The organism is Thioalbus denitrificans, assembly GCF_003337735.1.
Lineage (GTDB): Bacteria > Pseudomonadota > Gammaproteobacteria > DSM-26407 > DSM-26407 > Thioalbus > Thioalbus denitrificans.
On sequence record NZ_QPJY01000001.1, the window covers coordinates 411,965 to 521,664 of the forward strand.

Below are 109,700 nucleotides of genomic sequence, written 5' to 3' on the forward strand. Positions count from 1 at the left end.
CGGACTGTTCAGTGGGCCGCGGAGGCCAGGAACAGGATGTAGCCGGCGTAGAGAACGCCCAGCACGGGGATCATGGGGATGATGGGCAGGGCGGCGAGCTTCTTCATGGCAGATCTCCTGGTTTCCAGTAGTGGGGTTCGGGTGGGTTGCTTGTTATGATCCAGCCTCTCTGCGGACGCTGGTGGCCGCCCCGACCGGTTCTGTCCTGCCCAGGCGATCCAGATAATCCCGAATATTCTACTAAGCTACTGCTCCAGGTCAATACCCGACCAAAAAGCCCTATTATTATTGCGTGAATGCGTGAATGCGTGAATGCGTGAATGCGTGAATGCGTGAATGCGTGGGGCCGGATTATCCGGTCAGATGGGGCTTGTCGCTGATTGGCGTGCGTACGTGAGCGGTTGGCGGCGCCGTTTACCATCGCCCGTCACCATGGGCGCTGCAGGTCTCAGGCGAAGCGTTCGAACAGGCGGGAGGCGCGTTCGAGGGTACCCATGAGGGGCTGCAGCCGCTCGGGGGGCTCGTAGGCGTCGAGGAAGTTCTTCACGTAGAGTCCCAGCTCGGTGTCGCCGCCCAGGCGCAGCCGCCGGTTGAAGAACAGGGTGTCCGGGTCCTCGCGCCGACTGGCCAGCAGCAGGAAGTCGTAGGTGTCGCCCTCGATGGTGAGATCGTGGGGGCGGCGCTCGTCGGCGGGACGCAGCCGGCCCCGTTCGAGGGTGAAGCAGAGCCGCAGGCGCAGGTCGTTGACCCGGATCCGCACCACCCGACCCTCCAGGAACTCCAGCTCGCCATCGCGCAGGGCGGTGGCGAAGATCCGGTTCAGGGCCAGGCACACCGTGGTGCTGTGGGTGGCGGTGGGCACCAGCCCCACCGGGAAGGTGAGCAGGCGCGACAGGCGCGGGGGCGGTTTGCGGGTCTGCATGTCCATAGGCAGGGGTTTATGACACGGCGACATCGGGAAGGCATTGATCCCGATCAATGGATGCCGAGAGGAAAGGGATCGCGGGTGAGGGCGACGGCCACGATGTAGCCGAAGGTGGCCAGGGCGGCCACCCAGAATCCGATCCGGATCCGTCGGCTGCGGCCGCGCCGCAGGGCGATGCTGCCGAGGATGATGTAGACCAGCAGCCCGGTCACCTTGGCGGTGAGCCAGTCGTGCACCCCGGGGTACTGGTGGCTCAGCAGCGCCAGGGCGACGGCGCTGGCCAGCAGCAGGGTATCCACCACGTGCGGGGCGACGCGCACCCAGCGCCGGTCCAGCAGCGCCGAGCCGCGCATCATCCAGGCACCGCGTACCACGAACCCGGTCAGGGAGAGGATGACGCAGGTGACATGGACACCCTTCAGGGCCAGGTAGAGGCTCATGCCGCGGGAATCTCCCCGGCGGCGGGAGCCAGCAGCTGCCGATTGACGCGCCGGTAGCGCCGGGCGGCCCGCCCCAGCCCGAATCCGAGCAGCCCCCAGGAGGCGGCCAGGGCCAGCCCGGCCGGCCGGCTCGCCAGCGCCGGCCACAGCGGCGCCAGGGCCAGGAGTCCCAGCCCCGCAACATAGATGCGCAGCTGCCAGCGGGTGGTGCGCTCGGGCAGCAGCTCGCGCAGGTTGGGCACGGACACCTCCACCCGGCCCAGGGCGAGCTGGCGGTTCTGCAGATGGAACCAGGCCAGGAAGGGAACGATCTTGATCATCATGCCGTTGAGGATGGGCACGGCGAAGCCGAGCAGGTAGCTCCCGCCCAGCCACAGGGGGTAGGCGGGATGGGCGGCGAACCCGGGCCATACCCGCCCCGCCAGCCACAGCGTCACCGCAATGGCGAGGCCCGCCAGTCCCAGCCGCCACCAGGCGAGGCCGGCATCGGGCAGGGGCCGGCGCCGACGCTTCTGCAGCCGCACCGTGAAGGCCGCGAACAGCAGCAGGGCGGCGCCGGCGGTCGCGGCGGCGGAGACCGGCAGGGCCGATGGGATCCGCTCCGCCGCGGCCAGCCGGTAGAGCACGCTCCACAGCAGGAGCAGGGCGAACAGGGCGGTGGTGAGGTGGCGGCGCAGCCGGAGCGGATACTCCGGCGTGAGCTGGAACATGGGCAGGGCCTGGTAGGCCACGCCCAGCACCAGCAGTCCCACCCAGCCCAGCAGCCCCCAGGCCAGGTGGACGTCGGTGAGCGAGCGCAGGAACAGCAATCCCGGGATTCCGCCCCAGAACAGCGCCAGCCCGACGCCCAGGGTCGCGGTGACGGCCAGGGCGATGACCGCCAGGCGCATGGCCACCACGGTCGGGTTGGCGCTCCCGGCCCGGGCCAGGCCCCACCCCAGTGCAGTGACGAATACCAGGAACGCGCTGCCCAGCAGGGCGGCGGCGGCCAGCGACCAGGGCCCGCCGTCGGCCAGGAAGCCGATGGCCAGCGCCAGCGTGCCGCCGCCCAGCAGCAGGTGGGTGACGCGCCCGACGGCCACCGCGCCGAGGACCCGGGTGCCGGCCAGTACCGGGAGCATCTGCAGCAGCGCCCCGCACATGGCCTGGGTCACGAGGCCGAGGGTGATCAGGTGGGTGAAGGCGAGCACGCCGGGGGTCCAGCGTCCGGCCAGCAGCGCCGGTCCCTGCAGGGCCAGCAGCAGCCCCGCCAGGACCCCGAACAGGGGGGCGGAGAGCAGGAACCGGAACGGAACCGAGATGGGTGGCGCCTGGTCCAGCGAGAGATTGCCCGGAAACAGCATGCTCGGCCTCTGAATCCCGGCGGATCAGGTGCGTCGGGCGGGCATGGCGTCCTCCGCCAGGCGGTCGCCGTCGCGCCAGATGTAGACCTCGACGCCGTTCGTGTCGTCGATGTCCGTATGCCAGCGGAAACCGGCCTGTTCCAGCAGCGGATAGGCGAGCAGGGGTTCCCGATGGAGCCTGACATGCAGGAAGTCGCCGGGCCGCACCCCGGGCAGTTCGCCGAGGATGCGCTCGAGGGGTTCCGGGGGCATCAGTTCGGAGAGATCCATGAACCTTTCCATCGCCGCGCCCATCGCTCAGACAGCGTCCATCTGCGACAGCACCTGCTCCATGCTGTCCTGCAGGGCGCGGTCGGCCATCGGGTAGAGCATCTGTTCCTCCTTGGCATTGTGCTGCTGCATCACGATGAGCAGGGTCTCGGACAGGCCCAGGTAGCGGTCCCGGTCCCGGGCGGTGATGGCCGTGGCCATGTCCTCCTTGAGCTGGCGCATCTGGCCGTGTTCCATGCGCATCACCCGGGTGGGACCCATGGTCTGCCCGGTGCGGGCCTCGTATTCGGGGAACATCACCTCTTCCTCCATGCGGAAATGGTGCTCCAGGGCGTCATGGAAGGCATTGAAGGCGCTTTCGCCGGTCAGCCAGTCGCCCTGGGCGACAGCGGTTTCGGCCTCGGCGAACAGGGAGTCGCAGCGCTGGTGATCGTCACCCAGGACCTGGCTGATGGTGTGCATTGGCAACCTCGTGCGGATTGGAAGGATTCGCTGCCAACGGTAACGGCAGAGGCGCCCGGCGTGTTTGACCTTCATCAAGCCCATTAATGTGCCCCGGGCGGGTGCCGGGAGGCTCCGGCCCGAGCGTATATTCCCACAAATTTGTTGCGGTAGTTCACGGAATTTGTTAAGTCTTTGTGGGCGTCCGGAGCCCTGCTAGCGGCGGCGGCGCAGCGCAGGATGCGCGGTGCAGTGGTCCGCGAACCTGTGACAATTGGCGTGAAGCGGAAATAAAAAGCGAATAACGAGTTGAAAAAACAACAATTCGCTCCGCTCACACTGCAATCCAGATGGAGGAGGGGTTATGAAGCTACGCTACGTGGTAATACCCGCCCTCGTGCTCGCGGTGGGGGTTGCCTGCAGCCCCAGGCACACGGGGGAGGGCGCGGCCGGCATGGCCGCGCCGAGCGCCGGGACAGCGGCAAACACCGGGGTCGGCAAGGACGGCCCGAACAAGCCCAAGAACGACTACAACATCAGCATCAACTACGAGCTGGGCATGCACTGCACCGGCTTCGACTTCAGCTACTGCTGCGTCCTGCCGCCGTACAATTCCATCCAGGCCCAGGTCATCAAGACCGCCCGCGGCGACAAGAAGTGGCCGGAGGTGGTGGAGGCCGACCCCGAGGACCACACGGTGCTCAAGGATGGCCGCAAGCGGTTCAAGCTGGCCTACGGCCACATCGACAACACCTACTCCGAGGGCTCCAAGCTCGCCTACTGGAACGTGCCCTATGACGTGAACGGCGACGGCAAGTACGGCGACAACGAGAATGTCGCCAACGCCTACTTCACCCACCTCTACGTCTACAAGGATCTCAAGGGCACCAACCCCAAGGGCACCAGCAAGGACAGCGAGAAGCTGTTCGTGGGCATGCAGATCCCGGTGCCCCAGGACAACGGCCCCGCCGGCGCCGCCGCGCCGAGCCCGATGAAGGGCGGCTTCCTGCACTACACCGGCGAGGAGGGCACCATCGTCTACACCAAGTCCCCGGTGCTCGACAATGTGCCCATCGTGCTCACCAACCCGGGCATCTGGGATGCCCTGGGCCTGCCGCTCACGCCGTTCAACGACAGCGCCGCGGCCAAGAACCCGCTGACCCTGGTGGAGAGCGACATCCAGCCGTTCCAGGAGGCCTGGGTGAGCCTGCTGGATGCGGATTCCGGCGAGCCGGTGATCGACAGCCACACCGGCAAGCCGGTGACCTTCGTCGGCACCAACCCCATCGACATCCCCAACTGCGCCAACTGCCACGCCAGCAAGACGGCCAACGGCAGCAAGTACAACCTCTACAAGGGGGAGTACGCCTTCTGGAAGGGGCTCGGGGCCAGTGACTGGATCGCCAGCCTGAAGGCCACCTCCGTCTCCATCCTGGAGATGCACGACGACAAGAACGGCACCAGCTTCCTGAAGAACTACCGCCAGGGCACCCGCGACATCACCAACCGCCTGGGCCGCGACCCGGTGCTGTGCCAGAAGTGTCATGCCGACAACGTCATCGGCGTGCTCGCCTCGAAGAAGATGAAGAACAAGAGCGGCAAGGAGATCCAGGTGCCGCCGCTCACCCAGGCGATCCACACGGTGCACCAGACCAAGGCGCCGCTGCCCGATGCCGAGGGGCGCACCGCCAGCTGCCAGGGCTGCCACCCGGCCCACCGCCAGGACGGCAAGATGGACGATTACCCCATCACCAAGGACGGCAAGAACGCCTATGCCGAGGGTGACAACCGCGATGCCTCCGGCGGCTGCTACGTGGGCCGCGACGTGCACGCCAACCGCAACAAGGACAAGGACGGCGCCGGCACCAAGGAGTACCTCAACCCGGTGGGGCAGTGGCTGCAGGCCAACGTCTCCGGCATCGGCAACGGCAAGGGCGGCAAGGGCCTGTGGTGCACCAACTGCCACAACCAGCTCTCCCGCGAACTCTACCAGCGCGACAACCTGGAGAACGCCTTCAAGCAGACCGGCCAGACGCTGCGCGACAAGCCGCTCAGCGAAATCGCCGCGGCCATCGGCGTGAGCCAGCGTGAGCTGGAGGAGAAGTACCTCGATCCGAAAGTGGTGCTCAACGGCAAGGGCGAGGATACCCCCGGCAAGTCCGGCATCCTCCTCACCTGGGCCGAGAAGCGCACCGTGCCGGACATCGCCGTCATCGCCCTGCAGGGCAACGGTCCGCTGGTCTCCAAGGATGCCGACGGCGACATCAACGTCTCCATCCTGTCGGCCAACCCGGCGGTGGATCCCGCCTCCCTCAAGCTGCCCAAGGGCGCCACCGGCGCCGCCGCGGTGCCCTATGACGCCGCCACCCATGGCCGCGACTACTGGCTCTCGCCCGGTGCTCCCCACTGCGCCGACTGCCATGCCGCGCCCTTCGTGGAGGGCCAGGGCGGGGTGGCCTATCCCATCAACCAGCCCGGCAAGTACAGCCTGATGCGCTACTCCAAGGGCCATGCGGGACTGGCCTGCCAGACCTGCCACGAGTCCATCCACGGGCTCTACCCGGTGACCTCCGATACGGACGTCACCAGCTACCGGCAGGCGGCCCAGTACAATCCCGATGGGTCCCACGGACCGCTGAAGTGCGCCTCCTGCCATGTGACCAACAAGGCCGGGGTCCCGCTCATCGCCGATGACGAGGAGCACGTCTGGGAGGGCAAGCCCATCCTGAAGGACTTCGAGGCGGCGGTTGCGTGGATGCACGCCAGTGCGCCCGATCTGGGTGGCAAGATCCCGGATCTCGACTAGTCGGTCATTCCGGCCGGGGCGGGGCCTGCGGGCTCCGCCCCACCTTTTCCGCGCCGGGCAGCCGCCCTGCGCATCTTCACGGCCTGTTTGCCTGCCCGCATCCGCCACCGTTCACGACCTCAGGCTCGGATGCGGCGGAAACGGGCAGGGCTGGAGCGAATCATCGATGATGAATGCAAAGCAACGAATCGGCCGCCGGCTGGCGGCACTGCTGTTCGCGGCGGCGTTCGCCGCACCGGCGGCCGCCCAGGTGCTGGTCACCGTGGGCGACTACCCGATCACCGGCAAGGCGCTGGAGGAGGCGCTGTCCAGTTCGCCTTTCGCCACCCAGTTCCCCGCCATGGACGAGGCCGACCAGGCCTACCTGCGCGGCGACCTGCTCAAGCGCCTGGTGGCCTCGCGTCTGCTCTATCTCGAGGCCAAGTCGCAGGGCCTCGATGTGAGCGAGGCGTTCCGGCGGGAGCTCGCCGAGTACCGCATCGCGCTGCTGTACCGGGCCGCCATGGATCGCCTGCGCGCGGCGGTGGCCCTTCCCGAGCAGACCGCCGAGGAGCTGCGCGCCACCTATCAGGGTGACGCCGATGCCCTGGCCGCCGCCAGATCCCAGCTCCGGGGCGAGCAGTACCGGCTCCGGCGGGCGGAGTATCTGGCCGGGCTGCGCACTGCCGCCAAGGTGGTGGTGCACGACGACCGCGCCGCCTGGGGAGCGGCGCCGGAAACGGTGCTGGCCGAGGGGGAGGGCATTGCGGTCCGGGCCGGCGATCTCGATCTCGGCGCGGAGAGCGATACCCCGCCAGGCAACGAGCGGATGCGGGAGCTGCTCGATGAGCGCATCGACCTGCTGCTGGCCGCCCGCGATGCCGAGGCCGCCGGCGTGGACGTGGGCGAACGGCTCGAGGCGTTCCGCGCGGAGCGCCTGCCGGCACTGCAGATGGAGCGGATGGTGCGCACCTGGATTCCCGACGAGGGGGTGGTGCGGGACTACTACGCCTCGCACCAGGCGCTGGGCACCATCCCCGAGCGGCGCCGGGTGGGGCAGATCGTATTGGCCTCGCGGGCGGAGGCCGAGGCGCTGCGCAGCCGCATCCTCGCCGGCGAGAGCCTGTTCGAGCTGGCCCGGGAACACTCCATCGACACCTACGGCAGGGAGCATGCCGGGGACATGGGCTGGCTCAAGGCGGGCACCGGGATGCCGGAGCTGGAGCAGGCGCTGGCCGAACTGCCCGACAACCAGGTCAGCGCGGTGGTGGAGTCGCCGAAGGGCTTCCACCTGCTCATGGTCACCGACCGCCGCCCGGGCCGCCAGCTGGAGTACGGCGAGGCGCGCGACCGGGTGAGCCAGGCGCTGGTGGCCGAGCGGATGGCCGCCTACTTCGAGGAGCTGCAGTCGCGCTATGCGGTGGAATGGACGCTGCCGCTGCAGCAGGATGCGCCGCAGTGAGGCGCGGGCTGATCCGGCGGGTGGTCCTGGTGGCCGCCCTGTTCAGCTGCAACGGGTGGGCGGCGGCCGCCGGGCCGGCGGCCCCGCCCCTGAGCCTGCCCGACCTGGACGGTGCCAACCACCGGCTCCAGGAGTGGCGCGGCTCGGTGCTGGTGGTGAATTTCTGGGCCAGCTGGTGCCCGCCGTGCATCCATGAGATCCCGGACCTCGTCCGCTTCCAGGCGCGTTACGCCGAACGGGGGCTGGTGGTGGTCGGGGTGGGGGTGGATGCCGTGCGCCCGCTGGGCAACGTGCGGCGCAGCCTCGGCATCAACTACCCCGTGCTGGTGCTGGACGAGGCCGACTCGCCCGCCCTGCTGGCCGAATGGGGCAATCACGACGGCTTCATCCCCTACACGGTGGTGGTGGACCGGGACGGGCGGGTGCGCTACACCCACCGCGGCGTGCTGGACGGGGAAACCTTCAACGAGCAGGTGGCGCCGCTGCTGGCAGGCAGCGGTGAAGGACAGGGCTGAGACAGGGACAGGAGCTCAAGACTCGAACCACGAAGGACACGAGGCGCACGAAGTGACAGGCCAATTGGCCCTATCCATCCCTTCGTGTCCTTCGTGGTTTGGCTTGCAGTGGTGTTTTTGTTGACTCCGCCCCGGATACCGTTCCGCTGCCTCCGGGCGCCAGGGCCCCATCAGCGCCACATGAAGGCATGCTCCCTCACACGGCCTGGTAGTAGATGTTCTGCGGATGGCGGGCCTGGGCGAAGAACAGCCAGCGCTCGGCCAGCAGGCCCAGGTACTGGACCAGCAGGGCCAGCACCAGGGTGGTGCCGGAGGCCACGGTGAGCCCGAGGGCCAGGAGCACCACCGGCACGGCGAAGACCAGCACCAGCATGACCCACTTCACCGAGCGCAGGAAGGCGGCGGTCCGGCCGTGGAAGAACTCCCGGGTGTTGAAGGAGCCGCCCATGGCGCCCTGGGCGGTCTGCCGGATCTGGGCGTGGCGCACGCCGATGGCCGTCTGCGGGGTGGACTTGTGCTTGATGCGGGCATTGCGGATGAGGGTGGTGCCGCGGGTCGCCAGGGCCAGCAGGGTGAGGATGATGGCCCAGCCGCCGAAGAAGGTGGTGAGCGCCGGCGCGGTCCAGGCGGCGAACGCGGCGGCGGCGGTGAAGCCCGAGGCGCCGCCGAGCAGCACGAAGTTCACCACCGTCAGCGGCGTGGCCCACTCCTGCAGGAAGCGGATGCAGGCGTAGATCATGCCGGTGGCGAGGAACAGGGCGAAGCAGGCCAGGGTGGCCAGCGCGCCGACGATCAGCGTCAGGTGGATGGCGATGCCCTCGCCCACGGTGCCCAGTACCGGGTCCCAGCCCAGGTAGTGCAGCCCCCCGTAGAGGAAGGTGAGGCCCATGAAGGCGGGCAGCACGATCACCTCCCGCGAGAGCCAGGAGGTGCGCCACTGGCTGGCGGAGCGCCAGGCCCGTTCCGGCCGGCCCAGGTGGAACACCGAGGCGACCAGTCCCAGGGCCAGGAACACCAGGGCCAGCCCGCTGCCCAGGCCGTAGAACAGGCGGTCGTCCTGGGGCGGAAGCACCTCCAGCACGGAGTAGATCTGGCCGCTGTAGAGCGCCAGGAACAGGCCCTGGCCGACGCCGATGAGGGTGGTCAGGAAGATGACGGAAAAGGCAGGATGCATTCGTAAACTCCAGGTTCCAGTTTCGAGTGACGAGTAGCGAGGTCTCGGATCCGGCGCTTCCCCTCGCAACTCGTCACTCGTTACTCGCAACTACCAGCTGGTGACGTCGTCCAGCGACGGCTCGTCGAGCGCCGGGCGCGGCCGCGGGGCCTCCTTCTTGAGCGGGTTGTCGACCCGCACCAGCTCGTCGTCGTGGATGCGCAGGCGGGTCTTGCGCCGGGGCAGGTAGTGGTTGGCCGGCTTGGTGCCCCACTCGGGCATCAGCTGGTAGCCGCCCTCCTCGCGGATCAGCACCGAGACCTCGGACTCCGGATCGTGCACGTCGCCGAACAGCCGCGCGTTGGTGGGGCAGGCGAGCACGCACGAGGGCTTGCGCTCGCGCTCCGGCAGCGACTCGTCGTAGATGCGGTCCACGCACAGGGTGCACTTCTTCATCACCTTCTGCTGCTCGTCGATTTCGCGGGCGCCGTAGGGGCAGGCCCAGGAGCAGTACTTGCAGCCGATGCACTTGTCGTAGTCCACCAGCACGATGCCGTCCTCGGGCCGCTTGTAGCTCGCGCCGGTGGGGCACACCGGCACGCAGGGCGGCTCCTCGCAGTGCAGGCAGGATTTCGGGAAATGCACCGTCTCGGTGTGCGGGTAGGCGCCCACCTCGAAGGTCTGCACCCGGTTGAAGAAGGTGCCGGTGGGATCGGCGTCGTAGGGGTTGCGGTCGGTCATGGGCCCGGCCAGCCCGGAGGTGTTCCACTCCTTGCAGCTGGTCACGCAGGCACTGCAGCCGACGCACACGTTCAGGTCGATAATCAGGGCGAGCTGGGTCATATCCGTCTCGTCACGCTTTTTTCAGCAGGTTCTTGAACAGGCCGGTGCCGGCGCGGTAGGCCAGCCACTTGCGCAGCCGCCTTGGGGTTCCCGGCAGGGGCTTCATGGCCTCGAACTGGGGGAAGGTCTCCCGGGGCTCGGCGGCCTCGGCCTTGTAGACGCGCACGCGCACGTCGTACCAGCCCGCCTGCCCGGTGACCGGGTCGGAGTTGGACAGGTGCTCGCCCTCGGCGCTGGCGGGCAGCTCCTCGGAGATGAGGTGGTTGAGCAGGAAGCCCTTGCGCGATTCGTTGGCCTTCGGGGCGAGGTTCCAGGCGCCGGCGGCCTTGCCGATGGCGTTCCAGGTCCACACCGTGCCCGGCTCCACCGCCTCGCTGAAGCGGCACATGCAGCGCACCTTGCCCCACTGGGACTCCACCCAGATCCAGTCCCCGTCCTCGAAGCCGTTGGCCCGGCCCACGCTGGGGTGCAGGTAGAGGTGGTTGTGGGCGTGGATCTGGCGCAGCCAGGCGTTCTGGGAGTCCCAGGAGTGGTACATGGCCATGGGGCGCTGGGTCACCGCGCTCAACGGGTAGGTGTGGCGGTCGGTGAGCTGGGTCTCCAGCGGCGCGAAATAGAACGGCAGCGGATCGAAATGGGTGTCGATACGCTTGCGCAGCCGCTCGGGGGGCTGCTTGCCCTGCAGCTTGCCGCGCGCGGCGAGGCGGAACTTCTGCAGCACCTCGGAGTAGATGTGCACGTTGATGGGCTCGGCGTAGCGGGTCAGGCGGTGCTGCTGGGCCCAGTCGAGGTAGCCGCGGTTCCAGTTGCGCATGTACTGATAGGAGCGCGGCAGCTCGTAGTGGAACACGCAGTTGTTCTTGGCGTACATCTCCCACTGGCCGGGGTTGGGCTCGCCCTTCATGAACTTCTCGCCGCCCGTGCCGCGCCAGCCGGCGAGGAAGCCGATGCCGGAGCCCGGCTCGGTCTCGTAGTTGACGATGAAGTCGGGGTAGTCGCGGTACTTGCGCCGGCCCTGCTCATCCACGAAGGCGGGCAGCTGCAGGCGCGAGCCGAGCTCGATGAGCACCTCCTGGAACGGCTTGCACTCGCCGGTGGGCGGCACCACGGGGATGCGCACCGAGTCCACCGGTCCGTCGAACTCCGAGATGGGCCGGTCGAGCATGGACATCACGTCGTGGCGCTCGAGGTAGGTGGTGTCGGGCAGCACCAGGTCGGCGAAGGCGGTCATCTCCGACTGGAAGGCGTCGCACACCACCAGGAACGGGATCTTGTACTCGCCGTTCCCGTCCTTGTCGTTGAGCATCTTGCGCACCTCCACCGTGTTCATGGTGGAGTTCCAGGCCATGTTGGCCATGAAGATCATCAGCGTGTCGATGGGGTAGGGATCGCCGCGCCAGGCGTTGGTGATGGCGTTGTGCATCAGCCCGTGCACCGACAGCGGGTATTCCCAGGAGAAGGCCTTGTCGATGCGCACCGGGTTGCCCTGCGCGTCCACGAACAGGTCGTCGGGCTCCGCCGGCCAGCCCAGCGCCATCCCCGCCAGCGGCGTGTTCGGCTGCACCGCCTCGGGTCCGCGCGGGGTCTTGGCGCAGGGCGGTATGGGGCGCGGGAACGGGGCCTTGTGGCGGAAGCCGCCGGGACGATCGATGGTGCCCAGGATGCTCATCAGGATGGCGAGCGCCCGGATGGTCTGGAAGCCGTTGGAGTGGGCCGCCAGTCCGCGCATGGCGTGGAAGGAGACCGGGTTGCCGGTGATGGACTCGTGGTCCTTCCCCCAGGCGTCGGTCCAGGCGATGGGCAGTTCGATCTTCTGATCGCGGGCCATCACGCCCATCTCGTGGGCCAGCTTGCGGATGGTCTCCGCCGGAATCCCGGTGATCCTGGCCGCCCACTCCGGGGTGTAGTCCTTCACCCGTTCCACCAGCAGCTGGAAGGCGGGCTTCACCGGGGTGCCGTCGGCGAGCTGGAAGCTGCCGAGCAGGTAGGGATCGGCGTCCGCGCTGCGGTTGACTACCGCCCGGTCGCTGTTGCGATCCCACCAGAGCTTGTTCTGGGGGTCGAAGCAGCCCTCCTCCTCGGGCACCTCGGCGCGCACGAACATCCCCTCCTCGGTGCTCGCCTGGTCCAGGTTCACCAGCTCCGGGGCGTTGGTGTAGTTCACCAGGAACTCACGATCATAGAGGCCCTGGTTGATGATCTCGTTGATCAGCGCCAGCAACAGCGCGCCGTCGGTGCCCGGCTTGATGGGGATCCAGTCATCGGCGATGGCGGCGTAGCCGGTGCGCACGGGGTTGATGGCGATGAAGCGCCCGCCGTTGCGCTTGAACTTCGACAGCGCCATCTTCATCGGGTTGGAGTGGTGATCCTCGGCGGTGCCGATCATGATGAACAGCTTGGAGCGTTCCAGGTCCGGGCCGCCGAACTCCCAGAAGGAGCCGCCGATGGTGTAGATCATGCCGGCGGCCATGTTCACCGAGCAGAAGCCGCCGTGGGCGGCGTAGTTGGGGGTGCCGAACTGCTTGGCGAACAGGCCGGTGAGAGCCTGCATCTGGTCGCGGCCGGTGAACAGGGCGAACTTCTTCGGGTCGCTGGCGCGGATCTTTCCCAGCCGCTCGGCCAGGATCTCGAAGGCCTGCTCCCAGGCGATGGGCTCGAACTTCGCATCGCCCCGCTCGGCGCCCTGCTTGCGCAGCAGCGGCCGGGTCAGGCGCGCCGGAGAGTACTGCTTCATGATGCCGGAGGAGCCCTTGGCGCAGATGACCCCCTGGTTGAGGGGGTGATCCGGGTTGCCCTCGATGTAGCGCACCTCCCCGTCCTTGAGGGTGACGCGGATGCCGCAGCGGCAGGCGCACATGTAGCAGGTGGTGTTCTTCACCTCGGTGTTGGGCTGGCGGGCGGGGTCGCTCATGGCTTGGTTCCTGACTGCGGGGGTGCTGTATTACAGGGGTTGCGAACTATACGCATCCGCATCCGAGTGGGCTAATCAACATTTTCAATATGCCCCATAATATCGAAATATGCTGAATAACCAATATTTCCATTGGCATAGATCAAGGGAATTCCGCCCCGCCCGGTCCGGATCGGCTGCGGGCCCGGCCGGCGGCGCTCATTCCGCGGCCGGCGCCCGGGCGGGGCCGCTGCCGACCAGGCTGCCCGCCTCCTCGAAGACGAAGTCGCGGAATGCCAGCGCCACCGGCGACAGGCGCTTGCCCCGGCGGTGGACCAGGTACCAGTGGCGGGGAATGGGGAAGGCTTCGGCCCTGAGCACCACCAGGCGGCCGGTCTCCAGCTCCAGCTCCAGGGTGTGGATGGAGACGATGCCCAGCCCCATTCCCACCTCCACGGCGCGCTTGATGGCCTCGTTGCTGGAGAGCTCCATGCCGGTGCGCAGCTTGACCCCGCGGCTGGCGAAGTGGCGCTCCATGGCGATGCGGGTGCCGGAACCCTCCTCGCGCACCACGAAGGCCTCCTGCTGCAGCCGCTCCCAGCTCACCTCGTCCGCGCCGGCCAGCGGGTGGTCGGGGGCGGCAATCACCACCAGCGGGTTGTCCATGAACGGCTCCGCCTCCAGGTCCAGCGACTCGGGTGGGCGGCCCATGATGACGAGGTCCTTCTCGTTGGCCTCCAGCGCCCGCAGCAGGCCTTCGCGGTTGGTCACCTCGAGGCTGAAGCTGATGCCCGGGTAACGGCGGCAGAAGGCGGCGAGCAGGCGGGTGGCGAAGTAGTTGGCGGTGCTCGCCACCGCGATGCGCAGCCGCCCGCGCCGAATCCCCTTGAGACTCTCCAGCACCTCCTCGGTCTCCTCCAGCTGCAGGGCGATGGCGCGGCTGGTCTGGTGCAACTCCTGGCCGGCCTCGGTGAGGAAGGTGCGCTTGCCCATCTGCTCGAACAGCGGCAGGCCGACGCTCTCCTCCAGCTGCTTGATCTGCATGGAGACCGCCGGCTGGGTCAGGTGCAGCTCCTCGGCGGCGCGGGTGTAGCTGAGGTGGCGGGCGACCGCTTCGAAGACGCGGAGTTGGCGCAGGGTGACGTGCATAACTCTTACCTTATGGTTTCAATCCAAATTTCCAAATGTGAATTATGCGCTATTTCGGGAATAATGGCTCCCGGTCCGATGCCCCCGGGCGCGCTTTTTCCCGCGAGCTCCGGTGTGGCTGCTGCTAAAATTATGGTTTACCTACGGAGACCCATCGATCATGGCGGACACCCTCTATGAGGCTGGCCTGAAGAGCCTGCCGCTCGTTCACCAGGGCAAGGTCAGGGACAGCTACGCGGTGGATGACGAGCATCTGCTCATCGTCACCAGCGACCGGCTTTCGGCCTTCGACGTGGTGCTTCCCACCCCCATCCCGGGCAAGGGCCGGGTGCTGACGGCCCTGTCCAACTTCTGGTTCGAGCGCCTCGGCCACGTGGTGCCCAACCACCTCGCCGACCTGCCCCTGGAGCAGGCGCTGCCGGATCCGGAGGAGCGGGCCCGGGTGGAAGGGCGCGCCATCGTGGTCCAGCGCCTCAAGCCGCTGCCGGTGGAGGCCATCGTGCGCGGCTACCTCATCGGCTCCGGCTGGAAGGAGTACCGCCAGACCGGCGGGGTATGCGGCATCCCCCTGCCGTCGGGCCTGCGCATGGCGGACCGCCTGCCCGAGCCCATCTTCACCCCCTCCACCAAGGCCGCGGTGGGCGAGCACGACGAGAATATCGATTTCCAGCAGACCGTGGCGCTGCTGGGCGAGAAGCTGGCGGCCCAGGTCCGCGACGTGAGCCTGAGCCTCTATGCCGAGGCGGCCGCCTACGCCCTGGAGCGCGGCATCATCATCGCCGACACCAAGTTCGAGTTCGGGCTGGACGAGGCGGGCCGCCTGATCCTCATCGACGAGGCCCTCACCCCTGACTCCTCCCGCTTCTGGCCGGCCGATACCTATGCGCCCGGCAGCAGCCCGGCCAGCTTCGACAAGCAGTATGTGCGTGATTACCTCGAGACCCTGGACTGGGACAAGCGGGCGCCCGGACCCGAATTGCCCGAGGAGGTGGCCCGGAAGACGGCCGAGAAGTACGAGGAGGCCCTGCGGCGGCTCACCCAGTGAGGAAGAATGATAAGTAAATACTTATCCATATAATCATAATTATTTAGTTAACTTTATGGGTTTTGCGTTGCTATAGTCCTCTCACACGGTGGCGAGCCACCGCGGATTCATGACTCCTCCGCCTGCGGGCGGAGGAGTTAAAACAACGATCTGGAGGAACGGTCATGGCGAAAACCTACAGCGCGGGCGTCAAGGAATACCGCGAAACGTACTGGATGCCCGAGTACACCCCCAAGGACACCGACATTCTGGCGTGCTTCAAGATTACCCCCCAGGCCGGGGTGCCCCGTGAAGAGGCGGCCGCGGCCGTGGCGGCGGAATCCTCCACCGGCACCTGGACCACCGTGTGGACCGACCTCCTCACCGATCTCGACTACTACAAGGGCCGCGCCTACGCCATCGAGGATGTGCCGGGCAACGACGAGGCCTTCTATGCCTTCATCGCCTACCCCATCGATCTCTTCGAAGAGGGTTCGGTGGTGAACGTGTTCACCTCCCTGGTGGGCAACGTGTTCGGCTTCAAGGCCGTGCGCGCCCTGCGCCTGGAGGACGTGCGCTTCCCCATCGCCTACGTGATGACCTGCAACGGTCCGCCCCACGGCATCCAGGTGGAGCGCGACATCATGAACAAGTACGGCCGTCCGCTGCTGGGCTGCACCATCAAGCCCAAGCTGGGCCTGTCGGCCAAGAACTACGGCCGCGCCGTCTACGAGTGCCTGCGCGGCGGTCTCGATTTCACCAAGGACGACGAGAACGTCAACTCCCAGCCGTTCATGCGCTGGCGCCAGCGGTTCGACTTCGTCATGGACGCCATCCACAAGGCGGAGCAGGAGACCGGCGAGCGCAAGGGCCACTACCTGAACGTGACCGCGCCCACCCCGGAGGAGATGTACAAGCGTGCGGAGTACGCCAAGGAGATCGGCGCGCCCATCATCATGCACGACTACATCACCGGCGGCTTCTGCGCCAACACGGGCCTGGCCCAGTGGTGCCGGGACAACGGCCTGCTGCTCCACATCCACCGCGCCATGCACGCGGTGCTGGACCGCAACCCCAACCACGGCATCCACTTCCGCGTGCTGACCAAGATCCTGCGCCTGTCCGGCGGTGATCACCTGCATACCGGCACCGTGGTGGGCAAGCTCGAGGGCGACCGCGAGTCCACCCTGGGCTGGATCGACCTGCTGCGCGACTCCTACATCAAGGAAGACCGCAGCCGCGGCATCTTCTTCGACCAGGACTGGGGCTCCATGCCCGGCGCCTTCGCCGTGGCCTCCGGCGGCATCCACGTCTGGCACATGCCGGCGCTGGTGACCATCTTCGGTGACGACGCCGTGCTGCAGTTCGGTGGCGGCACCCTGGGCCACCCGTGGGGCAACGCGGCCGGCGCCGCGGCCAACCGCGTGGCGCTCGAGGCCTGCGTCGAGGCCCGCAACCAGGGCCGCGAGCTGGAGAAGGAGGGCAAGGAGATTCTGACCGCCGCCGCCGCCAGCAGCCCCGAGCTGAAGGCCGCGATGGAGACCTGGAAGGAGATCAAGTTCGAGTTCGACACCGTCGACAAGCTCGACGTGTCCCACAAGTAAGCATGTGAGTGGAGGGTGAGGTGTGAAGGGTGAGGAGTCCCCTCACTCCGAGCACCTCACCGGCGCAGCCGCGAATTCGAACGATTACGAGGATTAAAGCAATGAGCGAAATGCAGGACTACAAGTCGAGCCTGGGTGACACCAGCAGCCGCAAGTTCGAGACCTTCTCCTACCTGCCCGAGATGGATGCCGAGCGCATCCGCAAGCAGGTGGAGTACATCATCTCCAAGGGCTGGAACCCGGCCATCGAGCACACCGAGCCCCAGAACGCCTTCAGCCACTACTGGTACATGTGGAAGCTGCCCATGTTCGGCGAAACCGACGTGGACCGGATCCTGGCCGAGGCGGAGGCCTGCCACAAGGCCCACCCCAACAACCACGTGCGCCTGGTGGGCTTCGACAACTACGCCCAGTCCAAGGGCGCCGAGATGGTGGTCTTCCGCGGCAAGGCCGTCTGATCGCCACCGCGGCACGCTGAACCGGAGCCCCTGTTCCGTCGTGACGGGGCAGGGGCTTTTTTGTGAACGTGAAGGGTGAGGAGTGAGGCGTGAGGAGTTCTCACGCCCGCCGCGAATGCGCCTCACGCCCGACGCCTGACTCCTCACCGGAGTGAATGAGCATGAGCGACCAAATCGACCGCGAGCAGTACCTGATTCAGGAAGAGCCCTACTACCGCCCGGTGGCGAACGAGGTGGCCATGTACGAGGCGGCCTACGACGCGCGCATGCCGGTGATGCTCAAGGGCCCCACCGGCTGCGGCAAGTCCCGCTTCGTGGAGTACATGGCCTGGAAGCTGGGCAAGCCGCTCATCACCGTGGCCTGCAACGAGGACATGACCGCCTCGGACCTCGTGGGGCGGTTCCTGCTCGACATCAACGGCACCAAGTGGCAGGACGGCCCGCTGACGGTGGCCGCCCGCATGGGCGCCATCTGCTACCTGGACGAGGTGGTGGAGGCGCGCCAGGACACCACCGTGGTGATCCACCCGCTCACCGACCACCGGCGCAACCTGCCGCTGGAGAAGAAGGGCGAGCTGGTGCAGGCCCATCCGGATTTCCAGATCGTCATCTCCTACAACCCCGGCTACCAGAGCCTGATGAAGGATCTCAAGCAGTCCACCAAGCAGCGCTTCGGCGCGCTGGACTTCGACTATCCGAGCGCGGAGATCGAGACCGAGATCGTCGCCCACGAGGGTCACGTGGACAAGGCGGTGGCCGAGAAGCTGGTGCAGGTGGCCCAGCGCTCCCGCAACCTCAAGGGCCACGGCCTGGACGAGGGCATGTCCACCCGCCTGCTGGTCTACGCCGCCCAGCTCATCGGCAAGGGCATCGATCCCGAATCCGCCTGCCGCATGGCCCTGGTGCGCCCGCTCACCGACGATCCCGACATGCGCGACACGCTGGACGCGGCAGTGGGGACGTATTTTTAGTCGCCGGTGGCCGGTGGCCGGTGGCCGGTGGCCGGTGGCCGGTGGCCGGTCGCCGGTGGCGGGTCACAGGATAACGCAGGCAGCACAGGGAGGTGCTGGTCATGCAGGATTACAGAAGGTTGCTGGTCTGGCAGCGGTCGCACTGTCTCGCCCTGTTGGTCTACGAGACAACGCGGGAATTTCCGCAAGACGAACGCTTCGGGTTGTGCAGTCAACTGCGTCGGGCGGCAGCTTCGATTCCAGCCAATATTGCCGAGGGGAGCGGGCGGGGCAGCAGAGATGACTTCGCTCGCTTCCTGAGAATATGCGGTGGTTCGGTTCACGAGCTGGAATACCAGGCCATGTTGGCCCGGGATCTGAACTACCTGGCTGGCGAACGGTTCGAGCAGCTGGGGGCTCGTTGCGCGGAGATTCGGCGCATGCTCACGGGGCTGCTCAAAAAGCTGGTTGCTGGAAACTGAAGGCTGGTAACTGAATATGACCATCGACTTCGCCGAGTACGTCAATTGCCTCGAGCTCGAGGCGGGCCACGAGCACCGCGAGGCCCTGGAGTCCTCCTATCACGAGGCGGCCCGGGTGATGTCTCCGCGCGGACTGCAGAACTATCTCGAGGGCATGCGCGCGCTGTGCGTGCTGGGCCGCGGACGCGACCTGGTGCTCACCTATGTGGGGGAGATGCCCGGCGTGGCCAAGGAGGTGGGCGAGGACGTCATCCCGGACGTGGTGGAGGCGCTGATGAAGCTCGCCTCGCACACCTCCGGCACGGTGCTGACCCTGATGATGGCCAGCCTGCCGCTGGCGGCCCAGCGCCTGGGCGACGCGGAGGTGCTGCGCGGGTATCTCGGCCTGATCCACCAGCTGGCCGGCAAGGCGCCGCGGGGCCTGCGGCCGATGCTGGAGAACCTGGACGAGCTGCTCGCCAAGCTCACCCTCGGGGGGCTGCGGCGCTGGGCCCTGTGGGGCGCCCAGGCCCACGCCCGGGATCTCGACGGGCAGATGGCCTACTACGGACTGAAGAGCGAGTCCTCCCGGGCGGTGCTGCGCAAGGAGCGGCGCGGCACCCTGTTCGTGGACAACCAGCGCAAGCTCAACTTCTACCTGCGGGCACTGTGGGGGCGGGCCTTCTTCATGCGCCCCACCTCCGGCGACTACGAGACCCGCCAGGGGCTGAGGCCCTTCATCGAGGAGTTCCAGATCCACGTCCCCGACGCCTACGACACCTTCCACGGCATCGACGGCATCGAGATCTACCGCGCCGCGGTGGCCCACTGCGCGGCGCACCTGGTCTACACCCGCCGGCCCATCTCGGCCGAGCAGCTCTCCCCGGCGCAGATGAAGTTCATCGAGCTGTTCGAGGACGCGCGGGTGGAGTACCTGGCGGGCCGGGAGTTCCCCGGCCTGCGCAAGCTGTGGCTCTCCTTCCTGACCGCCAAGCCGCGGCCGGAGGAGGAGGCGCCGGAGATCCATCCGGTGATGGAGCTCATGCTGCGCATGGCCCGCGCGCTGCTGGACGAGCACTACGAGGACGAGGAGTCGGCCATCAACGCCATGGCGGCCGATTTCCGCGCCCGGCTGGCCGTCGACCCCTACGACAGCGCCATCAGCTGGAATGCCGGCGTGGAGTTCTACAATCACCTGTCCGCCTACGGCGCCATCCCCGGCCTGCGGGTGCTGGAGAGCTGGCCCATTCCCTACCGCGACGACAACCGCTACATCTGGGCCTTCGCCGAGGCCGACTTCGGGCGCGGAGTGGACTACCAGCCCGCCTCCCAGCAGGTGCGCAAGTACGTCAGCGTGCTGGAGATGGTCAACGAGCTGGACTGTGAGCTGGCCGGCGACGATGCCCAGGAGATCTGGGTGCTGGACACGCCCTTCTACCTCGACCAGGAGGGCTGCACCATCAACGAGCTGGAGGGCAAGGAGCCCATCTCCGAGCCCTACCACTACCAGGAGTGGGACTACCACGTGCAGCTCTACCGGCCCGACTGGGCCACGGTCATCGAGCGCCGCCAGCCCAAGGACGACCCGGAGGTGATGGACGCCATCCTCACCAAGCACAAGCCCATCGCCTCGCGCATCCGCCACCTCATCGACGCCCTGCAGCCCCAGGGCATCGTGCGCAAGCGCGGTTTCGAGGAGGGCGAGGAGATCGACATCAATGCGGCGGTGCGCGCCTTCATCGACATCCGCCGGGGCGTCATGCCCGATCCGCGCATCAACATCCGCATCACCCGCCACGTGCGCGACCTGGCGGTGGTGATCCTGCTGGATCTCTCCGAATCCACCAACGAGCCGGTGGAGAAGGACAATCCGGACAGTCCCACGGTGGTGGAGCTGACCCGCGAGGCCACCGGGCTGCTGGCCTGGGCCATCGACTCCATCGGCGATCCCTTCGCCGTGCACGGCTTCGCCTCCGACGGGCGCCACGACGTGCAGTACTACCGCTTCAAGGACTTCCACCAGCCCTACGACGACGAGGCCAAGTCGCGGCTGGCGGGGATGCAGGGCGGGCTCTCCACCCGGATGGGCGCGGCGCTGCGCCATGCCGGCTGGCACCTGGGCCAGCAGTCGGCGCAGAAGCGGCTGGTGCTGCTGGTCACCGACGGCGAGCCGGCCGACATCGACGAGCGCGATCCCCAGTACCTGCGCCACGACACCAAGAAGGCGGTGGAGGATCTGGCCATGCAGGGGATCTACACCTACTGCCTCACCCTCGATCCCCTGGCCGACCGCTACGTGGCCCGCATCTTCGGCGAGAACCGCTACGCCATCGTCGACCACGTGGAGCGGCTGCCGGAGCGGCTGCCGGCGGTGTTCGCCACGATCACGGGGTGATGTGAGCGGCCAGTTATCAGTTGCCGGTTACCAGCAAAGACATCGTGGGGTTTTGTAACGATGCTTCTCCCAGGCCAGCCTCACACTGGCAACTGGCAACTGGCAACTGGCAACTGGCAACTGGCAACTGGCAACTGGCAACCGGGAACCGGAAACCGTCCCTTCATGGCCGAGTACTTCACCCGCGAGACCTTCTTCCGCCCGCAGCCGGTGGAGCAGCGGGAAAGCGCCTTGCCGGCGCCTCTCTACAATGCCCTGCAGCGCCTGCTCCGGCGCAGCGAATCGGGCTGCGTCTTCATTCCCGTCCGCTCCATGCAGTACCAGGCGGTGCTGGAGCGCGAGGAGATCATCTTCGTGGACAGCCAGGGGGGGTATGCCCACCAGGACGGCGAGGGGGGGCGACTCATCCGCATCGCCTGGCAACTCCGGCCGGCGGCGGAGCGTGAGTCCCTCAGCGCGCCGGTGCCCTGCACGGTCGTGTACTACTTCCCCGATCTCAGGGAGACCCAGTGGCGGCTGATGAGCGAGCTGCCCGCCGCGGTGGAGGCCTGCCTGCGGCGCCGGCGGGACGACAGCGCGCCGGTGACGGGGCGGCGCGTGGTGCCATTGCGGTGATTTCAGTAGCCAGTCGCCGGTGACTGATCAATCCTCGTCGTCCAGCTCCGGATTCCAGCCCTGCTCGCGGGCGCCCTGCACGGCGGCGGCGTAGATGCGGGCATGGCGTTCACGCAGGTCGTCGGGGAGGTTGGAGGCCAGCTGGCCGTAGGGTTCCCAGGCCTTGCTGACCTGGTCGTAGAGCTGCTCGATGCGGCCGTAGCTCCAGCCCGCGCAGGTCTCGGTCTCGGGGATCAGGCCGAACACCCAGGCGTCGCGGATGATCTTGCCCACGGTCGTCAGACCGTTGTTCTTGTCCTTGTGGATGCCAACGTAGTTCTGGGTCTTCATGGTCTTCTCGGTATGCGGTGCGGGTCAGCCTGCTAGTGTACTGCGTCACTCTTGGAGGTGCTTTCGGGGGGCTCCCTGCGGGCGAGCCGCTGAATGTGCCTCCAAGGGTGACGCAGAACACTAACATATCCGAGTCGGCGCCGGGCGGCACCTCCGGGCCGCCCGGAGACCGGGTTCAGATGAGGTTGCCGATGCTCTCGGCGGCCCGCTTCACGTCCAGGAAGATCAGGCCGAGCCGGGCGTCGGGCTTGGCCATCACCGTCACCACCGCCTCGGCGCCGGCGTGGGTCATCAGCACGTAGCCCTTCTCGCCCTTGATGAGCACCTGCTCGAGGCCGCCGCGGGCCAGCTCCTGGGCGGTGCGTCCGCCCAGCGAGAGCATGGCTGCGCTCATGGCGCCCACGCGGTCCTCGTCGAGGCCGGCCGGCATCTGGGCGGCCATCATCAGGCCGTCGGTGGAGATCACCGCCGAGGCCTCGATGTCGGCGGAACTGCCGTTGAGGTCGCTCAGGATGGAATTCAGCATGTCTGCACGCATGGTCGTTCTCCCGGGGTATCGTTGTTGTCCCCGCTCAGGCCCGGTAGGCGCCGGCGAGGTTGTTGAACAGGGTCCGGCTCATGCCGGTGATGGCGAGGAAGCGGTCCAGCTCCTCGGCGAGGCTGGAGGACTGGTAGGACTCCTGCATGATCATCAGGCAGAAGCCGAGCACGGCGCTCACCGCGGCGTTGGTCCGGATGCAGCGCTCGTGATCCTCGCCGCACACCCGGGCCACCGTGGTCAGCAGGCTGTTGCCCACCAGCGTCATGGAGGCGGCCATGAACTCCACCGGCATCTGCACCTTCACGTGCACGTCGCCCACGTGATACATGCGGGCGGCGTACCCGGCATCGAACGGGCCGGTGAAGACGCTTTCCAGCCAGCCCAGGTGGGTGGCCTTGAGGGCGTCGATGCGTCCCTCGATGAAGGCCGCCGCCTTGGGTACCCGGGCCAGGTCGGCATAAAAGGCCTCGGTGACCTCCGGCAGCAGGGGGCGGATGGCGGGTCCGATCTGGACCAGCAGGGCCTCCCGTTCCGGGGTGAGGCCGGTGAACGCGCGGGCATAGCGGGTCAGTTCCTCGAAATCGATGTCAGCCATTGGGGGTGCAGCTCCTGTCGGATGGGTGGGGGGTGATTCAGGCCGCGGTGGCGCCGTAGCGGCGCCACAGGGCCCAGACCAGCCGGGTCAGCGCGGGCTGGTTGAGCCGCGGCTGGCCGGCAAGGGCCAGCACGAAGCGGTGCCCGCCGGCGTGGATGGGCCAGAAGCCGAACTGGCTGTTGCCGGCGGCGTCCAGTACGCCCCAGGCGCCGCCGGGAAGGCCGAGATTGCCTCCCAGGAGACCGTGATGGCGCGCATGGAGCGAGGCCAGGTCTGCGCTCAGGGCGGATATCTCCTCCGCCGCCTCGTGGGGGAATCCGACACTGGCGAGGTAGAAGCCCTGGGCATCCGCCAGCAGGGCGCGTCCGGCGGCCGAGAGCGGCGCCAGCAGTTCGGGCAGCAACTGCTCCAGGGGGCCGCCCGGCGCGCGGCGCGGCGTGGCCAGCCCTTCCAGCCAGCCGAGGGTCTGCAGGTGGTGGAGCAGATCGAGGGCGGTGCCGTTGTCGTGCACCCCGCACCAGCGCCGCAGGCCCTCCAGCTCCAGCGGCGGGGTCTCGTCCCGGCGCAGCAGGGCGGTGAGCAGAGTGCGGGGGCGGCTGGCGTCCGGCGCGGCGGCGGCGTGGTAGGCGCCCGCGGGAGAGACGGCCAGGTAGTGGCCGGCGATCAGGCGGTAGCTCATCGGCTACGCTCCCAGGCCTGGATCGAGGCTGTAGAGCAGGGCCTTGACCAGCAGGCGCACGTCGTCCCGCTCGCGGGCGTCCACCTCGAACACCGCCGGGTTCAGGTCGCGCCCCGCCAGTTCGTGGTGATAGGCGTCCAGGCCCGGTCCGCCCAGGTCGGTGCGGGTGACGCCGATGACCACGCCCTGCTCAGCGATGAAGCCGCGGAATGCATCGAGGAAGAAGTGCAGATCGCGGAAGGGATCGGCGCGGCTGTTGTCGATGAGCAGCACCAGGCCGAGCCCGCCCGCGGTGAGGATCTCCCACATGAAGTCGAACCGCTCCTGGCCGGGGGTGCCATAGAGATGGATGCGCTCCCCGCCCTCCAGCTGCAGCACGCCGTAGTCCATGGCCACCGTGGTGCCGGCTTTGCGGCTGCGGGTCATGTCCGAGGCTGCCTCGTCGGTCGATACCGGCGGCGTATCGCTGATGGCCGTGATGGCCGTGGTCTTCCCGGCGCCGACGGGGCCGGTGAAGATGATCTTGTAGTCGCTCATCGGGTCGTGTGGAGATCAGTGTCGGTGAAGGGGGGCGTGCGTCCCGCTGCTGCTCACGCGCCGCGCAGCCGGCCGAGAATGCGGCCCAGAAGGCCGCGGGCCAACGACCGGCCGGATGGCCGGGCGGGCTGCGACGCCGGGACGTTCCCGGGCTCGAACTCCATCAACCCCACCGCCAGGGCGGCGCTGTAGAAGGCGAACACGGCTGGCCGGGGCAGCTGCAGGGCGGCGGCGGCCTCCAGCGGAGTGCAGCGGCGGCGCACCCACAGCGCCGCCAGCTGCAGGGCATGGGGTGTCAGCACCAGGCGGGTGAGATTGGGCCAGTGTCGCAGGCGCACGGGGGTCTCCCAGGCCGTGTCGCCCGGAAGCCGGCCGCGGGAGCTCCACAGGGCCACTTTCCACAGGAAAGTCTCCTGCCGTTCCGGCGTCCCTGCCGAGGCGCCGCGCAAGGCCTCGGCCTCCTCCGCCGCAAGCTCGCTGAGCAGCACCTGTCCGTAGCCGTCGACCGGAATCACGGTCATGGAGCGCAGGCGCGCCTCGTCCAGGTCGGCGATCACCTCCCCGGTGTCGGGGAAGATCAGGATGTCGCGCCAGGGGCCGCGCAGGCGCTGCGCCTTGCCGCTGGCCGCCGCCCGTGCGCAGGCCTGCTGCAGGTGGCCCTGCAGGTGGCGTCGCGGGTCGTAGGTGGAGTGGCCGCGTTGCCGGGCATCGCCGGGATCGGCATCGGGAACGCTGCGGATGAAGTGACGGAACGAGGCCGCCTCCAGGGTGCGGGCGGCCTTGGCCGTGCGCGCGCCCCGGGCGGCCTGGCGGAAGCTGCGGGACTTGCCGCGGCTGCCGTCCGGGGGCGCGGTGGTGGCCGCGGACGGTGCCGTCAGGGCGGAGGCGCTGGTGTCGCGCAGCCGGGGCTCGAGCCGATCCAGCAGCTCCAGGAAGGCCTGGCTGCCGATGGGCTTGGACAGGAACCAGGGCGGTGCCGGCTCGGGCCTGCGCAGCGCCACGGCCACCAGCGGGCGGTCCGGGTTCCGCGGGTCGGTGAGACGCCAGCGCCCGGCCCCCTCGGGGCTGTCGATGTCCACCAGCACCAGCTCCGCCTGCTCTTCCGGCACGAGCTGGCAGCGCCCGCCGCAGGGACCCTGGAAGAAAAGCTGCAGGGTCTGCGCCAGGCGCGGGGCGAAGCCGTATGCGGCCACCTTGAGCGGGGTGCGCGCCGGTGCCGGCTTCATGTCTCTGCACCGGCCAGTTCATCGGCCAGCAGGAGCCACTCGCGCGGGAGCGGCCGGCCGCTCCCCAGCAGGCGATCGCAGGTATCGTTGAAGCGTTCGGCGTCCCTGGTGCGGCGGTAGATCTCCAGCAGCAGCGGGAGGACGTCGGTGCGCCGGGGCTCCCCGGCCAGGGCGGACTCCAGGACCCGGGTCGCCGCCTCCAGCTGCCCGTCGCGGAGCAGGTTGTCGGCCTGTTCGAGGGCATCGCCACCCCGTTCGTCACCGGCGCCGATGCGTTCCACCAGCCGGCAGTCGCCCACCAGGCCATGGGAAAGAACCGACCCGGTGCAGTGAGCCTGGGGGCTGCGCGCCTCGATCGGCCGCTCCAGCGCTTCCGCCAGCCGCCCGCGGGCAGCCCGGGGAATGCGGGGTCCGATCAGGTCCAGCAGGCGCTTGCGCAGCGCCGTCCCGCGTTCGCCCAGAGCGATGAACAGGTCCGTCAGCGCGGCGCAGGCGCCCTCGTGGTCATCCAGGTCCAGGTGCAGGTGGATGCGCTGCACGTGGGCACGCAGGTCGGCGTGTGCCCGCGCCACCCGGTGGGCCAGGTAGGTGGCGCTGTGGGGATTGCGCAGGTGGCGCGGCAGCCGCAGGGCCCGTTCCCGGGCAACCCGGAAGGCGGGTTCGTCGCCGGGTGGGGGCGGGGGCGGCTGGCGCCGGAAAGCTGGCGGCATTGTTCTGTGCATCAATGGTTGGACACGGGGTTTCAGAGGGATGCCGGTGTGCTCCGGGCGGGTGCGAAGGTTAGCGAGGAAAACGATTGTCAATCTGTGGACCGCGTCACAGATAGGCCGATTAAAAATGCGATTTGTCAATTTAATATCTGAACATAACAGTCAAGAAATAGGCGCAGAGCCGGACGACGCCGACATCCGTCCGCGTCGATTGTCGTGACCGCATGCGGGTGGCATCCGCAGCATTCATGCTCCGTGCCTGGCGGGACGGGGAACGACGGGGCCGGCTGTTTCCGGATTCGCCGGAGGGATGGAGAGGGCATGATGCACCGAGACCGTACCGGTCCGCCGGGACAGGTGCCCCGGACCGCGTTGATCGAGGCCTCCTGCTACAATCGGGTGCGCCTGGCCCTGCGCCTGCATGGCCCCGAACTGAATCTGCGCCTGCCGGGCGGGCGGGGGTTCCGGATGCGGATCGCGGGGCAGGAGTGGCGCTGCCTCGATGAGCGCCTCGGTGGCGAGGTTCTGCTGCTGTGGCGCGGGTTCCGGCGTACCGGCGGGCTGGACCATCCGGTGCACTGTCTGCTGCAGCGCTGTCACAGCTATGCCCGCGTGATCGAGTACACGGTTCTCGCCGATCTGGAGCGGGCGCTCACATCGATGCTTCCCGTGCCGGCCGCCGTACCCGCCCGCGTGTTGCTCCACCCCGTGCTAACCCGATGAAAATAATGAAGTATAAGTAAACGTCTATGTTTACAATAAAAATATATTAATTCCCTTATCTTTCTTGGGCCCATATCCTATACCCCAGTTTCCATGCGGAAATACCCGGCGCCGACGGTTGGTGCGCCCGGGATGCAACCAGCTTTCACGAGGGGAGTAGAGAATATGGATCAGTCCAGTCGTTACGCGGACCTGTCGCTCAGGGAAGAGGATCTGATTGCCGGCGGACGGCATGTCCTTTGCGCCTACATCATGAAGCCGAAGGCCGGCTACGAATATCTTTCGACCGCGGCCCACTTCGCCGCCGAGAGCTCCACGGGCACCAACGTGGAGGTGTGCACCACCGACGACTTCACCAAGGGTGTGGACGCGCTGGTCTACGAGATCGACCCGGCCCGCGAGCTGATGAAGATCGCCTACCCGGTGGAGCTGTTCGACCGCAACATCAAGGACGGCCGCGCCATGCTGGCCTCCTTCCTGACCCTGACCATCGGCAACAACCAGGGCATGGGCGACGTGGAATACGCCAAGATGCACGACTTCTACGTGCCGCCGGCCTACCTGCGCCTGTTCGACGGTCCCTCCATGAACATCCAGGACATGTGGCGCGTGCTCGGCCGCGACATGACCAACGGCGGCATGGTGGTGGGCACCATCATCAAGCCGAAGCTGGGCCTGCGTCCGCAGCCCTTCGCCGACGCCTGCCACCAGTTCTGGCTGGGCGGCGACTTCATCAAGAACGACGAGCCCCAGGGCAACCAGGTGTTCGCGCCCCTGAAGGAGACCATGCGCCTGGTGGCCGACGCCATGCGCCGCGCCCAGGACGAGACCGGCGAGGCGAAGCTGTTCTCCGCCAACATCACCGCCGACGACCCCTTCGAGATCATCGCCCGCGGCGAGTACATTCTCGAGACCTTCGCCGAGAACGCCGATCACGTGGCGTTCCTGGTGGACGGCTACGTGGCCGGCCCCACCGCCATCACCACCGCCCGCCGCTACTTCCCGAACCAGTTCCTGCACTATCACCGTGCGGGCCATGGCGCGGTGACCAGCCCCTCGGCCAAGCGCGGCTACACCGCCTTCGTGCACTGCAAGATGTCCCGCCTGCAGGGCGCCTCCGGCATTCACACCGGCACCATGGGCTTCGGCAAGATGGAGGGTGACGCCGCCGACAAGGCCATCGCCTACATGCTGGAGCGCGATGCCGCCGACGGCCCCTACTTCCACCAGGAGTGGCTGGGCATGAAGGCCACCACGCCCATCATCTCAGGCGGCATGAACGCCCTGCGCCTGCCGGGCTTCTTCGACAACCTGGGCCACTCCAACGTGATCCAGACCTCCGGCGGCGGCGCCTTCGGCCACAAGGACGGCGGCACCGCGGGCGCCAAGTCCCTGCGCCAGGCCCAGGACGCCTGGCAGGCTGGCGTCAACCTGGTGGACTACGCCATGGAGCATCCGGAGCTGAAGGGCGCCTTCGAGTCCTTCCACTGGGATGCCGACAAGCTGTTCCCGGGCTGGCGCGAGAAGCTGGGCGTGGCGGCGGCCTGACCCCTTCCCGGCCTGCCGCCGCGCCGGCAGCGGCGCAGCGGCAGGCTGGTTCCGGAACGGCGTTACCCTATAATCAACCGGGCCCGGCATCCGCCGGGCCCGGTTGATTGTGCCTGTGGTGAATACGACGTCTGCCCCGGGTGCGTCGCGTGCGGCGCGACACCCGTAACGGAGAGAGGAGAAACAGATGCGCAAGATCCTGATTACGGCCATCCTCGGCGCCCTCTGCACGGGACCGGCGGTCGCCGACCCCGTGGCCGACAACACGGCCGAGGCGCGCGAGATCGTCAAGCAGTTCTTCGGCGACCTGAAGGGTAAGCTCCAGGCGGCCATGAAAGAGGGCGGCCCCACCAATGCCATCGGCGTATGCCGGAACGAGGCGCCCGGAATCGCCCGGTCCACGTCCGAGCAGACGGGCTGGAGCGTGGGTCGTACCAGCCTGCAGCTGCGCAACTTCCAGAACCGCGCCGACGACTGGGAGCGCCAGGCCCTGGAGGAATTCGACCAGCGCAAGGCGGCCGGCGAGGACATCACCAAGATGGAGAAGGCGGAGGTGGTGAGCGTGAACGGCCAGGAAACCTTCCGCTACATGAAGGCCATTCCCACCGCGGCGCTGTGCCTGAACTGCCACGGCGCCGAGCTGAAGCCGGAGGTCAAGGCGAAGCTCGACGAACTCTACCCGACGGACCAGGCCACGGGTTACCAGGAGGGCGACATCCGTGGCGCCTTCACCCTGTCCAAGACGCTGTGACGGGGGAGTTTTCCGCCGCGACTACGCAAGCCGCCCGGGATGTTCGTTAAACGCCGGGGCGCCAGGACGCGAAGGCAGGCGAAGATAAGAGGGTTGCGCCGGGGCTGTTGGGACGGCAGCCCGCTGCAAGTGGGAAATGAAAAAGGGGCTTCGGCCCCTTTTTCATTATCCGTCAATCGGTAGCGGTGCGGCGGGTTGTCATGTCCCGGTACGCCATATGGCGTATGGCGCAGTGGTGAATGGCTCAGAAGCAACGGGTTGGGTCGGGTAAGTGACTGATTACTGGATGCCGTGCTCCTGGCACCGAGCTTGCTTCCACGGGTGGTGGAATGTGGACCGGGATGCGGCCTGGGATGAACTGGGTGCAAAGCGCAGTGGCATGGGGGAGGCGGGTGCGCATTGGCGCGGGCCTTCGGCCGTCACGGGTACGGTGCGTACGGTGCGCTCCGCCCCGGACGGACCGGGGCGGGCGGCGCAGGGCTTCAGGCCTCGATGGCGTACTTCTTCAGCCGGTAGAGCAGGGTGTCGCGGGTAAGCCCGAGCAGGCGTGCGGCCTTGCTGCGGTTGCCGCGGGCCATGTCCAGGGCCTGGCGGATCAGGTCGGCTTCCACGTCGTCCAGGCAGACGCCGGAATCCGGCAGGGCAAAGGCTCCGCCACGGGTGGTTGCGTGGACGCTGATGCCGCGGCGGATCTCGCGCGGCAGGTTGTCCGGTCCCACCTCGCGACCGCTGCAGAAGACCACCATGCGCTCGCAGACATTGCGCAACTCGCGTACGTTGCCGGGCCAGCCGTAGCCCTCCAGCAGCGCACGTGCCTGCGGGGTGTAGCGCGGCGGCTCCAGGCCGTGCTGCGTGGCGATCTCGGCAGTGAGGTGATTCACCAGCAGGGAGACGTCGCCGCCGCGTTCGCGCAGGGGCGGCAGTTCCAGCGGAACCACGTTGAGCCGGTAGTAGAGGTCTTCCCGGAAGCGTCCCGCCTCGACTTCCGCCAGCAGGTCACGGTTGGTGGCGGCGATGATGCGCACATCCACCCGCTCCGGCATCGACTGCCCCAGGGCCTGGCACTCTCCGGATTCCAGGAAGCGCAGCAGCTTGGCCTGCATGGACAGGGGCAGCTCGCCGATCTCGTCCAGGAGCAGGGTGCCGCCGGCCGCGGAGCGGATACGGCCCGGGCTGTCGGTGGTGGCGCCGGTGAAGGCCCCCCGGCGGTGTCCGAAGAGTTCCGATTCGGCCAGGGTTTCGGGCAGGGCGGCGCAGTTGACGGAAACGAACGCGCGGCCCGCCCGGCGACTGTGCTGGTGCACGGCATGGGCGAGAAGCTCCTTGCCGGTGCCCGACTCCCCGAGGATGAGCAGCGCCACGTCCGTGGCCGCCACGATGCGCGTCGCCCTGACGACGGCCTGGAACTCAGGTGCTTGCCCAATCAGGGTGTGTTGTTGTCTGTTCATGCGAAAACAACCTCGTTCAAATGCGAAACCGAGGACCTGACCCCCTCAGGCATACCTTCGGTTTCGACACCCAGCGACCATGCTAACATGAAAAACGCCATAATCAGCAGGGATATCCCGACTGCCTGGCGCATGTAGGGCCGGCGTGCCAGGCGCGCCAGCCAGTTCATCAGTACCCCCGCGGAGTAGACCGCGGGGACGGTGCCCAGGCCAAAGGCCAGCATCAGCAGCGCGCCCTCCACCGCTCCCCCCGAAGTGGTGGACCAGATGAGCGCCGAGTAGACCAGTCCACAGGGCAGCCAGCCCCAGACCGCTCCGAACAGGAACGCCTGGGGCAGCGAGCTCACCGGCGTCAACCGCCTGGCCAGCGGCTCGAGGCGGCTCCACAGCGGCGTCCCGATGCGCTCCAGCTCGGCGAAGCGCGGGAACCAGCCGGCCAGGTAAAGCCCGATGCCGGCCATGATGCACGCACCCAGCAGGCTCAGGACCAGATGGCCATGCCGCAACGCCAGCGTTCCGGCCAGGGCTTTTCCCAGGCCACCGGCCAAGGCTCCGGCCAGCGCGTAGCTACCGACCCGGCCCAGGTTGTAGACCGCCAGGTAGGTCAGCAACAGCCGGCGCTGACTGCGCACCGACTGGGGCAGGCTGAGCGTCAGGGCGCTGATGATGCTGCCGCACATGCCGAGGCAGTGCAGGATGCTCATCAGCCCCACGGCGAAGGCGAACAGTGGAGTAACGTTCACGGTCCGGTGTATAGGCCGTGCGCGCCGTGGCGCAGGGCACGTTGCTGTCTGGTTACGGATTCATCGGTTCGTGGACGCCCCGGTTCGCCCCGGTGCATGGCACGCAAACAAGCCAGAAGCTGTCGACTCCCGATGTTTATAGCACAGACGGATCGCTTGCAGATTTGATCCAGAGCAAGTGAATATCGCGCCAGACAGGCGATCCTGCGTTCCCTGCGGATGGGGCGGGTGTGCAACCCCGCGTTGTGGAGACGACGAGAGGAAAGTATGGGTCAACGCGTATTGATGGCGGTCGCCCTGGTGCTGGGCGGTGTCCTGGCCTGGCTGGTGCTGGTCTGGAATCCGGCGCCGGACGAGGGGGTGGCGGTGCCGCCCCGGGGTGGCGACTTCACCCTCCAGTCCGCCTCGGGTCCTGTGTCGCTGCACGACTACGCCGGCCGGGTCGTGCTGATCTTTTTTGGCTACACTCATTGCCCCGATATCTGTCCCACGTCGCTGGCCATGACCGCCCAGGCCCTGTCGGCGCTGACGCCCGGGGAGCTGGAGCGGGTGAGGGTCCTGTTCGTGAGCGTGGATCCGGAGCGGGACACCCCCGCCCACCTGGCCGAATACGTGGCCTATTTCCACCCCGCCATCACCGGCGTCACCGGCTCGCCCGCGGTCCTGGCCGATGTGGCCGGGCGCTACGGCGCGGCGTACCGGAGGCAGGAGGTGGGCTCCGCGTCCGGCTACCTGGTGGATCACACCGCGTTCATCTACCTGGTGGATCAGGAGGGGCGTCTGCGCCAGTCGCTGCCGCACGGCATGCCGCCGGCGGAGATGGTCGCCGCCATCCGCGCCCTGCTTGATGAGCGACGCTGAAAATGAGCATCATGCTGCACGCCCCTGCCGTCGGCAGACGGGTGTTTCTGAAACCGAGCGAGGAGAAGCCATGAAGACAACCCGAACCCTGTTGGCCGCCGCCCTGTTTGCCGTCTCGGGCCTGGTCCCCGTAATGGCGGCCGGTACCGCCGCCGACAGCGTGGATGTGGTCGATGCCTATGTGCGCGCGGTGCCGCCGGGGCAGCCCACCAGCGGCGCCTTCATGCTGCTGAAGAATGGCGGCGAGGACGATCACGCGCTGGTGCAGGCGAGCAGTCCGGCGGCCCAGGTGGTCGAGCTGCATACCCACATCAACGAGGGCGGGATGATGAAGATGCGCCAGGTGGGGCGCATCGATGTCCAGGCGGGCGGCGAGACCCCCCTGCAGCCGGGCGGATATCACGTGATGCTCATCAACCTGACCGGCCCTCTCGAGCCCGGCGCGATGATTCCCATCACCCTGACCTACGAGGACGGCAGCAGCGAAACGGTGGAAGCCCCGGTGCGCAAGCTGCAGATGCAGATGCAGCCCATGAAGGGAATGCAGCACTGAAGGGCGGATGGGGTTGAGGCGCCCCGGGTTCCCGGGGGGCAGGTGACCACGAAGGCACGCGGGTCGCGATGGAGGGCGCAGGGAGTGGCGACTGCGGATCAAGCGGGTTGATGCAGGCCGCTTGCGGGTCTTCTCTTCGTGCCCTTCGTGCCCTTCGTGGTGAACTTCGGCGGATAATTGTGCCGGCGGCGGCTCAGGATTCCGCCGCCTCCCGGCGCCAGGTGCCGGTTTTACCGCCCGACTTCTCCAGCAGCTGGATGCCCTCCATCCGCATGCCGCGATCCACGGCCTTGCACATGTCATAGACGGTCAGCAGCGTCACCTGCACCGCCGTCAGCGCCTCCATCTCCACGCCGGTCGGGCCGGTCGTCTCCGCCGCGGCACGGCAATGGACCGCCGGCGGATTGTCTTCCGTTTCCAGTTCCACGCTGACATGGGTCAATGCCAGGGGGTGGCAGAGCGGGATCAGGTCGCTGGTACGCTTGGCCGCCATGATTCCAGCCACCCGGGCAATGCCCAGCACATCGCCCTTGCGGTGAGTGCCGCTGCGCACCAGGGCCAGGGTTTCCGGGTGCATGAGAATGCGGCCTTCCGCCACGGCCCGCCGCCGGGTGCCGGCCTTTGCCCCCACATCCACCATGTGGGCTTCGCCATCCTGATTGAAGTGTGTCAGCTTGCTCATTGCCCGGGCTCGCGCCGCCGTGTGTCGATCCGAATTTTCGAGTATAGCGCCATTGGTCATTTCATCCACAGGGGCGGACTTCCCCAGCCGCGCGGGATGATGCCCGAGTCATGGGGAGCGTTGTCCCGCACCGCCGCCTGAGGTATAAGTCACAGTAAAACACCCCGTTCCTTGGGGTCATAAGAACCGCGCAAAGATTATAAAAACGACTAATAATTAGGCAGGATTGGGACAAGCTATCCAATGGTGCACCCGGTGGCAAACGATGTTTCGCAGCCCTGCGTGGGGCGCTGACACCGGTACGCACTGAATCGTCCGATAAAGCCGCCCGGCGTTCCCGGGCGGCTGGATGGCCGCAGTCACAACGCCCGAGTGGGATGGAGGATTACATGGCTGAACTGTTTTCCGATGAGTGGATGACGAAGTTCATGGAGGAGTGGAACAAGGAGTCGGACCTGGCCGGGGCGCTGGAGAAGATCGGTTTCAACTCCAACATCGGCTACGGCTTCGACGGCGAGGATCAGCCCCGCGGCGTGCTGGTGGTCCAGAACGGCAAGGCGGTGGAGGCGGGTGCCTACGCCGGCCAGAGTCTCAACTGGGATCTGCGCGCCTCCCCCGACAACTGGTCGAAATGGATCAGCAAGGGCCTCGGCATGATGGGACTCGGCATGGCCTACACCTCCCGCAAGCTCAAGTTCAACGTCGGCGACTATGGAGCCATGATCAAGGATCCGCGGATGGCCGGCCCCTTCATCAAGAGCTTCACCGTCATGGGGCGCGTATGAGCTCCCCCGCCCCGGCGGCGTCGAGAGGCCGCCGGGGTCTGTCTTTCAGGGAACACAGCGTCTGGGAATCCCACATGTCTATCGCTCGCAATACTGCCCTCGCCCTCGCAATGCTTACCGCCACGGCCGCAATGGCGCAGACACCCCAGCAGCCGGGTGCCGGCAGCTTCGGCAACAACATCGTCATGGTGCGCACCGCCCGGATGGGGGCCAGCGTCTCCCTGGGCGGCGCCGTGGTCCCCTACAAGGAGGTGACCATGACCGCCCAGATACCCGGTCGGGTCGAGTATATCGCCGGGCGCGAGGGTGACTGGTTCGATGAGGGGGCGGTGCTGGTGGCCATCAACGACGATGAGCTGCTGGCCAAGCGGCGCCAGATCCAGGCCGAGATAGCCAATGCCGAATCGGCCCTGCGCAATGCCCAGGTCCAGTACAACCGGGAGATGTGGTCGCCCCAGTCGCGCAGCACCAACCGCCTGCCGGGCATGGGCGTGCCCTCGCTGTTCGACCAGATGTTCACCCGCGGCGCCGGCAGCATGATGGGCTACGACAAGCCCGGGCTGGAGCGGCAGGCGGACCTCTACTCTTCCGGCAGCCGGATTACCGAGGCCCAGTCCCAGGTGATGCAGGCCCGGTCCATGCTCGAAGGGCTCGATGCCAAGCTCAAGGACACCCGCTCCGTGGCTCCCTTCGGCGGGGTCATCGTCCAGAAGCACGTGGAGGTGGGCGATACCGTGCAGCCCGGCCAGCCGCTGCTCTCCTTCGCCGATACCAAGTACCTGCAGATCAAGGTGGATGTTCCCGCCCGCCTGATGCCGGGCCTGCAGAAGGGGATGATCGTCCCGGCCAAGCTGGACGTGGGCGACACCCGGCTGGACGTCCGGGTGGCCCAGATTTTCCCCATGGCCGATGTGCAGCGTCATACCGTCACGGTGAAATTCGACCTGCCGGTGGGCGCTCCCGGCGGTCCGGGCATGTACGCGGAGGTGATGATTCCGGACGTGAACGTCGAGGCGCGGGAGACGCCGGTCATTCCCACCTCGGCGCTGGTCTATCGCGGCAGTCTTCCGGCGGTGTTCGTGATCAACGCCGACAATCGCACCGAGTTGCGCATGGTGCGCATCGGCAGCTACCTCGACAGCTATACCGTCAGCGTGCTCTCCGGCGTCCAGGCCGGCGAGCGGGTGCTCATGAACCCGCCCGCGGGGATGGCCTCCGGGTGGTCGGCCGGAGGGGGTCCCCAGCAGCCGCCCGGGGTATCCCGCTGAGGCGGGCCATCGCGGCCGGCCACGGCCGCAAGGGATGAGCCGCCCGGGCTTCCGCAATTGAAAACCGGGCGCTGAGGCAACCGAACGAGAGCTGCGTTACTCACCATGGCAGAACAGCCCCATAACGATCACTCCGGCGGCCAGGCACGCGCCCACGACGACATCCATCTGGGCATCGCCGGGCGCATGTCCCGCTCCTTCATCATGTCCCCGGTCTCGCCGCTGCTGCTGGTGGCCTGCCTGGCCGTCGGCATCCTCGGTCTGCTGCTGACGCCACGGCAGGAGGATCCGCAGATCTCGGTGCCGATGGTGGACATCTTCGTCGAGTACGCGGGGGCTTCCGCCGAGCAGGTCTCGGCGCTGGTGACCGATCCGCTCGAGCGGATCATGAGCGAGATCACCGGCGTCAAGCATGTCTACTCGGTGTCCCAGCGCGGGCGCGCCATGGTCACGGTGGAGTTCGACGTGGGCGAGGAGATGACGCCCTCGCTGGTGAAGCTCTACGACAAGCTGCAGTCGAACATGGACAAGATCCCCCCCGGGGTCACCCAGCCGCTGGTGAAGCCCAAGGCGGTGGACGATGTTCCGGTGGTGACCCTGACGTTGTGGTCCCAGGATGTCCAGGACGACTCCCTGCGGCTGCTGGCCCTGGATCTCCTGCAGCGCCTCAAGCAGGTGCCCAATACCAGCCAGGGCTTCATCGTCGGCGGTCGGGCCGAGCAGATCCGCGTGGAGGTTATGCCCGAGCGGCTTTCCGGCCACGGCATCAGCCTGCAGCAGGTGGCAGGCACCATCACGACCGCCAATGCCGAGCAGACCACCGGTTCGGTGGAGTCCGGCAACACCTCGTTCACCGTCTACTCCGGTTCCTTCCTGCGCAGCGCCGAAGACATCTCCCGCCTGGTGGTGGGCACCCACAACAATGTGCCGGTGTACGTGAGCGATGTCGCCAAGGTCTACCAGGGGCCGGAGGATGCCAAGGCCCTGGTGAACTATTTCAGCGGCGCGGCCTACCCGGAGGGCTATCTGCCCGCCAACGGCGCCGCCGCGGTCACCCTGGCGGTGGCCAAGAAGCAGGGCAGCAACGGCGTCACCGTGGCCAACGACGTGCTGGCCAAGGTGGAGGAACTCAAGGGGCGGCTGATCCCCGACAACGTGCAGGTGGCGGTGACCCGCAACTACGGCAAGACCGCCAACGACAAGGTCAACGACCTCATCTTCAAGCTGTTCATCGCCACCACCGCGGTCTGCTTCCTGGTCTGGCTCAGCCTCGGCTGGCGTCCGGCGGTGGTGGTGATGATCGTCATCCCGGTGGTGATCCTGGTGACCGTCTTCTCGGCGCTGATCCTCGACTACACCATCGACCGCGTCAGCCTGTTCGCCCTCATCTTCGCCATCGGCATCCTGGTGGATGACGCCATCGTGGTGGTGGAGAACATCTACCGGCGCTGGCTGCTGAAGGGGCAGATGGATGTGGAGACCTCGGTGGACGCGGTGGCCGAGGTGGGCAATCCCACCATCGTCGCCACCCTGACCGTCATCGCGGCGCTCCTGCCGATGGGATTCGTGAGCGGCATGATGGGTCCCTACATGCGCCCGATCCCGGTGCTGGGCTCCGTGGCCATGGCCTTCTCCCTGTTCGCCGCCTTCGCCTTCACCCCCTGGCTCGCCTGGCGCATCAAGCCGACCATGAAGAGCCTGCGCCGGGCCGAGGAGCGGGAGCACAAGACCAATCAGCGCCTGGAGAGCTTCTACCGCTGGCTGCTGGTGCCGCTCATCATCAGCAAGGCCAAGGGATGGCTGTTCCTGCTGGTCATCATCGCCCTCTTTTTCGGCTCCTGCGCGCTGCTCTACACCACCGACGTGTCGGTGAAGATGCTGCCCCTGGACAACAAGCCCGAGTTCAATATCGTGGTCAACATGCCCGAGGGCACGGCGCTTCCCGTCACCGCCAACCTGACCTGGCAGGTGGCCGAGGCGGTGCGGAAGGTCCCCGAGGTGACCGCCATCCAGAGCTACGTGGGCACTGCCTCGCCGTTCAACTTCAACGGCCTGGTGCGTCACTACTACCTGCGGCAGGAGCCGTGGATGGCGGACCTCCAGGTGCAGCTGCTGGACAAGAACGAGCGCGCCCGCACCAGTCATGAAATCGCCATGGCCGTGCGCGACCTCGTGACCCCCCTCGCCACCGCGCTGGGCGGCCGTATCCAGGTGGTGGAGATGCCGCCCGGTCCTCCCGTGCTGCAGTCGGTGGTGGCGGAAATCTACGGACCCGACCCCGAGACCCGGCGCCAGGTGGCCCGGGACATGACGACGATGTTCGCCAAGGCGGAGAACATCACCGACGTGGACAACTACCTGCAGGAGCCGTTCGAGATCTGGCGCTTCGAGGTGGACACCGAGAAGGCGGTGCGGCGGGGCATTTCGGTGGAAACCATCAACCAGAACCTGGCCATGGCGATGGGCGGCTACAAGCTCGGCGACATCAAGCGGGGCACCGTGCTCGAACCCACCTATATCGCCATCCAGGTGCCGCTGTCCGTGCGTGCCCAGTTCGCCCGGCTCGGTGACCTGCCCATACCCACCCAGACGGGCGGAACCCTCCCCCTGGCCGAACTGGGCCGGTTCTACCGCACCATCGAGGACCAGCCCATCTACCACAAGGATCTGCGCGCGCTGGAGTACGTGACCGGCGAGGTGACCGGGCGTCTGGAGGCGCCCATCTACGGCATGTTCCAGGTGGAGGACCTGCTGGCAGAGTACACCACCCCTGACGGCGTCACCGGACTCACCGGCGAGTATCTCGGCCCGCCCAGGGACGTCAGCAAGACCGCCTTCGAGTGGGGCGGCGAGTGGACGGTCACCTACGAGACCTTCCGCGACATGGGGCTCGCCTTCGGGGCGGCCATCATCCTCATCTACATGCTGGTGGTGTGGGAGTTCGGCAATTTCATCCATCCGGCCATCATCATCTCGCCCATTCCGTTGACCCTGGTGGGCATCGTTCCGGGGCACTGGCTGCTCGATGCGCACTTCACCGCCACCTCCATGATCGGCTTCATCGCCCTGGCGGGTATCATCGTGCGCAACTCCATCCTGCTGGTGGACTTCACCGTCCATGAGGTGGCCGCGGGGACGCCGGTGCGCGATGCGGTGGTCCTTGCCTGCAAGACCAGGACCCGGCCCATCCTCATCACGGCACTGGCCCTGGTGGGCGGTTCCAGCGTCATCCTGTTCGATCCCATCTTCCAGGGTATGGCCATCTCCCTGCTGTTCGGAGTGCTCGTCTCCACCCTGTTGACACTGGTGGTGATTCCGCTCGGCTGCATCAGCGCCCGCAGTTCCTTCGTTCCCGAAGGCGCCGAGGGTGAGCTGCTCTGCCGTCTGTGCGATACCGAGGAGCAGGAGCGCGCCCTGGCCGGCAAGAAATCCTCCGGTGGCCTGGCGGCGGCCCTGGGCATGGTGTTCTACGTGCTGCGGGCACTGTTCTACTTCCTGGCCATGGGGCTGAAGTCCTTCGCCGGCTTCCTCTGGAACCTGGCCCAGCGTTCGCGCGCCAAGGACCAGCCGCCCCCCGCCACGCCGCCCGCAGGTGGTGGAGGCGCGTCTTCCGGCGGCGGTAGCGAACCCGGCGGCGGTGGGGCGGCCGCGCCGGCCGCCAGCGGCGCGGCGCCGGGGAGTCAGGCGCCGGCGACGGAAGCATCCCCGGCATCGGCGCGGGGTGTCCCGGAGCCGGCCGGAAAAGCCTCCCGCCAGCGCGTGGCGGCTGACGCCCCGCCCGTTGCCGTCACGAAGGCCGCGCAGGTGGCGGCACCGCATGCGGCAAAGGTGGCGCAGGAGGCGGATGGACCCGCTGCTCCGGGTCAGGCGGCGACAACACCGCGGGAGTCCCCTGCCAATGAGCGCAGTGAGCAGGCAGCCGGAGCAGTCGAGACAGCCACACGGAAAGCCGCGCCCAAGCGTCAGGCGGCGAAGAAACCCGTTCGCAAGAAATCTCCCGGCACGAGGGCGAAAGCGCCTGCCGGGCCCGGTGCTGAATCGGACGGGAGCGCTGCTGCGGGCGTGACGGAGGGATCCGGGACCGCCGGGCAGGCGGAACAGACCGCCCTGCCGCCCATTACCCCGTCTCTGGACAGCGGGTTCGGGGAGGATGTTTCGCCCACGCCGCCGAAGCGGCACAAGCGGCGCGGTATTCGGCTCAAACCCGATATTGAAGAATAGGGGAGCCGATGACTACGCTTACCGGATAACGCCGGGAAAACAGACGGTCAACAAGCCGCGTCCCGCATACCCTGTCGAGATGAGAGGATGGCTATGAACAGGAACAGATTGCCCAACTACCGGGTTCTCGCCGGTGCCGTGGCCCTGGCCGTGGGTTTCCCCGTACTGGCTCAAACAGGGCAGCTTCCCGCTCCCATCCAGTCGGCCATGCCCGGGCAATATGGATCATCTTCCAGCCAGGGATATCGGGGCGCCTATCCTTCGGTGCCGGGCCCCTACACATCCCCGAACGAAAGTTTCGGTCAGCAGGGATATGGTGGGCCGCAGGGCCCCGGCCAGGTCTACAACCAGCCACAGGTGCCGTCGGCGCCACCCTCCGGCGCTCCCTGGGGAGGGACGCCGGCCCCCGAGGAGACGCCCGGTCAGCGGGTCTGGCTTCCGCAGCAGTCGGAGTCGATGAGCGGCCCCGGGGGCGCACCTGGTTTCTCCGGCAGGCCCTACGGGCCGCAGGGGCCCACACCGGTCTACCGGCCGGACGACGAACTGCCGCCACCCGATACCCGCCCGCCCTTCTATGGCCCCGAGACCTCCGGGTCCCAGGGCTACGGCCAGGTCCCCCAGGGCTACGGCCAGGCCCCCCAGGGCTACGGCCAGGCCCCCCAGGGCTACGGCCAGGCACCCCAGGGCTACGGCCAGGCCCCCCAGGGCTACGGCCAGGCCCCCCAGGGCTACGGCCAGGCCCCCCAGGGCTACGGCCAGATGCCCCCGGCACCCGTCTATCGGCCCGAAAGCGAATCGGCGGATGAGTCTCACGCGACCGGCCGCCTGCCGGCCCAGCCGGTGCCTCCCCAGCCCCAGGAAGCCGGAACCGGCCCGGCGGCGCCTGGCGGCCCGACAGAAATGCCCGTCTTCGGATCTGCGCCCCAGTCCCCGCCGGGGGATACCTATGACGCCCCCTATTCCGGCGGCGGCTATGGCGCACCGGATTACGGTCCGACTCCCGGAGCCGGTCCTTATGGCATGCCCCAGCCTCCAACCGGTTATGGGGGCGCGCGGGTGCCCGGTGGCTACAGTGCGCCTGGTTATGGGGGCGGCTACCCCGGCTATCCGGGGTATGGGATGCCCATGCCGCCCGGTGGCCCCGGTTACGGATATTGAACGCGGAGGGCGACACGGGGCCTATCGTAACGATGGCGTCTAATATCCACGTCCGTTGCCGGCTGACGAGGGCGTCAGTTGCCCTCGGACTTGCGTTCGGCTGTGCGATTCCCGTTTCCGGGGCTTGGGAAGGTGCTCCCTACGCCGTCGCCCAGGGTCCGCAGAGCCAGGGCTACTACGGCCAGGGTCAGGGCCAGGGTCAGGGCTTCTACGGCCAGGGTCAGGGTCAGGGCCAGGGCTTCTACGGCCAGGGTCAGGGCCAGGATCAGGGCTACTACGGCCAGGGGCAGGGCCCGGACCAGGGCTACTACGGCCAGGGCCGGGGCCCGGACCAGGGCTACTACGGCCAGGGCCGGGGCCCGGACCAGGGCTACTACGGCCAGGGTCAGGACCAGGGCTATTACGGCCAGGGTCGGGAAGCGCCCAATTTCTCGGAATTTCCGCCCAGTGGCGCAGCGCCCGTCTATCGCGGGGGCCCCTATCCGGAGGAGCCCCAGGCCGGCCGGGGTGGCGATGGGGGCGGAAATCCCTGGCTGCCGGACAACCGCTGGCAGCAGGGTGGCCGTGCCGGCACCCACCCGGGTGGATCCCGTCGTCCCTGGGGGGAGTTGCCGACGAATGGGGGAGGCTCGCCTCCACAGCGATACGTCTATCCCGAGCCCAACGCGGCAGAGGGCGGGAACAAGCGTGACCGGGTGAAGGAGCGTGACTGGTCCCAGCCGGCACCGTCCTATCCCGGGGCATCTCCCTATTACTATCCTTATGATCCGCTCGCCCCCGGGCCGGGAGTCTGGCCGGGTGCGGGGGGGTATCCCGGTTCCGGCTGGGATTCCGGTCTGCCCTACGGGCTCTCGCCGTGGGGCTGGTGATGCCGCTGATCGTCAATGGGGTCATTGCCAACAGCCCGCCTCGTTCATGGTCGGGCGGCACAGGTCTCTTCCGGGCGGGTACAGTCTGTCCGAAAGGGGTGAAGGCACGCGTCATCGGCGTGCAAACTTTGGTGTGAGATAGGAGGATCCAAGAATGAACAAGTTCGGCAAGATGCTTGCTGCAGCCGCCATCGTCGGAGCGGCCTCCCTTCCTCTGACCGCCAATGCCTGGTGGGGTCCGGGATGGGGCGGCGGGCCCTGGAATGGTTGGGGCGACGGCTGGGGCGACATGGACTTCTCCATGCGCGGAAGCGGTTCCGGCTATGGACGTGGCTATGGCTATCCCTACGGCTACGGCTACCCCTATGGCGGCTACCCCTACGGTGGCTGGGGCGGCCCTTACGGCTACGCCCCCTACGGCTATGGCTATGGCGCTCCGTATGCCCCGTATGGTTATGCGGCACCGGCACCCGCCGCTCCCGCCGAGTCGAAGTAAGGGGCTTGCCTAGCCCCTGGACGACAGGGAGTCATCCCTGCGACACCGGAGCGTGTCGAGATACAGTCCAGACCCCGACGGGCGTTACGGCGCCCGTCGGGATTTCACAATCAGGAGATGAGTGACGATGCGCAGAGCCCTCATGGTGTTGGCGGCATGTCTGAGTCTGAGTCTTGGAATCGCGCAGGTGCAGGCTGCGAACGGTTCGGGCATCCAGTTTTCGGCTGAGGCGGTGCAGACAAGCGCCCAGGGCGAACAGGGACCGGTGGCGAAGATGTTCGTCGGCGGGAACGGCATGCGCCGTACCGAGTACAGCCAGAACAACCAGCGCGTGGTTCAGATTGCCATGCCCAGCCAGGGCGTGATGTGGGTGGTATTTCCGGACCAGGGCAGCTACATGGAACGGCGTATGCCGACCATGGCCGCCGGCGGCACTGCCGGCAAGGACAATGATCCCTGTGCGGGACAGCCCGGCCTCGAATGTCGGCTCCTCGGAGAGGAGACAGTCAACGGCCGCCCGACGAAGAAGTGGGAAGTCAGCGCCAGTCAGCAGGGACAGGTGGTTACCATGACCCAGTGGATCGACAGTGAGCGCGGGTTTCCGGTAAGGCAGGAGACGCCTCGTGGCGGAGTGATGGAGTTGCGGATGACCGGCACCGAGGAGTTGCAGGGGCGCAGCGTCGAGAGGTGGGAGATGGTGATGACGCCGCCCGAGGGGCAGGGGCAGCCCATCCGTTCAGTCCAGTGGTTCGATCCGGAGCTCGAAATCGCCATCCGCGAAGAACTGCCGGACGGTTCGGTACGGGAGTTGCGCAACATCCAGGTGGGCGCGCAGCCCGAAACGCTGTTCCAGGTGCCGGCCGGCTATCAGAAAGTGGAACCGCCCGCCCAGCAACCCATGCAGCGTCGCTGAGTCTGAAGCCGTGCGTGTCCGGTCCGGGACCGGGCGCTCGGTAGAGAAACCCATCTAGCCGGAGGCGAGGGCATGAACAGAATTCTGAGTTGGCTCCTGCGACTGGCCGCGCTGTCGGCGGTCGTGGCGGTGGCCTGGGTGGTCTACCTGGACACGAAGCCGCACCAGGCCCCGGTGCAGGTGGCGGAGCCGCAGACCGGGCTGTCCGGCGAGGCGAAAACCTCCACCGCAGCAGAATCTGTCCAGCCACAGCAACCAATCGTCAAAGACGAAGAGTCGGCCCCCGGCGGGGCTGCGGAGGAGGCTGTCGTGACACCGCCCGCCGCGAGCGCCGGGGTGGGTCCGGAGACGGCGGCACCGGAGGCGGCGGCACCGGAGGCGGCAGCACCGGAGACGGCGGCACCGGAGACGGCAGCACCGGAGGCGGCGGCACCGGAGACGGCGGCACCGGAGACGGCGGCACCGGAGACGGCAGCACCGGAGACGGCGGCACCGGAGACGGCAGCACCGGAGACGGCAGCACCGGAGACGGCGGCACCGGAGGCAGCGGCACCGGAGACGGCGGCACCGGAGACGGCGGCAGCGGAGACGGCAGCGCCGGAGACGGCGGCACCGGAGACGGCGGCACCGGAGACGGCGGCACCGGAGACGGCGGCACCGGAGGCAGCGGCAGCGAAGGCGGCAGCACCGGAGGCAGCGGCAGCGATGGCGGCAGCACCGGAGATGGCCCAGCCCCCGGAGGGTGCGCCCGGGGCGGTGGTCAGGAATGTGGAACGGGCGCCGGCGACGGTTGCCGGCGCCGATGGGCAGTCGGTCGGGGGCATGAAGGAGCCGCCGGCGGCGCCTGCGGAGACCGTAGTGGCCTCGGTGACGGAGTCCGTGGCGGAACCCTCCGGCATGGAGTCGGGGCAGCCGGCCGGAGAGGCGGGGCAGAGCGCTTCCGCGCAGGAGCCGCAACAGGACTTCATGGCACGTTGGCAATCTGCCCGCATGGCCGCCTGGCAGGGGCGCCTGGAGGAAGCCGAAGCCCTGTTCCAGTCCCTGCATGAGGAGCGCCCGGATGACTACGACCTTTCCGGTGAACTGGGTAATGTCCAGTTCGCCCTGGGACATCTCGCGGATGCGGCGCAGAGTTATTTCATGACCTCCCTGCGGCTGGCGGCGGACGGCTACGATGTGGATGCCGTGCGGCTCATGTGGACGGTGAAGCGCCTCGACCCTGAGCTCGGGACCCGGCTGGAGCATGATCTCCTGGGCGAGACCGCAGCCGAGGGCGAGTCCGGAGAAAGTGCCGCCGGGAGCGACTGAGCCCCGGCACAGGCCCCGTGGTTTGCCTCACGGCACCTGTGGACGGGAGTGTTTGGTACAGCGCTGGTTTGGCAGCCATTGGAGCGGGTGCGTGGCGATGCGTGTGGAACTCTGCGCAACCCATGGACGGGACCTGCTCCGCAACAACACACAACAAGAGTTACAGCCCGGAAAACCTGACCAAGACCACAGTCTGAGTCCCAGGGAAGCCCGACGGCGGGAAACGGGCAATCGAGCCTGTGTCCCGCGGTGTGCGCAATCAAGGCCGAGGATGGCTTCCCCGGAACTCCTCCCCGGGGCTCGACTGCCCACTTCCATGGATGGCGTTGGCGGCACAGGTGGTCGAACGGCCGCCGACGTGCCGGCGCCGTGACCGATACCGCAGGCGACCCCGCCGGTGGTGAGGGGGTTCGGGTTCAGGCGCTGTATGACCGATGCAGGCGAGCAGCAACGTCTGCCAGACAGGAGAAAACCCTATGCGAGTCATCAGAAATCTCTTCGCCTTCATCGGCTTCGTCGTGGTGGTGGGGGCGGTCACCGTTGCCGTGCGCTATTCCGACCAGGTGCGGGCCGTTCAGTCCCTCGATCGGAAGGCCGGCGGTGTCTACCTGGAGATGGCCAACACCCTGCTCGAGACCGGAGACGCGGCTGCGGCGACGGTCTGGAAGTTGCCGGTGGAGGAGGGGCTGACGCCGGAAGAGGTGGAGCAGACCATGAAGTTCGCGGCGAACGAGCACAACTTCGCCAATGTGGGGGAACTGCCCTTGTCCCGGCAGGTGGAGCTCATGACGGAGAAGCCGTTTCCCTACCTGAAGATCTTCATGTTCTGCAATCCGCTCACCGCAGCGAAGATGGTGGGCTACAGCATCGACACCTCCGCCTATCTGCCCTGCCGCATCATCCTGGCGGAGGACGCCGCCGGCAAGCTGTGGCTCATCTCGCTGAACCTGGACATGATGATCTATGGCGGGAAACCCCTCCCGCCCGAGCTGAAGGAGGAAGCGCTGAAGGTCAGGGAGGTGATCCTCGACATCATGCAGCGTGGCGCAAGCGGCGCATTCTGAGCGCAGGGGTGGAATTCTGTGTATGTCAGCGCCATGAACTGTCATGCTGTGAGCCAGACAGGAATTGATGGCGGGACTGTATATATTAGCAATTTATGATACTCTTATTTAATCAAAAGAGATCAAGGAACTGCCAGAGGCCTCACCCGGAGCCATGACCGATCGGGGTGGGCATTATGAGGTAAGCCGGCATGTCGGATAACAAGATTGAAAGCCTGCACCAGGGGGGCGCCGGGCGATCGGGGCCGGGGGTGACGGACCCCGAACTCGCGCACCAGTTCATGGAGCGGTTCACCCAGTCGTTTGAAACCAGTGCCCGGCGTTGGGAGCTGGTGGTCTACCCGTCCCTGTTCGCCTTCATCATTCTGGCGGCCTACGGCTTCTTCCTGATCTACAGCCTGACGGCGGACATGTCGAAGGTGGCCGACAGCGTGAACCGTCTCGCCGCCAACATGAGCACGGTGACCGAAAATATGGTGGAGGTCAGCGGGAACATGGCCACGATGTCGGGGAACATGGCCACGGTTTCCGGGAACATGGCCAACGTCAGTGACCGGATGGACACCATGAACGCCAGCATCTCCAAGATGGTGGATCAGCTGGATACGCTGGAGCCCATGCTGGTGAACATCGCCACCATGAACCAGAACATCGCCAGCATGACCCAGTCGGTGCAGACGATGAACCTCTCCATCGATCAGATGCGCCGCGACATGTCATCGCTGAACTACAGCGTCGGCCGGCCCATGAACTTCATGAACAAGTTCGTGCCCTGGTAGGGACGCGTCTCCGGGTTCAGGCGGACTGCGGAACGGGCAGGATCTCGAAATCGAGGGTGTCCAGGCTGCCGAGCGCATAGGTGGGTGCGTTGCCCACCCCGCCGACGGTCCCCGGATTGACCAGCAGGGTCGAGGTGCCGGCCAGGTTGGGCAGCCGCTCGATGGCCGGCCGGTGGTCGTGGCCGCAGCAGACCATGTCCCAGTCACCCGTGGCGGCCATGCCGCGGGCGTAGTGGGGGTAGTGCACCATGAAGATGCGCCGCCCCGCCAACTCCACCCCGGCATCCTGGCCGTGGTAGTGCACGACGCTGCCGGCCTCCGCGGCGACTTTCCCCATGGTGTAGAGATCCCCGGTATTGTTGCCGTGGATCACGTGAACCGGCAGCCCGTATTTTTTCACCACGCTCAGGGTGCTGGGCGCCACCACGTCGCCGCAGTGGATGACGGCCTCGGCGCCGCGCGCGGCGGCGTCCGCGACCGCCGCCTCCAGCAGGGTGCGGTTGTCGTGGCTGTCGGAAACGATGCAGATGCGCATGGGCTGGTGCGGGCGGCCGGTGACTGCCCGATTCTCCTGGCTCAGAACTTCGGCTGCACGGGAGCGTCCTTGTAGAGCTGGACGCTGGCCAGGATCTCCTCCTTGGCCGCCTCGGCATCGGCCCAGCCCTCCACGCGGACCCACTTGCCCTCCTCCAGGTCCTTGTAGTGTTCGAAGAAGTGGGCGATCTGGTCGAGCAGCAGCTGGGGCATGTCCTCCAGTCCCTGGACCTTCCGGTAGGTGTTGCAGAGCTTGCTCACCGGTACGGCGAGAATCTTCGCGTCGTCGCCCGACTCGTCGGTCATCTTCAGCAGGGCCACCGGCCGGCAGCGGATCACCGAGCCGCTGATGAGCGGATAGGGCGTCACCACCAGCACATCGGCGGGATCGCCGTCCTTGGACAGCGTGTGGGGAATGTAGCCGTAGTTGCACGGGTAGTGCATGGCGGTGCTCATGAAGCGATCCACGAACATGGCGCCGGTCTTCTTGTCCACCTCGTATTTCACCGGATCGCTGTGTGCCGGGATCTCGATGATTACGTTGATGTCGTTGGGCACGTCACGCCCGGCTTCGACCCTGTCAAGATTCATAACCGCTGGCCTCGATGGTTCGTCGGGTCAGACCGATTCCACACCCTGCATTCCGCGATCTCCGCGTAGCGCGTACTGGCGCTGCCCCGGTATGCCCGGGGCAGGAAAGGTGCCGGCTTCGGCCTGGAAATTGTGATTCTGATCAAACGCACGATTATACATTTGTGCGGCGCGTCAACGCCAATGGGTATTTCCGCCCCCCCACGGGGGAGGATGTGATGCGGCAGGCAGGCCACTGCGTGGCGGACTATGTTGTGCGGGTAGGGTTGCACCGGCGTGACCAAAAGTGTATTTAATGGCCTGCCAATAATCTATTTATAACGTCAGGGGAGGCCCGCCCCACAGGGAGATGGGGCACGGGCCGACATCACTTTCTCACCAGGAGGAGTCCATGAGCCTGAGTCTGTTCCTGCCTCCGCTTCTGGGTGTGGTGGGCCTGGGGGTGGCCTACTTCATCTTCCAGTTGGTCAAGAAGTATCCCGAAGGCGATGACAAGGTCACCCGGATCGCCGAACAGATCCACCTCGGCGCCATGGTCTTCATGCGCCGTGAATACACCATGCTGGCCCTGTTCTCGGCCGTGCTGCTGGTGTTGCTGCTCATCTTCCTCGGCTGGAAGACGGCGCTGGCGTTCCTGGTCGGTGCTCTCGCGTCGGCCACGGCGGGCTTCATCGGCATGTCCACCGCCACCCGGGCCAATGTCCGCACCACCACCGCGGCCCATACCGCCGGTGCGGCCGAGGCGCTCTCCGTCGCCTTCTTCGGCGGCTCCATCATGGGGCTGGCCGTGGCCTCCCTGGGCCTGCTGGGCCTGGGCACCCTCTACCTCTTCTTCGGCGGCGATCCCGAGACCGCCCATGCCATCCACGGCTTCGGCATGGGCGCCTCGAGCGTGGCGCTCTTCTCCCGCGTGGGCGGCGGCATCTATACCAAGAGCGCCGATGTGGGCGCCGACCTGGTGGGGAAGCTGGAGGCGGGCATTCCCGAGGACGATCCGCGCAATCCCGGAGTCATCGCCGACAACGTGGGCGACAACGTGGGTGACGTGGCCGGCATGGGTTCCGACATCTTCGAATCCTATTGCGGCGCCATGATCGCCACCATCGCCATGGCCTCCACCATGACCGCCGATGTGCTCGACCCCCTGGGTGAGCAGGCGGCGCTGATGTTCCTGCCGCTGGCGCTCTCCTCCGCCGGCCTGCTCTGCTCCATCGCCGGTATCGCCCTGGTGCGTGCCGCCTCCAGAAAGCCGCCCGAGGTGGCGCTGCGCATCGGCACCATCGGCGCCTCGGTGCTGTTCATCATCACCGCGTTCCTGGTGATCCGGCTGGTGGGAGTGACGGCGGCCGTGTGGGGTGCCGTGCTGGTGGGCGCCCTGGGCGGCATCGTCATCGGGCTGGTGACCGAGTACTACACCGCCGGGAAACCCATCCGCCACATCGCCCAGGCGGGCGAGACCGGCCCGGCCACGGTGATGATCACCGGCCTTGCGGTAGGCATGCAGTCGGTGGCGGTTCCGCTGTTGACCATCTGCGTCATCATCTTCGTCTCCACCCAGCTGGTGGGTCTCTACGGGGTGGGTATCGCCGCAGTGGGTATGCTGGCCACGGTGGGCATCACCATGGCCATCGACGCCTACGGCCCGGTGGCCGACAATGCCGGCGGCATCGCCGAGATGGGGGGGCTGGGGCCCGAGACGCGCAAGATCACCGACTCGCTCGACGAGCTCGGCAACACCACGGCCGCCATCGGCAAGGGCTTCGCCATCGGGGCCGCGGCCCTGGCGGCGCTGGCCATCATCACCGCCTACGTGGAGACGGTCTCCTTCCACGTGCCGGACTTCGAGCTGCGGCTGGGGAATCCGGAAGTGCTGGTGGGCATGTTCATCGGCGGTGTGATCCCCTTCCTCATCGCCTCCATCACCATGACCGCGGTGGGTGACGCGGCGTTCGACATGATCCGGGAGATCCGGCGCCAGTTCCGCGAGATTCCCGGTCTGCTGGAGGGCAAGGCCCATCCCGATACCGCCCGTTGCGTCGACATCGCAACCACCGCGGCGCTGAAGAAAATGGTGCCGCCCGGTGTGCTGGCGGTGGCCGCGCCGGTAGTGGTGGGGTTCGGCATCAGTCCCGAAGCGCTGGGAGGCATGCTCGGCGGTGCACTGCTGGCCTGCGTGCTGCTGGCCCTGATGATGGCCAACGCCGGCGGTGCCTGGGACAACGCCAAGAAACATGTGGAGAAGGGCAATTTCGGCGGCAAGGGCTCCGACGCCCACAAGGCCACCGTGGTGGGCGACACCGTGGGCGACCCCTTCAAGGACACCTCCGGCCCCTCCATGAACATCCTCATCAACGTGATGGCCATCGTCAGCCTGGTCATCGCCCCGCTGCTTGTGTGACGGGTGGTGGGTGTGCTCAACGGATGCAACGCGAAGACGCGAAGACGCGAAGAATTTCGGGTTCGGGGCGTGTCGTCCTGTCCTGCGCTCACGCCCCGGGCTGCGGCCGGAAGCACGGCACGGCTCGACCCCTTTTCCCTCTTGGCGCCTTTGCGTCCTCGCGTCTTCGTGTTCAGGTTTGAAACCAATCAGGGCGCCTTGAACCCGGTGCCGGGGCGGAAGCCGAAGGCCTCCTCCAGCCCCAGCTCGCGGATGAGGCCGTCCACGGCCGCCTGGCCGTGCTCGCGCTGCACCTCGGCGAGGATGAGGCGGGCGGCGTTGCGGTTGTAGCCGCTGCCGAAACCCACCTGGACACCGAGCAGCTCGCGCGCGCGTTCGAGCGTCATGGTCGTCTTCCTCCGGCCTGTGGAACGAGTGGTTGCCCCATCTTCCCAGAGCGCCGGGGCAAAAAGAAGGGGGGCCGCCGGCCCCCCTTCGGTACGGTGCGGGTCGCCCGCGCCTACTTCAGCTCGAAGGCGGTGTTGAGCTTCTTCGCCACCGGCTCGTTCTTCAGCTGCACGTAGTTCGGCAGGCCGCCCTTGGTGAAGGGAGGGAAGTCCTCGCCCTGGATGAGGGGCTCCAGGTAGGCGCGGCACTTCGGCGTGATGCCGAAGCCGTCGCGGCTGATGAAGCTCTTCGGCATCATCTTCTCCTTGTTGGCCACCTTCTTCAGGGGCGCATCCTCGATCTTCCAGCGGTAGGGCGAATCATTGGTGCGGATGATGGCGGGCATCACCGAGTTCTTGCCGGCCAGCGCCGCCTCCACCGCCGCCTTGCCCAGGGCGTAGGCCTGGTCCACGTCGGTCTTGGAGGCGATGTGGCGGGCGGCGCGCTGCAGGTAGTCGGCCACCGCCCAGTGGTACTTGAGGCCGAGATCCTCGCGGATCATGTTGGCCACCACCGGCGCCACGCCGCCCAGCTGGGAGTGGCCGAAGGCGTCCTTCAGGCCCTGGTCGGCGAGGAACTTGCCGTCGTCGCCCTTCACGCCCTCGGAGACCACCACCGAGACGTAGCCGTACTTCTTCACCTTGGCCGCCACCGTCGCCATGAACTTCTTGCGGTCGAAGGTGACCTCGGGGAAGAGGATGACGATGGGAAGGTCGATGTCGGCGTCGGAGGCCAGGCCGCCGGCCGCTGCGATCCAGCCGGCGTGACGGCCCATCACCTCGATGACGAAGACCTTGGTGGAGGTCTTGGCCATGGAGGCCACGTCGAAGCTCGCCTCGCGCACGGAGGTGGCGATGTACTTGGCCACCGAGCCGAAGCCGGGGCAGGTGTCGGTGATGGGCAGGTCGTTGTCCACGGTCTTGGGCACGTGGATGGCCTGGATCGGGTAGCCCATCTTCTCGGCCAGCTGGGAGACCTTCAGGCAGGTATCGGCGGAGTCGCCGCCGCCGTTGTAGAAGAAGTAGCCGATGTTGTGGGCCTCGAACACCTCGATGAGTCGCTCGTACTCGCGCCGGTTCTCCTCCAGGCTCTTGAGCTTGTAGCGGCAGGAGCCGAAGGCGCCGGAGGGGGTGTGGCGCAGGGCGGCGATGGCTTTCTTCGACTCCTTCGAGGTGTCGATGAGATCCTCGGTCAGCGCACCGATGATGCCGTTGCGCCCGGCGTAGACCTTGCCGATCTCCTTCTTGTGCTGCCGGGCCGTCTCGATGACGCCGCAGGCGGAAGCGTTGATGACGGCGGTCACGCCGCCGGACTGTGCATAGAAAGCGTTCTTCTTGGCCATGATGTTGAGAAACTCCCCCTCGGATGGGTAACGGATAATGTGTTATTGGTTGCCGCGGAATCTTGCCGACCCGTCGGTGGTTCCCCTAGCTCTGCCGGTTGCTGTACTGATCGGCCTGGGTCTGGAGCAGGGTGGTGACGCACTCGGAGATATCGCCGAACTCATCGACGCCGGTGCCGTACTGTTCGCGGACATTGTAGAAGAACTGCGCGCGATAGCGGCCCTCGCCGGTCTTGAAGATGGCGAATGTGGCGTCGTGGCCCTGCCAGACCACGGTGGGGCATTCGGTGAGCACGGGCTTGATGGGATCCAGGCGCAGCTCGGCATCGGCGAACTGCAGCTCCGGCTCCCGGCCGTAACGTTCCTTGAGCGTGGTACGGATGATCCACAGCTCGGTGTCGGTGAAATTCGGGATCGATGTCATGGTCGAAAGTGCCTTTTCCCGGCAGGGTGTGGACGTGTCTTGAATCGTGGCGCAGTACACTAACCCAAAAGCCAATCTATTTCATAAACTTCGTTGACTTGCCAGGCGGCCAACGGTAGCTTAGTCGTCGACAATATGCGTCTGCAATGCAAATTATATATGGGCCTATAACGACAGCATGAAACGGCCCGTCCATTAACGCCGACGCATGGGGGGGAGTTCTCCCGCCCAGACGCCAGTCAGAGGGTGTTCGGCTGCGGAGTCACCAAATGAGAATTGCATTGCTGGGGGCCCCTGGGTCCGGCAAGGATACCCAGGCGAAGCAGGTGGCGCAGAAACACGGTATCCCGGTCATCGTCACCGCGGAACTCGTGCGCGAGGTCATCGCCGCGGATACACCGCTTGGACAGCAGGCCAAGGCGGCGACCGAGACCGGCACCCTGCCGGACGATATCCTGTTCCCCATCATCCGGGAACGGCTCTCCCGCGACGACACCAACAACGGATTTCTCTTCAGCGGCTTTCCGCGCACCGCGGCCCAGGCCGAATCCCTGGACAACCTTCTCAACGAACTGGGCCAGCCGCTGCAGGCAGCCCTGCTGATCCAGGTCGATCCGGAGATGCTCATCGAGCGGCTGACCGGCCGCCGCACCTGCATCTCCTGCGGAGCGGCATTCAACATCTACACCTCCCCGTCCCGACTGGGCGATATCTGCGACAAGTGCGGAGGCAATCTCCGGCATCGCGCGGACGACAACGAGGAGACCATCACCAACCGGATTCGCGCCTTCGAGGCGCAGACCAAGCCCCTGGTGGAGTACTACCGGCAGCAGGGGCGCATACGGGTGGTCCAGGGCATGGGTGAAATCCGCGACATCGCCAAGGCTATCGACAAGGTCATCCGGAATCTCCCCGAGATTCCGGTGACCCCGGTGGTGGAGGAGGTGCCGGCGGAGAGCAAGAGCGAAGTGACCCTGACCGATCTGGCCAACAAGGTGGCGGAGGCGGCGAAGATGGCACGAGAGGACGATACTACGAAGACTGTGGGTGGTGAGGCGGCAGCGACAGCCGCGGCACCGAAGAGGAAGGCGGCCCCGAAGAAGGCCGCGCCGAAGAAGGCCGCCCCGAAGAAGGCGGCCCCGAAGAAGGCGGCCCCGAAGAAGGCGGCCCCGAAGAAGGCGGCCCCGAAGAAGGCGGCGCCGAAGAAGGCGGCCCCGAAGAAGGCGGCCCCGAAGAAGGCGGCGCCGAAGAAGGCCGCACCGAAGAAGGCCGCGCCGAAGAAGGCCGCGCCGAAGAAGGCCGCGCCGAAGAAGGCCGCGCCGAAGAAGGCCGCGCCGAAGAAGGCCGCCCCGAAGAAGGCCGCCCCGAAGAAGGCGGCCCCGAAGAAGGCGGCGCCGAAGAAGGCCGCGCCGAAGAAGGCGGCGCCGAAGAAGGCCGCGCCGAAGAAGGCCGCGCCGAAGAAGGCCGCGCCGAAGAAGGCCGCGCCGAAGAAGGCCGCGCCGAAGAAGGCGGCCACGAAGAAGGCGGCCACGAAGAAGGCGGCCCCGAAGAAGGCGGCCCCGAAGAAGGCGGCCCCGAAGAAGGCGGCCCCGAAGAAGGCGGCGCCGAAGAAGGCGGCGCCGAAGAAGGCCGCACCGAAGAAGGCGGCACCGAAGAAGGCCGCGCCGAAGAAGGCCGCGCCGAAGAAGGCCGCGCCGAAGAAGGCCGCGCCGAAGAGAGCGGCACCGAAGCGGCGCTGACCCCCGCCACGCCTGGCATCCCGTGCCCGACGCGGGATGCCGCTCCATTCCAGGCCGGCCCTTGCTCCTGTGGGAGCAAGGCCAACGGCCTCGTGCAGAAATCAACGGTCCGGATATCGGCGCCGTTCATTCCCGCCATGCATGGGGTATGATTCCAGCGAACGCGATGGACGTTGCGGCGGGCGGTTCGCCCCGCCAGCGCGCCGACGGCCGTTGATGGATCGCTTCCTGGTGGCAATGGGCCCGGCCGATGCCTGCCGCGGCGGGAACTCTGCAGCGTCCCGCTTGCCAAACGGACAGTCGGATGAGGGCCTGTAGCCGGATGTCGTCCCCGCACGAAGCGCACCCCGTTCCGTGACGAACCGGACGGGTGCGTGGGGAGGGTTCGGTCGGTTCTCACCGCCCGGTCCCGCCTCTCTATCCGAGGTTGTTCATGCTGCGACTGCTCTATACCTGTCTCGAGATCATGTGGTTCCGCCGTGGTCCCGAGGATATGCCCGGCGACCTGCGCTGGACCGTTGCCACGATGGCCGCCTACGCCGCGGTGGGCTATCCCCTGTCGGCCATCAGCCTCCCGCCCTTCACGGCGGTGCTCCAGGTGTTGGTGGATCTCCTGCTGCTGGTGGCCTTCGTGCAGATCGTCCTGCGCTGGCGGGGGCTGATCAATCGACTGCCGCAGACGCTCACCGCCCTGGCCGGGACCGGCATCCTGTTCACGATATTCGCCCTGCCGGCCATGGCCTCACTGGACACCATCGGGAAGAGCGGCGGTGACGCATCGATTCCGGCGCTCATCGTGATCGTGCTCATGTTCTGGAACCTGGCGGTCCTGGTGCATGTCATGCGGCGAACCCTCGAGGTGACGCCGGGTCGGGCGATGTGGTTGTCGCTGGCCTATTTCGTGGTGAGTTTCGTGGTGATGTCGGTCCTCTTCCCGCCGACTGCCTGATTGGCGGAGACTTCTCTTGCACGTACACATCCTGGGTATCTGCGGTACTTTCATGGGCGGCCTGGCGCGCCTGGCCCGTGAGCTTGGCCACACCGTGACCGGCTCGGATGCCGGGGTCTACCCGCCCATGAGCACCCAGCTGCGCGAAGCGGGCATCGCCATCCGCGAGGGCTACGCGGCCGCCAACCTCGACCCGGCGCCCGACTGCGTGGTGGTGGGCAACGCGCTTTCGCGCGGCAATCCGGAGGTGGAGGCGGTGCTCGATCGCGGCCTGCCCTACACCTCGGGGCCGCAGTGGCTGGCCGAACAGGTGCTCGCCGGGCGCTGGGTGCTGGCGGTGGCGGGCACTCACGGCAAGACCACCACCGCCAGCATGCTGGCCTGGATCCTGGAGTACGCGGGCATGGCGCCCGGGTTCCTGATCGGCGGCGTGCCCGCGAATTTCGGGGTCACCGCGCGCCTGGGTGAGACGCCGTTCTTCGTGGTGGAGGCCGATGAGTACGACAGCGCCTTTTTCGACAAGCGCTCCAAGTTCGTCCACTACCGGCCGCGTACCGCGGTGCTCAACAACCTGGAATTCGATCACGCCGATATCTTTCCCGACCTGGCTGCCATCCAACGCCAGTTCCACCACCTGGTGCGGACGGTTCCCGGCAGCGGGCTCATCATCGCGCCCAACGACGAGCCGGCCCTGGACGAGGTGCTGGCGCAGGGCTGCTGGAGCCCGGTGGAGTTGCTCGGCGGCCCCGGCGCCTTGTGGCGGGCGGAGGGTGGTGCGGCTGACGGCAGCGCCTTCGACGTGATGTGCGGCACCGAGCGGGTGGGCCGGGTGGAGTGGGGCATGCTGGGGCGGCACAACGTCCGCAACGCCCTCGCCGCCATCGCGGCGGCCCGCCACGCGGGGGTCCCGGCGCACCATGCCGTGGCGGCTCTCGGGGAGTTCCGGGGCGTGGCCCGGCGCATGCAGGTGCGCGGCGAGGCGGGCGGCGTGACCGTGTACGACGATTTCGCCCACCACCCCACGGCCATCGCCACCACCCTGGAGGGGCTGCGCCGGCGCGTGGACGGGGCCCGTATCCTGGCGGTGCTCGAGCCGCGCTCCAATACCATGCGCATGGGCGTGCACCGGGAGCGGCTGGCGCCCGCGCTGGCCGCGGCCGACCGGGTCTACCTGTTCCAGCCGCCCGGGCTGGGCTGGGATATCGAGACCGTGGCCGGGGCGCTGGGAGGCCGTGCGGCCGTCTATGCCGAGCTGCAGGGCCTGGTCGACGCGGTGCTGGCCGAGGCCCGCAGCGGAGACCACGTGCTGGTGATGAGCAACGGCGCCTTCGGCGGTATCCATGAGCGGCTGCTGGCGGCCCTGGCGGAGGGAGGTGGCGATGACCCGGCCCACTGAGCCGCGCCACGCGGTGGCCCTGGCCATGACCGGGGCCTCTGGCGCGCCCTACGGATTGCGGCTGCTGGAGTGCCTGATCCGGGCCGGGCGCCCGGTCTACCTGATGGTTTCCGCCCCGGCGCAGGTGGTGCTGGCCACGGAAACCGATCTGCAGGTCCCGGGGCGGCCCGAGGCGATGGAGGCGTTCCTGGCGGAGCGCTACGCCGCCGCGCCCGGGCAGCTGCGGGTGTTCGGCCGCGAGCAGTGGACCGCACCGGTGGCCAGCGGTTCGGCCGGGGTGCCGGCGATGGTCGTGTGTCCCTGCTCCACCGGGACGCTCTCCGCCATCGCCACGGGCGCCAGCAACAACCTCATCGAGCGGGCCGCCGACGTGATGCTCAAGGAAGGCCGGCGACTCATCCTCGTCCCGCGCGAAACTCCGCTGTCGGCCATCCACCTGGAGCACATGCTCAAGCTCGCCCGCCTGGGCGTGACCATCCTTCCGGCCAGTCCCGGCTTCTACCACCATCCGCAGCGGGTGGAGGACCTGGTGGATTTCGTCGTGGCCCGGATCCTCGACCAGCTCGGCATCGAGCAGGCCCTGGCGCCACGCTGGGGCTACGGCAGCGAATAGCCACCCGCTTCACCCCCAGGGCGCCAGGACCTGAAAAGGGCCCGGACGCCCTCCGTTTGCGGTGCCGGCCTGTCCCTCTCCGATGTCCGGGGGGGCGGCCATGCAGTGCCGGGGCTTATCCCTGCGGCGGGGGCGGCGGGACCCGGGGCGCCGTCTCCGGTGCCGCCGGCCGGCCCGGGAACACCTCGCGATAGCTCTGGTAGACCGCGCCCACACCCACCGGGATCAGCACCAAGAAGCCCAGCGCCAGGGGAATGGCGGCCAGGAACGCCAGGACGATGAAGAGGATGCCGAACAGCAGCAGCGGCACGATGTTGCGCAGGCAGCCGCCGATGCTGGCCTTCATGGCGTCCACGGGCGCCATGCCCTCGAGCATCACCAGCGGCGTGGCGTAGAACAGCGCCATGGCCACCACCAGGTTGATGGCCAGGATGACCAGCAATCCCAGCAGGCCGAGACCGGACATGGCGCCCGCGGCCATGCCGGGACCACCCTCACCCATCATGTGGGTGCCGTACATGCCGCCGAACATCAGTCCGCCGCCCAGCAACAGCGCCAGCAGCGCGCCGGCCAGGGTGATGGCGCCGAGCACCAGCATCGGGCCGGTGCGCCCGGAGTCGCGGAATGCCTGGAACAGGTGGGCCACCTCCAGGGGCTCGCCCGCTTCCAGGCGGGCACAGCCGTAGAGCAGCCCGCCGAACAGCGCCGGGCCCAGCAGGGCGTTGATCAGCCCGCCGAGGAGGGGGATCAGGCCGAGCACCACGCTGATGGCCATGTAGATGACGACGAGCAGGATCCAGATGCCGGGATTGCGCATGAAGAACCGCCAGCCATTGCCGTACCAGCCCCAACCCCGTTCGGCGGAGACGTGTTCCGCTTCCATGTCAGTCCCTCCCTGCAGTGGTTACCTGTCTGTTTTTCGAAAGTTAAGTTACTCCGCGCCGCTCGGAGCGGTCAATGCGCTCTCGCGCAGCCGCAGCAGTGGCGGTTCATCCCCGCCGGGCGGTTGCGCCCAGAGCAGCTCGGTGTCCGCCAGTTCGCGCGCCAGGGCGGCGACCGGCATGGTGAAGTCGGCCTCGGTGCGCGCGACGGTGAACAGGGGCAGGGAACGGTCGGCGTACTGGGTGGCCACGTTGCCCACCCACAGGGGAACATCCCCCGGCTGCAGCACCACGTCGGCCGGCCACAGCCGCAGGACGCGCCGCCGATCGTGGTCCAGGTCCCGGAGCATCACCAGTTCCCCGTGGCGGTCGTCGTGCACCTGGGGCAGCACTGGCAGCTGTTCGATGGCGGGATCGGGAATCAGCCAGCGCAGCGGGGTGCCGATGCCGGTGTCCGGGGCGGCGTGCCAGCCGTGGGCCGCGAGGCGGCCGCGGATGGCCGTCAACCCGCCGGCCCACTGGAGCGTGAGGGGATGCTCCGGCCGCCCCTCGATGTCGATGCGGTAGCGGGGCAGCCCGGACAGGCGGCCAGCCCACCAGTCGGCCGCCGTGGCCGTGCGCACGGGATGCCGCGGTGCGTAGGTCCGCAGATCCCCGGCCAGGCTGCGCTCCACGTGCCAGAGGCCCGCCACCCCCAGGACCAGGATCGAGACCGTCACCAGCCCGGCCAGGGAGACCGCCGGCGCCGGATGGCGGCGGTAGGCGATGCCCAGCAGTGCGACCCAGGCCAGCCCCAGGGCCATCCCGCCGAGCACGTCGGAGAACCAGTGCACCCCCAGGTAGAGCCGGCTCAGGGCGATGGCGAGGGCCGACAGTCCGCCGGCCGCATAGGCGATCCAGCGCCGGGCGGGTGGCAGCTCGCGGGCCACCAGCACGGCCAGAAAGCCGAGGATCACCATGCTGGCCGTGGTGTGCCCGGAAGGGAAGGAGAAGCCGTCCACCGCCGCCGCGGCCGGCCGCGGCTCCTGCACCGCCCACTTCATCAGCGTTGGCACCACCGCGGCGAAGAGCCCCGCTCCGAGCCAGTGGCCGAGGGCCAGCCAGCGCCGCTGCAGTCCGAGCCAGGCCGCCACCCCGAGGAGCAGGGCGGTGAGCACCTCGGCGTCCCCCAGTTCGGTGATGACCACCAGCACCTGGTCGGCCCAGGGGGTGCGCAGCCCCTGGGCGAGGTGGTAGACACGGTCGTTGAGGGTGGCCAGTTCCACGCCGCCCGCCACCTCCGCCAGCACCCAGACGAAGACCCAGCCGGCCGCGACCAGGACCCCCGCGAACAGCAGCAGGGCCCGGCTCTCGGGATGGCGCGGATCCACCAGTGCCGCGGTGAGGTGGCCCAGGACCGGGTGGCGGTCGCTCCAGGCCAGTGCCCGGTCGATGATCCGCCCGGTGCGGGGCTGGAGATAGAGGAAGACGCGGCGCACCAGCCAGCCGGAGAGCCACAGCACCGCCACCGCCGTCACCAGCAGCACCGCCAGTCGCGTGGCCACCTCGGCGGCCAGATCCAGGGAGGCGCCGAAGATGACGCCGGGCAGCAGGTAGGCGGGCGCCCAGGCCAGCGCCGAGAGGATGTTGACCAGGAAGAAGCGCGACGCGGGCATGTCCAGCATTCCCGCCACCAGTGGTATCACCGGCCGGATGGGCCCCACGAACCGGCCCAGAAGTACGCTCTTGCCGCCATGGCGGCGGAAGAACGCCTCGCCGCGGGCGAGCAGTCCCGGCCGGCTGCGGAATGGCCATCTTTCCCGCAGCTGGCCGTGGTAGCGGCGTCCCAGCCAGTAGCTCAGGCCGTCGCCGGCCACCGCGCCGGTGAAGGCCCAGGCGAGCGTGGCGGCGAGATCCATCGCGCCGGTGGAGACCAGGGCGCCGATGCCGAACATCAGCACCACGCCCGGAACGAACAGCCCGACGATGGCCAGCGACTCGCCCATGGCGATGGCGAACACCGCCAGCCCCGCGAGCGTCGGGTGGGCGCTGAGCCAGTGGAGCAGAGGCTGGAGAAGGGCGCTATCCATGGGCACTGAGGAGTGTCGGGTGACCAAGGATCGCACACTCCGGAGGTTTTGTGATGATCGAATCCGGGCGGGGCGGCTTCACAATTTCCGACTATTGGGCTAGACATTCCAGTGTGGCGTTTCACGCCCGGAGGCACTTTCTGCGTACCACCGCCCGGTCAGGTGCAAGGCGCGGTTGCGCAGGAAGGCCCCTTTTCGGCCAAGCGCAACGCCGCGGAGGGCCGGCCAGCGGCCCGCCCGCAGGGAGCCTGCCGAAAACGCCATGACGGCGTTGCAGCGCTGGACAAGGGCCAGGGGCCATTGCCTGTGCGCCGCGCCTTGCCCTGACGTTTTCGGAGGCTCTGCAAGCATCTCCACGCGTGAACCACTACACTGGGTGGCGCACGGCCGTATCCGGGATACAGCCGGAGCACTGCAGGGATAGAGGCGGCCTGCCGCCAGGGAAGCCCGCCATGCTCCCCGTGACCGGATTCCGGAATGGCAACATCCGCCAGGCCCACCTATCTCGCAGCCACATCCCGGCCAGCCGCCGGGCGGGAGACAACCGAGGCGGTCCCCAGGCAGGACCGCACGCTACTTTAACGATGGAGGAATGAACCATGAGCCAGATTCTCAATGAAGTCATGACCGCCAATGCCGAGTACGTCTCCGACTTCGGCGCCAAGGCCGATCTGCCCATGCCGCCGGGCCGGCACTTCGCCATCCTCACCTGCATGGACGCCCGCCTCGACCCGGCCAAGTACGCCGGCCTGTCCGAGGGCGACGCCCACGTGATCCGCAACGCCGGCGGGCGCGCCAGCGATGACGCCATCCGCTCCCTGGTCATCTCCTACAAGCTGCTCGGCACCCGCGAGTGGTTCGTCATCCACCACACCGACTGCGGCATGGAGACCTTCACCGACGACATCATGCGCGGGCTGCTCGCCAGCAGCCTGAAGACCGCCAGCGTGGACGCCAGCGGCTGGCACGACTCCGGTGCAGGTCCCGGCTCCACCGAGGGCAACTACATCGACTGGCTCACCATCAGGGACAATCCCACCAGCGTGGTGGAGGACGTCACCCGGATCCGCAACCACCCCCTGGTGCCCTCCGACATCCCCATCTACGGCTACATCTACGACGTGAAGAGCGGCAGGCTGGTGGAGGTGCCGGAGGCCACGGCGGCGGGTCGGGCCCGCTGATGCTCAGGGCAGTGGGGCGGTCCATGAATCCGCGCAGAGGTGTGGCGTGCTGGGCGTTGATGCTGGCCCTGGCCGGTTGCGTCGACGACAGCGACTCGGGCAAAGGGGCCACCGCCGGCTCCGCGCCCGATCGGATCGATCTGTGCACGATCGTCACCCAGGCGGATGCCTCCGCGCTGTTCGGCAACCCGGCGCGCCCCCAGGCGGGGACGCCGGTGCTGGATCAGAACATGCTGGGCGAGTGCCTCTGGACCTGGGACAGCGGGAGTTCCAACCAGTTGCTGCAGGCCCGGGTCTGGAGCGGCGCGCGCTACTACAGGGCGCCGGCCGACGCCCGGTCTCTCGGTTTCGTCGACAGGGGTTTCATCCAGGTCCATCCCCTGGGGGGGGTTGATGTGGAGTGGGTCCAGACGGGCCGGACCGTCTCCCTGAGCTACAGCAGCGTGGGTCCCGACGTGCCCGGGGCGGCGAACCGCACCGAGGCGGTGGAGGCGCTGGCGCGGAAGCTCAAGGATCGGCTTTGATGAAAGCTCCCCGCCCGGGCTGGAGCCACCGGGCGGGGGGAGTCGATCCGTCGGCCCGATGACGAGGGCGGTGGCGGCCGGTTGCTGTCCTCCCCGGGTGACACGGCGTTAAACTGGGCTCCCACTGGGCAGACAGGCCGTCGATCAGCCGCGTGAAACCCGATACCCGCACCGCCATGGGCGACCTGATCCGCCAGGTTCGCGAGGCGATTCCCTTCGACACCCCCGCGGACATCCTGTGCACGGGGATCTGTCATGGCTGCTCGGTGAAGCTGCTGGAGTACCTGGACCTGGAGCTGACCGAATGGGAGTACCGGCTGGAGGAGGGCGCGCAGCCCACCCTCGGCGACCTGGACCGTCTCGCGAAGACCAGCCGGAAGGTCTACCGTGTGCTGCAGAAGAACGGCCTCGTCACGGAGCGGACCGGCTCCTGAGGCGACATCCCCCGCGCCTGGCCCCGTAATCCCTGCGGTCGTTCCGCACGGCCCTACTCCACCGTCTCCCCGGCCGCCTGCAGGTCGGCGTGGTAGGAGGAGCGCACCATCGGGCCGCTGGCCACGCGGCTGAAGCCCAGTGAGCGTGCCAGTTCGCCCAGCCCGTGGAATTCGTCGGGGGTGACGAAGCGGCGCACCGGCAGGTGGTGGCGGCTGGGCTGGAGATACTGGCCCAGGGTCAGCATCTCCACCCCGTGGGCGCGCAGGTCGCGCAGCACCGCCTCCACCTCGTTCAGCTCCTCGCCCAGGCCGAGCATCAGCCCGGACTTGGTGGGGATCTCCGGGAAGCGGGCCTTGAACCGCTGCAGCAACTCCAGCGACCAGTGGTAGTCGGCGCCGGGCCGGGCCTCGCGGTAGAGGCGCGGGACGGTTTCCAGGTTGTGGTTGAAGACATCGGGCGGGAACCGGCCCAGCGCCTCCAGCGCCACCTCCATGCGGCCGCGGAAATCCGGAACGAGGGTCTCCACCCGGATGCCCGGGCTCCGGTCCCGCACCGCCTGCACGCAGGCGGCGATGTGGGCCGCGCCCCCGTCCGCCAGGTCGTCCCGGTCCACGGAGGTGATGACCACGTAGGAGAGGCCCATGGCGGCCACGGTCCGGCCGAGGTTGCGGGGCTCCTCGGGGTCGAGGGCCTCGGGACGGCCGTGGGCCACGTCGCAGAAGGGGCAGCGGCGGGTGCAGATGTCGCCCATGATCATGAACGTGGCGGTGCCGTGACCGAAGCACTCGCCCAGGTTGGGGCAGGCCGCCTCCTCGCACACGGTATGGAGCTGGTTCTCCCGCAGGATCTTCTTCAGCTGCACGACCTTGGGGCTGCCGTGGTGCCGGGCGCGGATCCAGGCGGGCTTGCGCGGCGGCTGCTCGGTGGGCACCACCTTCACCGGGATGCGGGCGGTCTTCGCCGCACCGCGCTCGCGGGTGGGCTCGCGGGTCTTGTCGTCATCGGCCATGCGTGTCTCGCTTCTCGGCAGCCCTGCCCGTGCTCCCGGCAGCGGGGACAGCGACAGGGACAACGGGATATTTCCGGTCGGTCAGGATGTTTTGAGCATCGGGGCGGCACAGGGTTCAGTGCCAGTTGCCAGTCACTCCATGGCCACCTCGTCCGCCTCCAGCACCCGGGCCAGGTGGGCGGCGAGCTCGTCCGCCACCCGCTCCGGCTCCGCGGGGCCGCCCAGAGCGCTGAGCTGGGTCACCTCCAGGCCCGGGTAGCCGCAGGGGTTGATGCGGCCGAAGGGCTCGAGATCCATGGCCACGTTGAGGCTGAGGCCGTGGTAGCTGCGGCCGTGGCGGATCCGCAGGCCGAGGGCGGCGATCTTGGCCGGGCCCACGTAGACGCCGGGGGCGTCGCGGCGGCCATGGGCCTCGATGCCGTGCGCCGCCAGCAGGCCGATGACCGCCTGCTCCAGCCGTTCCACCAGCTCCCGCACGCCGAGCCCGCGCCGCTTCAGGTCCAGCAGCAGGTAGGCCATCACCTGCCCCGGCCCGTGGTAGGTCACCTGTCCCCCGCGATCCACCCGGATGACCGGGATGGCGCCCGGATCCAGCAGATGCTCGGGCTTGCCCGCCTGGCCGAGGGTGAAGACCGGCGGGTGCTCGGTCAGCCACAGCTCGTCGGGCGTCTCCGGCCCGCGCCCGTCGGTGAAGGCCCGCATCGCCTCCCACGTGGGCCGGTACCCGGTCCGCCCCAGCCGCCGGACGCGGAGCCCGTTCTTCGTGCTCATGGATGACTATTTATCACGTACTGTCTGAGAAATGGGAATTTTCTGGATTCACAGGAAGCAAAAAGATCTGTTTAACCGCAGATTACGCAGATTACACAGATGTATTTCCCGGGTTTTCCGGGTCCGCGGTTCTTGAGGCCGGGTTCGATATGGCGTCGATGGGTGCCGCCAGGGTGACAGGTCGGGAAAACTGGCACCGGTTCACCCCGGAGCAGCCGATGGTTGAAAACAAATCCGCGTAATCTGCGTAATCTGTGGATAAAACTTGTCCTGTAAATCCTGTCTATTAAAAAAGTTTCTCAGAGCACCATCAGCACCCGCTCGTGGCCGCTGAGCTCCTGGTAGACGCGGTCGAGCTGGGCGCGGCTGGTGGCGCGGATGGTCACGGTGACGGAGAGGTAGCGGCCGCCGCTGCTGGGGCGGGTCTGCACGCCGCCCTCGGCCAGGTCATCCACGTGGCGGCGGATGAGCTCCACCACCAGGGCGTCGAAGTCCTCGGCCGCCGCCCCCATCACCTTGATGGGGAAGTCGCAGGGAAACTCCAGCAGGGTCTCGGGGGTGTCGCCCATGGTCCTCCGCCTCGCGTGGTGTCAGGCGGCGCGCCCTTCGCGCAGGGCCGCCTTGTGGTCCTGGTAGAGGCCGATGACGTTGCGCCACACGGGGCCGGGGCTGCCGTCGCCCACGGGCTGACCGTCCAGCCGGGTGACCGGAACCACCTCCTTGGTGGAGCTGGTGACCCAGATCTCCCGGGCGCCGCGCAGCTCGGCCTCGGTGATGGCGGCCTCCCGGTGCGGCAGGCCGTGGCGGGCGCACAGCTCCAGCACCAGGTCCCGGGTAATCCCCGGCAGCAGCTGCGGGCCCAGGGGCGGGGTGACGATGACCCCCTCCAGCACCACGAACAGGTTGCTGGCGGAACCCTCGATGGCGTGCCCGTCGCGAATCAGGATGGCCTCCGCCGCGCCGCTGTCCACCGCCTGCTGGCGCAGCAGCACATTGGGCAGCAGGGTGATGGCCTTGATGTTGCAGTAGGACCAGCGGATGTCGTCCAGGGTGATGGCCGCAACGCCCTCTTCCAGGACCCGTGCCGGTACCGGCGGGATGGGGCTGGTCATGGCGAAGACGGTGGGGCGGACCTCGGCGGGGAAGGCGTGGTCGCGCTTGGGCGCCACGCCGCGGGTCACCTGCAGGTAGACCGAGATGTCGGTATCACCGTCGTTGCGGCGGATGAGCTCCTCCAGGATCCGCGCCCAGGCCTCCCGTTCCAGGGGCGGGCTCATGCGGATGCCCGCCAGGCTCTGCTCCAGGCGCGCCAGGTGCTGCTCCAGGCGCAGAAGACGCCCACCGTAGGCGGGCACCACCTCGTAGACGCCGTCGCCGAACAGGAACCCGCGATCGAGCACCGGCACGTGGGCCTGCTCCGCGGGGAGGAACTCGCCATTGAGATAAACGATGGACATGAATCGATGGTTAACCTGCGCTGCCTGAAGTCATGACGTGACGGGCCGGGATGGAACCGGCCCGACGGTTCGGCGGGCTCCGGGGCGGGTGCCGCCCGGGCCTGCCCTCAATCACCAATCAGCGGGAAACCCCGCCATTCAGCTCCACAAGCGGTAGAAAAGCAGGGTCACCCAGTCCACGAACCGGCGCCAGATGCCACCCTCCTCCACATCCGCCAGGGCCACCAGCGGCGCTTCGGCCACGGGCTGGCCGTTGAGGGAGACGTTCACGGTGCCGTAGCGGGTGCCGCGGGTCACGGGCGCCTCCACATGGTTGTCGATGGTGAGGCTGGCCTGGAGGCTGTCGTACTGGCCGCGGGGAATGGTGACGAACAGATCCCGCTCCAGTCCGACGGGCAGGGTGTCCTGGGCGCCCATCCACAGGCGGTGGTCGGCCAGCGACTGGCCCGCCTGGTAGAGGCGGTGGGTCTCGAAGAAGCGGAAACCGTAGGTGAGCAGGCTCTGGCTCTCGCGGGCGCGGGCCTTCTCGCTGTCGGTGCCCAGGACCACGCTCACCAGGCGCATGCCCTCCTTGAGCGCCGAGGCGGCCAGGCAGTAGCCGGCACTGGAGGTGTGGCCGGTCTTGATGCCGTCCACGGTCTTGTCCCACCACAGCAGGGTGTTGCGGTTGTGCTGGGTGATGTCGTTGTAGGTGAAGTCGCGCTCGGAGTACCAATTGTAGTGGTCCGGGAAGTCGCGGATGAGAGCGATGCTGAGGGTGGCCAGGTCCCGGGCGGTGGTGTAGTGCTCGGGATCGGGCAGGCCGGTGCTGTTGACGAAGTGGGTGTGGCTCATGCCGAGGCGCCGGGCCTGGGCATTCATCATCTCGGCGAAGGCCTCCTCGCTGCCGGCGATGTGCTCGGCGAGCGCGATGCAGGCGTCGTTGCCCGACTGGATGATCACCCCGCGCAGCAGATCCTCCACCGAGACGCTGGTGTTCACCTCCACGAACATGCGCGAGCCTTCGGCGCGCCACGCCTTCTCGCTGATGCGCACCATGTCGGTGAGCTTGAGGTGGCTGTTGCGCAGCTCGTTGGAGACCACGTAGGCGGTCATCATCTTGGTGAGGCTGGCCGGCTCCACCCGCTCGTCGGCGCTGGATTCGGCGATGACCCGCCCGCTGTCGTAGTCCTGCAGGATATAGGCCTTGGCGGCGATGCTCGGCGCCGAGGGGATGGGCGTGGCGGCCCACAACGGCTGCGCCAGGAGCACCAGCAGGGTGGCGGCCAGCCAGCGGTACCGGGCGGAAAGCAGGGCGTGGGCAATCCAGTGCATCGCGACCCTCTCAGCAGTGGTTGGGTTGACAGGAATCATCCAGAGGCGCGGAAGCGCCCGGAAACGGGCGTTTTCGCGCAGGAGGCCGTTTCCACGGCCATCGGTCAGGTCGGGTATTCTACTCCCTGACGGCGGAGTTGTGCCAACCGCCTACTCCACCACCACGTGGGGCGACTCGAGGCCCAGCGCCGCGACCCGGGCGCTGAGCCGGTCCACGTCCGCCACCGAGCCGAGCGGCCCGATGCGGACCCGGTAGAGGGTGCGCGCACCGCTCTGGGCGGGGTGGATGCGGATGTCGGTGCCGAGCCGGTCGGCCAGCCGCCGGGCCAGGCTGTTGGCGTTGCCGCGATCGGCGAAGGCGCCCACCTGCAGGTACACCTGCGGATCGCCGGCCGCCGCGGGCGCGGCCCGGGCCGCCGGGATGAATCCGGCGCCCGGGGGCTCCGCTGGCGGCGGCGGGGCGGGATCGTTGCGGGCCACGCGCGTGACCGGCGTCTCCCCGTCCGGATTCAGCACCCGCACCTCCACCAGGCCGGTACCCTCGGCGATGATGTCCAGCTTCTTCGCCGCCACGTAGGAGAGGTCGATGATGCGGTTGTCCACGAACGGCCCGCGGTCGTTGATGCGCACCACCACCGAGCGGCCGTTGCGCAGGTTGGTCACCCGGGCATAGGTGGGCAGCGGCAGGGTCTTGTGCGCCGCGGTCATGGTGTACATGTCGTAGGGTTCGCGGGTGGAGGTGAGGCGGCCGTGGAACTTGCTGCCGTACCAGGAGGCGATGCCCCGCTCCACGTAGCCGGCATCGGTGTCCATGACGCGGTAGCGGCGGCCGTCGACCACGTAGCTGTCGGGATTGCCGTAGCGGCTGCGCGGCTCGGCGCGGGGCACCGCGTCGGGAATGGCGCTGATGTCCACGTCGCTGCGGGGCGGTCCGTCGGACAGCGGCCCCCGCGGGGCGCCGGGACCGGCGCAGGCGCCGAGGAGAACGGGCAGCAGCAACAGTGCGATGCGGGCGTACAGGGCCGGCTGGAGGCGGGGTCTCATCGCGGGGTCTCCCCCCTGGCGCGGGCTTCCCGCAGCGCCTCGCTCAGCTGGTAGACGGCCATGGCGTAGAGCGGGCTGCGGTTGTAGCGGGTGATGACGTAGAAATTGGTGAGCCCCACCCAGTACTCAGGGCCGTTCTCCTGCTCCAGGGTGATGAGGGTGGCCGGCGCCGCGCCGGGGAGGGCGGTGGCGGGCTCGACCCCGGCGGCACGCAGATCCGCCACCGTGTGGGTGGGTTTCAGCCGCTCGCCCGCCAGCGCCGGCGCGGGCTCGCCGCTGACCTGCGCCGGTACCGCCACGGCCTCGCCGGTGCGCCAGCCGTGCTCGCGGAAGTAGTTGGCCACGCTGCCGATGGCATCGGCGTTGCTGCCGAGCAGGTCGCGGCGGCCGTCGCCGTCGAAGTCAACGGCGTAGTGGCGGTAGCTGCTGGAGATGAACTGGCCCTTGCCCATGGCACCGGCGTAGGAACCGGTGACGCTCTGGGGGTCGAGCCCCTCCTCGCGCGCCAGCAGCAGGAACTCGCCCAGCTCGCTGCGGAAGAAGGCGGCACGGGGCGGGTAGTGGAAGCCGAGGGTCACCAGGGCGTCGAGCACCCGGTGGCGGCCGGTGATGCGGCCGTAGCTGGTCTCCACGCCGATGATGGCGGTGATGATCGCCGGCGGGACCCCGTACTGCGCCTCGGCGCGTTCGAGCAGCGCGGCGTTCGCGCTCCAGAACGCGACCCCGTCGCGGATGCGGTCGGCGGTGAGGAATATGGGCCGGTAGCGGTACCAGGGCTTGGCCTCGGCGGGCCGGGTCATGGCGGCGAGGATGTCCTCGCGCACGTCGGCGCTGTCGATGAGCGCGGCGACTTCGTCGCGGTCGAAGCCGTGGGCCCGGGCGAGCTCGTCCACGAACACGGCGATCTGGGCCCGGACCTCCTCGGCGGGCACCTCCGGCACCGGGGGGCGCTCCGGGGCGGCGGCCGCGGGCGCCTTCTCCGCGCTGCCGGTGCCGGCGCAGGCGCCGATGAGGGAGGAGAGCAGCACGGCGGCGGTCAGGGAGAGTCGGCGATGGGCGCCCGGCATGGTATCAGGCTCCTGGAAGGCTGAATCGGAGCCGGTCCCGGCGGAATCCGGGTTGCCGGCTGTTTACAGGAGGATAAATCAACGCCAATCTGAAGCCAAGACAATCAGTTATCAGTGAACGCTGATGAATGGCTTGAGATTGATGCCGCGGCCGGCGCCCCCGGCGCTGTCCCAATGGCCGCACCGGGCCGCCTCAGCCGGCCAGGAGCTTGCGGTGGGTATGGATGGACATGAGGATGCCGAATCCGGCCATCAGGGTCACCAGCGACGTGCCGCCGTAGCTGATGAGCGGCAGCGGCACACCCACCACGGGCAGCAGCCCGATGACCATGCCCATGTTGACGAACAGATAGACGAAGAAGGTCAGGACCAGGCTGCCGCCCACCAGGCGCCCGAAGCTGTCCTGGGCCTGGAGGGCTATCCACAGCCCGCGGTAGACCACGTAGAGAAACACCGCCAGCAGGAGCAGCGCGCCCAGCATCCCGAACTCCTCGCCGTAGACGGCGAAGATGAAGTCGGTGGAGCGCTCGGGCAGGAAATCCAGGTGGGACTGGGTGCCGTTGAGCCAGCCCTTGCCGTACAGGCCGCCGGAGCCCACCGCGATCTTCGACTGGATGATGTGGTAGCCGGTACCCAGCGGGTCGCGCTCCGGGTCCAGCAGGGTCAGCACCCGCTGGCGCTGGTAGTCGTGCATGAACATCCACAGCACCGGCGCCAGGGCCGCGGCCAGCAGGGCGAAGCCGCCCACCAGGCGCCAGCGCAGGCCCGCCAGGAGCACGACGAACACCCCGGAGCTGGCCACCAGGAGGGCGGTGCCGAGATCCGGCTGGCGGGCGATGAGCGCCACCGGCAGGGCGATGGCCACGCCGGCCTGGACCAGGGAGCGCCAGTCCGGCGGCAGGGTGTGATTGCTGAGCAGGCGCGCCACCATCAGCGGCAGGGCGATCTTCATTATCTCCGAGGGCTGGAACCGGAACAGGCCCAGATCGAGCCAGCGCTGGGCGCCCTTGCCCACGTCGCCCGCCACCTCCACCAGCACCAGCAGCAGCAGCCCGAGCCCGTAGAGCCATGGTGTCCAGTGGCGGTACTGGTGCGGCGGCACCTGGGCCAGGGCGAACATCACCCCCAGGGCCAGCCCGAGGCGCAGGCCCTGGCGCACCAGCAGGCCGGAGTCCTGGCCGCCGGCGCTGTAGAGCACCACGAGACTGATGCCGGCCAGCAGGATGAGCCCCCCGAGCAGCGGCAGGTCCAGGTGCAGCCGCTCGCTGAGGGTGCGCCGGTGCATGGAGCTGCTGGCGCTGCCGAGATGGCGTACGGACTGCGACTCGATCATTGCGGCAGGCTCTCCATGTAGTAGTCCATGACCGCCCGGGCCAGGGGCGCGGCGACGGAGCCGCCGTGACCGCCATTCTCCACGACGACCGCCACGGCGATGCGCGGGTCCGCCACCGGGGCGAACCCCACGAACAGGGCGTGGTCGCGCAGGCGCAGGGCCACCTCCTCCTCCACGTATTTCTCGTCCTGCTTGATGCCGAATACCTGGGCGGTGCCGGTCTTGCCGGCGATGGGGTAGGGGGCGCCGTCGCCGATGCGCCGGGCGGTGCCGCGGTCACTGTGGACCACCGCCTCCATGGCGGCGATGACCATCTCCCAGTTGGCGGGGTTGTGCAGGGCCAGCGGCGGATGGGGGCGGGGCGGCTGCAGATGGGTCTCCCCGTCCGGGTCCTGGATGGCGTGCACCAGCCGCGGCGTCATGCCGCGGCCGCGGCTGGCCAGGGTGGCGGTGGCGTTGGCCAGCTGCAGGGGGGTGGTGAGCATGAAGCCCTGGCCGATGGCGGTGATCAGCGTCTCCCCCGGGTACCAGGGCTGGCCGCGGGCGCCCCGTTTCCAGGTGCGCGAGGGCAGCAGCCCCGGCAGCTCCTCGTCCATGTCGATGCCGGTCTCCTGGCCGAGACTGAAACCGCTCAGGAATTCGTGCATGCGGTCGATGCCCAGCTTGAAGCCGAGATCGTAGAAATAGGTGTCGCAGGACTCCACGATGGCCTTGCGCATGTTGGTCAGGCCGTGGCCCCAGCGCTTCCAGTCGCGGTACTTGTGGCTGTCGCCCTTGAGCTGGTACCAGCCGGGATCGAAGATGGAGAACTCCGGAGTGGTCACGCCGTACTCCAGGCCGGTCAGGGCGATGAATGGCTTGATGGTGGAGCCGGGGGGGTACTGGCCGCGCACGGAGCGGTTGAACAGGGGCTGGTCGGGGGATTCCTGCAGGGCCTTGTAGGTCTCCGGGTCGATGCCGTTGACGAACAGGTTGGTGTCGTAGGAGGGGGTGCTCACCAGCGCCAGGACCGCCCCGGTGCGCACGTCCAGGGCCACGATGGCGCCGCGGTTCCCGCCCAGGGCCTCGGTGGCCACCTGCTGCAGACCGCTGTCGAGGCTCAGGTAGAGGTTGCTGCCGGGGACCGGCGGGGTGCGCTCCAGCACCCGCAGCACCCGGCCGCGGGCATTGGTCTCCACCTGCTGATAGCCCACGGTGCCGTGGAGCAGCGCCTCGTAGTGCTTCTCCACGCCCACCTTGCCGATGTGCTGGGTGGCGGCGTAGTTGGAGGGATCGATGCGCTGCAGCTCGCGTTCGTTGATGCGCCCCACGAACCCGAGCGCATGGGCGGTGAGTGCCCCCAGCGGATAGTGGCGGGTGAGGCGGGCCTCGATCTCCACGCCGGGAAAGAGGTGGCGGTTGGCGGCGAAGCGCGCCACCTCCTCCTCGCTCAGGCGCACCCGCAGCGGCACGCCCTCGAACCGGCGCTTCTGGTGGAGGCCGCGCTCGAAGCGGGCCAGGTCGGACTCCTCGATGGGGATCAGCTCCGCCAGCCGCTCGAGGGTGCCCTCCAGGTCCTCCATCCGCTCGGGGACGATTTCCAGGCTGAAGGTGGGCCGGTTCTCCGCCAGCAGCACGCCGTTGCGATCGTAGATGAGGCCGCGGGTGGGGCCGATGGGCTCGATGTTGACCCGGTTGTTGTGGGAGAGGGTGGTGTAGGTTTCGTGCTCCACCACCTGCAGGTAGAACAGCCGCACGATGAGCACCACCGTCAGCAGGGCGACCACGATTCCCGCGGCCACGGTGCGGTTCAGGAACAGGCGGTTCTCGCGGATGTGGTCCCGGAGTGCGGACTTGGGGGCCATGGTCTCTGGTGTCGGTCTACGGGGCGGTCGTGTACCGCGCCACTCTCAGGTCTGTCGCCGGGCCTCCGGGAGGCGTGGCGCGCAGGGATTTCATCGATGATAGGGGTGGCCGGCCAGCAGACTCCAGGCCCGGTAGATCTGCTCGGCCAGCACCACCCGCACCAGCGGATGGGGCAGGGTCAGCGGCGAGAGGGACCAGCGCTCCCCGGCGGCTGCCAGGCAGGCCGGGGCCAGCCCCTCGGGGCCGCCCACCAGCAGCGCCAGGTCGCGGCCCCCGGCCAGCCAGCCGCGGAGCTGCTCCGCGAGCTGTTCGGTGCTCCAGCCGCGCCCGCCCACGTCCAGGGCGATGACCCGGGCGCCCCTGGGGACGGCGGCGAGCATCTGCTCGCCTTCCTTCTCCGTCAGCCGCCGCAGGTCGGTGCCCTTGGTGCGTCGGCCGGCCCCTATCTCGGTCAGGCTCAGGACGCATTCCGCCGGCAGCCGCCGGGCGTACTCCGTGTAGCCGGCCTCCACCCAGGCGGGCATCCGTCTGCCCACGGCGATGAGGTGGATGCGCACGGCGGATCAGTCGCCCTGGCCGCGGGGCTCGTGGCTCTGCGCGGCGGGTTGCTCCCAGAGCTTCTCGAGCTGGTAGAAGTCGCGGATTCGCGGCAGCATCACGTGCACCACCACGTCGCCGAGATCCACCAGCGCCCACTCGCCCGAGTCCAGTCCCTCGGCGCCGAGGGGCTGGATGCCGTGTTCCTTGGCCCGCGCCACCACGTTGTCGGCCAGGGACTTCACGTGGCGATCCACGTTGCCGCTGGCGATGATCATCAGGTCGGTGATGCTGGTGATGTTGCGTACGTCGAGCACGCGGATATCCTCGCCCTTGAGCTCTTCCAGGGCCTCGACCACCAGCTGTTCCAGCGCTTCAGTCTCCATGGGATCGTTTCTGTTTCCTCTCGTGGCGCCTCTACGGAGCCGGTTTCAGCGATAACAGCCGTGCGCCTCGATCAGCGCCAGCACTGAATCCGGGAGCAGGAAGCGCGGACTCCGGTCCGCGGCCACCTGGGCCCGGATGGCCGTGGCGGAGATGTCCAGCCGGGTGACCGTGCACGGCAGGATGCCGCCGGCCTGGCGGCCGGCCAGGTCCGCCATCTCCCCGACCCGGCGTTCGCGGAGCAGTTCCGCCAGCGGACCCGCCCGCGGCGGCTCCCAGCCGGGTCGTTCAACCACCAGCAGGTGGGCCCGCTCCAGCAGTTCCTCCCAGCGGTGCCAGGCGGGCAGGCCCAGGAAGGCGTCCACCCCCAGGATCAGCCCGAGGGGCGTGCGCGGCCGCTCCCGCTGCAGGTCGGCAAGGGTGTCCACCGTGTAGGAGGGCCCGTCGCGCCGCAGCTCACGGTCATCGGCCACCAGCCGCGGCTCTCCGGCGCAGGCCGCCTGCACCATGGCCAGGCGCAGCTCCGCCGGGGCCGCGGGGTCCTCCCGGTGGGGGGGCACCCGGCAGGGAATGAGCCGGACCTCCTCCAGGCCCAGCAGCTGCCGGAGTTCCAGCGCCGTGCGCAGGTGGCCGTAGTGGATGGGGTCGAAGGTGCCGCCGAGAATGCCGATCATCACGTGTCGGCGGCGCCGGGAGGGTGCGGAGGTCCCGGCGCCGCTCCGGTCACTCCCGGATATGGCCGTCGCCGACGACGATGTACTTCCGGGAGGTGAGGCCCTCGAGCCCCACCGGCCCACGGGCGTGGATCTTGTCGGTGGAGATGCCGATCTCCGCGCCCAGGCCGTACTCGAAACCATCGGCGAAGCGGGTGGAGGCGTTGACCATCACCGAGCTGGAGTCCACCTCGGTGAGAAAGCGCCGCGCCCGGCCGATGTCCTCGGTGACGATGGACTCGGTGTGCCCGGAGCTGTGGCGGTGGATGTGCTCGATGGCCTCCTCCAGCCCCGGCACGACGCGGATGGAGAGGATCGGCGCCAGGTACTCCGTGTCCCAGTCCTCCGCGGTGGCCTCCACGGCCTGCGCCAGGATGGCGCGGGTGGCGGGACAGCCGCGCAGCTCCACGCCCTTTTCGCCGTACAGTCGTCCCAGTTCGGGCAGCACCTGCGCGGCCACGCCCTCGGCCACCAGCAGGGTCTCCATGGCGTTGCAGACCCCGTAGCGGTGGGTCTTGGCGTTGAAGGCGATGCGCACGGCCTTGTCCCGATCGGCGCGGTCGTCGATGTAGACGTGGCAGATGCCGTTCAGGTGCTTGATGACCGGCACCCGGGCCTCGGCGCTGATGCGCTCGATGAGCCCCTTGCCGCCCCGCGGGACGATCACGTCCACGTACTCGGGCATGGTGATGAGCAGGCCCACAGCGGCGCGGTCGGTGGTTTCCATCACCTGGACGGCGTGGCGCGGCAGGCCGGCGGCCTCCAGCCCGGCATGGATGCAGGCGGCGATGGCGCGGTTGGAGTGGAACGCCTCCGAGCCGCCGCGCAGGATGGCCGCGTTGCCGGACTTGAGGCACAGGGCGGCGGCGTCCGCGGTCACGTTGGGGCGGGACTCGTAGATGATGCCGATGACCCCCAGCGGCACCCGCATGCGCCCCACCTGGATGCCCGAGGGGCGGTAGTTCATGTCGGTGATCTCGCCCACCGGGTCGGGGAGGGCGGCGATCTGGCGCAGTCCCTCGGCCATGCCGGTGATGCCGGCGGTGTTGAGGGTGAGGCGGTCGAGCAGCGCGGCATCGAGACCGGCGGCGCGGCCCTGCTCCAGGTCGCGGGCGTTGGCCGCCAGCAGCGCCGCCTCGTTCGCCAGCAACTGCGCGGCGATGGCCAGCAGGGCGGCGTCCTTGACGCGGGTCCCCGCGCGGGCCATGGCCCGGGAGGCCTCGCGGGCCTGGCGGCCCACATCGCTCATGTAGGCGCGCACGTCCAGCTGGGCGGTTTCGGCGGGTACGGTCATGATCTTGGCCATTCGGTCGTCTGGTTCGAAAGGAATATGGTAACCCCCCGTGGCGGGAGCGGAAAGGGGGGGCTCCCGTTACCAGTCGCCGGTTGCCAGTGGCCGGATATCAGCGGCTGGTTCTGGTTCCCGGCGACTGGATACCGGTCACTGGAAACTATCCACCGGCACCACCGCTCCGGCCATGGCCAGCGCCAGGTCCTGCAGGGCGTCCCAGGCGTTGCCGGGGGCCTGCCCCTTGTTGATGCGGTCAGCCCGCTGGCAGCGCTGCAGCAGCCCCTGCCAGTGGCCGGCGTCGCCCCGCCTCAGGGCCTGCTGGTAGAGGGGCTTGCGCCGGTCCCACACCCGCTGGGCCTGCAGCGCCTGCTCCAGGCGCCGGCCCAGGGCCACGGCGCCCGCCAGGCCCGCCAGCAGGCGCAGCTCCCGGGACAGCGCCCAGAGCACCAGGGTGGGGTCCACCCCCTCGCCCCGCAGTCCGGCCAGCACCCGGGCGGCGCGGCCGGGATCGCCGCCCAGTGCCGCGTCGGCGAGGGCGAACACGTCGTAGCGGGCGCTCTCCGCCACCGCCGCGGCCACCGCCGCGGCATCCACGGGCCCGGGGCCGTGGAGCAGGCGCAGCTTCTCGATCTCCTGCGCCGCCGCCAGCAGGTTGCCCTCGACCCGCTCGGCCACCAGCCGGGCCGCCTCCGGGTCGGGCTGCAGCCCCAGCGCCCGCATGCGCTGCGCTACCCACCCGGGCAGGCGGCCGGGCTCCACCGGCCAGGCGGCCACCGTCACCCCGGTCTTCTCCAGGGCCTGGTGCCAGGCGCTCTTCTGGGCCGCGGCGTCCAGCTTGCCGGTGATCACCAGCAGCACCGTGTCGGCGGGCGGGCGGGCCGCGTACTCCTTCAGGGCGTCGGGGCCGGCGCCCTTGGGCTTGGCGCCCTCCAGGCGCAGCTCGATGATGCGGCGGGTAGCGAACAGGGAGAGGCTGTTGGCCGACTCCAGCAGGCGGTTCCAGTCGAACCCGGTCTCGACGTGGAACACCTCCCGTTCCTCGAAGCCCGCGGCGCGGGCGGCGGCGCGGATGGCGTCGCAGGACTCCATGACCGCGAGCGGCTCGTCACCGCTCACCAGGTAGACGGGCGCCAGGCCTTGCTTCAGGTGCCCGTCCAGCTGGTCGGGGCGCAGGCGCATCAGTGGCTGAGCTGGTTCACGATGCGGTTGACCGCCTCGCGGCGCATCTCGGTGCGCAGGAGATCGCGCTCCTCGTCCTTGCCCAGCACCCGCAGCTCGCTGTAGCTGTAGTCGCGCAGCACGGTGACGCTGCGCACCGGCGCGCGCTCCTCCGCGCCGGCGGGCTGCAGGGCGAAGCGCACCTCGTAGCGGAGCTCGTACTCGCGCACCTTGCCGTCGGGGCCGATGCTGAGGATGCGGCGGTCGTAGCGGGCGCCCAGGATGCGCAGGGTGGAGGCGCCGGCCTCCTCCGCCACCCGGGTGCCGCGGGCCTCCAGGGCGCGGCGCAGGTCCCGCTGCAGGTCCGGCTCGCCCGGTGGCACCTGCAGGTCGACCGCCACCAGCGCCGCGGGGAGGGGCTGGCTGCCGCGCAGCTGGAAGCCGCAGGCGGAGAGCAGCAGGGCGAGGAGGGCGATGCCCAGCAATCCGGCGGACCGCCCCGGGCGTCCGCGTCCGGGCCGGGTGGTTCCGGGTAGTTCAGGCAGGGAATGGCGCACCGGCTCTTCCTCCAGGTCAGACGACGATATTGACCAGCTTGCCGGGGACCACGATGACGCGGCGTACCGGCTTGCCCTCGATGAAACGCTGCACGTTGCCGTCGGCCAGGGCCGCGGCCTCCACCGCCGCCTTGTCGGCGCCGGCGGGCACCGAGACCTGGCCGCGCAGCTTGCCGTTCACCTGCACCACCACCTCGAGGGTGTCGCGGGCCAGGGCGGCCTCGTCCACCGTCGGCAGCCCGGCGTCGAGGATCTCCCCGCCGTAGCCCAGCCCGGACCACAGCCGGTGGGCCACGTGGGGGGTGACGGGATAGAGCAGGCGCAGCAGGATGCCGTAGCCCTCGGCCACGGTCAGCTCGTAGACCTTTTGCGAGGGCTCGGGGAGTTTCCCGTAGGATGGTATCGCGTACAGGGCGTTGAGGATCTTCATGCACGCGGCCACCACGGTGTTGAACTGGTAGCGCCCGAAGTCCTGCAGGGCCAGCTGCAGCTGCTCGTGGATCTCCCGGCGGGCCGCCTTCTGGTCACTGTCCGCCTGCCCCAGGTCGATGCGCTGGTCCTTCCGGGCGAGTTCGGCCAGCCCGGCGGCGATGGCGCCGCGCTGCTCGCGGCCGAAGGCCCACAGCCGCTTCAGGAACCGGTGGGCGCCCTCCACGCCGGCGTCCGACCACTCCAGGGACTGCTCCGGCGGGGCGGCGAACATGGTGAACAGGCGCACCGTGTCGGCGCCGTAGCGGTCGATGAGGGCCTGGGGATCGATGCCGTTGTTCTTCGACTTGGACATCTTCTCGATGCCGCCGATGATCACCGGCCCGCCGTCGGCGCGCAGGGTCGCGCTCACCACGCGGCCCTTGTCGTCGCGCTCCACCGCCACGTCGGCGGGGTTGTACCAGCTCTTCCGGCCCTCGGCGTCCTCGCGGCAGTAGGTCTCCGCCACCACCATGCCCTGGGTGAGCAGGTTGGTGAACGGCTCGTCGTAGTCCACCAGCCCGAGGTCGCGCATGACCTTGGTCCAGAAGCGGGAGTAGAGCAGGTGCAGGATGGCGTGCTCGATGCCGCCGATGTACTGGTCCACCGGCATCCAGTAGCCGGCGCGCCCGTCCACCATGGCGTCGGCGTCGTGGCTGCAGTAGCGGGCGTAGTACCAGGAGGAGTCCACGAAGGTGTCCATGGTGTCGGTCTCGCGCCGCGCCGGGCCGCCGCACTTCGGGCAGGTGGTCTCGACGAAGTCGGCGCGCCGGTTGAGCGGGTTGCCGGCGCCGTCGGGCACGCAGTCCTCGGGCAGCACCACCGGCAGCTGGTCGTCGGGCACCGGCACCGTGCCGCAGGACCCGCAGTGGATGACGGGAATGGGGCAGCCCCAGTAGCGCTGGCGGGAGATGCCCCAGTCGCGCAGGCGCCACTGCACCTGCTTGTCGCCCAGCGCCTTCGCCTGCAGGTCGGCGGCGATGGCGTCCACCGCCGCCTCGTAGTCGAGGCCGTCGTAGGGGCCCGAGTTGACGCAGCGCCCGCGCCCCTTGTCGGCGTACCACTCCCGCCACTCCTCGAGGGTGAACTCCTCGCCTTCCACGGCGATCACCTGGTCGATGGGCAGGCCGTACTTCCTGGCGAAGTGGAAGTCGCGCTCGTCGTGGGCCGGTACCGCCATCACCGCGCCCTCGCCGTAGCTCATCAGCACGTAGTTGCCCACCCACACCGGGATCGGCGCGCCGGTGAGCGGATGGGTGACTTCGATCCCGAGCGGCATGCCCTTCTTCTCCATGGTGGCGATGTCCGCCTCGGCCACGGAGCCGCGCTTGCACTCGTCCACGAAGGCGGCCAGCTCCGGGTTCTCCCGGGCGGCGCGTTCGGCCAGCGGGTGCTCGGCGGCCACGGCGCAGAAGGTCACCCCCATGATGGTGTCGGCGCGGGTGGTGTAGACCCAGAGCTTGCCGGCCTCGCCGTCCAGCTCGTAGGGGAAGGCGAAGCGCACCCCGTGGCTCTTGCCGATCCAGTTGGCCTGCATGGTGCGCACCCGCTCGGGCCAGCCGGGCAGCTGGTCCAGATCGCCCAGCAGCTCCTCGGCGTAGCGGGTGATGGCGAGGTAGTACATGGGGATCTCGCGCTTCTCCACCAGCGCGCCGGTGCGCCAGCCACGGCCGTCGATCACCTGCTCGTTGGCGAGCACCGTCTGGTCCACCGGGTCCCAGTTCACCACGCCGGTCTTCTGGTAGGCGATGCCCCGCTCGAGCATGCGCAGGAACAGCCACTGGTTCCAGCGGTAGTAGTCGGGCTGGCAGGTGGCCAGCTCCCGGCTCCAGTCGATGGCGAAGCCCAGGCTCTGCAGCTGGCGCTTCATGTAGGCGATGTTGTCGTAGGTCCAGGCCGCCGGCGGCACGCCGTTGGCCATGGCGGCGTTCTCCGCCGGCAGGCCGAAGGCGTCCCAGCCCATGGGCTGGAGCACGTTGCGGCCCTGCAGGCGCTGGAAGCGGGCGATGACGTCCCCGATGGTGTAGTTGCGCACGTGGCCCATGTGCAGCCGCCCGGAGGGGTAGGGGAACATGGACAGGCAGTAGAACTTGTCGCGCTCCGCCGCCTCCCCGACCTGGAAGGTGCCGGTCTCGTCCCAGTGCCGCTGTACCTCGGGTTCGATCTTTTCCGGGTGGTAATGCTCGTCCATCGCCTGTGCGGATACCTTGATAAGAAGAAGGGAGATGCCAAAGCAGGAAAGGATACTGCCCCGGCCGGGGGCGGACAACCGCCGCAGGGAGGGAGGGGATGAGGAACGGGTGGTGGATGCCTGCGCGGCAGGAGACTCGCGGGCGCCGCTGCGCGCAACCCGGCAGCGGGTCTGTAAGTTGATGTCTGCTATGAATCTTATGCTTGATTCCTGGCGATCCCCGTGTCTCGGCGCCTTGGCGTTGAATGCGTCGGTCCGCCGCGGTACGGAGGCCAGGCCGGGCGCTCCAGCACCGTGCGCAGCAGGTCGATGCGGCCGCTGCGGAAGCCCGCCTCGCAGTAGGCGAGGTAGTAGCGCCACAGGCGCAGGAAGCGCCGGTCGAAGCCCTGGGCGCGCACGGCGTCGGCCGCGCGGTGGAAGCGGCGGGTCCAGCGGGCCAGGGTCTCGGCGTAGTCGCTGCCGTCGAACCGCTCCGCCGCCACCCGCAGCCCGGCCGCCTGCGCCCCGGCGCGGAACGCCTCCGGGCTCGGGAGCATGCCGCCGGGGAAGACGTGCAGCTGGATGAAGTCGGGATTGCGCCGGTAGCTGGAGTAGGCGGCGCCGTCGATGGTGATGACCTGCAGGGCCGCCCTGCCGCCGGGGCGCAGCACCGCGCGCAGGCGGCGGAAGTAGGTGGACCAGTGGGCCTCGCCCACGGCCTCGAACATCTCGATGGACACCGCGTGGTCGAAGCTGCCGGTGAGGTCGCGGTAGTCCTGCAGGCGCAGTTCCACCCGCTCGGCGAGCCCCGCCCGGCGGATGCGTTCGCGGGCGAACTCCAGCTGGGCGGGGGAGAGGGTGATCCCGGTGACGCGGTGGCCGGCGCGGGCGGCGTGCTCGGCGAAGCCGCCCCAGCCGCAGCCGATCTCGAGCAGATGGCTGCCGGGCGCCGGCGCCAGCTGCTCCAGCAGCAGCCGGTACTTCTCCGTCTGGGCTTCGGCCAGGCCCATGCCGGGGCGGCTGAAGCGGGCGGCGGAGTAGGTCATGGTTCCGTCCAGCCACTGGCGGTAGAAGCCGTTGCCCAGGTCGTAGTGGGCCATGATGTTGCGCCGGCTGCCGCGCCGGCTGTTGGGGTGCAGGCGGTGACGCAGGGCGGCGAGCAGCCGGGCCGGCGCGCCGGGGCGCAGCGCCGGGGCCAGTGCTGCCTCGTTGACCGCGCCGAGCTCCAGCAGCGCGGCCGGGTCGGGGCTGTCCCACTCGCCCCGGAGGTAGCCCTCGGCGAGGCCGAGATCGCCGCCGAGCAGCAGTCGCGGCAGCAGCCGCGGATGGCGGATGTGGAGAGCGGCGGCCGGGCCCGGGCGGTGGCCGCGGAACAGGTACTCCTGGCCGTCGGGGGTGGTTAGCAACAGCTCTCCGGCCCGCAGCCGCTCCAGGGCGCCCGCCAGCGGCCGCAGCCACAGGGGGGCGGGGCGCGGACGGGGCGGGGTGTCGGCCTGTTCGCGGATCATGGGGTGATCTCCTGTTCCGGGGGTGGCGGCTTGCGGTGGAAGGGCGCGCCCCGCAGCCAGATCTTCAGCGCCTGCCAGTGAATCAGGACCATGACCTTCAAGGTTAGCAGAGGGATGCGCAGGGCGGCGGCGAGGAGGCGGCCGTCGGTGAGGGGCGCCAGCCGGCCGCTCAGGCTGGCGGCCAGCATCAGCCGTCCCCGCTGGTGCTCGTGGATCACCACCGCCAGCCGCTCGCGGGGACGGCTGATGCGGAACCGGTAGCGGGCCTCCATGGAGATGAAGGGCGAGACATGGAAGCGCTTGTCGCGGCTCTGCCGCAGCGGGTCGGCCAGTGGTGCGCCGCCCTCGTGCAGCAGGTAGCCGTGGCGTTCGCCGAAGGTGTTGCTCACCGCGCACAGCACGGCGCGCAGGCTGCCGTCGGCGTGGTGGCAGTACCACAGGGTCAGGGGGTTGAAGACGTAGCCCAGCACCCGCGGGAAGCAGAGCAGCCGCACCGGGCCGCCGGCGAGTTCGATGCCCTGCCCGCGCAGAAGGGTTTCGATCCAGGGGCGCAGCGGCGCGTCCCGGCGGGGGCCGTGGTCGCGATCATGGAAGCTCAGCAGGTTGAAGCGGTTGTGGGAGAACAGCCGCAGGCGGCGGTCGAGCGCCGGCAGCTCCTCCAGGTCCAGCAGCAGGCTGAAGACCCGGTAGGCGAACCGGTAGCGCACCGGGAACAGGCGCCGGTGCATCACCGTGCCGGTGAGGATCACGCCGCTTCCCCCGCCAGTCCGGGGCGTGGCGCCAGGGCCGTGGCGGCGGCCGTGGCGGTTCCGTTCCACGGGGCCTCCACCCCCAGGCCGCGGGCGACCTCCACGGCGGACCGCAGGCCGTCCTCGTGGAAGCCGTAGCCGCAATAGCTGCCGCAGAACCAGACCCGGCCACCGCCCTGGATCTGGCCCAGCGCCGACTGGGCCTCCAGGGCGGCGGCGTCGAAGACCGGGTGGCGGTAGTGGATCTCGCGCAGCAGGCGGCCCGGGTCGGGCTCCCGCAGGGGGTTCAGGGAGACGAAGTAGTCGCTCGCGCCGGGCAGGCCCTGGAGCGGGTTCATCCAGTAGGTCACCGACACGGCCGGCGCCGGGCCGGCCGTGTCGCCGAGGTAGTTCCAGGAGGACCAGACCCGCCGCAGGCGCGGCATCAGGGCGGGGTCGGTGTGCAGCAGGGCGCGGTTGTCCTGGTAGCCGAAGGCGCCCAGCAGCCGGCGCTCCCGCGGGTCGGGCCGCTCCAGCAGGGCCAGCGCCTGGTCGGCATGGGTGGCGATGATCGCCGCGTCGAAGGACTCTTCACGCCCGTCGGCCAGGCGCAGGGTGACGCCCCGTTCGCCGCGGCGCAGGGCGTGCACGGCGGTATCGAGGTGCCGCTCCGGGCCGATGGCCTCCAGCAGCCGCTCCACGTAGCGTCTCCCGCCGCCAGCAACCGTCCGCCAGCGGGGCCGGCCGGCGAGGTCGATCAGGCCGTGGTTGGCGAAGAACCGGGCCAGGCTGAGGGCCGGGAACTCGAGCATGGCCCGGCTCGGGCAGGACCAGATGGCGGCCGCCATCGGCAGCAGATAGTGATCGCGGAAGGCGCTGCCGTAGCCGCCCCGCCGCAGGAAATCGCCGAGGCTCATGCCGCTGTCCCCGCCGCCGGCCGCCAGGCGGCCGGCGGCGCGGTTGAAGCGCAGGATGTCCAGCAGCATGCGGTGGAAGCGGGGGTCGGCCAGGTTGCGCCGCTGGGCGAACAGGGTTCCCAGGCTGCTGCCCGCGTATTCCACCCGTCCACCGTCGATGGAGGCCGCGAAGGACATGTCCGTGGGCCGGGTGGCGATGCGGAGATGACGGAACAGGGCGGTGAGGTGCGGGTAGTTGCGCTCGTTGTAGACGATGAAGCCGGTATCCACCGGCAGCGCCCCCTCCCGCGTCGGTACCGACACCGTGTTGGTGTGGCCGCCGTGGTAGCCGTTGCGCTCGAACAGGCTCACGCGGTAGCGGCGCGCCAGCAGCCAGGCCGCGCCGAGGCCGGAGATGCCGCTGCCCACCACCGCGATGCGGGCGCCGGTGGGGAGGGGGGGATGCAGGAGTTGACTGGGCATGGACGGCTCCGTGAACCAGGGCGTTGTAATGTTGTACAATAGTAATACATAATCGGTGCAGTCCTGCAACCCCGAGATGGAGAACCGCCATGCTTTCCAGCCTGTTGATCACCGTTATCACCGCCTTGTCGGCTCCTGCCGAGGCGGCGGAAACATGCCCAGAAGTACTTTCATATGAGGTCAGAAACCTGAATGGAAAGGAATCCGTCCGGCTCTGCGACGCCTACCGCGGCAAGGTGCTGCTGGTGGTGAACACGGCCAGCAAGTGTGCGTTCACGCCCCAGTACGAGGGGCTTGAATATTTGTACGATACTTATAATAAGCGGGGATTGGTGGTGCTCGGCTTCCCCTCCGACGACTTCGGTGGCCAGGAACCGGGCGGCGAGGCGCAGATCCAGCAGTTCTGCCGTCTCGCCTACTCGGTGCGCTTCCCCATGTTCGAAAAGCTCCATGCGGGCCGGGGCGCGGCACAGCACCCCCTTTACCGTCATCTGGCCGGCGCGACCGGAGTGCACCCGGGCTGGAATTTCCACAAGTACGTGATCGATCGGCAGGGTCGCGTGGCGGCGAGCCTGGCGAGCCAGGTGGCGCCCCGGGACCCGGAACTGGTCGGACTCATCGAGTCGCTGCTGGGGACGGAGGGCTGACCGGATGAACGCTGTGATGGAGTTGCCGGAACGGCCGGCGCGGCTGCCGGCCTGGCTGGAAGGGGAACTGGAACAGGGGCCGGAAATCGTGGTGCTGGCTTCCGCGGTGACCGACACACGGCTGCTGGAGCGGCACCTGGGCAGCCGCGGCCTGGATTTCAGGGTGGCACGGCTGGGCATGGGGACGGCGGAGCGCCGTGGGCGCTTTCACGAGCTGCGGGCGCTGACCGGCCTGGAGACGCTGCCGCAGGTGTTCATGGACGGGCGCTGCATCGGGGGCGAGCTCGAGGCGCTGGCGCTCGATGGCGCGAAAGTCATCCCGCCGGTGGAGGATGAGGTGCCCGCCGCGCCACTGGTGCTGGGTGCGGCGGGGCTGGTTCCCTTCCTGGCGGCGGCCCTGGGCCCCTGGCTGGCGCTGTGGCCGGCGGGCATCGAGCCGGTCTTCTTCTCCCTCGCCTACGCCGCGGCCATTCTATCCTTCCTGGGGGGCGTCCAGTGGGGCCTGGCCCTGCCCGCGGGCACCGGCCTGTGGCTGCGGATGACCCTGGCGGTGATTCCCTCGCTGGTGGCCTGGGCGGCGCTGCTGGCCGGTGGCGCGACGGGGCTGCTGGTGGCGGGGCTGGGGCTGCTGGGAGTCTACCTGGCGGACGAGTGGCTGGGCCGGCGGCGCCGGCTGCCGCGCCACTACCTTGTCCTGCGCCGGCTCCTGACCCCGGTGGCGCTGGTCGCCCTGGCGGTCACCGGTATCCAGCCCGCCGGACTCTGAGCCGGGCACCTCCGGGCCGGCGGCCGCTGCGGCGCCCCGGGGTCCGAGGCTCTATACTTTGCTGCAGGGGCCAGGGCCGGTCATGGGCGTCGAACGACCGGCGGCGGCCGATGGCGAAGGGGATGCGTGCAATGAGTGAACAGGACAGGCAGGGCCCGCAGGAATCATCCTCCACGGTCAGTGCCTATGACCGCATGCTGGAGCGTGTGCGAACCGCCCTGGACCGGGCCGGGGACGGCGCCGAGCGGGTCCACGACTACATCACCGACGCCATGGAGCGGGCGGTGGAGCTGGGGGAGGTCACCCGCGAGGAGGGCGAACGGGTCGCCGCCTACCTCAAGCGCGACATGGAGGACGCGGGCCGCTTCCTCGCCGAGGGCGGCCAGGCCTTCCGCGACTGGCTGCGTTTCGACATGCAGCTGATCGAGGACCGGATGCTGGACATGTTCGCCCGGGTGGCGGACCAGACCCGCCTGGCCCAGTTGCAGTTCGCCGAGCAGCTCAAGCGCGCCTCCCAGTACCGCACCGGCGAGGTAACGGGTATCGGCACCCTGCGCTGCGTGGCCTGCGGCGAGGAGGTGCACTTCACCAAAACCGGCAGGATTCCCCCCTGTCCCGCCTGCCAGGCCTCCGTCTTCGAGCGGGTGAAGCCGGGGGGCGGGTCCGAACCGCCGGTGGATGCCGGCGACGAGTAGCGCCGATCACGCGCCTGACCGTCCCGCCAGGCGCTCGCCGGGACCGGGTTCGTACCCCAGCCGAGGTGCCCATGTCCGGAACGGTGCTGTTCACTCCGGGGGGGTGGCCAGGGATGATCGGGCGTTTCCCCCTCCTCTTCGCCGTGCTGCTCGCCGCCGCGGCTGGCTGCGCGCCCCCGGCGCCGCGTCCGGCGGGGGAGCGCGCCGTGTCCCCGGCGCCGGGGGTGGTGGTGGTGGTGAGCGAGCACGTCACCATCGACCGGGCGGAGGGGCGTGAATGGATCCGGGCCGTCGACCCGCTGCCGCTGGAGCGGCGCCTGCAGGCGTGTCTGGGGCGGGAGGTTGGCCGTGCCTCCCTGCCGCTGCGACTCATTGACGCCGACGAATACCGCCGCCAGGTGCTGCCCGGGCTGGACGCCCGGGATGCTCCCCGTACCCTGCCCTCCTTCCGGGTGCTCGCAACCGACGCCGGCTTCCGCGCCCGGGCCGGCGCCATCGGCCTGCGCTACGTGGTGCTGGTGAGCGCCCGCGCAGAGCAGGCCGAAGAGGGCGGCATCGGCTGTTTCAGCGGCTACGGCGGCGGCTTCTGCCTGGGCCTGGTGACCTGGGACAAGACCACGCGCCTGCGGGCGCAACTCGTCGAGTTGGGGGTGGGGGCGAGCGGCGCACCGGTGACGGCGGATGCCAGCGGGCGGTCCTGGTTCGCCGTGGCGCTGCTGATTCCGCTGGGAATGCCCGCGGCGCCGGAGGGCAGGGCCTGTGACAGCCTGGCCCGGGGCGTGGTGGCGGCCATCGCCGCCGGGCGCACGGCGGACGCGGCCCGGCTGCCGCCGGAGTAGGTGATGGTCTGCTGGCGCGGCGGCCCGTGGGGGCCGGGGAGGTGAGCGTGCACGGGACGAGGGGAGGCGGATGGGTGCGGGCTGCCGCGGCCCTGTGGCTGGCCGGAGCGCTGCTGGCGGGCTGTGCGCCGGCTCCCGTCCTGACCACCGGGGAGTTTCCCGCGCTGGCTCGCCTGGATACCGTACTTGAGCGGGGGCGGTCCACCCGCGCCGACGTGGAGCGGCTGCTGGGTTTCCCGGATGGCCGCGGGCATGTGCTGATCCCTCTCGGGGGCGTGGAGGGCCGGGGCTGGGCCGGGCGTGACGTGTGGTACTACGAGGATATCGAGGCCACGGGCACGGACAAGGCGCGGCGGGAGGGGTCGGTGACCGTCATCCCGCTCAGGGTGCGCCAGCAGGTGCTGCTGGTGCTGTTCGACGGCCCGCGCTTCGACGGCTACCTGTGGTTCTCCAATGCCCAGCGGGGGGTGGGTCATGTGCGTTGAATCGCGACGGTCGCCGGCCCGCCGGGTGCTCCTGCTCCTGCTCCTGGCGCTGGTGTCCGGCTGCGGCACCATGCGCTACGGCGTGCCGCCCCGGGTGGAGCGGCTGGACGAGCTCCAGCCGGGGCTGTCGACCACGGCCGATGTCCTCCTGCGCCTGGGTGAGCCCCGCGGGCACGGCGCGGTGCGCCTGGCCCGGGCCGAACCGGTGCGGGACGTCTTCCTCTACGAGTACGTGGAGGCGGATGCCTCCGGCAAGGCGCGGCTGAAGCTGCTGCTGGTTCTGATCCGGGCCGGCCGTTACGACGGCCACCTCTGGTTCTCGGACGAGCTGCTGCTGCGCCCGGCGGCCGCGGGCGGCGGGGGTGCGCCGTGAAGATGCCGGGGCGGTGGATTGAGCATGGCCGGTCGTGGCGCTTTGTCCTGACCGGGCTGCTGCTGGCGGTGCTGCTCGCGGGGTGTGTGGGCGGGGTCAGCATCCGCAGCGGCCACTGGGTCGATCCGGCGCTGCTGGAGTCACGGCTGTCGGTGGGCGTCTCCACCCGGGAGGACGTGCGGCGGGTGCTGGGCGCGCCGCTCGGCGGCGGTGCGTTGCTGCTGCCCGGCATGCCCGGGCCGCGCACGCAGTGGTACTACTACTACGAGCAGGGGACCCTGGAGGACGACCGGCGCCAGTTCCTGTTCGTCTACTTCGACGGCGACACCTACGACGGCTACCTCTGGTTCTCCAGCCTGCTGGAAGGGACCCTCCCCGCGCCCTGATGCCTCGCATGCAGCGCGACGGCCGCGCCTGCCGTTGCACGCTCCCTAGTCCGGGATCTCCATGGGCCGTTCCGGCGCCGGTGCGGGGCGCGGGCGCGGCGGCCGGCTGCGGAGACGGCGGGCGCCGGCCCAGGCGGCCACGAGCAGCAGCAGCGCCGCGGTTGCTACCGGCAGTGTCCCCGTGCGCACGAAGGGGGTGGCGCCGGCGCGCGGCTCGGCGCTGCCGGTGAGCGCCCCGGTCTGGAACTGGGGGGCCCGGCGCTGGACCCGGCCGCGGTGGTCGACGATGGCGGTGATGCCGGTATTGGTGGCGCGCAGCAGCCAGCGCCCCGTCTCCAGGGCGCGCATGCGGGCGATCTGGAAGTGCTGGTGGGGGCCGATGGAGGTGCCGAACCAGGCGTCGTTGCTCACGTTGACCAGCACCTGGGCCGCGGGCAGCAGGCTGCGGACCTCGTCGGGGAAGGCGATCTCGTAGCAGACGCTGGGGGCCAGGGTGAGGCCGTTGACCCGCAGCGGCGGCTGGTCGGGGGCGCCGGCGCTGAAGCTCGACATGGGCAGGTCGAAGAAGTTGATGAGCCCGCGCAGCAGGCCCGCCAGGGGCAGGTAGTCGCCGAAGGGGACGAGGTGGCGCTTGCGGTAGAGCCCGTCGCCGTCGCCCACGGCCAGCAGGCTGTTGTAGTAGCGTTGATCCGCATCCATCACCGGCAGCCCCACCAGGACGCCGGCGCCGTGGGCCTTCGCCTCGGCGTCGAGCTCATCGAGGGTCTTCGGCACCTGGTGGCGGAAGGCGGGCAGGGCGGTTTCCGGCCAGATGATCACCGGCCGGTCCCAGTTCTGCCGGGTCAGCTCCAGGTAGCGGTCGATGATGCCGCGGCGCTCCTCCGCCGACCACTTCAGGTCCTGGTCCACGTTGCCCTGCAGCAGCGCCACCTCCACCGGTGCGCCGGCCGGCTCGGTCCACTCCACCCGGCCGATCAGCGCCGCGGCGGCCCACAGCAGCGTCACGCCCATGGCCGCGGCCAGCCGCGGCGTGGCGTGGGGGCCGCGGAGCAGGGTCAGCAGCAGGGCGGCGCTGAGGGCGCAGGCCCAGGAGACGCCCAGCACCCCGGTCAGCGGCGCCAGCTGCCCGAGCGGGGTGTCGGTCTGGCTGTAGCCGAGCCAGAGCCAGGGGAAGCCGGTGAACAGCCAGCCCCGCAGCCACTCCCCCAGCACCCACAGGGCGGGAAAGGCGGCCAGCTCCGCCAGCCGTCCGCCGCGGGGGAAGAGCCGGGCGTAGAGCCAGCCGGTGAGCGCGGGAAAGAGGGCCAGGTACGCGGCCAGCAGGGCCGCCAGCCCGATGGCCACGGCCAGGCTGGAGTGGCCGTAGACGTGGATGCTCACGTGCACCCAGTTGACCCCGACCCCGAACAGGCCGGCGCCGAACAGGGCGCCGCGCCACAGGGCGCGGCGGGGCGTGGCGCCGCGCCACAGCCACAGCAGCAGCGCCGGGGCGGCGATGGCCAGCGGGAACAGCCCGAAGGGGGCGAAGGCCAGGGGCAGGGCCAGGCCGGCGGCCAGGGCCAGCAGGTCGCCGTACCGGGGGCGCAGGTTCATGGCGGCGGCATCAGCCCTGGCGGCCGCCGGCATCGGCGTCGGGCGCCGGGGCGCCGGGCAGCGGGTTGACTTCCAGCAGGTGGATGCGGCGGTTGTCCGCGTGCAGCACCTTGAAGCGGAACTCGCCCACCTGCACCGTCTCGCCGCGCTTGGGCAGGCGGCCGAAGCCCTGGATCACCAGCCCGGCGATGGTGTCGAACTCCTCGTCGCTGAAGGCCGCGCCGAAGTAGTCGTTGAAGTCCTCGATGGGGGTCAGCGCCTTGACCGTGAAGCGGGTGTCGGAGAAGCGCCGGATCAGGCTCTCCTCGTCGAAGTCGTGCTCGTCCTCGATTTCGCCGACGATCTGCTCCAGCACGTCCTCGATGGTCACCAGCCCCGAGACTCCGCCGTACTCGTCCACCACGATGGCCATGTGGTTGTGGCTGGAGCGGAACTCCCGCAGCAGGACGTTGAGCCGCTTGCTCTCGGGGATGAACACCGCCGGGCGCAGGATGTCGCGCACGTTGAAGCGCTCCGGATCCCGGCCGAAGCAGTAGCCCAGCAGGTCCTTGGCCAGCAGGATGCCGAGCACCTCGTCGCGGTTCTCGCCGATGACGGGAAAACGGGAGTGGGCCGATTCGGTGATCACCGGGATCATCTGCTCCAGGCTCATGTCCCGCTCCACCACCACCATCAGGCCGCGCGGCACCATGATGTCGCGCACCTGCATCTCGGCCACCTGCAGCACGCCCTCGATCATGCCCAGGGCGTCGGCGTCGAGCACTTCCCGTTGCTCGGCATTGCGCAGCAGTTCGATGACTTCCTCGCGATCCCGGGGTTCGCCAAGCAGCGCCAGGCTCAGGCGTTCGAGCCAGGTGCGTTGCCCGGGACCGGGACTAGATCGATCTTCACTCATGACGGGTCTTCAGGGTCTTGGTTCGTCGGTCGCGGAGTCGGCGCGGCGTTCACTCGCCGGCCGTCTCCCGGTAGGGGTCGGGATAGCCTATGCGGGCGAGTATGGCCGTTTCAAGCGCCTCCATGCCGGCGGCCTCCTCCTCCTCGAGGTGATCGTAACCCAGCAGGTGGAGAATGCCATGCACCACCATGTGGGCCCAGTGGGCCGCGGCGGGCTTGCCCTGCGCGGCGGCCTCGCGCGCCACCACCGGGGCGCAGACGACCAGGTCCCCGAGCAGCGGCAGATCGATGCCGGGCGGCGCCTCGAAGGGGAAGGAGAGGACGTTGGTGGGCCCGCTGCGGTGGCGGTAGCGCCGGTTGAGCTCGGCGCTCTCGGCCGCGTCCACGATGCGGATGGTGAGCTCGGCGGCGTCCCGGTCCTCTCCCGCCAGGGCGGCGGCCGCCCAGGCCTCGAAGGCCTCCCGCGCGGGCAGATCCGCCGCGGCGCAGGCCACCTGGAGGTCGAGCTCGATCGCCGGCCGGGCGTCACTCACCGGCGCCGTCCTCGTCCCGGTAGCCCTCGTAGGCCTCCACGATCCGCTGCACCAGGGGATGGCGCACCACGTCGCGGCTCTGGAACAGGGTGAAGCTGATTCCCTGCACGTCCCTGAGCACCTCGAGCACGTGGCGCAGCCCCGAGGACTTGCCGCGGGGCAGATCCACCTGGGTCACGTCGCCGGTGATCACCGCCGTGGAGCCGAAGCCGATGCGGGTGAGGAACATCTTCATCTGCTCGGGAGTGGTGTTCTGGGCCTCGTCGAGGATGATGAAGGCGTCGTTGAGGGTGCGCCCGCGCATGTAGGCGAGCGGCGCCACCTCGATGACGTTGCGCTCGATGAGCTTGGCCACCTTCTCGAAGCCGAGCATCTCGTAGAGGGCGTCGTAGAGGGGGCGCAGGTAGGGGTCGATCTTCTGGGCCAGGTCGCCGGGCAGGAAGCCGAGCCGTTCGCCGGCCTCCACGGCCGGACGCACCAGCAGGATGCGGCGGATGTTCTCCCGCTCCATCGCCTCCACCGCGCAGGCCACGGCCAGGTAGGTCTTGCCGGTGCCCGCCGGTCCCACGCCGAAGTTGATGTCGTGGGTGAAGATGTTGCGCACGTAGCGGCGCTGGTTCGGGCCGCGCGGCTTGATGAAGCCGCGGCGGGTGCGGATGACCGTCTCCTGCTCCTCGGCCTCGGCTCGCTCCAGCAGCTCCTCGATGCCCGACTGCTGCAGGAACAGGTTGACTCCCGCGGGCGTCAGGGTTTCGCGGCCGGCCTCCCGGTAGAGGTCCTCCAGCACCCGTCCGGTGGCGTCCACCGAGTCGCTCTCGCCGATGATGTGGAAGGCGTTGCCGCGGTTGTTGATCTCCACCCCCAGGCGCCGCTCCAGCTGGCGCAGGTGCTCGTCGAACTGGCCACAGAGGTTGGCGAGACGAAGGTTGTCGGCGGGCTCGAGGATCAGTTCGCGGGACTGCATCGGGGTTCCGGATGGGCGCGGTGCGGAGGCGGAGCCGGTCATGGACGGGCCCCCGCGAAAGGCGCGGATAGGGAAAGCATCGGGTCTGTACCGGCGAAGATCAAGGGCGAGGGTGGATGGGGTCGGGGTCAGCCGGCGGCGCGGCGGCGGTCGGGGGCGGCCGTCACCAGCTCGCCGCGCAGGGAGTTGGGCAGGGCCTCGGTGATGCGAACCGCGACGAAATCGCCCGTCAGGGCGGGGTTGCCGCTGAAGTTCACCACCCGGTTGTTCCCGGTGCGCCCGGCGAGCTGGGCGGGATCCTTGCGCGAGGGACCCTCCACCAGGACGCGCTGCACCGTGCCCACCATCTGCCGGCTGATGCGCTGGGCGTGGGTGGCCAGCCGCTGCTGCAGCAGTGCCAGGCGCGCCTTCTTCACCGCCGCGGGCACATCGTCCGGGAGATCCGCCGCCGGGGTGCCCGGGCGGGGGCTGAAGATGAAGCTGAAGGAGCTGTCGAAGCCGATTTCGTCCACCAGCTCCAGCGTCTTTTCGAAGTCCGCCTCGGTCTCGCCCGGAAAGCCCACGATGAAGTCCGAGGAGAGGCTGATGTCGGGGCGCACCCGGCGCAGGCGGCGGATCTTCGCCTTGTACTCGAGGATGGTGTGGCCGCGCTTCATCAACGCCAGGATGCGATCGGCGCCGCTCTGCATCGGCAGGTGCAGGTGGCTCACCAGCTCCGGCACCTCGCCGTAGACGTCGATGAGGCTGTCGGAGAACTCCACCGGGTGGGAGGTGGTGTAGCGGATACGGTCGATGCCGTCGATGGCCGCCACATAGGTGATGAGTAGCGCCAGGTCGGCGGTCCCGCCGTCGTGCATCCCGCCGCGGTAGGCGTTCACGTTCTGCCCCAGCAGGGTCACCTCGCGCACGCCCTGGGCGGCCAGCTGCGCCACCTCGGCGATCACGTCGTCGAAGGGGCGGCTCACCTCGGTGCCGCGGGTGAAGGGCACCACGCAGTAGGTGCAGTACTTGCTGCATCCCTCCATGATGGAGACGAAGGCGGTGGCGCCCTCGGCGCGCGGCTCGGGGAGGCGGTCGAACTTCTCGATCTCGGGGAAGGAGACGTCCACCTGGGGGGCGCGCTCACGCGCCAGGCGCTCGAGCATCTCCGGCAGCCGGTGCAGGGTCTGGGGGCCGAACACCAGGTCGACGAACGGCGCCCGCTCGCGGATGGCCTCGCCCTCCTGGCTCGCCACGCAGCCGCCCACGCCGATCACCAGCTCCGGCCGGCGCTCCTTCCACTCCCGCCAGATGCCGAGCTGGGAGAAGACCTTCTCCTGGGCCTTCTCGCGGATGGAGCAGGTGTTCAGCAGCAGGATGTCCGCCTCCTCGGGCCGGTCCGTGGGGACCACGCCATGGGCGGCGTTGAGCACGTCCGTCATCTTGGCGGAGTCGTACTCGTTCATCTGGCAGCCGAAGGTGCGGATGTACAGCTTGCGCGGCATGTAGGGGCGCCCGGGGTCGTTGCGGTGGACCGCATATCATACTGTTTTGGTTGGGGGCTGGCCAGACTTCCGGCAGCCGGTCCCGGCACGCCGGGTCGGAGCCGCGTTGTCCGCGGCCGGGATATGGTCTACAGATTGAAGGAATCCCCGGTTGCCGTCGGCGGACCTGCCGGGCAACGGCGGGAGGCAAGGGGGCGCAGGGGCTGGCCCGCCCTCCATCGTCACCCGGGACGGTGCGGGCACCTCGCCCGATCGTGCGTATCGATGCCAGGGAGGCGGCCCGGTGCCGAGACTGCTCGTTGCCCTGTTCATCCTGACCGGACTGGCGCTGACCGGCTGCGCCGGGTGGCAGCTGGCCCGTTCCTACGCCCTGACCCATGCGCCCGGGGTGCAGGCGCTGGAGGGCGAGATCACCGGCTATCACCGGATTCTCAGCCGCTACCGCGACAGTGCCGGCCGGGATCGGACCGGCGCCTGGTTTCCGCAGCCGGTGTTCCGCTTCACCGATCCGCAGGGCCGTGAACACAGGGTCGTGGACCCCGGTTTCCACCTCTTCGAGCGCTACCGCCCCGGCGACGGGGTGGCTCTGGCCTGGCTGCCGGCGGATGCCCCCATCGGGCGGGACACCCTGACGGCCCTGCTGACAAGGCCGGGGGTCGTCATCGACGATTTCTTCAGCCGCTACCTGTTCTGGAGCGCGGTGCTGGTGGCGGGGCTGCCCTTCATCATCCTGCCGCTGTGGGTGGGCCTGCCGTCCGCCGCGGGCCAGGCCGCGCTGCTGGACCGGCCGCTGCCGCCCAACCTGCCGTTCACCGCCCGGCACCTGCTCTGGGTGCTGTTCGGCCTGTTCGCCTTCGCCGCGCTCATGGCCTCGAAGGAGCACCTGCTGCAGCTGCTGCCCGCCGGCCAGGGCGGGGCGCTGGTGGAGGCCGCGCGCCGGGGCGATCTGCCCGCGGTGCGGCAGCTGCTCGAGGCGGGCGCGGACGTGAACCATCACGACCGCACCACCGGCGAGACGCCCATCATGTCCGCCTACTACCATGATCACCCGGAGGTGGCCCGCCTGCTCCTGGAGGGCGGGTTCGATCCGCGGGTGGAGGACAAGGTGGGGCGCAACCTGGTCTACTACGCCGCGCGCGCCGGGGACCTCCCGGCACTGGAGCGGCTGCTGGCCGCCGGGGCTCCGGTCACGAGCAGCTTCGAGGACGTGCTCAGCGCGGCCATCGCCCGCCGGATGCCGGAAACCGCCCTGCTGCTGGTGGCGCACGGCCACCCCCTCGATCACCTCACCGAGGGCAACGGCGGGCGGCGCTTCTACCCGGGGGACCTGGCCATCCTGGCCGGGCTGCCCACGGTGGTCGCCGGCATCGCCCGCCGCGGCGGCCCCTTCACCGCCCCGCGGGGGTTCGTGGACGCCGCCCTGGGACGGGAGGTCACGGCGGGCGGGGAGGCGGTGGGCTTCGGCCGGATGACCCTGGCCCGGTGGCGGTCGCTGTGCGCGGGCGCCGGGACGGCGCCGGGGCGGGAGTGAGGATGCCGTGAGCGGTCCGCTCAATCCCCACCCGGCCGGTGAAACTCCCGACCTGCTGCGCTTCCCGACCCCGGAGCGGCAGCGGCGGGTGCGCATCGCCGGCGCCGTCTACCTGCTCATCGGCGCCCTGCTGCTGACCGCCCACGGCTACGGCGCCGACGGCTTCTGGCTCTTCGCCGGGATCATCGGCACGGGGGTGGGGCTGGGCCTGCTCGGCTACCGCGACCAGGTGAGCATCAGCCGGGCCACCCGCCAGGTGGAGCGGCGGTGCGGCTTTTTCGTCGACTTCAGGCGCACGCGCTTCGGCTGGGATCACTTCACCGGTATCGAGGTGCGGCGCCGGAACGTCCTTGCCCGGCGCTTTTCCCGCCTCTCCGGGCGCACCTGGGAGAGCGGGGTGGAGACGCGCTACAGCGTGGTGCTGGTCAACGGCGGGGACCTGGAGGTGGATGCCACCGCAGATCCCGGGCTGGCGCGCGGCTGGGCGGAGGCGATCGGCGCGGTGCTGCAGCTGCCGGTGGCGCCGGAAGTGGTTGCGGCGGCCGGGGAGGAACGCACACGGCGACGGCCGCCGGCCTGGCTGGTCTGGCTGCTCACGCTGCTGATCCTCGGCGCCCTGCTGGCCTGGATCGGCTACAATCTCCACCTCGCCGGGCGTGCGGCCGGCTCATGATCGCGCGCCCGTCATCACCGGGCCGGGTAGCGGCCGGACCAGCCGGGAAGGAGGGATCATGTCCACGGAGCGCGAGGCGGTGCAGCGGGTGATCATCACCGACATCCGGATGTCGTTCGGGTCGATGGTGGTGTTCATGGTGAAGTGGGCCATCGCGTCCGTCCCGGCGGTCCTGATCCTGCTGGTACTGGGCAGCCTGTTCACGGGATTGCTGCACGCCATCCTGAGGTAGCCGCGGGCCCATGGTGTTCCTGTTCCTGACCCTTCCCGCCGCGGTCATTCCCGGATTGCTGCTGCTGTTCGCCCTGGTCATCCTGCTCGAGTGGCGGCTGGCGCTCGCCGGCCGGCGAGCGCTGCGGACCCTGCAGCAGGACGCGGGCTGAGGATGTCGCCGCCAGGGGCCTCACACGCGAGGCCGCGGCCATGGCATGCTAATGGCCCATTACCGGCCGTGCCTGCCCGAGGAGAACCCCGATGCCCTTCGTGAACATCCGTATCACCCCCGACGGCGCCACCGCGGAGAAGAAGGCCGAGCTGATCCGCGGCGTCACCGAGCTGCTGCGGGATGTGCTCGGCAAGAATCCCGCCACCACCGTCGTGATCATTGACGAGGTGGAGACCGACAACTGGGGCATCGGCGGGGAGACGGTGAGCGCCCGCCGCGGCCGCGGCGCATAGCCGGTCGCGCCATCCCCGTCCAGCCCCCGGAGCCTGACATGTCCACGTTCGTGCAGTTCGACGTCAATGCGGCCCAGGCCGCCAGCGACCACGCTCCGCTCGCCCCGGCGGGCGATGGGGGGGCGGCATGACCATCTGGGTGGACGCGGACGCCTGCCCGAACGTCATCAAGGAGATCCTGTTCCGGGCGGCGGAGCGGGTCCGGCTGCCGCTGGTGCTGGTGGCCAACCAGTTCGTGCGCACCCCGCCGTCGCGCTACATCCGCGCCATCCAGGTCGCGTCCGGGTTCGACGTGGCCGACACCCATATCGTCGAGCAGGTGCAGGCGGGGGATCTCGTGGTCACCGCCGACATCCCGCTGGCGGCGGCGGTCATCGACCGCGGCGCGCTGGCCCTCAATCCCCGCGGCCGGCTCTACACCGAGGACAACGTGCGCCAGTCCCTGGACATGCGCAACATGATGGAAGAGCTGCGCAGCGCCGGCCTGGCCAGCGGCGGCCCGCCGGCGCTGAACCAGGCCGACCGCAAGGCCTTCGCCGCGGAGCTGGACCGCTACCTGCACCGGCGCCGCCAGGCGCGGGGCTAGAGCGACACGGCTGCCACCATCGAAAAGATCCGCCCCGGAGGCCCCATGCCGGAACCGACCCAATTGCTCCTGTTCATCACCGCCTCGCTGCTGCTCATCGTGGCGCCGGGCCCGGACATCCTCTTCCTCGTCACCCAGGGCGTGACCCGCGGCCGCGCGGCGGGACTGGCCACGGCGCTGGGGCTGGCGGCCGGCAACCTGGTCCACACCCTGGCCGCGGCACTCGGCATCTCGGTGGTGTTCCGCACCTCGGCGCTGGCCTTCGAGACGCTGAAGGTGGTGGGCGTGGCCTACCTCCTCTACCTGGCCGTCAAGGCGCTGCGCCACCGCGGCGAGTCGCTCACCCTCGCGGGCGAGGCCCTGGCCGGACCGGGCCGGGTCCTGTTCCGGCGCGGCCTGCTGATGAACATCCTCAACCCCAAGGTGGCGCTGTTCTTTCTCGCCTTCCTGCCCCAGTTCGCCGACCCGGCGGCGGGTCCGGTCTGGCTCCAGATGCTCGTCCTCGGCCTCCTGTTCACGCTCCTGGTGGTGGGGGTGTTCGGCGTCATCGGGCTGACCGCCGGCAGCCTGGCGGGCTGGATTCGGCGCGGTTCCGGCGCCGGCACCAACCGCTGGTTCGCCTGGGGGGTGGCGGGGGTGTTCACGGCGCTGGCGCTGCGCCTGGCGCTGGTGGAGCGCTGAGCCCGGGATTCCGGCCATGGAGGATTGGGCCACAGAGGGCACAAGAGGCCACAGAGTGTGAAAGCGCGCACGGGAGTGCCCCCTGCGCGCCCACGACACCGGGCACGGCTGCAGCATTTCCCGCCCCGGAGTCCGCCGCCCTGCCGCCTTGTGCTCCCTGTGGCCTCTGTGGCGACCCTCCGGGTCTTTCCCGCGACCCTGGGGGGCGGCGATCTACACTGTGGGTACACCATCACCAGGGGAGGCGCGCCATGCCCGAACTCACGCTCGTCATCGGCAACAAGAACTACTCGTCCTGGTCCCTGCGGCCGTGGCTGGTGCTGCGCCACTTCGGGGTGCCGTTCGAGGAGGTGCGCCTGCCGCTGGACACCCGGGAGTTCGAACTGAACATCGGGCGCTATTCGCCCTCCGGACGGGTCCCCGTGCTGCTGGATGGCGGGCTGCGCGTGTGGGAGTCGCTGGCCATCTGCGAGTACGTGGCGGAACGCTACGTGATGGGCGAGGCCTGGCCCGGCGATCGCGAGGCGCGGGCGGTGGCGCGGGCCGTCTCCTGCGAGATGCACGCCGGCTTCGCGGCCCTGCGCTCGGAGTTGCCCATGAACTGCCGGGACCGCCGCACCGGCGTGGTGCCCACCCCGGCGGCGCGGGCGGATATCGACCGGATCACCGCGCTGTGGCACGACTGCCGCAGCCGCTGGGGCGGGGCGGGCCCCTGGCTGTTCGGCGAATTCAGCATCGCCGATGCCATGTACGCGCCCGTGGCCCTGCGCTTCGCCACCTATGGCGTGGACATCCCGGCCGCGGCCGAGGCCTACGTGGGGGCGCTGCTGGCCCACCCGGCGCTGCAGGAGTGGGTGGTGGAGGCCCGCGCGGAGCCCGAGTTGCTGGAGTCCGGGGAGCGCGGGATCGCGGCGCCATGAGCCCGACCGCGGTTGTGCGGCGGCGACCGGGACGAGGGCGGGCGGTCTGCCGCCGGAAGCGGACCCGGGCGGCTCGGGGGGGTGCCCGGCGTTGCTGATCAACGGCAAGGATATCTGGGCGTGGCTGGAGCGCCTGGGCAGGGGCGCCTGGCTGGTCGCCGGGCTGCTGGGCACGATGGCCGTCGGCCTGGTGGACCTGGTGACCGGCTACGAATTCACCCTGGCGCCGGTCTATATGCTCCCGGTGGGGGCGGTGGCCTGGTACGTGGGTCGTGGCGCGGCGCTGGCGCTGGTCGCAATCGCCCTGCCGTGGCTCGCCGTGGATCTGTGGCTGAACGTCAGCTCGCTCAGCAACGCCGGCATCGTCTGGGTGGTGCTGGCGCGGCTGCTGTTCCTGGTGATCGTGGCCCTGCTGCTCTCCTCCCTGCGCCATGCCCTGGATGAGGCCCGGCGGCTGGCGCGTACCGATGCCCTGACCGACGCGGTGAACTCGCGCCGCTTCATCGAATTGGTCAACGCCGAAATCGGGCGCCTGGCCCGCTACCGGCACCCCTTTACCCTCGCCTACATGGATCTCGACAACTTCAAGCAGGTGAACGACAGCCTCGGGCACAGCAGCGGGGACAGGCTGCTGAAAACGGTCGTGGAGACGCTGTGCAACCGGTTGCGGCGTACCGACGTGGTGGCGCGCATGGGTGGGGACGAGTTTGCCCTGCTGCTGCCGGAGACGAGCGCGCAGGTGGGCGCGCCATTGCTGCGGCAGGTGCGCGAGGAGCTCCTGGCGGTGGTGCGCGGCAACGACTGGCCGGTGACCTTCAGCATCGGCGTGGTGACCTGCACCGCCGCCCCGGAAAGCGCCGATGCGCTCCTGCACTTTGTCGACGGGCTCATGTACAGCGTCAAGAAGGATCGGAAGGACGCCATCCGCTTCGCGATCTATCCCTGAAGCGCCAGCTGTCCGCCCGCGCCGGAAAGCCTCAGAAGGCCGCGTTGAGCTCCAGGAACCAGCCCGTGTCGAACACCTTGTGGCCCCCCGTTTCCGCACTGTCGTCGAGCAGGTTGCGGGCCAGCAGCGAGAGGCTGCCGGGACGGCGGCGACCGCCGAAGCCGTAGGCCAGCCGCAGGTCGAGCTGGCGGGCGTCGTCGTAGGGGGCGTCGAACCGGTCGCCGGGCACCGGGCTGTGCCAGTACCAGGCCAGGCTGCCGCTCAGGCGCGGGGTCAGGCGCCGCAGCGCCAGCAGGCTCGCCGTGTGCAGCGGTGCGCTGCGGTAGTAGCTCGGAACGCCGCTGACATTGCTGCGGTCGAGATCGGTATAGGCGTAGCTGAGCAGGATCCGGGTGTCGCCGTCCGGACGCCAGGTGATCTGGGCCTCGGTCCCGGTGACGGTGGCCGTGTCCTGGTTGCGGTAGTCCAGCGGCAGCGTGGAGGTGTAGCTCACCAGTTCCTCGAGCCGGTCGTGATAGAGCTTTAGGTTGACCGTCAGCGGCAGTGACCGGAACTCGCCCACGTAACCGACCTCGCGGCTGAGGATGCGCTCGGGCGCCAGTCCCCCCGAGCTCACGCCCAGCGGCAGCTCGAGGTCGGGGGGGATGTGGATGCGGTAGTCCAGCGCCTCCTCGAACAGCACCGGTGTGCGCACCGCGCCGGAGACGGCGGCGCGCAGGGTATGCCCCGCGGCCACGCGGGCGTTCAGGGCGATGCGGGGGGAGAGGTGGGTGCCGGTGAGATCGTCGTTCTCCACCATCAGGCCGCCCTGCAGCAGGATGCCCGGGCCCAGGCTCCATTCGGCCGAGCCGAACAGGCGCTGCAGGTCGCTGTCGAGCCACTTCCCGGTACCGAAGTAGGCGGGGGAGCGCACCCGGTCGTGGCGCAGCCCGGCGCCCCAGGCGACCCGCAGGCCGGGCAGGGGATGCTGGCTGCGCTGGAACTCGAAGTCGTAGCGCTCGTCGCTGATGTCGAGGCTGAACGGCAGGCTCTGGCCGTCGAAATCGAAGCGGGCGGTCTCCTCGGCGCGGTGGTGGTTGTGGTAGAGCTGCAGGTAGAGCTCATCCTCGCGGCCCAGCACCCGTTCCCAGCGCAGTTGCTGGAAGGTGCTGGTCACGGCCCGTGCCGAGGTGCGCTGCAGCGCCGTGGCCGGGGGGATCTCGCGGTCGCCGCCGTTGTAGCCCAGCTGCAACCGGAGGCGGTCGTCCGGGCCGAGGCGGAGATCGGCGCGCCCGGTCAGGAGGTGGATCCGGCTGCCGTCCTCGAGGCTGTCGAGCCCGTTGTCCCGCGTGTACCCGGCGCTGAAGCGGTAGTCCAGGTCCCCCCGGCTGCCGGCATGGCGCAGGAGGGCGCGGCGATAGCCGTTCGAACCGCTGCCGAGGGTGGCGTGGGTGCCGGCTTCCTCGGCCGCCGTCCGGGTGGTGATGCTGATGACGCCGAGGAAGGCATTGGCGCCGTAACTGACCGCGTTCGGGCCGTGGATGATCTCGATGCGCTCGATCTCCTCGATGGCCAGCGGCAGGTCCGACCAGGGTACGCCGCCGAAGGCGGGCGTGTAGACGGCGCGGTCATCCACCAGCACCAGCATGCGGCGCGAGTACTGTCCGGACAGGCCGTGGTAGTTCACCACCGGCGTGTGGCCGTTGACGTAGCTCAGCTGGAAGCCGGGCGCCAGCCGGACGAGCTCGGGGACGGAGCGGGCGCCCGAGGCCTCGATCAGCTCCCGGTCGATGACGGTGACCGTGGCCGGCGTCTCCGGCAGGGGCTGGACCAGGCGGCTGGCCGAGAGCACCGTCGGCAGGGTGTCGAAGAAGCTCTGCTCGGTCGGCAGCGCCCGGCGCTCCGCCCCGGCCTGGACGGGGACCGCCGGGAGGATGAGCAACAGGGCTGTGGCGGCCCCGGGGAGGAAGGCACTCCTTTGCGCGTGCATCGTCGATCTCCTTCACTGCGCCCGGTCCGGCGGCATCCTGCCTCGGTGGCCGTCGGGCTTGCCGCGTCGCCGGCGGTAGCCCCATGCAGTGAAGGGGAATTGTCCCTGATGGCCGGGGGGCCGTCAACGCGCGACGGCTGGCATTTGCTGTTCATTTTGGGCACGATGGGGACCTCCGCACAGCAGGGGGCGATGTGCGTCGACCCGGTCCATGGGCCGGTCGGCGCGACCGCCCGTCCCGTCTTTCACCTGAATCCCAGGCCGGCGCCGTTCGAAGCCGTCGCGATCGCGAGCGTGGTCGCGTGCGGACGGTTCCGGCGCGATGGCGTGGGGAACCGAGAATCTGCCGGTTGCAGAAGGAGGAACCAGTCATGTCCGATGCCAACATCCAGGAACGTCCGCCCATCACCGTCACCAGCCTCGACCTGGAACGCCTGGAGCGGCTGCTGGAGAGTCCCGTGCATGAGGACAACGCGGTGGCGCAGGAGCTGCAGGAGGAGCTCAACCGGGCCCGAGTGGTGGAACCCCGCGCGGTGCCGCCGGAGGTGATCACCATGCACTCCACCACCCGTTTCGTCGACGAGGTGACGGGCGCCGAACATGAGCTGACCCTGGTCTATCCGCACGAGGCGGACGGCACGCCGGGACAGGTCTCGGTGCTGGCCCCGGTGGGCAGCGCGCTGCTCGGGTTGTCGGCGGGACAGCGCATCGACTGGCCCCTGGCCGGCGGCCGCAGCACCCGGCTCAGGGTGCTGGCGGTGGTCCGGCAGCCCGAATCCCTGGGGGAGTACCACCGTTGAGGCGCTGGCAGCGCCGCGCCCGGTCGCGGCCGCGGGTCACTCCTTCCGGCACAGGCGGTAGAGCTCGATGAAATGGCGCACGTCGTTCGCCGCGCGGTGGCGCGGCCCCGCCGAGCGCGCCCGTGCCTGCTGGTCGAGCTCGTGGAGGCGCCGGTTGCAGTCGGGTCCGCCGGCGAGCTCCGTGAACCACAGCGCCTGGGCCGCGGCGAGAGTGAAGGCCGGCTCCATCCCCGCGGCCTGGAACAGCACCTGGAGCCAGAAGCCGTCCCAGTCGGGGGCGTCGGTATACAGCCGCAGCCCCTGCAGAACGCTGTTCATGCGTCCCGCCACCCAGGTGGGCGTGCGGCCCTCGCTGTGGAGCTGCCCGGGCGTGATGTGGTGGATTTCCGTTTCGGCCACCGGATCCCAGTCGTTCCATTCGGGCACCGGGCGGGGATCGATGAGGTGGCTCTCCACGCTGCCGTCGCCCAGGCTCCAGGCCACCTCGATGGGATAGGAGCGGGGGCGGAGGCTGCTGGCCTCGAAATCGAGGAAACAGGGCAGGGTGGGGTTGCGCCGGGCCATGTCAGGGTCCGGTCGGCGGTGGCGTCTGCAGGTCCGCGGCCTCGAGCACCCGGACGATGTTGCGCACATCTTCCAGCGCCCGGTGCGGTACCCCCTCGAACTTCAGCCCCAGGTGGCGCAGGGTGGCGGCGATGCCGCGCCGCGGGGTGCCCAGCTGCCGGGCCGCCCGGTCCTTGAGATTGGTGTGGCGGGCGCCGGCCAGCGGGAACGGGAGGCCGTGCTTGCGGCACTCGTCCTCCAGCTGCAGCAGATCATAGGCGCCCCATGAGCCCCATGCCGGCGGTTGGTCGGGGGCGATGGCGAAGGCCTGCACGAAGGCCGCCAGCGCCTGGGGGAAGGTGGGGGCGGAATCCACGTCCTCCTGCCGGATATGGGTCAGCCGACGGCAGTAGTCCGAGAGCTGCGGGTGGTAGCTGGGGCGCACGAAGGTCTGGAACCGCTGCAGAATGCGCCAATCCCGCGGGTCCACCCGCATGGCGCCGATCTCGATGATTTCACCGGCGTAGCGCCAGCCGGGGCGCGGCGCGGGACGACTCCGGTCGTTGGGGTCCCAGCAGGTGGCTTCCAGGTCCACCACCAGCAGCGGGGTCGCGATGGCCGGGGGTTCAGTGCGCATGTTCATCCCTGGGTGTGTCCTTACACGCTCGAGTCTGGCTGACGGAAGGCGCCGACCCGGATCCCCGCAAGGCTTCGTTCCGCGAGCCTCCGGGCGGGACGGTCCGGGCTCCCGGGCCGGCATCCCCAGCCCCGGGATCATGGCCGTGGAGGCGGCATCCCGCCGCCGTCCGCCGCTGCGCCCTGATCCGGAGTTGGCGCGGATTGCCAGTATAGCCAATGGGGCGCCGGGATGCCGTGCGCCGGTCACGTTGTCCGCCGGCGACTCGCTGAATGTGCCTCCAGGAGCGGCGCAGCACACTAGTGCAGCTTGACGTGGGGCTCGGTGCGGCGGGTGATGAGCCGCGCCAGGGTGTCCAGGGCCACCTTGGCGAAGCCGTGCAGGGCCAGCAGGTGCATCTTGTACAGCGAGATGTACATCAGGCGCGCGAAGTAGCCCTCGATCATCAGGCTGCCGCGGGTGATGCCGCCCATCAGGCTGCCCACGGTGCTGTATTCCCCCAGGGATACCAGCGAGCCGAAGTCGCGGTAGACGTACCCCGGCAGGGGCTGGCCCCGGAGGCGCCGGCCCAGGGACTTCACCAGCAGCGAGGCCTGCTGGTGGGCCGCCTGGGCGCGGGGCGGGACGGTCTGATCGTGTCCCGGCCAGGGGCAGGCCGCGCAGTCGCCGAAGGCGAAGACATCCGGATCCAGGGTGGTCTGCAGGGTGGTCTTCACCAGCAGCTGGTTGCCGCGGTTGGTCTCCAGTCCGTCGAGTCCGGCGAGGAAGTCGGGCGCCTTGATGCCCGCCGCCCACACCACCAGCTCGGCCGGCACGCACAGCCCGCTTTCGGTGTGGACCCCCTCGGGGGTGACGCGGCTGACCCGCTCCCCGGTGAACAGGTCCACCTCCAGCTTCCGCAGCAGTTTCGCCGTGGCCTCGGAGAGACGCTTGGGCAGCGCCGGCAGGATGCGCGGGGCGGCATCGATCACCGTGATGCGGATGTGCTTGTCGGGGTCGATCTTCTCCAGCCCGTAGGCGGCCAGCAGCCGGGTGGTGCGGTGCAGCTCCGCGGCCAGCTCCACGCCGGTGGCGCCGGCGCCGATGATGGCCACGTGGAGCTGGCCCGGGCGCACCGGGCCGGGCTGGGTGTTGGCGCGGATGCAGGCGTTGATGAGGCGGCGGTTGAAGCGCGCCGCGTCCTCCTCGGTGTCCAGCGCGATGGCGTGCTCCCTGACCCCCGGGGTGCCGAAATCGTTGGCCACGCTGCCCACGGCGATCACGAGGGTGTCGTAGGGGAAGGTGCGCCGCGGGACCACCTCCCGGCCCTCCTCGTCGAAGGTGGGGGCCACCCGGACCTCCCGCCGGGCCCGGTCCAGTCCCTCCATGGCGCCGAGCCGGAAGTGGAAGTGGTGCCAGCGGGCCTGGGCCATGTACTCCAGCTCGTGGTCGTCGATATCCATGCTGCCGGCGGCCACCTCGTGCAGCAGCGGCTTCCACAGGTGGGTGCGGGCCTTGTCGATGAGGGTCACCTCCGCCTTGCCGCGCCGCCCGAGCCGGTCGCCGAGCCGGGTGGCCAGTTCCAGGCCGCCGGCGCCGCCGCCGACGATGACGATGCGATGGGGTGTGGTCTGGGGCATGGCGGGCGTGTCCTGCAGTGTCGGGATGGGACCTATTGTAGCGCCACCGATGGCTGATGACCGGCAACCGGCACCGGCAACCGGATGCTTGACCGATCGCATTGGCAGATTCCTGCGGGTGTGTTCTCCTGCCCGCCATGTGCATCGCCATTCCACCGCCGGGTACGGGTGCGCGCCGCCCCGTCGCGCCGCCGCGGCGCCTCTATTTCACCGGGGCGGCCCTGCAGTCGGGGCTGCTGCTGGCGCTGGCCGGCCTGGCGGTCGCTGGACTGCCCGTGCGCCTGCCCCAGGGCCTGCCGGCCGGACTGGGCTGGGTTCTGGCCGGCCTCTACGGGGTGATCCCCTTTCTGCTGCTGGGGCATCTCCTGGAGGTGCTGCCGCGCCGCCTCGAGGTGGGTGAGCCGGACTACCTGCGCTACGGCGGCGCCTTCTTCCTGGTCAGCGGGGGACTGTTCCTCGCCTGGACCGGGGTCTTCCTCGGCCCCTTCACGCTCGCGGCGGGCATCGGGCTGGTGCTGGCGGGCGGCCTGCCGCTGCTGGGCTATCTCGGGGAGGCGGTGCGCTGGGCACCGGCGCGGGAGCGGCTCCGGGGGCGGGCGATCCGCCGCGGCGCCGGCCTGTGCTGGGCCGGGATCGGGGCGGCGGGCGCGGGCGCGCTGGGCGCCGGGTCGCCGGCCTGGCTGGCGGCGCTCGGGCTGGGCGTGGCCGGAACCGGCCTGATCGTGGCGGGAGGATGGGGCGGGAGCCGCTGAACCGGCCCCCGCCCGGCTTGCCCCGCCCCTGACCGCCCGGCGACCCGCCGAGGGCCGATTTGCGGGTCAAAGGCAGGGCTTTGCCTCAGATGACGTAGCCGCGCTCCTCGTGCAGCGCGATGTCGAGTCCCTCGGTCTCCTGCTCGCGGCTCACGCGCAGGCCCACGGCCAGATCCACACCCTTCAGGATGACCCAGCTCACCACGGCGGTGTAGGCCAGGGTGGCGATCACGCCCACGAACTGGATGCCCAGCTGCTGGCCCATGCCGCTGATGCCCTCGGCATAGCCCTGGCCGCTGAACACGCCCAGCTCGGCGGAGGCGAAGACCCCGGCGGCCAGGGTGCCGAGGATGCCGCCGACGCCATGCACCGGGAAGACGTCCAGGGAGTCGTCCACCTTCAGGACCCGCTTGAGGAAGTTGGTGGCGGCGAAGCAGACCACGCCGGCCACGGTGCCGATCACCAGTGCGCCGGCCGGGCCCACGTAGCCGGAGGCGGGGGTGATGGTGCCGAGCCCCGCCACCATGCCGGTGACGATGCCGAGCACGCTCGGCTTGCCGTAGCGGATCCACTCCGCGACCATCCACGCCAGCGAACCGGCGGCGGCGGACATGTGGGTGGCCATCAGCGCCATGCCCGCATCGCCGTTGGCGGCCAGGGCGCTGCCGGCATTGAAGCCGAACCAGCCCACCCAGAGCATGCCCGCGCCGGTCACCGCCATGGTGAGGTTGTGAGGCATCATCGCGGCGTGGCCGAAGCCGTCGCGCGGCCCCATGTAGAGGGCCGCCACCAGCGCCGCGGTGGCGGCGGTGATGTGCACCACGGTGCCGCCGGCGAAGTCCAGCAGGCCCAGCTGCCCGAGCCAGCCGCCGCCCCAGACCCAGTGGGTGACGGGGAAGTAGACCAGCACCAGCCACACGGCGCTGAAGATGAGCATGGCGGTGAACTTCATCCGCTCGGCGAATCCGCCCACGATGAGCGCCGGGGTGATGATGGCGAAGGTGAGCTGGAACATGGAGAAGACCGTCTCCGGGATCTCGCCGCTCAGGCTCGCCTCGCCCACGCCGGCCATGAAGGCCTTGCCCAGGCCGCCGATGAAGCCGTTGCCCTCGCCGAAGGCGAAGCTGTAGCCGAACACGAGCCACATGACCGAGGCCATGCAGGTGATGGCGAAACACTGCATGAGCACCGAGAGCACGTTCTTCGACCGCACCAGGCCGCCGTAGAACAGCGACAGGCCCGGCAGGGTCATGAACAGCACCAGCGCGGTGGCGGTGAGTATCCAGGCGGTATGGCCCGCATCCGGACCTTCGGCGGCCAGCGCCGTCGCGGGCGCGAGGGCGGCGAGCAGAACGGCGCCCGGCTTGAGCAAGTTGGTCATGGCTCTGATTCCCCTGATGGTTTTTTTAATAGCTGCGCACCGGCTTGGTGCGCACACATCCCCCACAACTGCATGCAAATCGCTTGCCTTTATAGAGATTATGGTTATTCAAGGGGTTATGTGTATTTTCTGGCGCAGGCAGGGATTGCGTGCACAACTCCGGGGCGCATCCTCCCTCATGCGCACCATGATGGGGCGTCAATCAGGCGGGATGTCTCGCGCCGTGCACGCGGCGCAGGAAGCGGACCAGGCGGAACCCCAGCAGCAGGAGGAGGATCGCCGCGTAGAGCAGCGGTTCGCGCAGATCCGCCTTCACCAGCCACAGGAAGTGCAGCACGCCCGCGCCTGCCGCCAGGTAGGCCAGGCGGTGCAGGCGTTGCCAGCGCCTGCCTCCGAGCCGTCGCAGCATGGCGTCGGTGGAGGTGGCGGCCAGGGGGACGAGCAGGGCGAAGGCGGACATGCCGATGGTGATGTAGGGCCGCTTCAGGATATCGGCGCCGATGGCCGGCCAGTCGAAGAACTGGTCCAGGCCCACGTAGCCGAGCAGGTGCAGGGTGGCGTAGAAGAAGGCGAACAGCCCGATCATGCGCCGTACCCGCAGCGGCCAGGTCCAGCCGGTGAGCCGGCGCAGGGGGGTGACGGCCAGGGTGAGGAGCAGCAGGCGCAGGGCCCAGTCGCCGTTGTGGCGGATGAACGCCTCGATGGGATTGGCCCCCAGCCCTCCGCTCACCGCCCGCCACGCCAGCAGCGCCAGGGGCAGCAGGCAGAGGGCGAACACCGCGGGCTTGAGCCAGCGGGGCGGGACGCGGCGGGTGGGTGTCGGGTTCGGCTTCAAGGGAAAATGCGTGAATGCGTGAATGCGTGAATGCGTGAATGCGTGATGCCGGTTGTCGGCCTCAGAAGTTTTTCCCCAGGTCCATTCCCCCATAGAGCCCCGCCACCTGCTCGGCGTAGCCGTTGAAGGGCAGGGTGTCGCGCTTGAGGAACTCGCCGATGCGCCGCTCCCGGGCCTGGCTCCAGCGCGGATGATCCACCGCCGGGTTGACGTTGGCGTAGAAGCCGTACTCGCCGGCGGCGGCACGGTTCCAGCTGGTCTCCGGCTGTCCCTCCACGAACCGCAGCCCGACGATGGACTTGATGCTCTTGAAGCCGTATTTCCACGGCACCACCAGGCGGATGGGCGCCCCGTTCTGGTTGGGCAGGGTCTCGCCGTAGAGCCCCACCGCCAGCAGCGCCAGGGGATGCAGGGCCTCGTCCATGCGCAGCCCCTCCACGTAGGGCCACTGGAGCACAGGCCGCTTCTGGCCCGGCATCTGCTCCGGGTCGTGGAGGGTGACGAACTGGATGAACTTCGCCCGCGAGGTGGGTTCCACCCGCTTCACCAGGAAGGCCAGGGGAAAGCCGACCCAGGGGATGACCATGGACCAGGCCTCCACGCAGCGCAGGCGGTAGATCCGCTCCTCCAGGGGGAACCACTTGAGGATGTCCTCGATGTCGTAGACCCCGGGTTTCGCCACCTCGCCCTCCACCGCCACCGACCAGGGGCGGGTCCTGAGAGAATGGGCGTTGGCGGCCGGATCGCTCTTGCCGGTGCCGAACTCGTAGAAGTTGTTGTAGCCGGTGACCGCGTCGTAGGGGGTGGGCTCCTCGTCGGTGCCGAAGGGGCCCGGCGCGACACCTTCGATTTTCGCCGCCCGGGCCGGTGCGGACAGCAGGCCGGGCAGCAGCAGTCCGGCCCCGGCCACCGCCGCGGTCCGGAGAAAGTCCCGCCGGCGCCGGTAGACGGACTCCGGCGTGATCTCGGAGGGGAGGACGTCTGGGGGGCGCTTGATGAGCATGGTGGTTCTCCAGGGCCGTGCCGGAGCGTGGGGGCTCCGGGGCGTTCGGGGCGTGGGTCGATTGCCGAGGGGACCGCCCGGCGGCCCGGAATCTTTCACCGGAAGCGGGCGCGGAAGGCTCCCGACGGGCAGCCCGGCGTTCCCGGATCCCGCGCCGGGGCGCGGGCGCGCCGGCGCCAGTGCAGCGTTCCATCTGTCTTCGTCTCCGGCGCCCCGGTCCGGTTCCCCCGGCTTGCCGTCGCGGGTTCCCTCCGGGCCGGATTCGGCCAGCCCCGGGGCGAGCGGTCCGTCCGCCGCGCGCCTCAGCTCCTCTTGCCGGTGAGCCGTTGCAGCGCCGCCTCCAGGGCCGCGGCCTGGACCGGGTAGGGCAGGGCCTCGGCGATGGGAAAGCGCTGCCGCAGCCGCTCCAGGTGGGGGAGGTGCTCGCGCTCGTAGAAGACGATGACCCGGGTGTCGGGCAGGTGCTGGATGCCGGCGAGCAGCGACTCCAGGTTGCCGGTCCGATCGCGGAAGTTGGGATCCACGTTGAACTCCGCCACCACCACCGCCGGCTGTTCGCGCCGGAGCGTGCTCTGGGCCTTGCGCACCGAGTTCACCACCAGCGGCTCGAAGCCGTACTGGCGGTAGAGGGATTCGAAATTGGGGTAGCCGCCCAGCTCCACCACCGAGAGCAGGGCCCGGTGTCGCCGGGTTCCGGATCCTTCTGCCATGGGCCTTCTCCTCCATCCCGCCGCGCTCTGCCGGGAGTCTACCGCGATCCGGCGGCGTGCGCCCGCGAGCGCCGCGGAGCCCGCCGGGCCGGAGGCGGGCGCGGGCCTATTCGGGCACCAGCCACTCCATCCGCCAGCCGCCCCGGTGCTCCGGATCCAGGACGTCCCACAGCCAGGGCAGCAGCGCCTCCAGGGTCCGGTCGAGACGCCAGGGCGGATTGATAATCACCATCCCGGAGCCCTTCATGCCGCGCGGACCGTCCTCCGGCCGTACCCGGAGCTCGGCGAGCAGCACCCGGCGCAGGCCGCTCTGTACCAGGTCCTGCAGCAGGCGGGCATGGGTCGTGGTGTCGAGCACCGGGTACCAGAGGGCGTAGATGCCGGTGGGCCAGCGCCGGTGGGCGGCCCCGAGGGCGGCGACCACCTGCCGGTACTCGTCCTTCACCTCGTAGGGCGGGTCGATGAGCACCAGGCCGCGCCGCTCCGGCGGCGGCAGGAAGGCCTTCAGCCCCTGGTAGCCGTCGGTGCGGTGCACCGCAACCTGGCGATCGCCGGCGAACTCCGCCCGGAGCAGGGCGTGATCGGCGGGGTGCAGCTCGCACAGCACCATCCGGTCATCGGGCCGGAGGAGGTGGCGCGCCACCCGGGGCGAGCCGGGATAGCGGGCCCGGCCGCCGGGTCCGCTCACGGCGTCCAGCGCGGCCAGGTAGCCGGCCAGGGCAGGCGGGGAACCGGCCTGCGCGCGGATGCGGCCGATGCCCTGTTCGTGTTCGGCATTGCGGCGCGCCTCGGGCGAATCCAGGTCGTAGACACCCGCCCCGGCGTGGGTCTCCAGGTAGCGGAACGGGGCCTGCTTGGAACGCAGGGCCTCCAGCAGCAGCGCGAGGACGGCGTGCTTGAGCACATCGGCATGATTGCCGGCATGGAAGGCGTGGCGGTAGCTCAGCACGCTGCGGTGCTCCGGCGTTGACGGGCGGGACGATTCCCCGGTCCGGGCGGAAACCACCGGGCCCCGCGGGGACGGGGCCCAG

The 109,700-nt window shown here is 69.2% G+C and carries 109 protein-coding genes and 1 pseudogene; 51 read left to right on the plus strand and 59 right to left on the minus strand.

Annotated features, from left to right (window positions below; all coding sequences use genetic code 11):
* Nucleotides 1-448: 448 nt before the first annotated feature.
* The 5 genes from ubiT to DFQ59_RS01935 are packed head-to-tail and all read right to left on the minus strand — an operon-like array spanning nucleotide 449 to nucleotide 3,440.
* Entirely contained in the window at nucleotides 449-922 is a 474-nt protein-coding gene (gene ubiT, locus DFQ59_RS01915) for a ubiquinone anaerobic biosynthesis accessory factor UbiT (protein WP_211314745.1), read from the minus strand.
* Between the two features lie 53 nt (nucleotides 923-975).
* Nucleotides 976-1,365, minus strand: a complete 390-nt coding sequence (locus tag DFQ59_RS01920) for a SirB2 family protein (RefSeq protein ID WP_114277973.1) — start codon at nucleotides 1,363-1,365, stop codon at nucleotides 976-978.
* Nucleotides 1,362-2,708 carry a hypothetical protein gene (locus DFQ59_RS01925; RefSeq protein WP_114277974.1) on the minus strand — a complete coding sequence of 449 codons (1,347 nt, stop codon included), beginning with the start codon at nucleotides 2,706-2,708 and terminating at the stop codon, nucleotides 1,362-1,364. Before DFQ59_RS01925 ends, DFQ59_RS01920 begins: the two co-directional genes overlap by 4 nt.
* Before the next feature lie 24 nt (nucleotides 2,709-2,732).
* Entirely contained in the window at nucleotides 2,733-2,978 is a 246-nt protein-coding gene (locus DFQ59_RS01930; protein WP_170141990.1) for a DUF2249 domain-containing protein, read from the minus strand.
* 27 nt (nucleotides 2,979-3,005) lie between these two features.
* On the minus strand, nucleotides 3,006-3,440 hold the full coding sequence (locus DFQ59_RS01935) for a hemerythrin domain-containing protein (protein WP_114277976.1): 435 nt from the start codon (nucleotides 3,438-3,440) through the stop codon (nucleotides 3,006-3,008).
* 343 nt (nucleotides 3,441-3,783) lie between these two features.
* On the opposite strand from DFQ59_RS01935, the gene DFQ59_RS01940 reads away from it, so the two are divergent.
* The 3 genes from DFQ59_RS01940 (at nucleotide 3,784) to DFQ59_RS01950 (ending at nucleotide 8,181) form a co-directional block, all read left to right on the plus strand.
* Nucleotides 3,784-6,225 (plus strand): cytochrome c3 family protein, encoded by a 2,442-nt coding sequence (locus tag DFQ59_RS01940; protein WP_211314746.1) that lies wholly within the window; start codon nucleotides 3,784-3,786, stop codon nucleotides 6,223-6,225.
* A gap of 169 nt (nucleotides 6,226-6,394) precedes the next feature.
* Nucleotides 6,395-7,666, plus strand: coding sequence for a peptidylprolyl isomerase (locus DFQ59_RS01945; RefSeq protein ID WP_170141991.1), 1,272 nt, complete (start codon nucleotides 6,395-6,397; stop codon nucleotides 7,664-7,666).
* Nucleotides 7,663-8,181 (plus strand): TlpA family protein disulfide reductase, encoded by a 519-nt coding sequence (locus DFQ59_RS01950; protein WP_170141992.1) that lies wholly within the window; start codon nucleotides 7,663-7,665, stop codon nucleotides 8,179-8,181. Before DFQ59_RS01945 ends, DFQ59_RS01950 begins: the two co-directional genes overlap by 4 nt.
* A 196-nt stretch (nucleotides 8,182-8,377) precedes the next feature.
* Here the strand turns inward: DFQ59_RS01950 and DFQ59_RS01955 are convergent, their stop codons facing one another.
* The 4 genes from DFQ59_RS01955 to DFQ59_RS01970 form a co-directional block, all read right to left on the minus strand.
* The gene (locus DFQ59_RS01955) at nucleotides 8,378-9,355 is read right to left on the minus strand and encodes a dimethyl sulfoxide reductase anchor subunit family protein (protein WP_114277979.1); all 978 of its coding nucleotides are present in this window, start codon (nucleotides 9,353-9,355) and stop codon (nucleotides 8,378-8,380) included.
* 90 nt (nucleotides 9,356-9,445) lie between these two features.
* Nucleotides 9,446-10,177, minus strand: coding sequence for a sulfite dehydrogenase subunit SoeB (gene soeB, locus DFQ59_RS01960; protein ID WP_114277980.1), 732 nt, complete (start codon nucleotides 10,175-10,177; stop codon nucleotides 9,446-9,448).
* Between the two features lie 10 nt (nucleotides 10,178-10,187).
* Nucleotides 10,188-13,088 carry a molybdopterin oxidoreductase family protein gene (locus tag DFQ59_RS01965; RefSeq protein WP_114277981.1) on the minus strand — a complete coding sequence of 967 codons (2,901 nt, stop codon included), beginning with the start codon at nucleotides 13,086-13,088 and terminating at the stop codon, nucleotides 10,188-10,190.
* Between the two features lie 198 nt (nucleotides 13,089-13,286).
* Complete coding sequence (locus DFQ59_RS01970) at nucleotides 13,287-14,216, minus strand: LysR family transcriptional regulator (RefSeq protein ID WP_114277982.1); 930 nt, start codon at nucleotides 14,214-14,216, stop codon at nucleotides 13,287-13,289.
* Nucleotides 14,217-14,376: 160 nt separating this feature from the next.
* On the opposite strand from DFQ59_RS01970, the gene DFQ59_RS01975 reads away from it, so the two are divergent.
* The 7 genes from DFQ59_RS01975 (at nucleotide 14,377) to DFQ59_RS02005 (ending at nucleotide 21,723) form a co-directional block, all read left to right on the plus strand.
* Nucleotides 14,377-15,261 (plus strand): phosphoribosylaminoimidazolesuccinocarboxamide synthase, encoded by an 885-nt coding sequence (locus DFQ59_RS01975; protein WP_114277983.1) that lies wholly within the window; start codon nucleotides 14,377-14,379, stop codon nucleotides 15,259-15,261.
* A 164-nt stretch (nucleotides 15,262-15,425) separates the two neighbouring features.
* Nucleotides 15,426-16,844, plus strand: a complete 1,419-nt coding sequence (locus DFQ59_RS01980; RefSeq protein WP_114277984.1) for a form I ribulose bisphosphate carboxylase large subunit — start codon at nucleotides 15,426-15,428, stop codon at nucleotides 16,842-16,844.
* Nucleotides 16,845-16,945: 101 nt separating this feature from the next.
* On the plus strand, nucleotides 16,946-17,302 hold the full coding sequence (locus DFQ59_RS01985) for a ribulose bisphosphate carboxylase small subunit (RefSeq protein WP_114277985.1): 357 nt from the start codon (nucleotides 16,946-16,948) through the stop codon (nucleotides 17,300-17,302).
* A 161-nt stretch (nucleotides 17,303-17,463) separates the two neighbouring features.
* Complete coding sequence (locus DFQ59_RS01990; RefSeq protein WP_114277986.1) at nucleotides 17,464-18,273, plus strand: CbbQ/NirQ/NorQ/GpvN family protein; 810 nt, start codon at nucleotides 17,464-17,466, stop codon at nucleotides 18,271-18,273.
* Between the two features lie 101 nt (nucleotides 18,274-18,374).
* Entirely contained in the window at nucleotides 18,375-18,734 is a 360-nt protein-coding gene (locus DFQ59_RS01995) for a four helix bundle protein (protein WP_114277987.1), read from the plus strand.
* 16 nt (nucleotides 18,735-18,750) lie between these two features.
* A complete protein-coding gene (locus DFQ59_RS02000; protein ID WP_114277988.1) occupies nucleotides 18,751-21,108 on the plus strand; it encodes a nitric oxide reductase activation protein NorD in 2,358 nt (785 codons plus the stop codon).
* A 165-nt stretch (nucleotides 21,109-21,273) separates the two neighbouring features.
* Nucleotides 21,274-21,723 (plus strand): hypothetical protein, encoded by a 450-nt coding sequence (locus tag DFQ59_RS02005; RefSeq protein ID WP_114278468.1) that lies wholly within the window; start codon nucleotides 21,274-21,276, stop codon nucleotides 21,721-21,723.
* 27 nt (nucleotides 21,724-21,750) lie between these two features.
* On the opposite strand, the gene DFQ59_RS02010 is transcribed toward DFQ59_RS02005, so the two are convergent.
* The 7 genes from DFQ59_RS02010 to DFQ59_RS19690 form a co-directional block, all read right to left on the minus strand.
* Nucleotides 21,751-22,053 (minus strand): hypothetical protein, encoded by a 303-nt coding sequence (locus DFQ59_RS02010; protein ID WP_114277989.1) that lies wholly within the window; start codon nucleotides 22,051-22,053, stop codon nucleotides 21,751-21,753.
* A 175-nt stretch (nucleotides 22,054-22,228) separates the two neighbouring features.
* Entirely contained in the window at nucleotides 22,229-22,591 is a 363-nt protein-coding gene (locus DFQ59_RS02015; RefSeq protein WP_114277990.1) for a roadblock/LC7 domain-containing protein, read from the minus strand.
* 34 nt (nucleotides 22,592-22,625) lie between these two features.
* Nucleotides 22,626-23,189 (minus strand): protoglobin domain-containing protein, encoded by a 564-nt coding sequence (locus DFQ59_RS02020; protein WP_114277991.1) that lies wholly within the window; start codon nucleotides 23,187-23,189, stop codon nucleotides 22,626-22,628.
* Between the two features lie 37 nt (nucleotides 23,190-23,226).
* A complete protein-coding gene (locus DFQ59_RS02025; RefSeq protein ID WP_114277992.1) occupies nucleotides 23,227-23,868 on the minus strand; it encodes a hypothetical protein in 642 nt (213 codons plus the stop codon).
* Nucleotides 23,869-23,871: 3 nt separating this feature from the next.
* Nucleotides 23,872-24,405, minus strand: coding sequence for a GTP-binding protein (locus tag DFQ59_RS02030; RefSeq protein ID WP_114277993.1), 534 nt, complete (start codon nucleotides 24,403-24,405; stop codon nucleotides 23,872-23,874).
* Between the two features lie 53 nt (nucleotides 24,406-24,458).
* Nucleotides 24,459-25,631, minus strand: coding sequence for a hypothetical protein (locus DFQ59_RS02035; protein ID WP_114277994.1), 1,173 nt, complete (start codon nucleotides 25,629-25,631; stop codon nucleotides 24,459-24,461).
* Nucleotides 25,628-26,341: a type IV pilus assembly protein FimV gene (locus DFQ59_RS19690; protein WP_170141993.1), complete on the minus strand. Its 714-nt coding sequence runs from the start codon at nucleotides 26,339-26,341 to the stop codon at nucleotides 25,628-25,630. Before DFQ59_RS19690 ends, DFQ59_RS02035 begins: the two co-directional genes overlap by 4 nt.
* Nucleotides 26,342-26,665: 324 nt before the next feature.
* Between DFQ59_RS19690 and DFQ59_RS02045 the strand changes: the two genes are divergently transcribed.
* From DFQ59_RS02045 to DFQ59_RS02055, 3 genes are all read left to right on the plus strand, one after another.
* The gene (locus DFQ59_RS02045) at nucleotides 26,666-27,064 is read left to right on the plus strand and encodes a hypothetical protein (RefSeq protein WP_211314747.1); all 399 of its coding nucleotides are present in this window, start codon (nucleotides 26,666-26,668) and stop codon (nucleotides 27,062-27,064) included.
* Between the two features lie 165 nt (nucleotides 27,065-27,229).
* Nucleotides 27,230-28,612: a ribulose-bisphosphate carboxylase gene (locus DFQ59_RS02050; protein WP_114277996.1), complete on the plus strand. Its 1,383-nt coding sequence runs from the start codon at nucleotides 27,230-27,232 to the stop codon at nucleotides 28,610-28,612.
* 187 nt (nucleotides 28,613-28,799) lie between these two features.
* Nucleotides 28,800-29,363, plus strand: coding sequence for a Tll0287-like domain-containing protein (locus DFQ59_RS02055; RefSeq protein ID WP_114277997.1), 564 nt, complete (start codon nucleotides 28,800-28,802; stop codon nucleotides 29,361-29,363).
* A 482-nt stretch (nucleotides 29,364-29,845) separates the two neighbouring features.
* Here DFQ59_RS02055 and DFQ59_RS02060 read toward each other — a convergent pair whose 3' ends face one another.
* Both DFQ59_RS02060 and DFQ59_RS02065 read right to left on the minus strand, forming a co-directional pair.
* The gene (locus DFQ59_RS02060) at nucleotides 29,846-30,811 is read right to left on the minus strand and encodes a sigma-54 interaction domain-containing protein (protein WP_114277998.1); all 966 of its coding nucleotides are present in this window, start codon (nucleotides 30,809-30,811) and stop codon (nucleotides 29,846-29,848) included.
* On the minus strand, nucleotides 30,808-31,554 hold the full coding sequence (locus tag DFQ59_RS02065) for a sulfite exporter TauE/SafE family protein (RefSeq protein ID WP_245937139.1): 747 nt from the start codon (nucleotides 31,552-31,554) through the stop codon (nucleotides 30,808-30,810). Before DFQ59_RS02065 ends, DFQ59_RS02060 begins: the two co-directional genes overlap by 4 nt.
* Nucleotides 31,555-31,821: 267 nt before the next feature.
* Between DFQ59_RS02065 and DFQ59_RS02070 the strand changes: the two genes are divergently transcribed.
* Nucleotides 31,822-32,415, plus strand: a complete 594-nt coding sequence (locus DFQ59_RS02070; protein WP_114277999.1) for an SCO family protein — start codon at nucleotides 31,822-31,824, stop codon at nucleotides 32,413-32,415.
* Nucleotides 32,416-32,485: 70 nt separating this feature from the next.
* The gene (locus DFQ59_RS02075; protein ID WP_114278000.1) at nucleotides 32,486-32,968 is read left to right on the plus strand and encodes a copper chaperone PCu(A)C; all 483 of its coding nucleotides are present in this window, start codon (nucleotides 32,486-32,488) and stop codon (nucleotides 32,966-32,968) included.
* Between the two features lie 193 nt (nucleotides 32,969-33,161).
* Here DFQ59_RS02075 and moaC read toward each other — a convergent pair whose 3' ends face one another.
* Nucleotides 33,162-33,650 carry a cyclic pyranopterin monophosphate synthase MoaC gene (gene moaC, locus DFQ59_RS02080; RefSeq protein WP_114278001.1) on the minus strand — a complete coding sequence of 163 codons (489 nt, stop codon included), beginning with the start codon at nucleotides 33,648-33,650 and terminating at the stop codon, nucleotides 33,162-33,164.
* 389 nt (nucleotides 33,651-34,039) lie between these two features.
* Here moaC and DFQ59_RS02085 point away from each other — a divergent pair, with 389 nt between their 5' ends.
* The 10 genes from DFQ59_RS02085 to DFQ59_RS02135 all read left to right on the plus strand — a co-directional run bounded on the left by DFQ59_RS02085 (nucleotide 34,040) and on the right by DFQ59_RS02135 (nucleotide 46,511).
* A complete protein-coding gene (locus DFQ59_RS02085) occupies nucleotides 34,040-34,435 on the plus strand; it encodes an SCP-2 sterol transfer family protein (protein ID WP_114278470.1) in 396 nt (131 codons plus the stop codon).
* 74 nt (nucleotides 34,436-34,509) lie between these two features.
* A complete protein-coding gene (locus tag DFQ59_RS02090) occupies nucleotides 34,510-35,703 on the plus strand; it encodes an efflux RND transporter periplasmic adaptor subunit (RefSeq protein ID WP_245937140.1) in 1,194 nt (397 codons plus the stop codon).
* Nucleotides 35,704-35,808: 105 nt separating this feature from the next.
* Nucleotides 35,809-39,924 (plus strand): efflux RND transporter permease subunit, encoded by a 4,116-nt coding sequence (locus tag DFQ59_RS02095; protein ID WP_114278003.1) that lies wholly within the window; start codon nucleotides 35,809-35,811, stop codon nucleotides 39,922-39,924.
* Nucleotides 39,925-40,380: 456 nt separating this feature from the next.
* Complete coding sequence (locus DFQ59_RS20435; RefSeq protein WP_147275148.1) at nucleotides 40,381-41,082, plus strand: hypothetical protein; 702 nt, start codon at nucleotides 40,381-40,383, stop codon at nucleotides 41,080-41,082.
* A 32-nt stretch (nucleotides 41,083-41,114) separates the two neighbouring features.
* Nucleotides 41,115-41,951, plus strand: a complete 837-nt coding sequence (locus DFQ59_RS20000) for a hypothetical protein (protein WP_211314749.1) — start codon at nucleotides 41,115-41,117, stop codon at nucleotides 41,949-41,951.
* A 172-nt stretch (nucleotides 41,952-42,123) separates the two neighbouring features.
* Nucleotides 42,124-42,447: a sulfur globule family protein gene (locus tag DFQ59_RS02110; protein WP_245937141.1), complete on the plus strand. Its 324-nt coding sequence runs from the start codon at nucleotides 42,124-42,126 to the stop codon at nucleotides 42,445-42,447.
* A gap of 127 nt (nucleotides 42,448-42,574) precedes the next feature.
* Entirely contained in the window at nucleotides 42,575-43,360 is a 786-nt protein-coding gene (locus DFQ59_RS02115; RefSeq protein ID WP_114278006.1) for a hypothetical protein, read from the plus strand.
* A 72-nt stretch (nucleotides 43,361-43,432) separates the two neighbouring features.
* Nucleotides 43,433-44,668 carry a tetratricopeptide repeat protein gene (locus tag DFQ59_RS19695; protein ID WP_170141994.1) on the plus strand — a complete coding sequence of 412 codons (1,236 nt, stop codon included), beginning with the start codon at nucleotides 43,433-43,435 and terminating at the stop codon, nucleotides 44,666-44,668.
* A 476-nt stretch (nucleotides 44,669-45,144) separates the two neighbouring features.
* Nucleotides 45,145-45,732: a DUF302 domain-containing protein gene (locus DFQ59_RS02130; RefSeq protein ID WP_114278008.1), complete on the plus strand. Its 588-nt coding sequence runs from the start codon at nucleotides 45,145-45,147 to the stop codon at nucleotides 45,730-45,732.
* Nucleotides 45,733-45,923: 191 nt separating this feature from the next.
* Nucleotides 45,924-46,511, plus strand: coding sequence for a methyl-accepting chemotaxis protein (locus DFQ59_RS02135; RefSeq protein WP_245937142.1), 588 nt, complete (start codon nucleotides 45,924-45,926; stop codon nucleotides 46,509-46,511).
* Nucleotides 46,512-46,527: 16 nt separating this feature from the next.
* Here the strand turns inward: DFQ59_RS02135 and DFQ59_RS02140 are convergent, their stop codons facing one another.
* The gene (locus tag DFQ59_RS02140; RefSeq protein ID WP_114278009.1) at nucleotides 46,528-47,046 is read right to left on the minus strand and encodes a metallophosphoesterase family protein; all 519 of its coding nucleotides are present in this window, start codon (nucleotides 47,044-47,046) and stop codon (nucleotides 46,528-46,530) included.
* 41 nt (nucleotides 47,047-47,087) lie between these two features.
* Entirely contained in the window at nucleotides 47,088-47,636 is a 549-nt protein-coding gene (gene ppa / locus DFQ59_RS02145; RefSeq protein ID WP_114278010.1) for an inorganic diphosphatase, read from the minus strand.
* Between the two features lie 391 nt (nucleotides 47,637-48,027).
* Between ppa and DFQ59_RS02150 the strand changes: the two genes are divergently transcribed.
* Nucleotides 48,028-50,034 carry a sodium-translocating pyrophosphatase gene (locus tag DFQ59_RS02150; protein WP_114278011.1) on the plus strand — a complete coding sequence of 669 codons (2,007 nt, stop codon included), beginning with the start codon at nucleotides 48,028-48,030 and terminating at the stop codon, nucleotides 50,032-50,034.
* 188 nt (nucleotides 50,035-50,222) lie between these two features.
* On the opposite strand, the gene DFQ59_RS02155 is transcribed toward DFQ59_RS02150, so the two are convergent.
* The 3 genes from DFQ59_RS02155 to DFQ59_RS02165 form a co-directional block, all read right to left on the minus strand.
* Nucleotides 50,223-50,420: a hypothetical protein gene (locus DFQ59_RS02155; protein WP_114278012.1), complete on the minus strand. Its 198-nt coding sequence runs from the start codon at nucleotides 50,418-50,420 to the stop codon at nucleotides 50,223-50,225.
* A gap of 113 nt (nucleotides 50,421-50,533) precedes the next feature.
* Nucleotides 50,534-51,802 (minus strand): 6-phosphofructokinase, encoded by a 1,269-nt coding sequence (locus DFQ59_RS02160; RefSeq protein ID WP_114278013.1) that lies wholly within the window; start codon nucleotides 51,800-51,802, stop codon nucleotides 50,534-50,536.
* Nucleotides 51,803-51,887: 85 nt separating this feature from the next.
* On the minus strand, nucleotides 51,888-52,226 hold the full coding sequence (locus DFQ59_RS02165) for a hypothetical protein (protein ID WP_114278014.1): 339 nt from the start codon (nucleotides 52,224-52,226) through the stop codon (nucleotides 51,888-51,890).
* Between the two features lie 269 nt (nucleotides 52,227-52,495).
* Here DFQ59_RS02165 and DFQ59_RS20595 point away from each other — a divergent pair.
* From DFQ59_RS20595 to DFQ59_RS02185, 4 genes and pseudogenes are all read left to right on the plus strand, one after another.
* Nucleotides 52,496-53,128: pseudogene (locus tag DFQ59_RS20595) on the plus strand (adenylate kinase); the annotation flags it as partial.
* A 1,270-nt stretch (nucleotides 53,129-54,398) separates the two neighbouring features.
* Nucleotides 54,399-54,914: a hypothetical protein gene (locus DFQ59_RS02175; protein WP_114278016.1), complete on the plus strand. Its 516-nt coding sequence runs from the start codon at nucleotides 54,399-54,401 to the stop codon at nucleotides 54,912-54,914.
* Nucleotides 54,915-54,930: 16 nt separating this feature from the next.
* Nucleotides 54,931-56,310 (plus strand): UDP-N-acetylmuramate:L-alanyl-gamma-D-glutamyl-meso-diaminopimelate ligase, encoded by a 1,380-nt coding sequence (gene mpl / locus DFQ59_RS02180; protein ID WP_114278017.1) that lies wholly within the window; start codon nucleotides 54,931-54,933, stop codon nucleotides 56,308-56,310.
* Entirely contained in the window at nucleotides 56,294-56,923 is a 630-nt protein-coding gene (locus DFQ59_RS02185) for a flavin prenyltransferase UbiX (protein WP_114278018.1), read from the plus strand. Before mpl ends, DFQ59_RS02185 begins: the two co-directional genes overlap by 17 nt.
* Before the next feature lie 115 nt (nucleotides 56,924-57,038).
* Here DFQ59_RS02185 and DFQ59_RS02190 read toward each other — a convergent pair whose 3' ends face one another.
* On the minus strand, nucleotides 57,039-57,806 hold the full coding sequence (locus DFQ59_RS02190; RefSeq protein ID WP_114278019.1) for a BPSS1780 family membrane protein: 768 nt from the start codon (nucleotides 57,804-57,806) through the stop codon (nucleotides 57,039-57,041).
* Nucleotides 57,807-57,854: 48 nt separating this feature from the next.
* Nucleotides 57,855-59,873, minus strand: a complete 2,019-nt coding sequence (locus DFQ59_RS02195) for a bifunctional DedA family/phosphatase PAP2 family protein (RefSeq protein WP_147275150.1) — start codon at nucleotides 59,871-59,873, stop codon at nucleotides 57,855-57,857.
* A 599-nt stretch (nucleotides 59,874-60,472) separates the two neighbouring features.
* Between DFQ59_RS02195 and DFQ59_RS02200 the strand changes: the two genes are divergently transcribed.
* The 3 genes from DFQ59_RS02200 to DFQ59_RS02210 all read left to right on the plus strand — a co-directional run bounded on the left by DFQ59_RS02200 (nucleotide 60,473) and on the right by DFQ59_RS02210 (nucleotide 62,012).
* A complete protein-coding gene (locus tag DFQ59_RS02200; RefSeq protein WP_114278021.1) occupies nucleotides 60,473-61,054 on the plus strand; it encodes a beta-class carbonic anhydrase in 582 nt (193 codons plus the stop codon).
* A gap of 23 nt (nucleotides 61,055-61,077) precedes the next feature.
* The gene (locus DFQ59_RS02205; protein WP_147275151.1) at nucleotides 61,078-61,578 is read left to right on the plus strand and encodes a hypothetical protein; all 501 of its coding nucleotides are present in this window, start codon (nucleotides 61,078-61,080) and stop codon (nucleotides 61,576-61,578) included.
* A gap of 152 nt (nucleotides 61,579-61,730) precedes the next feature.
* Nucleotides 61,731-62,012 carry a hypothetical protein gene (locus DFQ59_RS02210; RefSeq protein ID WP_114278023.1) on the plus strand — a complete coding sequence of 94 codons (282 nt, stop codon included), beginning with the start codon at nucleotides 61,731-61,733 and terminating at the stop codon, nucleotides 62,010-62,012.
* A gap of 53 nt (nucleotides 62,013-62,065) precedes the next feature.
* Here DFQ59_RS02210 and lipA read toward each other — a convergent pair whose 3' ends face one another.
* The 19 genes from lipA to DFQ59_RS02305 all read right to left on the minus strand — a co-directional run bounded on the left by lipA (nucleotide 62,066) and on the right by DFQ59_RS02305 (nucleotide 82,746).
* Entirely contained in the window at nucleotides 62,066-63,022 is a 957-nt protein-coding gene (gene lipA, locus DFQ59_RS02215) for a lipoyl synthase (protein WP_114278024.1), read from the minus strand.
* Nucleotides 63,023-63,154: 132 nt separating this feature from the next.
* Nucleotides 63,155-63,793 carry a lipoyl(octanoyl) transferase LipB gene (gene lipB, locus DFQ59_RS02220; RefSeq protein WP_114278025.1) on the minus strand — a complete coding sequence of 213 codons (639 nt, stop codon included), beginning with the start codon at nucleotides 63,791-63,793 and terminating at the stop codon, nucleotides 63,155-63,157.
* A gap of 299 nt (nucleotides 63,794-64,092) precedes the next feature.
* Nucleotides 64,093-64,362 (minus strand): HP0495 family protein, encoded by a 270-nt coding sequence (locus tag DFQ59_RS02225; protein ID WP_114278026.1) that lies wholly within the window; start codon nucleotides 64,360-64,362, stop codon nucleotides 64,093-64,095.
* Nucleotides 64,363-64,383: 21 nt separating this feature from the next.
* Nucleotides 64,384-65,250, minus strand: coding sequence for a D-amino acid aminotransferase (locus DFQ59_RS02230; protein ID WP_114278027.1), 867 nt, complete (start codon nucleotides 65,248-65,250; stop codon nucleotides 64,384-64,386).
* 138 nt (nucleotides 65,251-65,388) lie between these two features.
* The gene (locus DFQ59_RS02235; RefSeq protein ID WP_114278028.1) at nucleotides 65,389-66,564 is read right to left on the minus strand and encodes a D-alanyl-D-alanine carboxypeptidase family protein; all 1,176 of its coding nucleotides are present in this window, start codon (nucleotides 66,562-66,564) and stop codon (nucleotides 65,389-65,391) included.
* Between the two features lie 150 nt (nucleotides 66,565-66,714).
* The gene (locus tag DFQ59_RS02240; protein WP_114278029.1) at nucleotides 66,715-67,608 is read right to left on the minus strand and encodes a septal ring lytic transglycosylase RlpA family protein; all 894 of its coding nucleotides are present in this window, start codon (nucleotides 67,606-67,608) and stop codon (nucleotides 66,715-66,717) included.
* The gene (gene mltB / locus DFQ59_RS02245) at nucleotides 67,605-68,675 is read right to left on the minus strand and encodes a lytic murein transglycosylase B (RefSeq protein WP_114278030.1); all 1,071 of its coding nucleotides are present in this window, start codon (nucleotides 68,673-68,675) and stop codon (nucleotides 67,605-67,607) included. Before mltB ends, DFQ59_RS02240 begins: the two co-directional genes overlap by 4 nt.
* Nucleotides 68,676-68,868: 193 nt before the next feature.
* Nucleotides 68,869-69,960, minus strand: coding sequence for a rod shape-determining protein RodA (rodA, locus tag DFQ59_RS02250; RefSeq protein WP_211314779.1), 1,092 nt, complete (start codon nucleotides 69,958-69,960; stop codon nucleotides 68,869-68,871).
* 44 nt (nucleotides 69,961-70,004) lie between these two features.
* Nucleotides 70,005-71,852 carry a penicillin-binding protein 2 gene (gene mrdA / locus DFQ59_RS02255; RefSeq protein WP_114278032.1) on the minus strand — a complete coding sequence of 616 codons (1,848 nt, stop codon included), beginning with the start codon at nucleotides 71,850-71,852 and terminating at the stop codon, nucleotides 70,005-70,007.
* Between the two features lie 90 nt (nucleotides 71,853-71,942).
* Nucleotides 71,943-72,410, minus strand: coding sequence for a 23S rRNA (pseudouridine(1915)-N(3))-methyltransferase RlmH (gene rlmH / locus DFQ59_RS02260; protein ID WP_114278033.1), 468 nt, complete (start codon nucleotides 72,408-72,410; stop codon nucleotides 71,943-71,945).
* Nucleotides 72,411-72,416: 6 nt separating this feature from the next.
* Nucleotides 72,417-72,776, minus strand: a complete 360-nt coding sequence (gene rsfS / locus DFQ59_RS02265; protein WP_114278034.1) for a ribosome silencing factor — start codon at nucleotides 72,774-72,776, stop codon at nucleotides 72,417-72,419.
* A 45-nt stretch (nucleotides 72,777-72,821) separates the two neighbouring features.
* Nucleotides 72,822-73,448: a nicotinate-nucleotide adenylyltransferase gene (gene nadD, locus DFQ59_RS02270; RefSeq protein WP_114278035.1), complete on the minus strand. Its 627-nt coding sequence runs from the start codon at nucleotides 73,446-73,448 to the stop codon at nucleotides 72,822-72,824.
* Between the two features lie 49 nt (nucleotides 73,449-73,497).
* Complete coding sequence (locus DFQ59_RS02275; RefSeq protein WP_114278472.1) at nucleotides 73,498-74,781, minus strand: glutamate-5-semialdehyde dehydrogenase; 1,284 nt, start codon at nucleotides 74,779-74,781, stop codon at nucleotides 73,498-73,500.
* A 147-nt stretch (nucleotides 74,782-74,928) separates the two neighbouring features.
* Entirely contained in the window at nucleotides 74,929-75,957 is a 1,029-nt protein-coding gene (gene holA / locus DFQ59_RS02280) for a DNA polymerase III subunit delta (RefSeq protein ID WP_114278036.1), read from the minus strand.
* On the minus strand, nucleotides 75,957-76,421 hold the full coding sequence (locus DFQ59_RS02285; RefSeq protein ID WP_170141995.1) for an LPS-assembly lipoprotein LptE: 465 nt from the start codon (nucleotides 76,419-76,421) through the stop codon (nucleotides 75,957-75,959). The genes holA and DFQ59_RS02285 overlap by 1 nt, the downstream gene beginning before the upstream one ends.
* Nucleotides 76,422-76,509: 88 nt before the next feature.
* Nucleotides 76,510-79,152: a leucine--tRNA ligase gene (gene leuS, locus DFQ59_RS02290; protein WP_114278038.1), complete on the minus strand. Its 2,643-nt coding sequence runs from the start codon at nucleotides 79,150-79,152 to the stop codon at nucleotides 76,510-76,512.
* 197 nt (nucleotides 79,153-79,349) lie between these two features.
* Nucleotides 79,350-80,639 (minus strand): SAM-dependent methyltransferase, encoded by a 1,290-nt coding sequence (locus DFQ59_RS02295; RefSeq protein WP_114278039.1) that lies wholly within the window; start codon nucleotides 80,637-80,639, stop codon nucleotides 79,350-79,352.
* Nucleotides 80,636-81,388 carry a DUF1365 domain-containing protein gene (locus tag DFQ59_RS02300; protein WP_281268224.1) on the minus strand — a complete coding sequence of 251 codons (753 nt, stop codon included), beginning with the start codon at nucleotides 81,386-81,388 and terminating at the stop codon, nucleotides 80,636-80,638. The genes DFQ59_RS02295 and DFQ59_RS02300 overlap by 4 nt, the downstream gene beginning before the upstream one ends.
* Nucleotides 81,385-82,746: an NAD(P)/FAD-dependent oxidoreductase gene (locus DFQ59_RS02305; RefSeq protein WP_114278040.1), complete on the minus strand. Its 1,362-nt coding sequence runs from the start codon at nucleotides 82,744-82,746 to the stop codon at nucleotides 81,385-81,387. The genes DFQ59_RS02300 and DFQ59_RS02305 overlap by 4 nt, the downstream gene beginning before the upstream one ends.
* Before the next feature lie 89 nt (nucleotides 82,747-82,835).
* Here DFQ59_RS02305 and DFQ59_RS02310 point away from each other — a divergent pair, with 89 nt between their 5' ends.
* The 7 genes from DFQ59_RS02310 to bamE all read left to right on the plus strand — a co-directional run bounded on the left by DFQ59_RS02310 (nucleotide 82,836) and on the right by bamE (nucleotide 86,937).
* The gene (locus tag DFQ59_RS02310; protein ID WP_114278041.1) at nucleotides 82,836-83,393 is read left to right on the plus strand and encodes a glutathione peroxidase; all 558 of its coding nucleotides are present in this window, start codon (nucleotides 82,836-82,838) and stop codon (nucleotides 83,391-83,393) included.
* 4 nt (nucleotides 83,394-83,397) lie between these two features.
* The gene (locus tag DFQ59_RS02315) at nucleotides 83,398-84,159 is read left to right on the plus strand and encodes a DUF3429 family protein (protein ID WP_114278042.1); all 762 of its coding nucleotides are present in this window, start codon (nucleotides 83,398-83,400) and stop codon (nucleotides 84,157-84,159) included.
* Between the two features lie 131 nt (nucleotides 84,160-84,290).
* Complete coding sequence (locus DFQ59_RS02320) at nucleotides 84,291-84,854, plus strand: zinc ribbon-containing protein (protein ID WP_114278043.1); 564 nt, start codon at nucleotides 84,291-84,293, stop codon at nucleotides 84,852-84,854.
* 113 nt (nucleotides 84,855-84,967) lie between these two features.
* Entirely contained in the window at nucleotides 84,968-85,693 is a 726-nt protein-coding gene (locus DFQ59_RS02325; RefSeq protein WP_114278044.1) for a hypothetical protein, read from the plus strand.
* Between the two features lie 74 nt (nucleotides 85,694-85,767).
* A complete protein-coding gene (locus DFQ59_RS02330; RefSeq protein WP_114278045.1) occupies nucleotides 85,768-86,178 on the plus strand; it encodes a hypothetical protein in 411 nt (136 codons plus the stop codon).
* On the plus strand, nucleotides 86,168-86,551 hold the full coding sequence (locus DFQ59_RS02335; protein WP_147275152.1) for a hypothetical protein: 384 nt from the start codon (nucleotides 86,168-86,170) through the stop codon (nucleotides 86,549-86,551). The genes DFQ59_RS02330 and DFQ59_RS02335 overlap by 11 nt, the downstream gene beginning before the upstream one ends.
* A gap of 2 nt (nucleotides 86,552-86,553) precedes the next feature.
* Nucleotides 86,554-86,937 (plus strand): outer membrane protein assembly factor BamE domain-containing protein, encoded by a 384-nt coding sequence (bamE, locus tag DFQ59_RS02340; protein WP_114278047.1) that lies wholly within the window; start codon nucleotides 86,554-86,556, stop codon nucleotides 86,935-86,937.
* Nucleotides 86,938-86,982: 45 nt separating this feature from the next.
* On the opposite strand, the gene lnt is transcribed toward bamE, so the two are convergent.
* From lnt to miaB, 5 genes are all read right to left on the minus strand, one after another.
* Nucleotides 86,983-88,530 carry an apolipoprotein N-acyltransferase gene (lnt, locus tag DFQ59_RS02345; RefSeq protein ID WP_170141996.1) on the minus strand — a complete coding sequence of 516 codons (1,548 nt, stop codon included), beginning with the start codon at nucleotides 88,528-88,530 and terminating at the stop codon, nucleotides 86,983-86,985.
* Nucleotides 88,531-88,540: 10 nt separating this feature from the next.
* Entirely contained in the window at nucleotides 88,541-89,425 is an 885-nt protein-coding gene (locus DFQ59_RS02350) for a CorC family transporter (protein WP_114278049.1), read from the minus strand.
* A 49-nt stretch (nucleotides 89,426-89,474) separates the two neighbouring features.
* On the minus strand, nucleotides 89,475-89,957 hold the full coding sequence (ybeY, locus tag DFQ59_RS02355; RefSeq protein ID WP_114278050.1) for an rRNA maturation RNase YbeY: 483 nt from the start codon (nucleotides 89,955-89,957) through the stop codon (nucleotides 89,475-89,477).
* Entirely contained in the window at nucleotides 89,950-90,921 is a 972-nt protein-coding gene (locus tag DFQ59_RS02360) for a PhoH family protein (protein WP_245937144.1), read from the minus strand. The genes ybeY and DFQ59_RS02360 overlap by 8 nt, the downstream gene beginning before the upstream one ends.
* Before the next feature lie 128 nt (nucleotides 90,922-91,049).
* Nucleotides 91,050-92,405, minus strand: a complete 1,356-nt coding sequence (gene miaB, locus DFQ59_RS02365; RefSeq protein ID WP_114278052.1) for a tRNA (N6-isopentenyl adenosine(37)-C2)-methylthiotransferase MiaB — start codon at nucleotides 92,403-92,405, stop codon at nucleotides 91,050-91,052.
* 283 nt (nucleotides 92,406-92,688) lie between these two features.
* On the opposite strand from miaB, the gene DFQ59_RS02370 reads away from it, so the two are divergent.
* The 9 genes from DFQ59_RS02370 (at nucleotide 92,689) to DFQ59_RS02400 (ending at nucleotide 98,420) form a co-directional block, all read left to right on the plus strand.
* On the plus strand, nucleotides 92,689-93,936 hold the full coding sequence (locus DFQ59_RS02370; RefSeq protein WP_114278053.1) for an ankyrin repeat domain-containing protein: 1,248 nt from the start codon (nucleotides 92,689-92,691) through the stop codon (nucleotides 93,934-93,936).
* A 7-nt stretch (nucleotides 93,937-93,943) separates the two neighbouring features.
* Nucleotides 93,944-94,609, plus strand: coding sequence for a hypothetical protein (locus DFQ59_RS02375; RefSeq protein WP_114278054.1), 666 nt, complete (start codon nucleotides 93,944-93,946; stop codon nucleotides 94,607-94,609).
* 58 nt (nucleotides 94,610-94,667) lie between these two features.
* On the plus strand, nucleotides 94,668-94,841 hold the full coding sequence (locus DFQ59_RS19700) for a hypothetical protein (RefSeq protein ID WP_170141997.1): 174 nt from the start codon (nucleotides 94,668-94,670) through the stop codon (nucleotides 94,839-94,841).
* Between the two features lie 10 nt (nucleotides 94,842-94,851).
* Complete coding sequence (locus DFQ59_RS19705; RefSeq protein WP_170141998.1) at nucleotides 94,852-94,992, plus strand: hypothetical protein; 141 nt, start codon at nucleotides 94,852-94,854, stop codon at nucleotides 94,990-94,992.
* A gap of 91 nt (nucleotides 94,993-95,083) precedes the next feature.
* The gene (locus tag DFQ59_RS02380; RefSeq protein WP_114278055.1) at nucleotides 95,084-95,287 is read left to right on the plus strand and encodes a 2-hydroxymuconate tautomerase family protein; all 204 of its coding nucleotides are present in this window, start codon (nucleotides 95,084-95,086) and stop codon (nucleotides 95,285-95,287) included.
* Nucleotides 95,288-95,414: 127 nt separating this feature from the next.
* Nucleotides 95,415-95,873, plus strand: a complete 459-nt coding sequence (locus DFQ59_RS02385) for a YaiI/YqxD family protein (RefSeq protein ID WP_114278056.1) — start codon at nucleotides 95,415-95,417, stop codon at nucleotides 95,871-95,873.
* A gap of 45 nt (nucleotides 95,874-95,918) precedes the next feature.
* On the plus strand, nucleotides 95,919-96,554 hold the full coding sequence (locus tag DFQ59_RS02390; RefSeq protein ID WP_114278057.1) for a LysE family translocator: 636 nt from the start codon (nucleotides 95,919-95,921) through the stop codon (nucleotides 96,552-96,554).
* Nucleotides 96,555-96,805: 251 nt separating this feature from the next.
* Nucleotides 96,806-97,474, plus strand: a complete 669-nt coding sequence (locus tag DFQ59_RS02395; protein ID WP_114278058.1) for a glutathione S-transferase family protein — start codon at nucleotides 96,806-96,808, stop codon at nucleotides 97,472-97,474.
* 91 nt (nucleotides 97,475-97,565) lie between these two features.
* On the plus strand, nucleotides 97,566-98,420 hold the full coding sequence (locus DFQ59_RS02400) for a GGDEF domain-containing protein (protein ID WP_114278059.1): 855 nt from the start codon (nucleotides 97,566-97,568) through the stop codon (nucleotides 98,418-98,420).
* Between the two features lie 31 nt (nucleotides 98,421-98,451).
* Here the strand turns inward: DFQ59_RS02400 and DFQ59_RS02405 are convergent, their stop codons facing one another.
* Entirely contained in the window at nucleotides 98,452-100,389 is a 1,938-nt protein-coding gene (locus DFQ59_RS02405; RefSeq protein WP_114278060.1) for a TonB-dependent receptor plug domain-containing protein, read from the minus strand.
* Nucleotides 100,390-100,760: 371 nt separating this feature from the next.
* Between DFQ59_RS02405 and rnk the strand changes: the two genes are divergently transcribed.
* Nucleotides 100,761-101,189 (plus strand): nucleoside diphosphate kinase regulator, encoded by a 429-nt coding sequence (rnk, locus tag DFQ59_RS02410; protein WP_245937145.1) that lies wholly within the window; start codon nucleotides 100,761-100,763, stop codon nucleotides 101,187-101,189.
* A gap of 36 nt (nucleotides 101,190-101,225) precedes the next feature.
* On the opposite strand, the gene DFQ59_RS02415 is transcribed toward rnk, so the two are convergent.
* From DFQ59_RS02415 to DFQ59_RS02425, 3 genes are all read right to left on the minus strand, one after another.
* Nucleotides 101,226-101,753 carry a 3'-5' exonuclease family protein gene (locus DFQ59_RS02415; protein ID WP_114278061.1) on the minus strand — a complete coding sequence of 176 codons (528 nt, stop codon included), beginning with the start codon at nucleotides 101,751-101,753 and terminating at the stop codon, nucleotides 101,226-101,228.
* 1 nt (nucleotide 101,754) lies between these two features.
* Complete coding sequence (locus DFQ59_RS02420) at nucleotides 101,755-102,369, minus strand: 3'-5' exonuclease (protein ID WP_170141999.1); 615 nt, start codon at nucleotides 102,367-102,369, stop codon at nucleotides 101,755-101,757.
* 299 nt (nucleotides 102,370-102,668) lie between these two features.
* The gene (locus tag DFQ59_RS02425) at nucleotides 102,669-103,988 is read right to left on the minus strand and encodes an NAD(P)/FAD-dependent oxidoreductase (protein ID WP_114278063.1); all 1,320 of its coding nucleotides are present in this window, start codon (nucleotides 103,986-103,988) and stop codon (nucleotides 102,669-102,671) included.
* Nucleotides 103,989-104,125: 137 nt separating this feature from the next.
* On the opposite strand from DFQ59_RS02425, the gene DFQ59_RS02430 reads away from it, so the two are divergent.
* Nucleotides 104,126-104,740: a hypothetical protein gene (locus DFQ59_RS02430; RefSeq protein ID WP_114278064.1), complete on the plus strand. Its 615-nt coding sequence runs from the start codon at nucleotides 104,126-104,128 to the stop codon at nucleotides 104,738-104,740.
* 85 nt (nucleotides 104,741-104,825) lie between these two features.
* On the opposite strand, the gene DFQ59_RS02435 is transcribed toward DFQ59_RS02430, so the two are convergent.
* The 5 genes from DFQ59_RS02435 to DFQ59_RS02455 form a co-directional block, all read right to left on the minus strand.
* The gene (locus DFQ59_RS02435; protein ID WP_114278065.1) at nucleotides 104,826-106,121 is read right to left on the minus strand and encodes an ammonium transporter; all 1,296 of its coding nucleotides are present in this window, start codon (nucleotides 106,119-106,121) and stop codon (nucleotides 104,826-104,828) included.
* Between the two features lie 202 nt (nucleotides 106,122-106,323).
* A complete protein-coding gene (locus tag DFQ59_RS02440) occupies nucleotides 106,324-106,956 on the minus strand; it encodes a protein-methionine-sulfoxide reductase heme-binding subunit MsrQ (RefSeq protein WP_245937146.1) in 633 nt (210 codons plus the stop codon).
* Nucleotides 106,957-107,017: 61 nt separating this feature from the next.
* A complete protein-coding gene (gene msrP / locus DFQ59_RS02445) occupies nucleotides 107,018-107,959 on the minus strand; it encodes a protein-methionine-sulfoxide reductase catalytic subunit MsrP (protein WP_114278067.1) in 942 nt (313 codons plus the stop codon).
* Between the two features lie 302 nt (nucleotides 107,960-108,261).
* On the minus strand, nucleotides 108,262-108,669 hold the full coding sequence (locus tag DFQ59_RS02450) for a hypothetical protein (protein ID WP_114278068.1): 408 nt from the start codon (nucleotides 108,667-108,669) through the stop codon (nucleotides 108,262-108,264).
* Between the two features lie 106 nt (nucleotides 108,670-108,775).
* Nucleotides 108,776-109,618 (minus strand): 23S rRNA (adenine(2030)-N(6))-methyltransferase RlmJ, encoded by an 843-nt coding sequence (locus DFQ59_RS02455; RefSeq protein WP_114278069.1) that lies wholly within the window; start codon nucleotides 109,616-109,618, stop codon nucleotides 108,776-108,778.
* Between the last annotated feature and the right edge of the window lie 82 nt (nucleotides 109,619-109,700).

Excerpts from the sequence above, each read along its gene's own strand:
- ubiT (WP_211314745.1), bottom strand. The coding sequence starts at position 922 with ATGCAGACCCGCAAACCGCCCCCGCGCCTGTCGCGCCTGCTCACCTTC.
- DFQ59_RS01920 (WP_114277973.1), bottom strand. The coding sequence starts at position 1,365 with ATGAGCCTCTACCTGGCCCTGAAGGGTGTCCATGTCACCTGCGTCATC.
- DFQ59_RS01925 (WP_114277974.1), bottom strand. The coding sequence starts at position 2,708 with ATGCTGTTTCCGGGCAATCTCTCGCTGGACCAGGCGCCACCCATCTCG.
- DFQ59_RS01930 (WP_170141990.1), bottom strand. The coding sequence starts at position 2,978 with ATGGATCTCTCCGAACTGATGCCCCCGGAACCCCTCGAGCGCATCCTC.
- DFQ59_RS01935 (WP_114277976.1), bottom strand. The coding sequence starts at position 3,440 with ATGCACACCATCAGCCAGGTCCTGGGTGACGATCACCAGCGCTGCGAC.
- DFQ59_RS01940 (WP_211314746.1), top strand. The coding sequence starts at position 3,784 with ATGAAGCTACGCTACGTGGTAATACCCGCCCTCGTGCTCGCGGTGGGG.
- DFQ59_RS01945 (WP_170141991.1), top strand. The coding sequence starts at position 6,395 with ATGAATGCAAAGCAACGAATCGGCCGCCGGCTGGCGGCACTGCTGTTC.
- DFQ59_RS01955 (WP_114277979.1), bottom strand. The coding sequence starts at position 9,355 with ATGCATCCTGCCTTTTCCGTCATCTTCCTGACCACCCTCATCGGCGTC.
- soeB (WP_114277980.1), bottom strand. The coding sequence starts at position 10,177 with ATGACCCAGCTCGCCCTGATTATCGACCTGAACGTGTGCGTCGGCTGC.
- DFQ59_RS01965 (WP_114277981.1), bottom strand. The coding sequence starts at position 13,088 with ATGAGCGACCCCGCCCGCCAGCCCAACACCGAGGTGAAGAACACCACC.
- DFQ59_RS01970 (WP_114277982.1), bottom strand. The coding sequence starts at position 14,216 with ATGCACGTCACCCTGCGCCAACTCCGCGTCTTCGAAGCGGTCGCCCGC.
- DFQ59_RS01975 (WP_114277983.1), top strand. The coding sequence starts at position 14,377 with ATGGCGGACACCCTCTATGAGGCTGGCCTGAAGAGCCTGCCGCTCGTT.
- DFQ59_RS01980 (WP_114277984.1), top strand. The coding sequence starts at position 15,426 with ATGGCGAAAACCTACAGCGCGGGCGTCAAGGAATACCGCGAAACGTAC.
- DFQ59_RS01985 (WP_114277985.1), top strand. The coding sequence starts at position 16,946 with ATGAGCGAAATGCAGGACTACAAGTCGAGCCTGGGTGACACCAGCAGC.
- DFQ59_RS01990 (WP_114277986.1), top strand. The coding sequence starts at position 17,464 with ATGAGCGACCAAATCGACCGCGAGCAGTACCTGATTCAGGAAGAGCCC.
- DFQ59_RS01995 (WP_114277987.1), top strand. The coding sequence starts at position 18,375 with ATGCAGGATTACAGAAGGTTGCTGGTCTGGCAGCGGTCGCACTGTCTC.
- DFQ59_RS02000 (WP_114277988.1), top strand. The coding sequence starts at position 18,751 with ATGACCATCGACTTCGCCGAGTACGTCAATTGCCTCGAGCTCGAGGCG.
- DFQ59_RS02005 (WP_114278468.1), top strand. The coding sequence starts at position 21,274 with ATGGCCGAGTACTTCACCCGCGAGACCTTCTTCCGCCCGCAGCCGGTG.
- DFQ59_RS02010 (WP_114277989.1), bottom strand. The coding sequence starts at position 22,053 with ATGAAGACCCAGAACTACGTTGGCATCCACAAGGACAAGAACAACGGT.
- DFQ59_RS02015 (WP_114277990.1), bottom strand. The coding sequence starts at position 22,591 with ATGCGTGCAGACATGCTGAATTCCATCCTGAGCGACCTCAACGGCAGT.
- DFQ59_RS02020 (WP_114277991.1), bottom strand. The coding sequence starts at position 23,189 with ATGGCTGACATCGATTTCGAGGAACTGACCCGCTATGCCCGCGCGTTC.
- DFQ59_RS02025 (WP_114277992.1), bottom strand. The coding sequence starts at position 23,868 with ATGAGCTACCGCCTGATCGCCGGCCACTACCTGGCCGTCTCTCCCGCG.
- DFQ59_RS02030 (WP_114277993.1), bottom strand. The coding sequence starts at position 24,405 with ATGAGCGACTACAAGATCATCTTCACCGGCCCCGTCGGCGCCGGGAAG.
- DFQ59_RS02035 (WP_114277994.1), bottom strand. The coding sequence starts at position 25,631 with ATGAAGCCGGCACCGGCGCGCACCCCGCTCAAGGTGGCCGCATACGGC.
- DFQ59_RS19690 (WP_170141993.1), bottom strand. The coding sequence starts at position 26,341 with ATGCCGCCAGCTTTCCGGCGCCAGCCGCCCCCGCCCCCACCCGGCGAC.
- DFQ59_RS02045 (WP_211314747.1), top strand. The coding sequence starts at position 26,666 with ATGCACCGAGACCGTACCGGTCCGCCGGGACAGGTGCCCCGGACCGCG.
- DFQ59_RS02050 (WP_114277996.1), top strand. The coding sequence starts at position 27,230 with ATGGATCAGTCCAGTCGTTACGCGGACCTGTCGCTCAGGGAAGAGGAT.
- DFQ59_RS02055 (WP_114277997.1), top strand. The coding sequence starts at position 28,800 with ATGCGCAAGATCCTGATTACGGCCATCCTCGGCGCCCTCTGCACGGGA.
- DFQ59_RS02060 (WP_114277998.1), bottom strand. The coding sequence starts at position 30,811 with ATGAACAGACAACAACACACCCTGATTGGGCAAGCACCTGAGTTCCAG.
- DFQ59_RS02070 (WP_114277999.1), top strand. The coding sequence starts at position 31,822 with ATGGGTCAACGCGTATTGATGGCGGTCGCCCTGGTGCTGGGCGGTGTC.
- DFQ59_RS02075 (WP_114278000.1), top strand. The coding sequence starts at position 32,486 with ATGAAGACAACCCGAACCCTGTTGGCCGCCGCCCTGTTTGCCGTCTCG.
- moaC (WP_114278001.1), bottom strand. The coding sequence starts at position 33,650 with ATGAGCAAGCTGACACACTTCAATCAGGATGGCGAAGCCCACATGGTG.
- DFQ59_RS02085 (WP_114278470.1), top strand. The coding sequence starts at position 34,040 with ATGGCTGAACTGTTTTCCGATGAGTGGATGACGAAGTTCATGGAGGAG.
- DFQ59_RS02090 (WP_245937140.1), top strand. The coding sequence starts at position 34,510 with ATGTCTATCGCTCGCAATACTGCCCTCGCCCTCGCAATGCTTACCGCC.
- DFQ59_RS02095 (WP_114278003.1), top strand. The coding sequence starts at position 35,809 with ATGGCAGAACAGCCCCATAACGATCACTCCGGCGGCCAGGCACGCGCC.
- DFQ59_RS20435 (WP_147275148.1), top strand. The coding sequence starts at position 40,381 with ATGAGCGGCCCCGGGGGCGCACCTGGTTTCTCCGGCAGGCCCTACGGG.
- DFQ59_RS20000 (WP_211314749.1), top strand. The coding sequence starts at position 41,115 with ATGGCGTCTAATATCCACGTCCGTTGCCGGCTGACGAGGGCGTCAGTT.
- DFQ59_RS02110 (WP_245937141.1), top strand. The coding sequence starts at position 42,124 with ATGCTTGCTGCAGCCGCCATCGTCGGAGCGGCCTCCCTTCCTCTGACC.
- DFQ59_RS02115 (WP_114278006.1), top strand. The coding sequence starts at position 42,575 with ATGCGCAGAGCCCTCATGGTGTTGGCGGCATGTCTGAGTCTGAGTCTT.
- DFQ59_RS19695 (WP_170141994.1), top strand. The coding sequence starts at position 43,433 with ATGAACAGAATTCTGAGTTGGCTCCTGCGACTGGCCGCGCTGTCGGCG.
- DFQ59_RS02130 (WP_114278008.1), top strand. The coding sequence starts at position 45,145 with ATGCGAGTCATCAGAAATCTCTTCGCCTTCATCGGCTTCGTCGTGGTG.
- DFQ59_RS02135 (WP_245937142.1), top strand. The coding sequence starts at position 45,924 with ATGTCGGATAACAAGATTGAAAGCCTGCACCAGGGGGGCGCCGGGCGA.
- DFQ59_RS02140 (WP_114278009.1), bottom strand. The coding sequence starts at position 47,046 with ATGCGCATCTGCATCGTTTCCGACAGCCACGACAACCGCACCCTGCTG.
- ppa (WP_114278010.1), bottom strand. The coding sequence starts at position 47,636 with ATGAATCTTGACAGGGTCGAAGCCGGGCGTGACGTGCCCAACGACATC.
- DFQ59_RS02150 (WP_114278011.1), top strand. The coding sequence starts at position 48,028 with ATGAGCCTGAGTCTGTTCCTGCCTCCGCTTCTGGGTGTGGTGGGCCTG.
- DFQ59_RS02155 (WP_114278012.1), bottom strand. The coding sequence starts at position 50,420 with ATGACGCTCGAACGCGCGCGCGAGCTGCTCGGTGTCCAGGTGGGTTTC.
- DFQ59_RS02160 (WP_114278013.1), bottom strand. The coding sequence starts at position 51,802 with ATGGCCAAGAAGAACGCTTTCTATGCACAGTCCGGCGGCGTGACCGCC.
- DFQ59_RS02165 (WP_114278014.1), bottom strand. The coding sequence starts at position 52,226 with ATGACATCGATCCCGAATTTCACCGACACCGAGCTGTGGATCATCCGT.
- DFQ59_RS02175 (WP_114278016.1), top strand. The coding sequence starts at position 54,399 with ATGCTGCGACTGCTCTATACCTGTCTCGAGATCATGTGGTTCCGCCGT.
- DFQ59_RS02185 (WP_114278018.1), top strand. The coding sequence starts at position 56,294 with ATGACCCGGCCCACTGAGCCGCGCCACGCGGTGGCCCTGGCCATGACC.
- DFQ59_RS02190 (WP_114278019.1), bottom strand. The coding sequence starts at position 57,806 with ATGGAAGCGGAACACGTCTCCGCCGAACGGGGTTGGGGCTGGTACGGC.
- DFQ59_RS02195 (WP_147275150.1), bottom strand. The coding sequence starts at position 59,873 with ATGGATAGCGCCCTTCTCCAGCCTCTGCTCCACTGGCTCAGCGCCCAC.
- DFQ59_RS02200 (WP_114278021.1), top strand. The coding sequence starts at position 60,473 with ATGAGCCAGATTCTCAATGAAGTCATGACCGCCAATGCCGAGTACGTC.
- DFQ59_RS02205 (WP_147275151.1), top strand. The coding sequence starts at position 61,078 with ATGAATCCGCGCAGAGGTGTGGCGTGCTGGGCGTTGATGCTGGCCCTG.
- lipA (WP_114278024.1), bottom strand. The coding sequence starts at position 63,022 with ATGGCCGATGACGACAAGACCCGCGAGCCCACCCGCGAGCGCGGTGCG.
- lipB (WP_114278025.1), bottom strand. The coding sequence starts at position 63,793 with ATGAGCACGAAGAACGGGCTCCGCGTCCGGCGGCTGGGGCGGACCGGG.
- DFQ59_RS02225 (WP_114278026.1), bottom strand. The coding sequence starts at position 64,362 with ATGGGCGACACCCCCGAGACCCTGCTGGAGTTTCCCTGCGACTTCCCC.
- DFQ59_RS02230 (WP_114278027.1), bottom strand. The coding sequence starts at position 65,250 with ATGTCCATCGTTTATCTCAATGGCGAGTTCCTCCCCGCGGAGCAGGCC.
- DFQ59_RS02235 (WP_114278028.1), bottom strand. The coding sequence starts at position 66,564 with ATGCACTGGATTGCCCACGCCCTGCTTTCCGCCCGGTACCGCTGGCTG.
- DFQ59_RS02240 (WP_114278029.1), bottom strand. The coding sequence starts at position 67,608 with ATGAGACCCCGCCTCCAGCCGGCCCTGTACGCCCGCATCGCACTGTTG.
- mltB (WP_114278030.1), bottom strand. The coding sequence starts at position 68,675 with ATGCCGGGCGCCCATCGCCGACTCTCCCTGACCGCCGCCGTGCTGCTC.
- rodA (WP_211314779.1), bottom strand. The coding sequence starts at position 69,960 with ATGCACCGGCGCACCCTCAGCGAGCGGCTGCACCTGGACCTGCCGCTG.
- mrdA (WP_114278032.1), bottom strand. The coding sequence starts at position 71,852 with ATGGCCCCCAAGTCCGCACTCCGGGACCACATCCGCGAGAACCGCCTG.
- rsfS (WP_114278034.1), bottom strand. The coding sequence starts at position 72,776 with ATGGAGACTGAAGCGCTGGAACAGCTGGTGGTCGAGGCCCTGGAAGAG.
- nadD (WP_114278035.1), bottom strand. The coding sequence starts at position 73,448 with ATGATCGGCATTCTCGGCGGCACCTTCGACCCCATCCACTACGGCCAC.
- DFQ59_RS02275 (WP_114278472.1), bottom strand. The coding sequence starts at position 74,781 with ATGACCGTACCCGCCGAAACCGCCCAGCTGGACGTGCGCGCCTACATG.
- holA (WP_114278036.1), bottom strand. The coding sequence starts at position 75,957 with ATGCGCCTGCGCCCCGACCAGCTGGACGGGCACCTGAAGCAAGGCCTG.
- leuS (WP_114278038.1), bottom strand. The coding sequence starts at position 79,152 with ATGGACGAGCATTACCACCCGGAAAAGATCGAACCCGAGGTACAGCGG.
- DFQ59_RS02295 (WP_114278039.1), bottom strand. The coding sequence starts at position 80,639 with ATGATCCGCGAACAGGCCGACACCCCGCCCCGTCCGCGCCCCGCCCCC.
- DFQ59_RS02305 (WP_114278040.1), bottom strand. The coding sequence starts at position 82,746 with ATGCCCAGTCAACTCCTGCATCCCCCCCTCCCCACCGGCGCCCGCATC.
- DFQ59_RS02310 (WP_114278041.1), top strand. The coding sequence starts at position 82,836 with ATGCTTTCCAGCCTGTTGATCACCGTTATCACCGCCTTGTCGGCTCCT.
- DFQ59_RS02315 (WP_114278042.1), top strand. The coding sequence starts at position 83,398 with ATGAACGCTGTGATGGAGTTGCCGGAACGGCCGGCGCGGCTGCCGGCC.
- DFQ59_RS02320 (WP_114278043.1), top strand. The coding sequence starts at position 84,291 with ATGAGTGAACAGGACAGGCAGGGCCCGCAGGAATCATCCTCCACGGTC.
- DFQ59_RS02325 (WP_114278044.1), top strand. The coding sequence starts at position 84,968 with ATGATCGGGCGTTTCCCCCTCCTCTTCGCCGTGCTGCTCGCCGCCGCG.
- DFQ59_RS02335 (WP_147275152.1), top strand. The coding sequence starts at position 86,168 with ATGTGCGTTGAATCGCGACGGTCGCCGGCCCGCCGGGTGCTCCTGCTC.
- bamE (WP_114278047.1), top strand. The coding sequence starts at position 86,554 with ATGCCGGGGCGGTGGATTGAGCATGGCCGGTCGTGGCGCTTTGTCCTG.
- lnt (WP_170141996.1), bottom strand. The coding sequence starts at position 88,530 with ATGAACCTGCGCCCCCGGTACGGCGACCTGCTGGCCCTGGCCGCCGGC.
- DFQ59_RS02350 (WP_114278049.1), bottom strand. The coding sequence starts at position 89,425 with ATGAGTGAAGATCGATCTAGTCCCGGTCCCGGGCAACGCACCTGGCTC.
- DFQ59_RS02360 (WP_245937144.1), bottom strand. The coding sequence starts at position 90,921 with ATGCAGTCCCGCGAACTGATCCTCGAGCCCGCCGACAACCTTCGTCTC.
- miaB (WP_114278052.1), bottom strand. The coding sequence starts at position 92,405 with ATGCCGCGCAAGCTGTACATCCGCACCTTCGGCTGCCAGATGAACGAG.
- DFQ59_RS19700 (WP_170141997.1), top strand. The coding sequence starts at position 94,668 with ATGTCCACGGAGCGCGAGGCGGTGCAGCGGGTGATCATCACCGACATC.
- DFQ59_RS19705 (WP_170141998.1), top strand. The coding sequence starts at position 94,852 with ATGGTGTTCCTGTTCCTGACCCTTCCCGCCGCGGTCATTCCCGGATTG.
- DFQ59_RS02380 (WP_114278055.1), top strand. The coding sequence starts at position 95,084 with ATGCCCTTCGTGAACATCCGTATCACCCCCGACGGCGCCACCGCGGAG.
- DFQ59_RS02385 (WP_114278056.1), top strand. The coding sequence starts at position 95,415 with ATGACCATCTGGGTGGACGCGGACGCCTGCCCGAACGTCATCAAGGAG.
- DFQ59_RS02390 (WP_114278057.1), top strand. The coding sequence starts at position 95,919 with ATGCCGGAACCGACCCAATTGCTCCTGTTCATCACCGCCTCGCTGCTG.
- DFQ59_RS02395 (WP_114278058.1), top strand. The coding sequence starts at position 96,806 with ATGCCCGAACTCACGCTCGTCATCGGCAACAAGAACTACTCGTCCTGG.
- DFQ59_RS02405 (WP_114278060.1), bottom strand. The coding sequence starts at position 100,389 with ATGCACGCGCAAAGGAGTGCCTTCCTCCCCGGGGCCGCCACAGCCCTG.
- rnk (WP_245937145.1), top strand. The coding sequence starts at position 100,761 with ATGTCCGATGCCAACATCCAGGAACGTCCGCCCATCACCGTCACCAGC.
- DFQ59_RS02415 (WP_114278061.1), bottom strand. The coding sequence starts at position 101,753 with ATGGCCCGGCGCAACCCCACCCTGCCCTGTTTCCTCGATTTCGAGGCC.
- DFQ59_RS02420 (WP_170141999.1), bottom strand. The coding sequence starts at position 102,369 with ATGCGCACTGAACCCCCGGCCATCGCGACCCCGCTGCTGGTGGTGGAC.
- DFQ59_RS02425 (WP_114278063.1), bottom strand. The coding sequence starts at position 103,988 with ATGCCCCAGACCACACCCCATCGCATCGTCATCGTCGGCGGCGGCGCC.
- DFQ59_RS02430 (WP_114278064.1), top strand. The coding sequence starts at position 104,126 with ATGTGCATCGCCATTCCACCGCCGGGTACGGGTGCGCGCCGCCCCGTC.
- DFQ59_RS02435 (WP_114278065.1), bottom strand. The coding sequence starts at position 106,121 with ATGACCAACTTGCTCAAGCCGGGCGCCGTTCTGCTCGCCGCCCTCGCG.
- msrP (WP_114278067.1), bottom strand. The coding sequence starts at position 107,959 with ATGCTCATCAAGCGCCCCCCAGACGTCCTCCCCTCCGAGATCACGCCG.
- DFQ59_RS02450 (WP_114278068.1), bottom strand. The coding sequence starts at position 108,669 with ATGGCAGAAGGATCCGGAACCCGGCGACACCGGGCCCTGCTCTCGGTG.